General features: G+C 40.5%; 68 protein-coding genes, 5 tRNA genes, 2 pseudogenes and 1 other annotated feature. Of the genes and pseudogenes, 8 read left to right on the top strand and 67 right to left on the bottom strand.

Annotation, left to right across the window (positions count from 1 at the left end):
- Window positions 1-181: 181 nt before the first annotated feature.
- The 11 genes from gatB to DWV68_RS12705 all read right to left on the bottom strand — a co-directional run bounded on the left by gatB (window position 182) and on the right by DWV68_RS12705 (window position 10541).
- Window positions 182-1612: an Asp-tRNA(Asn)/Glu-tRNA(Gln) amidotransferase subunit GatB gene (gatB, locus tag DWV68_RS12755; RefSeq protein WP_118665962.1), complete on the bottom strand. Its 1431-nt coding sequence runs from the start codon at window positions 1610-1612 to the stop codon at window positions 182-184.
- 14 nt (window positions 1613-1626) lie between these two features.
- On the bottom strand, window positions 1627-3090 hold the full coding sequence (gatA, locus tag DWV68_RS12750) for an Asp-tRNA(Asn)/Glu-tRNA(Gln) amidotransferase subunit GatA (protein ID WP_118665960.1): 1464 nt from the start codon (window positions 3088-3090) through the stop codon (window positions 1627-1629).
- Window positions 3091-3105: 15 nt separating this feature from the next.
- Entirely contained in the window at window positions 3106-3402 is a 297-nt protein-coding gene (gene gatC, locus DWV68_RS12745) for an Asp-tRNA(Asn)/Glu-tRNA(Gln) amidotransferase subunit GatC (RefSeq protein WP_022242659.1), read from the bottom strand.
- Between the two features lie 12 nt (window positions 3403-3414).
- The gene (gene aspS, locus DWV68_RS12740; RefSeq protein WP_118087233.1) at window positions 3415-5160 is read right to left on the bottom strand and encodes an aspartate--tRNA ligase; all 1746 of its coding nucleotides are present in this window, start codon (window positions 5158-5160) and stop codon (window positions 3415-3417) included.
- 405 nt (window positions 5161-5565) lie between these two features.
- Window positions 5566-6087, bottom strand: a complete 522-nt coding sequence (locus tag DWV68_RS12735) for a nitroreductase (RefSeq protein WP_117699105.1) — start codon at window positions 6085-6087, stop codon at window positions 5566-5568.
- A gap of 6 nt (window positions 6088-6093) precedes the next feature.
- On the bottom strand, window positions 6094-6987 hold the full coding sequence (locus DWV68_RS12730; protein ID WP_118056939.1) for a DUF3658 domain-containing protein: 894 nt from the start codon (window positions 6985-6987) through the stop codon (window positions 6094-6096).
- Window positions 6988-7479, bottom strand: a complete 492-nt coding sequence (locus DWV68_RS12725) for a low molecular weight protein-tyrosine-phosphatase (protein ID WP_118056954.1) — start codon at window positions 7477-7479, stop codon at window positions 6988-6990.
- Window positions 7480-7625: 146 nt separating this feature from the next.
- A complete protein-coding gene (locus DWV68_RS12720; RefSeq protein WP_118056940.1) occupies window positions 7626-8858 on the bottom strand; it encodes a site-specific integrase in 1233 nt (410 codons plus the stop codon).
- A gap of 134 nt (window positions 8859-8992) precedes the next feature.
- On the bottom strand, window positions 8993-9202 hold the full coding sequence (locus DWV68_RS12715) for a MerR family transcriptional regulator (RefSeq protein ID WP_004844954.1): 210 nt from the start codon (window positions 9200-9202) through the stop codon (window positions 8993-8995).
- Window positions 9199-10014 (bottom strand): ATP-binding protein, encoded by an 816-nt coding sequence (locus DWV68_RS12710; RefSeq protein ID WP_109216668.1) that lies wholly within the window; start codon window positions 10012-10014, stop codon window positions 9199-9201. The genes DWV68_RS12715 and DWV68_RS12710 overlap by 4 nt, the downstream gene beginning before the upstream one ends.
- Window positions 10014-10541 (bottom strand): replication initiator protein A, encoded by a 528-nt coding sequence (locus tag DWV68_RS12705; RefSeq protein WP_118056941.1) that lies wholly within the window; start codon window positions 10539-10541, stop codon window positions 10014-10016. The genes DWV68_RS12710 and DWV68_RS12705 overlap by 1 nt, the downstream gene beginning before the upstream one ends.
- 647 nt (window positions 10542-11188) lie before the next feature.
- On the opposite strand from DWV68_RS12705, the gene DWV68_RS12695 reads away from it, so the two are divergent.
- Window positions 11189-11440: a hypothetical protein gene (locus tag DWV68_RS12695; protein ID WP_055218790.1), complete on the top strand. Its 252-nt coding sequence runs from the start codon at window positions 11189-11191 to the stop codon at window positions 11438-11440.
- An 80-nt stretch (window positions 11441-11520) separates the two neighbouring features.
- Here the strand turns inward: DWV68_RS12695 and DWV68_RS12690 are convergent, their stop codons facing one another.
- The 7 genes and pseudogenes from DWV68_RS12690 to DWV68_RS12660 form a co-directional block, all read right to left on the bottom strand.
- A complete protein-coding gene (locus DWV68_RS12690) occupies window positions 11521-12546 on the bottom strand; it encodes a sensor histidine kinase (protein WP_109216666.1) in 1026 nt (341 codons plus the stop codon).
- Window positions 12543-13220: a response regulator transcription factor gene (locus DWV68_RS12685; RefSeq protein ID WP_055218786.1), complete on the bottom strand. Its 678-nt coding sequence runs from the start codon at window positions 13218-13220 to the stop codon at window positions 12543-12545. The genes DWV68_RS12690 and DWV68_RS12685 overlap by 4 nt, the downstream gene beginning before the upstream one ends.
- 19 nt (window positions 13221-13239) lie before the next feature.
- On the bottom strand, window positions 13240-15312 hold the full coding sequence (locus tag DWV68_RS12680) for an ABC transporter permease (RefSeq protein ID WP_118665958.1): 2073 nt from the start codon (window positions 15310-15312) through the stop codon (window positions 13240-13242).
- Window positions 15302-16069: an ABC transporter ATP-binding protein gene (locus DWV68_RS12675; protein WP_062304187.1), complete on the bottom strand. Its 768-nt coding sequence runs from the start codon at window positions 16067-16069 to the stop codon at window positions 15302-15304. The genes DWV68_RS12680 and DWV68_RS12675 overlap by 11 nt, the downstream gene beginning before the upstream one ends.
- A gap of 669 nt (window positions 16070-16738) precedes the next feature.
- Window positions 16739-17116, bottom strand: a pseudogene (locus DWV68_RS12670) (tyrosine-type recombinase/integrase); the annotation flags it as partial.
- A gap of 187 nt (window positions 17117-17303) precedes the next feature.
- Window positions 17304-17612, bottom strand: coding sequence for a nucleoside triphosphate pyrophosphohydrolase (locus DWV68_RS12665; RefSeq protein WP_118057701.1), 309 nt, complete (start codon window positions 17610-17612; stop codon window positions 17304-17306).
- Window positions 17613-18725, bottom strand: a complete 1113-nt coding sequence (locus tag DWV68_RS12660) for an HNH endonuclease domain-containing protein (RefSeq protein WP_197420866.1) — start codon at window positions 18723-18725, stop codon at window positions 17613-17615.
- Between the two features lie 153 nt (window positions 18726-18878).
- On the opposite strand from DWV68_RS12660, the pseudogene DWV68_RS15110 reads away from it, so the two are divergent.
- Window positions 18879-18932: pseudogene (locus DWV68_RS15110) on the top strand (hypothetical protein); the annotation flags it as partial.
- A 32-nt stretch (window positions 18933-18964) separates the two neighbouring features.
- Here DWV68_RS15110 and DWV68_RS14795 read toward each other — a convergent pair.
- The 25 genes from DWV68_RS14795 to DWV68_RS12535 all read right to left on the bottom strand — a co-directional run bounded on the left by DWV68_RS14795 (window position 18965) and on the right by DWV68_RS12535 (window position 43092).
- Entirely contained in the window at window positions 18965-19234 is a 270-nt protein-coding gene (locus DWV68_RS14795; RefSeq protein ID WP_242988800.1) for a hypothetical protein, read from the bottom strand.
- Window positions 19235-19339: 105 nt separating this feature from the next.
- On the bottom strand, window positions 19340-19612 hold the full coding sequence (locus tag DWV68_RS12645; RefSeq protein ID WP_118057699.1) for a hypothetical protein: 273 nt from the start codon (window positions 19610-19612) through the stop codon (window positions 19340-19342).
- Window positions 19613-19832: 220 nt separating this feature from the next.
- Window positions 19833-20549 carry an HAD family hydrolase gene (locus DWV68_RS12640; RefSeq protein ID WP_118665956.1) on the bottom strand — a complete coding sequence of 239 codons (717 nt, stop codon included), beginning with the start codon at window positions 20547-20549 and terminating at the stop codon, window positions 19833-19835.
- Window positions 20550-21217: 668 nt separating this feature from the next.
- Window positions 21218-21784, bottom strand: a complete 567-nt coding sequence (locus DWV68_RS12635) for a hypothetical protein (RefSeq protein ID WP_118057698.1) — start codon at window positions 21782-21784, stop codon at window positions 21218-21220.
- A 20-nt stretch (window positions 21785-21804) separates the two neighbouring features.
- Complete coding sequence (locus DWV68_RS12630; protein ID WP_118057697.1) at window positions 21805-22083, bottom strand: helix-turn-helix domain-containing protein; 279 nt, start codon at window positions 22081-22083, stop codon at window positions 21805-21807.
- A 118-nt stretch (window positions 22084-22201) separates the two neighbouring features.
- Window positions 22202-22864: a hypothetical protein gene (locus DWV68_RS12625; protein WP_118057696.1), complete on the bottom strand. Its 663-nt coding sequence runs from the start codon at window positions 22862-22864 to the stop codon at window positions 22202-22204.
- Between the two features lie 30 nt (window positions 22865-22894).
- Window positions 22895-23608, bottom strand: a complete 714-nt coding sequence (locus DWV68_RS12620) for a metallophosphoesterase family protein (protein WP_118057695.1) — start codon at window positions 23606-23608, stop codon at window positions 22895-22897.
- Between the two features lie 484 nt (window positions 23609-24092).
- Window positions 24093-24165: transfer RNA gene (locus DWV68_RS12615), tRNA-Thr, on the bottom strand.
- A gap of 100 nt (window positions 24166-24265) precedes the next feature.
- Window positions 24266-24928: a hypothetical protein gene (locus DWV68_RS12610; protein ID WP_118057694.1), complete on the bottom strand. Its 663-nt coding sequence runs from the start codon at window positions 24926-24928 to the stop codon at window positions 24266-24268.
- An 82-nt stretch (window positions 24929-25010) separates the two neighbouring features.
- Entirely contained in the window at window positions 25011-25328 is a 318-nt protein-coding gene (locus DWV68_RS12605; protein WP_055274060.1) for a helix-turn-helix transcriptional regulator, read from the bottom strand.
- A gap of 31 nt (window positions 25329-25359) precedes the next feature.
- Window positions 25360-27228 (bottom strand): AAA family ATPase, encoded by a 1869-nt coding sequence (locus DWV68_RS12600; protein WP_118057693.1) that lies wholly within the window; start codon window positions 27226-27228, stop codon window positions 25360-25362.
- Window positions 27229-28061: 833 nt separating this feature from the next.
- Window positions 28062-28268, bottom strand: coding sequence for a hypothetical protein (locus DWV68_RS12595; protein WP_118057692.1), 207 nt, complete (start codon window positions 28266-28268; stop codon window positions 28062-28064).
- 134 nt (window positions 28269-28402) lie between these two features.
- The gene (locus DWV68_RS12590) at window positions 28403-29305 is read right to left on the bottom strand and encodes a hypothetical protein (protein ID WP_118057691.1); all 903 of its coding nucleotides are present in this window, start codon (window positions 29303-29305) and stop codon (window positions 28403-28405) included.
- Entirely contained in the window at window positions 29295-30446 is a 1152-nt protein-coding gene (locus DWV68_RS12585) for a DUF2779 domain-containing protein (protein WP_197420865.1), read from the bottom strand. Before DWV68_RS12585 ends, DWV68_RS12590 begins: the two co-directional genes overlap by 11 nt.
- Window positions 30443-30760, bottom strand: coding sequence for a hypothetical protein (locus DWV68_RS14585; protein ID WP_197420864.1), 318 nt, complete (start codon window positions 30758-30760; stop codon window positions 30443-30445). Before DWV68_RS14585 ends, DWV68_RS12585 begins: the two co-directional genes overlap by 4 nt.
- Before the next feature lie 535 nt (window positions 30761-31295).
- Window positions 31296-31964: a hypothetical protein gene (locus tag DWV68_RS12580; RefSeq protein WP_118057690.1), complete on the bottom strand. Its 669-nt coding sequence runs from the start codon at window positions 31962-31964 to the stop codon at window positions 31296-31298.
- 324 nt (window positions 31965-32288) lie between these two features.
- Complete coding sequence (locus DWV68_RS12575; RefSeq protein ID WP_118057689.1) at window positions 32289-34085, bottom strand: transglycosylase domain-containing protein; 1797 nt, start codon at window positions 34083-34085, stop codon at window positions 32289-32291.
- A 745-nt stretch (window positions 34086-34830) separates the two neighbouring features.
- Entirely contained in the window at window positions 34831-36177 is a 1347-nt protein-coding gene (locus DWV68_RS12570; protein ID WP_147337988.1) for a hypothetical protein, read from the bottom strand.
- 12 nt (window positions 36178-36189) lie between these two features.
- Window positions 36190-37179, bottom strand: a complete 990-nt coding sequence (locus tag DWV68_RS12565; protein WP_117698592.1) for a guanosine polyphosphate pyrophosphohydrolase — start codon at window positions 37177-37179, stop codon at window positions 36190-36192.
- Window positions 37180-37201: 22 nt separating this feature from the next.
- Window positions 37202-38269 (bottom strand): lysozyme inhibitor LprI family protein, encoded by a 1068-nt coding sequence (locus DWV68_RS12560; RefSeq protein ID WP_118087216.1) that lies wholly within the window; start codon window positions 38267-38269, stop codon window positions 37202-37204.
- Between the two features lie 51 nt (window positions 38270-38320).
- Entirely contained in the window at window positions 38321-39370 is a 1050-nt protein-coding gene (locus DWV68_RS12555) for a GGDEF domain-containing protein (RefSeq protein WP_118087215.1), read from the bottom strand.
- 15 nt (window positions 39371-39385) lie between these two features.
- Window positions 39386-40033: an HAD family hydrolase gene (locus DWV68_RS12550; protein WP_118087214.1), complete on the bottom strand. Its 648-nt coding sequence runs from the start codon at window positions 40031-40033 to the stop codon at window positions 39386-39388.
- 30 nt (window positions 40034-40063) lie between these two features.
- Window positions 40064-40423, bottom strand: a complete 360-nt coding sequence (locus DWV68_RS12545) for a sensor histidine kinase (protein ID WP_117947796.1) — start codon at window positions 40421-40423, stop codon at window positions 40064-40066.
- 8 nt (window positions 40424-40431) lie between these two features.
- On the bottom strand, window positions 40432-41967 hold the full coding sequence (locus DWV68_RS12540; protein ID WP_118087213.1) for an ABC transporter permease: 1536 nt from the start codon (window positions 41965-41967) through the stop codon (window positions 40432-40434).
- Between the two features lie 279 nt (window positions 41968-42246).
- Window positions 42247-43092, bottom strand: coding sequence for a DegV family protein (locus tag DWV68_RS12535; protein WP_158561480.1), 846 nt, complete (start codon window positions 43090-43092; stop codon window positions 42247-42249).
- A 721-nt stretch (window positions 43093-43813) separates the two neighbouring features.
- On the opposite strand from DWV68_RS12535, the gene DWV68_RS12530 reads away from it, so the two are divergent.
- Window positions 43814-44362, top strand: a complete 549-nt coding sequence (locus tag DWV68_RS12530; protein WP_118087210.1) for a TetR/AcrR family transcriptional regulator — start codon at window positions 43814-43816, stop codon at window positions 44360-44362.
- Here DWV68_RS12530 and DWV68_RS12525 read toward each other — a convergent pair.
- On the bottom strand, window positions 44354-47533 hold the full coding sequence (locus DWV68_RS12525) for an AAA family ATPase (RefSeq protein ID WP_118087209.1): 3180 nt from the start codon (window positions 47531-47533) through the stop codon (window positions 44354-44356). The genes DWV68_RS12530 and DWV68_RS12525 overlap by 9 nt on opposite strands.
- Window positions 47530-48687 carry an exonuclease SbcCD subunit D gene (locus tag DWV68_RS12520; protein WP_118087208.1) on the bottom strand — a complete coding sequence of 386 codons (1158 nt, stop codon included), beginning with the start codon at window positions 48685-48687 and terminating at the stop codon, window positions 47530-47532. The genes DWV68_RS12525 and DWV68_RS12520 overlap by 4 nt, the downstream gene beginning before the upstream one ends.
- A gap of 612 nt (window positions 48688-49299) precedes the next feature.
- Here DWV68_RS12520 and pckA point away from each other — a divergent pair.
- Window positions 49300-50904: a phosphoenolpyruvate carboxykinase (ATP) gene (pckA, locus tag DWV68_RS12515; RefSeq protein WP_118087207.1), complete on the top strand. Its 1605-nt coding sequence runs from the start codon at window positions 49300-49302 to the stop codon at window positions 50902-50904.
- 73 nt (window positions 50905-50977) lie between these two features.
- Here pckA and DWV68_RS12510 read toward each other — a convergent pair whose 3' ends face one another.
- Both DWV68_RS12510 and DWV68_RS12505 read right to left on the bottom strand, forming a co-directional pair.
- Window positions 50978-51733 carry a tRNA threonylcarbamoyladenosine dehydratase gene (locus tag DWV68_RS12510; RefSeq protein WP_022242242.1) on the bottom strand — a complete coding sequence of 252 codons (756 nt, stop codon included), beginning with the start codon at window positions 51731-51733 and terminating at the stop codon, window positions 50978-50980.
- A gap of 148 nt (window positions 51734-51881) precedes the next feature.
- Window positions 51882-54656 (bottom strand): hypothetical protein, encoded by a 2775-nt coding sequence (locus DWV68_RS12505; RefSeq protein ID WP_118177238.1) that lies wholly within the window; start codon window positions 54654-54656, stop codon window positions 51882-51884.
- 203 nt (window positions 54657-54859) lie between these two features.
- Here DWV68_RS12505 and DWV68_RS12500 point away from each other — a divergent pair, with 203 nt between their 5' ends.
- The gene (locus tag DWV68_RS12500) at window positions 54860-55603 is read left to right on the top strand and encodes a LytR/AlgR family response regulator transcription factor (RefSeq protein ID WP_158565796.1); all 744 of its coding nucleotides are present in this window, start codon (window positions 54860-54862) and stop codon (window positions 55601-55603) included.
- A 269-nt stretch (window positions 55604-55872) separates the two neighbouring features.
- Here DWV68_RS12500 and DWV68_RS12495 read toward each other — a convergent pair.
- From DWV68_RS12495 to ispF, 10 genes are all read right to left on the bottom strand, one after another.
- Window positions 55873-55945, bottom strand: a tRNA-Thr gene (locus DWV68_RS12495).
- A gap of 67 nt (window positions 55946-56012) precedes the next feature.
- Window positions 56013-58154 carry a YhgE/Pip domain-containing protein gene (locus tag DWV68_RS12490; protein ID WP_118177240.1) on the bottom strand — a complete coding sequence of 714 codons (2142 nt, stop codon included), beginning with the start codon at window positions 58152-58154 and terminating at the stop codon, window positions 56013-56015.
- 14 nt (window positions 58155-58168) lie between these two features.
- Window positions 58169-58561: a hypothetical protein gene (locus DWV68_RS12485; RefSeq protein WP_197420863.1), complete on the bottom strand. Its 393-nt coding sequence runs from the start codon at window positions 58559-58561 to the stop codon at window positions 58169-58171.
- A 19-nt stretch (window positions 58562-58580) separates the two neighbouring features.
- Entirely contained in the window at window positions 58581-60752 is a 2172-nt protein-coding gene (locus DWV68_RS12480; RefSeq protein WP_118177241.1) for a YhgE/Pip domain-containing protein, read from the bottom strand.
- Window positions 60753-60756: 4 nt separating this feature from the next.
- Complete coding sequence (gene sigH, locus DWV68_RS12475) at window positions 60757-61353, bottom strand: RNA polymerase sporulation sigma factor SigH (protein ID WP_022242898.1); 597 nt, start codon at window positions 61351-61353, stop codon at window positions 60757-60759.
- 12 nt (window positions 61354-61365) lie between these two features.
- Window positions 61366-62121, bottom strand: coding sequence for a 23S rRNA (guanosine(2251)-2'-O)-methyltransferase RlmB (gene rlmB / locus DWV68_RS12470; RefSeq protein WP_442970002.1), 756 nt, complete (start codon window positions 62119-62121; stop codon window positions 61366-61368).
- Window positions 62122-62131: 10 nt separating this feature from the next.
- Window positions 62132-62593, bottom strand: coding sequence for a Mini-ribonuclease 3 (locus tag DWV68_RS12465; protein ID WP_022242900.1), 462 nt, complete (start codon window positions 62591-62593; stop codon window positions 62132-62134).
- Entirely contained in the window at window positions 62578-63996 is a 1419-nt protein-coding gene (gene cysS, locus DWV68_RS12460) for a cysteine--tRNA ligase (RefSeq protein ID WP_118177242.1), read from the bottom strand. The genes DWV68_RS12465 and cysS overlap by 16 nt, the downstream gene beginning before the upstream one ends.
- 31 nt (window positions 63997-64027) lie before the next feature.
- Entirely contained in the window at window positions 64028-64705 is a 678-nt protein-coding gene (gene epsC / locus DWV68_RS12455) for a serine O-acetyltransferase EpsC (RefSeq protein ID WP_022242902.1), read from the bottom strand.
- 113 nt (window positions 64706-64818) lie between these two features.
- Window positions 64819-65037: a binding site (T-box leader), on the bottom strand.
- Between the two features lie 79 nt (window positions 65038-65116).
- A complete protein-coding gene (gene ispF / locus DWV68_RS12450; RefSeq protein WP_022242903.1) occupies window positions 65117-65656 on the bottom strand; it encodes a 2-C-methyl-D-erythritol 2,4-cyclodiphosphate synthase in 540 nt (179 codons plus the stop codon).
- A gap of 424 nt (window positions 65657-66080) precedes the next feature.
- Between ispF and DWV68_RS12440 the strand changes: the two genes are divergently transcribed.
- Window positions 66081-66575: a DUF6512 family protein gene (locus DWV68_RS12440; protein WP_118177244.1), complete on the top strand. Its 495-nt coding sequence runs from the start codon at window positions 66081-66083 to the stop codon at window positions 66573-66575.
- A gap of 132 nt (window positions 66576-66707) precedes the next feature.
- On the opposite strand, the gene DWV68_RS12435 is transcribed toward DWV68_RS12440, so the two are convergent.
- From DWV68_RS12435 to DWV68_RS12415, 5 genes are all read right to left on the bottom strand, one after another.
- Window positions 66708-66781, bottom strand: a tRNA-Met gene (locus tag DWV68_RS12435).
- Window positions 66782-66804: 23 nt separating this feature from the next.
- A tRNA-Val gene (locus DWV68_RS12430) sits at window positions 66805-66877 on the bottom strand.
- 207 nt (window positions 66878-67084) lie between these two features.
- A complete protein-coding gene (locus DWV68_RS12425; protein ID WP_118177245.1) occupies window positions 67085-67936 on the bottom strand; it encodes a DegV family protein in 852 nt (283 codons plus the stop codon).
- A 25-nt stretch (window positions 67937-67961) separates the two neighbouring features.
- Window positions 67962-70382 (bottom strand): homocysteine S-methyltransferase family protein, encoded by a 2421-nt coding sequence (locus DWV68_RS12420; RefSeq protein WP_118177246.1) that lies wholly within the window; start codon window positions 70380-70382, stop codon window positions 67962-67964.
- Window positions 70379-72187: a bifunctional homocysteine S-methyltransferase/methylenetetrahydrofolate reductase gene (locus tag DWV68_RS12415; protein ID WP_118087198.1), complete on the bottom strand. Its 1809-nt coding sequence runs from the start codon at window positions 72185-72187 to the stop codon at window positions 70379-70381. Before DWV68_RS12415 ends, DWV68_RS12420 begins: the two co-directional genes overlap by 4 nt.
- A 169-nt stretch (window positions 72188-72356) precedes the next feature.
- Between DWV68_RS12415 and DWV68_RS12410 the strand changes: the two genes are divergently transcribed.
- On the top strand, window positions 72357-73196 hold the full coding sequence (locus DWV68_RS12410) for a Cof-type HAD-IIB family hydrolase (protein ID WP_118087197.1): 840 nt from the start codon (window positions 72357-72359) through the stop codon (window positions 73194-73196).
- A 365-nt stretch (window positions 73197-73561) separates the two neighbouring features.
- Here DWV68_RS12410 and DWV68_RS12405 read toward each other — a convergent pair whose 3' ends face one another.
- Window positions 73562-77365 (bottom strand): phosphoribosylformylglycinamidine synthase, encoded by a 3804-nt coding sequence (locus DWV68_RS12405; RefSeq protein ID WP_118665954.1) that lies wholly within the window; start codon window positions 77363-77365, stop codon window positions 73562-73564.
- A gap of 178 nt (window positions 77366-77543) precedes the next feature.
- Between DWV68_RS12405 and DWV68_RS12400 the strand changes: the two genes are divergently transcribed.
- The gene (locus DWV68_RS12400; protein ID WP_118665952.1) at window positions 77544-78428 is read left to right on the top strand and encodes a LysR family transcriptional regulator; all 885 of its coding nucleotides are present in this window, start codon (window positions 77544-77546) and stop codon (window positions 78426-78428) included.
- On the opposite strand, the gene DWV68_RS12395 is transcribed toward DWV68_RS12400, so the two are convergent.
- From DWV68_RS12395 to DWV68_RS12380, 4 genes are all read right to left on the bottom strand, one after another.
- Window positions 78423-80774, bottom strand: coding sequence for an ATP-dependent DNA helicase (locus tag DWV68_RS12395; protein ID WP_118665950.1), 2352 nt, complete (start codon window positions 80772-80774; stop codon window positions 78423-78425). The two genes, DWV68_RS12400 and DWV68_RS12395, sit on opposite strands and share 6 nt — an antisense overlap.
- 251 nt (window positions 80775-81025) lie before the next feature.
- Complete coding sequence (locus DWV68_RS12390; RefSeq protein WP_117698613.1) at window positions 81026-81253, bottom strand: HPr family phosphocarrier protein; 228 nt, start codon at window positions 81251-81253, stop codon at window positions 81026-81028.
- A 516-nt stretch (window positions 81254-81769) separates the two neighbouring features.
- Window positions 81770-82723 carry a magnesium transporter CorA family protein gene (locus tag DWV68_RS12385; RefSeq protein ID WP_022243381.1) on the bottom strand — a complete coding sequence of 318 codons (954 nt, stop codon included), beginning with the start codon at window positions 82721-82723 and terminating at the stop codon, window positions 81770-81772.
- Window positions 82724-83156: 433 nt separating this feature from the next.
- Window positions 83157-83227 (bottom strand) — tRNA-Trp (locus DWV68_RS12380).
- Window positions 83228-83500 lie beyond the last annotated feature (273 nt).

Raw genomic sequence — 83500 nt, 5'->3', positions numbered from 1 at the left:
ATCTTTTACAGAATGGGATTAGCCATCAACACGTTTTGTCCTATAACCCTTATTGACAGACTACAGTAAAAACATAAAAATCCTGCAACATGACAGGTATTTCTGATACCTTCATACTGCAGGATTTTTTATACATATAAGGAAAAGCTTGCATGCATTCCCTGTTATTTATAACACTTCTTTATAACAGTTCTTTCAATATCTTATTTACCATTCCAGGATTTGCTTTGCCCTTCATGGCTTTCATGGTCTGACCTACTAAGAAGCCAATTGCCTTTTCTTTCCCATTGCGGTAATCTTCTACCGACTGTGGATTCTCTTCGATGACTTTGGCAATGGTATCACGCAATGCACCTTCGTCATTTACAGTCTTTAATCCATGCTCTTCCACATATTTATCCGGGTCAATATCCTCTGCAAAAATCTGCTCAAATACTTCTTTTGCTACATTGCCATTGATGGTTCCGACATCAGTAAGCTCGATTAATTTTGCCAGATTTTCCGGTGAAAATGCGATATCCTCCGGGTCTTTGTTCTGCTCCTTTAAGATTCGCATGGTCTCACCCATCAGCCAGTTGGATACTTTCTTTGGCTTATTGCAGATTGCAGTTGTTGCCTCAAAAACATCTGCCATTTTCTTTGCAGATGTTAAAATGTTGGCATCATATTCCGGCAGACCGAATTCATCCTGATAACGCTGACGTTTTGCTTCCCGAAGCTCCGGCTGGCTGTCTTTTATGCGCTGTAACCATTCATCACTGATGACGATTGGAACCAAATCCGGTTCCGGGAAATAACGGTAATCCTGTGCATCCTCTTTGGAACGCATGGCATAGGAATATCCCTGGTCATCATTCCATCGTCTGGTCTCCTGAATCACTTTTTCACCGGATTCAATCAGATCAATCTGTCTTGCAGTCTCTGCTTCAATGGCTCTTGCAATTGCTTTAAAGGAACCGATATTTTTCATCTCGGTACGGGTGCCAAATTCTTTTGCTCCTGCTTCACGGACAGATAAGTTGACATCTGCACGCATGGAGCCTTCCTGCATCTTACAGTCGGATGCACCAAGATACTGCACAATCATTCTCAATTTATCAAGATAAGCAATGACTTCCTCTGCAGAACGCATATCCGGCTCAGATACAATCTCAATCAATGGCACACCGGAACGGTTATAGTCCACCAGGGAAACATCTTCCCAGTCATCATGGACTAATTTTCCCGCATCCTCTTCCATATGAATCTCGTGGATTCCAATGGTTTTCTTTCCTTCGGAAGTCTCAATCTCAATGCCGCCATCGTGGCAGATTGGAAGATAAAGCTGGGAAATCTGATAGTTCTGAGGATTGTCCGGGTAGAAATAATTCTTCCGGTCAAATTTACAATACTGGTTGATTTCACAATTCATGGCAACACCTACTGCCATGGCATATTCTACCACCTGTTTATTTAAAACCGGAAGAGAACCCGGCATACCGGTACAGACCGGACAGGTGTGTGTATTTGGTGCACTTCCGAATGCAGTAGAACAGCCACAGAAGATTTTGGTCCTGGTTGCCAGTTCCACATGGACTTCCAGTCCGATGACGGTTTCATACTGTTTACTCATAATCTTCTTTCCTCCTATTCTGCTGCTAACGGGCTGTGCTGATATGGTCTTGTCTGTTCAAAAGCATATGCGGCACGGATGATATTCTTCTCTTTGAAGCAGTCTCCAATCAACTGCATGCCAATCGGAAGACCTTTGCTGTCAATTCCGCAAGGAAGACTGATTCCCGGAAGTCCTGCCAGGTTCACCGATACAGTATAGATATCGCCTAAATACATTTTCAGCGGGTCGCTTAAGGACTCTCCCAACTTCGGAGCGGTGGTCGGTGCTGCCGGTCCTAAGATAACATCATATTTTGCAAATGCTTTATCAAATGCCTGCTTAATCAACGCTTTCGTACGCAGCGCTTTCAGATAATATGCATCATAATAACCGGAGCTTAAAACAAAGGAGCCTAACATGATACGACGTTTTACTTCTGCTCCGAAGCCTTCGGAACGGGATTTCTTATACATGTTGTGAAGTCCTTCGTAGTCTTTCGTACGATAGCCATATTTTACGCCATCAAAACGGGCAAGGTTGGAGCTTGCTTCTGCATCTGCAATAACATAATATGCAGGAATTGCATATTCTACCAGACTTAAATCAAATTCTTCTACAATAGCACCTTTTTCTTCTAACTTCTTAGCTGCTGCTAAAATAGCATCCCTTACTTCTGCATCCAGTCCATCTCCAAAATAATCTCTTGGAATACCGATTTTCATTCCTTTTACATCATCTACCAGTGCACTGGTAAAATCGGTTTCTTCCCGCTTAATAGAAGTGGAATCTTTCTCATCATAAGAAGTAATTGCTTCTAAAATAGCAGCACAGTCTGTTACATCTTTTGCTACCGGTCCAATCTGGTCTAAAGAAGAACCATATGCAATCAGTCCATATCGGGATACGGTTCCATAGGTTGGCTTAATTCCTGTGACACCACAAAATGCACTCGGCTGACGGATGGATCCACCGGTATCAGAACCCAATGCATAAAAGCATTCTTCTGCTGCTACTGCCGCACAGCTTCCACCGGATGAACCACCCGGTACATGCTCGGTATTCCATGGATTTTTGGTCTCTCCAAAAGCAGAGGTCTCTGTGGTACTTCCCATGGCAAACTCATCCATGTTGGTCTTTCCAAGAATTACTGCCCCGGCTTTTTCCAGATTTAATACTGCTTCTGCGGTATAAGTCGGAATAAAGTTATATAAAATTTTAGAACTGCAGGTGGTCAGCATTCCTTTTGTGCACATATTATCTTTGATTGCAACCGGAACTCCTGCCAGCGGTCCTGTCAATGTGCCGTCATCAATGAGCTTCTGCACTTCTGCCGCATGCTTCATTGCACCTTCTTCATCTACGGTAACAAAACTGTGTACCGCATCCTCTTTTGCTGCAATGGCATCTAAGGCGGCTCTTGTAGCTTCTTCTACTGATACTTCATGGGCTTTGATTTTCTTTCCAAGCTCTACTGCTGTCAGTGATAATAAATTCATCTTCTGCCGCCTCCTTTACTGATCTACGGTCTTTGGTACAACAAATGCCCGGTCTCTGCGCTCCGGCGCGTTGGCAAGGGTATCCTCGCCGCCGTCACCATTGGTTACTACATCTTCCCGGAATACATTATGCACCGGAAATACATGGGACATCGGTTCTACACCGGATGTATCCAGTTCGTTTAATTTATCAATATAATCTAACATGCTTTCCATGTCTTTTTTTGCTGCTGCTTTTTCCTCTTCGGAAAGCTCAAGCTTTGCAAGGATTCCAACGTATTCCATGGTTTCATCTGAAATCACATTTGCCATTGTTTTTCCTCCTTAATCACGTACTTTGATATGAACTTCTCTTAACTGCTGCTCGGTTACTTCGTTTGGTGCTCCGCACATCAAATCCTGTGCATTTCCATTCATCGGATAAGCAATGACTTCACGGATGTTATCCTCGTTACGCAGTAACATAATCATACGGTCAATGCCAGGAGCCATTCCTGCGTGTGGCGGTGCTCCAAACTGAAATGCATTGTATAATGCTCCGAATTTATTTTTCAGCACTTCTTTATCATAACCTGCGATTTCAAAAGCTTTCTCCATAATCTGCATATCATGGTTACGGACTGCACCGGAGGAAAGCTCCACACCGTTGCAGACGATATCGTACTGGTATGCTAAGATGTCCAGCGGATTCATGGTATTGAGTGCCTCTAAGCCGCCCTGTGGCATGGAGAATGGGTTATGGGTAAATCCGATTTTCTTGGTCTCCGGGTCACGCTCGAACATTGGGAAATCATTGACATAACAGAAACGGTATGCATCTTTCTCAATTAAATCCAACTTCTCGCCTAATTCATTTCGAATCATGCCTGCATAATATGCGGCACGCTCTTCTTTATCTGCCATGAAGAAAATGGTATCTCCTACTTCAAGGCCTGCCAGCTTTCTGAATTCTTCTTTCATGTCATCCGGGATAAATTTATCAATCGGTCCCTTATAGCTTCCATCTTCTAATACTTCCAGATATCCTAAGCCGCCCATACCGATTCCGGTTGCAAATTTCAAAAGTTTCTCATGGAAACCTTTGGACATCTCTGCATGTACACGGATGGCTCTTACGGTCTTTCCGATAAATGGCTTAAAGGTACATCTCTGGAAGAACTCTGTCACATCGATGATACGAAGTGGGTTCCGAAGGTCCGGTTTGTCACTTCCGAACTCTAACATTGCCTGCTTATAACTGATGATTGGATACGGTGCTTTCGTTACTTTGCTGCCTTCCGGTGCGAATTTCTCAAAGGTGGCAGAAAGTACTTCTTCACCAATCTTAAATACATCTTCCTGGGTTGCAAAACTCATTTCAAAGTCAAGCTGATAGAACTCTCCCGGTGAACGGTCTGCTCTTGCATCCTCATCACGGAAACATGGTGCAACCTGAAAATATTTATCAAATCCGGATACCATCAGAAGCTGTTTGTACTGCTGTGGTGCCTGTGGCAATGCATAAAATTTTCCTTTGTATTTTCTGGATGGCACGATGTAATCTCTTGCGCCCTCCGGAGAAGATGCGCAAAGAATCGGAGTCTGAATCTCTAAGAATCCCATCTCTGTCATTTTCTCTCTTAAGAAAGAAATTACCTTGGAACGGAAAATAATATTGTCTTTTACTTTCTGGTTTCTCAAATCCAGATAACGGTATTTCAACCGGACATCCTCACGGACTTCCTTACTGGTCATTACTTCAAATGGAAGCTGTGTATAAACCTCTCCTAAAATATCTACGCTCTTTGCCTCTAATTCAATGGTTCCGGTCGGAATCTTTGGATTGTAGGTCTCTTCATCTCTTTTTTCAATCAGACCTTCTATGGAAACTGCCTGCTCCTTGCGGATTCCCTCTAACAGTTTTCCATCCCGGATTACAATCTGCATTACTGCATACATATCTCTTAAATCAATAAAGGATACGCCGCCATGGTCCCGGATATTCTCTACCCAGCCTGCTACCCGAAGTGTCTTTCCAATGTCGTTTTCGCTTACCTGATTTAAGGTTACGTCTCTGTAAATGTTGCTCATCTTATCTACTCCTTTTCTGATATGATTGTCAGCCCGGAGTATAAAAATAACCCCGGAATACTGACTCGTATTCCGGGGCGAATAATCTTCTTATCCGCGGTACCACCCGCATTGGAAAATGAATGCTTCATCTTCCCTCTCTTCGTGCGTAACGTGCACTACGTACTGACCTACTGTAATTCAGCCAATCGGCTCCAGAGTGTTCCCTTTGCTTTCTCTTCCAAACAGCGCTCTCAGTCGGTGACGCTGTATTCCTGTCGGCCTCTGAAAGTAAGAGTCTCTTTCCCAGCTTTTGCAACTATATCTCCTAGTTGTTGACTATGATAGCACTGCTTTTTTTGTTTTGCAAGTATTTTTTACAAATCTGATGCTATTTTTTCACTATGTCCTTTATATTATCCAATTTTATTTTATATAATGAACATAATCTGTTTTTCTCGGAGCGGCGTCTTTTGCCGGTTCTTTTGCATAGCCAATGACACAGTTTCCAATGCCTTCGTAATCTCCTTCAATGCCAAGTTCCTTTAAAATTGCTTTTCCCTCTTCCCGCTCAAAAGTTTCTTTTGCACGGTGAATCCAGCAGCTTCCAAGGCCTAAGGAATGTGCTGCCAGCATCAGATTGCCCATAACGAGGCTTCCATCATAAAGATAGGTGGGACGGCTCTTATCTGCTAACACCACCAGTACCACCGGTGCTCCATAAAACGGATCGCCGGTTGTTCCCATAATCTCAGCATTTACCTTGGAAAGTCTGTCTCTTACTTCTTTATTGGTAACTGCAAGTATAATCGGTGACTGCCTGCCCATTCCGGTAGCCGCATAAGTTCCAGCTTCCACTACTTCTGCAATCAGCTCTTCCGGCACCATATCTTCCTTATAACCTCTGATACTTCTTCTTGTCTCCATTGCTTTTATGATCTCGTTCATTCCTTACTACTCCTTTCTGATGCTCCGGCGGAAAATTTCATCCGCCTCTTTCACTACTTCTATCTCTCCGGTCTCAATCATATGTTTAATGCGGTTCATATACCAACTGTCACTGATTCCAAGGGGATATTTTAACAACAGATTTCCAATAAGTCTTGCCTGTATGATTTCGCCCTCCGGCAGTTCTCTTCGAATCAGGAAATCATAAAAATCATCTTTTACGCCCACCAGACAGCCATTTATCAGAACCCGAAGAGGTGCATCCTCTTCTTTAAGTTCGTCCCATCTGGATGCAAATACTTTCTGCTCATGCTCTGAAAGTTCCTTTTCCAATGGGAGGAATCGATAAAACTGTCCGGCATCTACTTCTCCCCAGGAAGAATAACGTACCGTCGTATTTTCCTCTTCTCTTACAAAATCCGGCAGACGTACCACGGATATCGCACATTCATATTTCCGCAGCACACTGACTGCATGGCAGAGTCCGCACAGGGAATAAGGCTTGTTGCTGTACCAGATACGGAAAGATTCTCCCTGCTTTGCAAACTGCTCCATCCGCTGCAGCTCTTTTACATAAGTTTCCACTGCCTGCTCTAATTCTTCCCGCCCCTCTTTCTCATCCTCATTCCAATAGACACCATACTGCTCTAAGATTATCTTCTTCCGATATGTACCATCCAGTGGTTCCCTCAGGCAGCCAATGTCCAACATAAATGGCAGTATAATGACCTCCGCAGAAGTTCCGCCAACTGCTTCTCCTGCAAACATGTCTTCAAAGGTGGCTTTGTCTGGCTTTTCCCCAAGCCATGCGGTTGGTCCATCCTCATAATCCGGCTGCTGATAGTTCTTCGCAAGCTTCATGGCTACGCCTTCACTTTCGCCAAATAAGATTTCTATCATCTACACTTCTCCCTGCTCTATGAGATATTCTAAGAATGCTTCGCATCCGCGTGTTACATCCGCATAGGTTTTATCGAACCTGCCGCTATACCATGGGTCAGATATTGCTGCCTGCTCTCCGGCAAAGGAAAGCAGCATGGATATTTTACCGCCACGATGCCCGGTTATCCGCTCGATTCCACGGATGTTGCTTTCGTCCATCCCTATAAGGTAATCATAAATCTCATAATCGGATTTTGTCAACTGTCTCGCCCGCTTGTCCCGAAAATCGGTCTCCGGCGTATTCCCGATTCCATGCTTCTTAAGCTCCGCCTGCGCCGGCGGGTAAATCGGATTCCCAATGCCATTCCAGATTTCTTCGGTGCTGGTGGCAGCCGAGGCTATCTCGAAGCGGTCGGTGAGACCTCGTCTGGCGACGAGGTCCTTTAGGATGAATTCTGCCATGGGGGAACGGCAGATGTTGCCGTGGCAAATGAATAGTATTTTTATCATTGTTGCATAACCTCGCATTTCTTAGTTTTTCTTGGTTTTTCGGGCTTTGTAAGCCTTTGTGAATTTTTCTTTTCTGGCATAACCTGGTTTATTTTCTCATAATATCGTCCGCAAAAGGTGTAAAATAAGGTGTATGTTTTTCCATTTTACACCTTGCTATTTTCAATTAAAAATCGTAATTGCACAACCTGAATCCGGGCAACTTCTTCCCTGGCATCCTCAAGATTTACGTGCGTATATGTATTCAGCGTTACGCTGATGTCTGAGTGGCCCATCAAATATTGCAATGCTTTTGGATTCATTCCGGATTTTGCCATATTTGAGCAATAGGTATGCCGACATACATGAGGGGTGATGACAGGCATCTGTACTTTGTAAGTATTATTATACTTCTGAATGATGTGTTGAAAATAATGCTCCCAGTGCAGGGAATAACAGATACTTTCATTTTTATCAAAGTATAAGAATCCACTTTTTCCATCTACCATAGGTTCTGCTTTGGGCGGGTTTCGTTTTTCTATAATTTTCCGAAAACATTCCTCTACATCTGCAGTCATAGGTATCTTTCTTGTTCCGCTGGTTGTTTTAGTCTCTTGAATATAATATCCGATTTTTGATTTTTTCTGCAATTGATGATCGATGTTGATCGTATGCTCCTTGAAATCAATATCAGAAATCGTCAAACCACAAAATTCCGAGATGCGAAGGCCTGTTTTAAATAATATGTAAATTCCTTCATAATACCTGCAAAAATGAGGGTCTTCCTTCACAAACCGTAGGAACTTTCGTTCCTCAGCCCTGCTGATTGCCTCTCTTGTCACACTGTCATTCACAACCACTTCCATTAGCTGAAACTGAAATGGATTTTTCCTGATCAGGTCATCATCCACTGCCAACTGAAATGCCGGACGAAGAACTCCTCGGATTGAATGGATGGAACTATAGCTTTTCTTTTCTACCTGCTGAAGATGTATCAGCCAACATTTTGCATCCGAAATCCGAACCGTATCAATCCTTCTTTTTCCAAATGGATCTTTCTTCAATAAATTGATAACTGTTCCGTATCCTGCAACTGTAGTAGGTCTGACACCGGTTTTTGTTGATGTATATTTTTCAACCAGTTCCAGTACCGTCATATTTCCGCCATTTGTTGCAATCTGTTCAAAATGATCTGCCTGGATTTTCTTCTCCATCTCCCGAAGCGATAAAGCCCGGCGCTTTCCTTTCGGAGTTGCATCGTTATGGTCTAAGCGCCAGCTATATACGCAGCGCTCCTTTCCCATCTCATCGACATACTTAAATCTATATCTGCCATCAGATAACTGTATTTCTCCATTGTGTAATATACGTCCTCTATGATCTCTCCTTTTTTCACTCATAATATTTCGTCTCCTTCATTAAATGCTCATTTAACTTGGAAGACCGTCTCGGTTTATTCATTATACCACAAGACCTTCTCTTCGCTAAGATAAAATGAACATTATTTTCATTACCATTTCTTCTATTCTGTCACTTAAACTGTACTGGCTGTGTCCAGATAATCTTCAAATAATTTTCTTTTGAACCGGATATGCGAACCAACTTCCAAAATAAAATCTGCTCCTTCATTTTCACCTGCGATTTGTCTCAATCTCTTTTCTCCAATTCCGTAATATTCTGCTGCTTCGGAAACATTTAAAGAATATTTCTTCCAAACAGGTATTGTTTTTTCTGTATGATTCATTCGCATTCCTCCTTCCCTCTGTTTGTGTTCAACAGCGTTTTCGCTTTCTCCATTTTCATACTTGCAATCGCTTCTCGTTTGCTTGTGCCTCCAACATACACGGGTGTACACATTTCTAAAATACGGTCATAGATACGCCTTTTATCCAACATGGTCTCGCTTTTTATTTCTTTCAGCGGAAGATTCGTTGTGATGATCAAAGGTCGTCCCGAACGGATCCTGCGGTCTATGACACTAAAAATAATTCCTAACGCATATTCTGAATTTCGTTCCACTCCAAGATCATCAATAATCAAAAGCTGATAAGACGCCAATGCATTGATATATTCCGTTTTGTCTGCCAGTGGAAATATATCATCAATAATGGTATTGAAATTTGTCATCTTTACCATTACTTCTTGCTTAAGAAGTTCATTGGCAATGCACCCCGCAATAAAACTTTTCCCGGTACCAACCGGTCCCCAGAACAAACAGCCTATATGATTTCTTTTCATTTCCTCCCAGTTATCAACATATTTTTTTGCTCTATGCATTACCGTATCTGACATATCTGCATTCTCAAATGTCCACTCTTCCATTCTGCTCTCGTCAAAACAGATGCTCGTATTTCTGCTGACTAATTCCCGGTGCTCTTTGTCTTTAAAATATTTTTGTTCTTCTTCATACGCTTTTCTGTCACAGGCACATTGCCTGGAATGTTTCTTCATCCCCATAAATCCACCCTCAGGAAAAAATGCTTCTTTCGCTTCCCCACAGACTTTACAGTATTGCAAACCATCACTGCCTACACATACAGTATCTTCTTCTCTCATCACAAACTCTCTCCTTCCCCATAGCAATAATTTACTTCATGATATTTATTTCTTTTATATTTCTCAGTTACTTTACTAGGTGCCACATTTCCGACTCCTGCACAGCCATTTTTACGACCAGATGAAGGTTGCTTTTCCGACTCTGTTGCAACCATCTTTTCAACCGCCTTATTCTCAACCAGCTGTAAACCAATCTCATCAGATAGAATTTTTACATATAAATGATTGGGTTTTGAAAAACCACCAGATCTGCGAACCAATAGTCCCACATCATCTAATTCCTTCAATGCTGTTTTTACAGAAGATTTACATTTGCCGATTTGAGCAGACAATTCCTCTATCGGAAAAATCAGATAAACATTTCCATACTTGTCTATCCAGCTATTCTTTCTCGATATCCGTGCCCGGTCATACAAAATCATATAAAGAAATTTTGCAGTTTGGGAAATGCGCAGTTTGAGCAAAAACTTCGGAAACTGGAAGTACTGAAGCATCTGCTCTGACTCCTTCATGTATTCATATTTCATTCTTTTCTCGCCTCGTTTCTGTTTCTAATTGTTGTAAAAATCATTTTTATACCGGCTCAAAAATGTCCTTACACATATTCAAAAGATGAAGGGCATAAATACAGGTTCTTGATAAAAATTTTTTAAATTTTTCCTGTCCAAAATACCCTTACATAAAACGAAACGCTGAGAGGCATTTTTACAGCCCCCTAATGAAATTTTTTTAATTTTTTTGATTAATTGAATATTTGAAAACAAAAAAACACTCACCTATTCCAGGTGAATGCCTTATCAAAATTTCCTTATTTTGTTGTCTATGACGCTTATTCAGATATGCCTGCATATCTGCTAAAATGTAATTGCCAGCAATTATATTTTCACGTGGGTATGGGGACGTAATCCCCATCAAGTCTGCCACTCGTAAGTAATACAATATTGTCAAAATGACAATACTGTAATACACGGGTGGATCTTGCTCTGGTTGTAACGTATGAATTCATACAATAATAGGCCCAAATGGGCACTTTCACCATTTGAGCCTATATATTATATATGTCTTTCAAATGATAGCTTAAAAAATAGCTGTCTAGACGGTATGTTTTTAACGTAGAATTGATTTTATGGAAGACAAGGCATGGAATGCTTTGTACCTTTAATGGAAAAATTTAATGATATTTACCATGTACAAAAAAGAAACGGCAGATAAAAAACATCACACGAATCCTTATCGTGCTGTAAACTATATAAGAGATGAGAACGGAAATCCTATATGCCCTAATGGACGTAAATTTCTTTTCAAACGAAAACAACATGTAAGATATAAAAAATATGGACGTACAGAAGAAATCTATCCAAGCTTATTAAGTGTACCCTTTTTACATAAAACAGTGACGATTTTCAAAAAACATATATTAATGTAAAGAAACGCCAGAACCAGCATTTGTCGGAACTAGCGTTTCTTTAGCAGAGACTTATTTTACAGCCCCGTTTTTTGCTTATATTATTTTCCTCCGTTGGATTTCAATTTTGGAAAGAAGATGACTATCTTAAAGCCCTTTTCCCACGGGGAAGCAGCTTCCAGACGAAGGTTTAGATCGTCAGCCATCTTCTTAACCAGGTAAAGCCCTATACCGGTAGCTTTCTTTCTGCTGTCAGTAGAATCCCCGGTAAAGCCCTTTTGAAAAATATACGGCAGATCATATTTTTTTACACCGATGCCATTATCCTCAACTGAAAGGACATCTGCGATCTCCGAATGTATCATAGAGATTGTTAGCATGGGACTATCGCTGCTATATTTTATGGCATTGCTCACGATCTGTCCCAACATAAACTGAAGCCCTCTACGGTCTGTATAGACTGTTTCAGATTGCAGTTTATTGATAATTACAAACTGCTTTTCTTCCAGAAGTGGGGCATAGTCCTCCAGAACTTCCCCCAAGCAGTCATTCAAATTGATATCCTTAAACTGATAATCCTTTGTACTGCTCTTTAACCGGGCATAGTATAACATCTGAGTGACATCCTCCTGAAGCTGACTGCGGACATAATCCAGTTTTGCTTGCAGGGGAGGAGACATTTCGTTGCTCCGATTATCCAGGAGCATGGTCAACAACGATAGGGGCGTTTTCGCTTCATGTGCCCAGCCCTCCACATATTCTTCATAGTCCTGTAGGGCATCTGCCATACTGTTACTCTCAGTTTTGTGTTCCTGTAAAACTGATGCCAGAAGCCGGATAGATTCTCCTTCTTCCCGGCTGATGGCACTGAGCAGCCGTTCCTCGTTGCAGATGGCAGGATCACTGAGGAAATCCCGGAACAGCTCTCGGCGGGTGGTCTCCCGCTTGTTTAGTACAAACAGAATTGCTGAAAACAAAAGGAGGCTTGTCAGAACTACTAACCCACTCAAGGTTTGAAATGCCTGAATGTCAGAAATCCAAAGAATGATAGCACAAAAGCAATCCACGCCCAACAGCAACAGCAGCCAGGGGTAGTACCGTTCTATCATGCGCCAAAGCCGCTTCATGGAGCCACCCCCGTTTCCAGACGATAGCCCATCCCACGAACCGCAACGATTCGCTGCTTCATCTCAAGACCGGACATCGTCTTTTTCAGCCTGGTCAGATTAACCTGCAAGGCATTTTCGTCTATGTATTCCGTGGTTCCCCATAGTGCTATGCAAAGTTGCTCCGTCGTGACCAGAGCATCGCCGCCGGACAAAAGAGCAACCAACAGTTTTCCCTGATTTTTTGGAAGCACGACAGAGGTATTATGAATATAAAGCGTGTAGGTCTGCTGGTCTAACAGGAAATCTGGTCCCTCTATGAGATTGGTACGGCCTTCATACCTTTTGAGAATATTGGATACCCTGGCAAGAAGTCGATCTTTTCTGCACGGCTTCGTCAAATATTCATCAGCACCCAAGTGGAACGCTTGCAGTTCATCCTTTACCTGATCTCTGGAAGTCAGTATCAGGACGGGGATAGCGGTTTTATTCTTTAGTTCCTGGCAGATTTGAAAGCCACTGATCTCCGGCAAATTCAGGTCTAAGATCACAAGGTCAGGACGGAGGGCTGCCAGGAGCCGAGCGGCATCTTCCAACTCGGTGATTGCCTCCGCAAGATACCCGTCCTTTTGAAGCATATTGCAGAGTTCTTCCCGCATATAGACTTCATCTTCCACAACAGCAATTCTTTTCACGGCAGCACCTCCTTCCAAATTATTCTTCTCTCTGTGGCTGCATCAGTGTCAGCAAATACCGATCACTGGAGCGCTTGACCACTCTCATATAAATATATTCTATCACGCAAAGCAGCAAAATCATAGCAGCAGATACAAACATCATTTCAGCCACTGTCCCACGGGTTCGGGACGAGAGTATCCCTGTAAATAACGCCCTGACTCCAAACAAACTGCTGACAGCCGCAACCAATACAGGAAGTCCCATAAACCAGGTAATTTGCTTTCCAGCAGACTGGCAAAGGGTTTCGTAAGTAGCTCCCAGGCGGATCAGAGTCTGGTATCTGCGCCCGGTTCTCTGCTGACTCATCAGGAACTGAACACCCACGATGGTGTTGGCAACTACCAGGAAAACAATCGCAAGATAGAGGGTAATATAACTGGATGCTATGGTGTAGAAAAGCTGACGACCCATATTCTGAAGATAGCTTTCATATTCAATGTCAGTTTCGTCCAGCTTCTCGTTCAAATCCAAATATGCAGTCATAAGGCTATTTCCATTCAGAGCTTGCTCACTGAGCACCGCATTGACATGGGTATCATACATTCCCTGACTATAATATAGGAATGCTTCATCCGGAAGAATCAATGCAAAGGACAAGGTTATAGAACGGTCCGTGACCAAATTCACAGACTGAACCTCTCCTGTAAGATGAATCGGACTACCATCCAGTTCCACCTTGGGATGCCCGGCCAATACTTGGTTCAGCATTGCGGTACGGCTTACCGTAGTAAACTCTGTATCAATATAGACAGCGGCCTCCTTTTCGCCTAATTGGAGAGCCGGATTGCCGGACAATTCCAACAAACGATTATAGTCCGATAAACAAATCAAATATGGGTATGTGGCATAACCAAGATTGTTCAGAAGGACATCCCGGTCTTCCGACTGGGGCAGGCTCCGAAGAGAGTCCATAACAGCGTCCATGCTGTAGGCATTATCATAATCTTCTGTGGTGCGAATACGCCCAACCCTCATTTCAAAAAGCTCTGAAAATTGATTTTCCAAACTGTTTTCTTTCAGGACTGCCTTTATATTCGGAAGAACCTGCGATGAATCTTCTGCAGTATGATCTTCAAAAGTATAGTCGATTACATGGTCAGAAGACAGGTTATTCGTTCCTGCAATTCCTACGCCCGCACCAAAACAACACAGCGCCGCCAGAATCAGCAGGGAGCTGATGGCCATGGAGTTTGACTGATGAATGACATTCTCCTGAATCTGCCGGAAGGTAAATACATGAAGCTGCTTATTTCCTTTTCCTTTCTTAACAATCAAAGCAATCAGTGCACGCATCCCATAGAAAAGCAGCATCGTACCAACTATGCCCAACAGCAAAGTCAGTCCCATCATACTTACCTTTGTCCATGCAATTCCCTGAATCGCCATGTAGTAAGCCACTGCCAACATCACACTTCCGCATATAGCAGCCAGTCCATAGATAACAGATGGCATTTGCTTTTTGGGGCGGTTCGTTGGCTGGGATAGCAAAGTACCGATCTCCTGGCGGCTGATTCGTCCACTCAAAATCAGAAGTGCCGTCAGCTTAATTGCCAGAAATCCTGCCAGCGTCCATTCAATCGCAAACCAGGATAAAGAAAACTGATGACCGATGATCCCCATGCCTACCAGCTTGGCGGTGACAAGACTGACAATTTCTGAAAGCACCACAGCCACAGGTAATCCTATGAGCATGGCAAGAATACTGGTCAGGAAATCTTCCGCCAGAAGCATACCAAACAGTTTACTTCTACGCATCCCCAACATTAGATAAACACCAAACTCATGCCGTCTGCACTCGAACTGATACTTGCAGGCAAAATAGATCAAAAAGAACAGAATACCGAGGGTCATCCCATAAAACGCAGGAATCAGAAGCAGGAGTTTGTCAACTGCGTCACTCTCCATTTTCTGCAAAAAGAGCATCACATCTTGAGTGGAGATGGAAAGAATCATGTAAAATGCAACAATAGAAATCACCAGGGAGCTGAAAAACAGACCGTTTTCCTTTCGGCTGCGGCGACTGTTCCGAAGAATGAGATTAGAGAACATTTGCGCTGCCCCCTCCCAGTTGCGCCATCACCTTCAGGATGCGCCCGTAGAACTCCTGCTGGCTTTCGTCTCCACGCCGAAGCTCATGAAAGATCACGCCATCCTGGATGAACAGGATGCGCTTACAGAAGCTGGCGGCATTGGAATCATGGGTTACCATCAGGATCGTAGCTTGTTCGTCACGATTCAGGCCGGACAGCTTCTCCATAAGACTTCTTGCGTTCTTAGAATCCAGCGCACCCGTCGGTTCATCGGCAAGGATCATTTGGGGATGTAAGATCAGAGCCCTTGCTGCCGCAACACGCTGACGCTGGCCACCGGACATCTTGGACGGAAACTTATCCAGAACATCAGAAATTTCCAGATAGTCAGCCAACTGCTTCAGCCGCTGGCTGCTTTCTGTTTCGGCTACCCCATGCAAGGAAGTCGGGAGCAGGATATTTTCCCTGCCAGTCAGGTTGTCCAGCAATTCAAAGTTCTGGAATAGATAACCAACTTTTTTGCCACGGTACTCGGCAAGAGCCTTTTCCTTGAGGGATTGCAGAGTATCTCCCTCCACCTGAATGCTTCCACCTGTAGGCTGAATCACAGTTGCAATACAGTTGAGAAGCGTGGATTTGCCGGAACCACTGCTTCCCATAATACCGAGAAACTCTCCCGGCATGACCTGAAAAGTGATTCCGTTCAGTGCTCTCGTCTGGTTTGGCAACGTCCCATAGACTTTGGTAAGATTTTCAATATTCAAAATTGGTTTCATGTGAATGCCTCCTATCCATTTCTGGGTAAATGATAGCACAGAAGCACAATAAATAACACTTACAGTCGCTGTAAGGATTCTGTTCCTGTTTTCAGAACAAGAATGACGCATCAAGCGGAATAAGTATATGTTTTGTAAAAACGTCGGGTGACAATGAAAAAATATACTGGACTACCGGATTGGCTAACTTGCATTTCTTTGTCAATTCTGGTAACCGCTTCAAACATGGAAGTTTCTGTTCTTACTTTTATTATACTCAATCAATAAAATCAACACGGTTCAGCAAATTTTAATTATTTCCAATATGACAAAATTGCTTCCTGTTATATTTATCTATTTCTTTATTTCTCTATTATTCCGATCCGGTCTTCCAAAGGTATAAATAAGGTGTAAATTATTCGTCAATCATCAAAAAATCCTTTAAAGCCTAGGCTTTCACAGCATCCATTAAACACTGCCGTGGCAGATGAATAAGATTTTTAGCATATTTTATGTATCCTCCTAAAAGCCCTCAAAACCTTATAAATACTGGTTTTGCGAGGTGGTGCATTTGGCAGACTAACATTTGTTTTTTGATAAAAATTGATGCTTTTTCCCATATTTTTATGGGCAAAAGTGTTATTTTTGTGTTACAAAAAGCAAAGTTGAAAACAGCTGCGTCATGCTAGTCTACATTACACCTTTCATTTTCATTACATTTCTGGCCTCTTTTAATCTGACAAGTTCCTCTCTGGCATCATCTAATCCTAAGTGCGTGTACACATTCATGGTCACTGCTATATCCGAATGTCCCATGATGTACTGAAGCGTCTTTGGATTCATTCCCTGACGTGCCATATTCGAGCAAAAGGTATGTCTACATATATGTGGCGTAATCGGTGGAAGCTGCAAAGCATGCTGGTGATTATACTTGTCCCTAGCATGCTGAATGTACTTCTTCCAATGAAGTGCCACCATTGGCTTTCCCTCCTTACCAAAGAAAAGAAATCCACCATAGCCATCAATAATAGGCTCACGCTTTGGTCTATTACGATTGGCTACAATTCTCTGGCACAATTCCTTAAGCTCTGTCAGTTTACAGCCTGTAGCATCCTCTATGGATGAGAGTACCTTTTTTCCTTCTTTGTGATTATTCGATACAAACTGAGGTCGATATGCTGCATTAGATACAACCGAGCCATCAATATATGCAGTTTCAAACCCTTGTCGCATTTCGTTTATCATGCTTCCACCTCTACTCTACATATTCTAAAAATATCTTGTCAGAAAATCCGCCTCGTTCTTCCGCCTTCTTTGCTCTCATAGCCTCAAGCTCATCCAAGCTATATCCTCTCGCTACACAAATAGCCTGAAGCGCTTCTAGCACATCTGCCATCTCTTCTAGATTCTTATCTGCCTGATACTCTGCAACCTCTTCATTTAACTTTGTTTCGAGCGCAGCAATGTATTCTTCATCAGAAAGAATTTTTGTTTTACAAGTTTTCCCATCCGCTTCAATTATTTCTGGAATTTTATCTCGCACTAATTTGTTATAGACCTTCATTTACTCCCCCATCTGATACTGCCAGCTACTAAATCCACAGTTTTTTGCGGATTGATAAACTGGCAAAATAACCGATTTCAGTTCTCCTGCAAATTCGTTATATTCCAAACCTTGGTGATATACACGATATTTAATATCATCGCTATTAATATGCTCCTTCGCACACTTTTCAAATTCCTTATGAACCTGATCATACTTCCACATCAATTGGTAAGATTGATATTCCTGCCTTGCTAATCGTTCAAAGTAAGTCTCCCAATCTGGAAGATTATTGCTCTTTGAACTATTGATAGTCTTTGTCGTAGGATTTAAATTCCACATCTCATCATGCGCCACATAAGACCACGGAACAAAGTGATCGATAGAAATATCTTTTTCTGTCAAAATCTCATTTCCGTATATCTCACGAACAGGTTCCAATCCAATAATAAGCTTCCAGTATTTCTTAACCTTTTCAAGCTTACGCTCCTGAGGTGGATATAGCTTGTCCGCTATTCCTGGAACACTTGGATTCCTCTTCTGGATGTATAAAATCATATTGTATTCCAGCCAACCTCTGATGATTTCCTGATTTTTAATTATGTAATTAGCCCAATCGTCGTTCACAATAATTGATGTAGATAAACCATTCAGCGCAGTGAAGTAATACATAAGCCGCTGCTCTTGGTTAATCTTAGCAATCAAATTACTTTCAGAAACATCCCATTCTTTTCCCTTCATAGACGGCATAAATGGCGACTGTAGACGATATGGAACATTGTAAGTAAGCGTACGCTTCTTGCTATTTATATCTCGATCCTGAGTATTTTTCAGCAGATTCAAAATTGCAGTCTTTTTTTCACAGGATTTTAGCTCTGGATATTTCTGTTTAATTAGATTTACTACTGCTTCCAAAGTATCCTTCGGTCCAAGATTCAGATGATATTCTGTGACCATATACCAAGCATCAGCTATCATTTCATCTACGAGTTCCTCATAGGATATCTCTTGTTTTCCTTCGGTGACCTTTGCTACAATTGCCTTAAACCAAAAGAACTTATAGCACTCATTGGTATTGTCAAAAAGACGACCAAGATATTCAATATTCAGTTCTTCGGAACATGGTAATTGCATATACTCTCCACCTTTCAGATTTTATAATTGATCGTACTTTGCTGCGCTTCCCTTTGCTTTATCCACTGGATACTTAGCCTCGTTTTGAAACATCTTCATATTAATGATTTCGTCTGCATCCAAGCCAAGCTTCCGCAAAAGTTGTATCCTCACATGCTCAGGAGAACAAGGGCTTGCGGGCTATATCAAAGTGGTGTTGAGCTTGAACTTGTATCTAGAATACTTGGACATACATCTACTCAAACAACCCGCATATACGCTTCTCCATCGATAGAAATGCTGAAAGCGGCAATGGAAAACAATAGTGTTGATATATCCGAAACAGCTGAATGGCTGGATAATGAAGAAGAATTAGCCAGACTTTGTGGAATAAGATAATAATTATCCTCAGCTTTGAAGGTATTTACACGATAATTGTGGAGAAAAATAAAAAGCTGAGGATAAAAATAAACTGAGGATAATCCCGCCGCAAGGTAGATTTTTTTGAATCCTGTTGCATCATTTAACATAGGTCGATGCCTCAACTAAGGTACGGATCAATGAATCTGGAACTGACTGTTTCAGTTCTACAGAAATGCCGCTTGGGAAATGGATTATTGCAACAGTTTCATTGTCTAAAATCGCTGTCTGCGAATTATATGTGTTAACGGATTCTGTTGGTGTGGGTAGTTCAACGAAAGAAGTTTTCTTTTGTTCCATAGATTCCAAACAGAATGCCCGAACCTGCTTAAGCCGGTAATAGTAGTCAGCTTTGGTAATATAATGCCATTAGCATCACACCAGTCAATCACTTTCATTCCGACAGGACGGTTCTGGCAATCCGTGATCTGTTGAGCCCACTGTTGCAAGCGAACCTGCTTTGCAACTGCTGTAGTATTTGTAGCCATAATCTGTACCTCCCATATCTTAGTCAAAAAAGTTTAGGCTCAACTTTTTTAACAAATATACTATGATCATAGTATATCGATATTGATTTAGGTTTGGTAGGTACCTTCGTTTCATCGTTTACTTTTTATTGGCTAAAATATTGAATTTTCAAGGTTCAGCACACTTTTCAGTATGGGAAGTTTGAGATAGTAATATTTAGATGTTTTTAGTTCTTGTTTTTTATTGAGCAGAACTTCTTATAGAAAGTTCAGTATTATACTGCCCAATGTCGTTGAGTAATACATTATGTATTTCATATAAATTCTTAATTTTACATATATTTTTCTCACATATACTATTTCTATCCACAAGTACACATTTCATTCCAATTTTTTCACATGGCAAAATATCTGTTTTTATATTATCATCAACATATATAACTGAATCAATTTTCTCGCCTGACTGTTTGACCGCCTCATAAAAAATATCAACCGAAGGTTTTGCAAATCCTGTTTCTTCTGAAATAAGAATTATTTCAAAATATTTTTCAATGTTCGTACAACTCAACTTTGCTCTTTGCTGTATAGATTTCCCATTACTTATGATACCTAGTCGATATCCTTCCAATGAATGTAGCATATCAACCACATCATCAAATAAAATCCAACTATTTTCTAATTGTTTTTGATACTCTTCAAACAATTCCATTGCAATCTTTTCATTTTCCACATACCCACAATAACTTAACATTTTAATAAATCGATTTTTTCCTTGCTCTTCGAAAGTTATCTGTTTTGATAAATAATAATCAAAATACTTTCTAGAAATCTTACTCCAATAATCTGTTTGATTATTATTTAATACCAGTCCATATTTTTCTTTAAATATGAACTCTATCGCTTTTCTCTCTGAAGAATTGTAATCAATCAACGTATTATCTAAATCGAAATAAATCATAATAAATGCTCCTTATTCAATTAATTCTCAAGTAACACTTTTTCTTATACTACACTATGCATATTCTTATAGTCCGTATTTGTATTTCCACATCCTCCATAATAAATGCGACACTATATCACTCTTAGTGTATTCCTAACCGCGAATAATTTCAATTAATTTTTATTCTGTTTGGCGAACAGTTTTCTATATGTTGACAGCATGACCCGCAACTGTGCTTGAAGGCAAAAGAAAAGGCCCCGATTATAGATAATCCCTCTCAATCAGAGCCTTCGGTAGAACAGCCTAGCACAGCCGCCCCTGCTGTAAACATATTTATTTAGCTAATGCAATCCACCCCTACTATTCTTCTAATTCAGTTTGAACTAGCATAAATATTGTGACTGGTCACTTATCCAATATTACTAGTATGGGTTCTATCAACTTCACATAAAAATAACTGTGGAAAATCCAAAGACTTTCCACAGTTTTGTGTTTAGAACCGAACCTCCACACGCAGTTTCCTGCAGGTTTTCTACAACGCAACTGTCAAGAAATCATGCTTTCTGATGTTATTCACGTTAAACAAAAACTGATAACAAATAACGAATAACAAATATACCTTAACAATGAACACGAACCTCCTGGATCAACTATCAATCTCATGAAGCCTTGTACGGATATTTCATTTAGATGTCTACTTCAAACTGTACCGTTTGATTATATTTATCAAGTGCCATTTGCATTTCCATAATCGACTTAGACACAAGTTCATACTCGTTTTTAACTAGTTCCAAATCGTAATTAATGTATCTATACTCAGGAACCGAATTACGTGACATATAAGAACGTTGTTCTTCTCTGGATTTAGGCAATCGTTTACGCATTACGTCTAATACCGTTTTTCTTCTATTCAGCTGTGCCATCTTAATAAGAATGCTATCTATACTCATTGTTACATCACCTACTAGAACCTTTGCGTTTGCATTAGTTACATTAAGTTCATGCTTTATAATAGCAATCTTCTCATCTAGCGCAGCAATTGTTGTTGCGACCTCGACATAATCATAATCAGGAACAACTGGCTCCTCATTAATTGCCGCAACATATGTGCAGGCCTCTTCCTCCTTGTTCAGCCAGAAAGCCTTATCCTCTTCCAAACTCTTAAGCATTTTATTTGCATATGCTGATGTCATTGTTTGCGTATCTTTTCTCCTCTCTACTTTTCCTGATTTCTCCTGTTCTGATATCAGCATAAAGCCTTCCGCTAAGTTTGTCATTGTACTAACAGTTTAACGGAAAATCCCCATAAACGAACAATATCCCCGTCAATGACGAGGATATCTTCTATGCTGGTGTGCAGTAATCTGCTTAAGATTACAAAATTGTCTAAGCTCGGTAATGATCTACCTGAAATCCATTTGTAGACTGCTTGTGGATTTTCAAATCCCATAGCATTCTGCACGTCTTTCACGGTATAACCATTTTCCACGAGCAGTTTCTTAATCTGTCTTCCTGTTTCTTTTTGTAGGACCTGCAAATACATTGGTTCCATCTCTTTGTACCTCCGTAATTTTCTTCCATCCCGAATCACAAGTTTACCTGTAGATGATTAGTATAACGGATTCTATTACTAATTGCATTAAACTTTTGGTTTAAGATTTACTAATAACTCAATCCCACAGGTCATAGAAATATTGTTTAAGCATATCTATAGCTTCATCCTTACACTTTCTTCTATATTCTTCCAAACGATTTTCTTCTTCGCGATATTTATCGGAAATCTCTTTATACTCAGGCAACTCATCCATAAAATGAATTGTTCCTCCGCCACCGCGCTTTCTATTTTCCTCTAATTCTTTCTCGGTTTGAAGTTCATTTCCAAATAATCCAAATCGTTCCGTAAATTCATCCATTGCTTTGGAATGCGCTTCATCAAATGGATTCTTTTGTGAGCATGTATCTTTCTCCGCTTCTCGCCATAAAAATATCATTTTGTCTAGAATGCAATTCCACTCCTCATGGCAGGTATCATTTACAAGAATTCCATTTTCATTGGTATAGTTTTCTCCCAAATATCCTGGTGAACCCGTTCTTGTATCTTTCAGTGTTTGCAGCATATCCGGAATAAGCGTCTGAAGAAAAGAAAACATCTCCCAAACATCACAATCACAATAGCCCCTTGTAATACGCTGTTTACTCCACTTTACGCATTTAAAAAAATGTTTTATTTTTGCCAAGATTTTGCTTTTCTTTCCGAGACCTGACATAGCAAAATCATATTTATTCCATATATTTATTGGATCTCTTACTTCATAGCTTTTGCTTCTTCTCATTCCAATCCATCACTTTCTATTTTTCAATGCTTATTGATAATCTAGTTTTCTATGTAGAAACTCCTCTATATCCTCAAACATTATCTGAACCTTATCTCTTACCCTTGATGTATGATAATGCCCAGCATACCACCATTTGTAATCCAGCTTCTTTTCAATCTCTCCGAGCCACAGCTCTGTTGATTCATCCACTGTACTCTGATCAATCATTGAAAGAAACAAATCCACCGGTCGATAATCATACGGAACAGTATGTGATAGGACCACATCAACATTCCAGTCATTATTACTAAGTTGCTTTTCTACATACGCTTTTATCTCATCTGACGGTTGCTCATCTTCAAACCAATTGTAGCCTTTGCTTAACCTATAAAATTTATCAACACTATATGCCCCACCAATTACAATTGTTTTCATGCCCGCTATATCATATATTTCTCCATCCTTTGCAAAGAGAATATTTGGATATGCTTCTTCAACCCATACTTTTCCGCCATTCCACTCCTGCAGCTTGTATTCTACAATAGTTGTTGGTCTTCGCTCATGATTTCCATGAATACAGAATAACGTAATCGGTAGATTTGCTACTTTTTCTTTGTTCCTTCTGTCCCTGGAATCTCCATTATAATTTAGGCCCACATCACCTAATATAATCATGATATCTTCTTGGGAAGTCTCCATTCTTTCACAGGATCGAACTATGCGGTTCATATCACCATGAGTATCTCCTGTTATGTAAATCATAGCTTTCACCTTCTATTCTTCTCCCAATCTTGAATTCTCTCTAGCATAATGTCATCCTCCACATAGAACAATTGATTTTCTAGCACAATGTTACAAACCAACTGTCCAAATCTTAAATCCAGATATTTTTCCTATAATTTCCTGAATTCATCAATCATTGGCTCTATTCTACTGATTTCTCTTGCCATTTCTTAATTCCTCCCTAAATCATCCCTAACTTAAAATGGAGCCATAGCTTACGCCATGACTCCACCATTAAATATTTGCCCACATTGCAGCCATGTGGATATTCCTCAGTCAACTGGCTTAACACTTTAACCATCTTCATGGATTTCAGCATATCTCTATGCCTAAATCAATGTTTTTATTTTACCTAAAACAATTCAATCATTTAAAAGTTTACAATTCACAATTAAATGTTCAAATAAGACACAAAACCGTTAAAATTGGAGATGATTATCAGTCATCGCTGTTAAACCAATGTTTTCAAAGATAGGATTCGAACCTACAACTTCACGATTACAAATCATGTGCGCTACCCATTGCGCTACTTTGTATATTGGTAACCCAATTTTCGCTGAATTGGTATACTTATCTTGTAACGTAACCCTGTTACGGGAAGCCAGATTTAGGATTTTCGCAATGCAGGCAAATACTTTATGCTATTTCAATCAAAGTAGTCGCATTAGACACTTTAATCTGAGTATCTAATTCCTTTAAAAGTGTATTGTTCTTTTCCTCCAGGCTCTCTATCTTTTTCTTGATATCAAGCGGATCCACAAGTTCTGTTGTGTTTTCCTTCACATATGCATCCACGACTCCAAGGGGCTTATCGTCTTTTGTTTTACTGTCTTTTCCGAGAATGCTAAGGCGCATGCTCTCAGCAGTATTCTGAAGCTGACTGTTCTTAAGATCACATGTGCGCACACGCTCGTTATACTCATCCTGCATTTTAGACTTAAGGATTCCTTCAAAATCAGCTTCTCCATCGTATGTTCCTAGTCCACGAAGTCTGCTTCGAAGCGAAATAGCTCCAGCAACTGTGAATTTTCCATATGATGTTGTGATTTCTGTTTCAGCATTGGATGCAACAATAGCTGCGTCAATTTTCTGGAATCGTTCAATCAAATCAACAATCTGCTGATATGACGACTCCGCTTCTTTCGCATATTCATCCTTGCCAATGCGCTTTGAATATACTTTATCCTCATTTGGCTTTATGGTATCCACAAAACTTGCTTTGTCAATTTTATCTGATATCTTCTTTACTAGTAGGTCTCTTTCGTCAAGAGCCTGTGTTACTAACATCTTTTCGCTCATAAAAAATCCTCCCTTAAAACTATCTCTTAATATAATTCTAAGGGAGGATTCATGTAATGTCATTGAACTTGTAGTTCAAAAATTATGCTGCATTTAATTCTCTCATTTTCTTATAGTAGGTATAAACTCTTCTCTCCTGATCCGTAAGACATGCATCCATTTGACTTTTTGTTCTTCCAGCATTTCCGCAAACAATTGAATCCATAGGAACTTGAAGCATTTTGCTAATTGCATACAGATTATCGACTGTTGGCATACTAACGCCATCCAACCATCGATAAACACTCTGCACACATCCAAACCCTAAATATTCTTGAATATCTTTTGGTTTTACTCCTCTCATATCCATAATTCTTCGAAGATTAACACCTGTTTCTTTTTTATTAATTGTTGGAAACATACTATCGCCTCCTTTGCACTAAATTCTTGTTCTACTCAGTTCTTACACATACTTTCTTCCCCGAAAAAGCAATTCCAAACTTCAAGATTTCCGTAATTCCATCCTCTTTCATTTCAGAATCGTATCGCAACTCACCAATTTGCTTTAATGCTTCATTAGACCATTTTTCAAGCTCAACATCGCTTAATTTTTCTTTCCACTTTAATTCCAAAATAATACCAGGATACCTTTTTTCTCTTGGAATTAAAGAAACATCAAATCTGCCATCTCCAGATTCTCGGTTCGATTTAATCTTATACTGATTATCCATTAATGCTATTAATCCTAGCATCAAACCATGATAAAATCCTTCAGCTCCACCATCGAAGAAGCTAATTGATTTATCCATATATTCCCCAATAGCGCTCTGCAACTTCTTGTAATCATTGGCATAAAGACTTTCTGCAATCTTATTTGCTGTAGTCCTTGTAATTGCTCCAGTTTGCAAGAAATGTGACAAGATTTCACTCTTATATACAGCTGCAATCTCTCTATTTGGAATTGATACTTCACATAAATATGAACCATCTGCTTGCAGTTCCTTTTTAGGAGTTTTCAAATAGCCAGCAACCAACAATAAGCTATAAATATTTGCTGGATCCTCCGCAATCGATCTATACACCACATTTTGATCAATTCTTGCAACTACTCTTTCTCCTTGCAAAAGGTCATATAATCTTTCTGTAATATCATCTGTAGCCACTCTTAGTACATCATCAAGGATTTCATTTTTTCCTGTATTTACCCAATATGCTTGAGGAAGGCATCCCTTGGAAATATAGTTGATTACAGACCATGGATTATATATTTCTTCGCTGCCAAACAAATATCCATCGTACCAGTCTTTAAGTTCCTCCTCTTTATCTGATACTCCATAGTAACTGAGCATTGCTTTCACTTCAGATTCTGTAAATCCAAAAAAGCTATCGTATTCTTCATCCATTACGGAGTTCACTGTTAAATTATTTAGACCACTAAAGATACTTTCCTGAGCAATACGCAAAATTCCTGTTAGGAAACCATAGGATAAATTCTTATTATCCTTAAATGCTCCTGAAAAGAAATTTCTCATGAATCCAATAATTTCATCGTAGAAATCCTTAGAGTATCCCTCTTGAATCGGAGTATCATATTCATCAATAATGATTACTGGAGCCTTATCATAATGTGAAGCAAGCATTTTAGATAGTCTTTCTAGCGAAGAAGTAAGCTCCACTTCATTAGCTGTAGCACTAATAATCTTTGTAAAATACTCCTTCTCATATTGTGAGAGCTTATCACTATTTAGTAGCTCTTGATGTCTTCCATACTCTTCTTGAAGTAGTCCCCTTATTTTATCTATTGTTGCGTCCCAAGTATCAAATTTAACATCCTTAAAAGTTAAGAATATGACTGGATATTTTCCTTGATGTGAACGATACTCTTCTCCACATTGCCAAATATTTTTATCGGCAAAATACTTACTAGTATTCTTATCTGATATTTCAAAGAACACTCTGAGCATATCCATATTCAAGGTCTTTCCGAATCTCCTTGGTCTCGTAAACAAAGATACCAATGGCTTTTGATCCAAGAATTCTTTGATTAATAACGTCTTGTCGACATAGTAATATTCTTCCTGCGCACGAACATAGTCAGAGATGCCGATTGGTAATGATTTAACTTCTGCTTTCGCAACCATATTTTTCTTGATGTATTTTCCATTAGACACTCTTCCATCCATTGGCTTTGGAGAGTCGTCTGGAATTAACCAAGATCCTTTTTCTTTTATTGCACCCTGTATTCTTCCTTTTTTGCACATATCATTTACGGAACGTGGCGAAACATTCCACTCTAAAGCCTTTTCTTTACAAGTTTTCATATATATATCAGCTCCTGTCATTCGCAATATTATTCCTCATCTTACGCAAATTATACCTCAGTAAAACGCAAAAAGTCAAATCAATTCGATATTTTGCGTTTAATTATTGCGTTTGCTTAATGTTTTGCGTCTTGTATTTTTCGGCACTTTTATTTTGGTTTTTTCAGCCCACAAACTTGTTTGTAGCATATTACTCAGACAAGTTTAACTCCACTGAAAAAGGACCAGCCCAGCTGATCCTCTCCCTCTATCACATCCCCATTTTCCTTGTCTTCAAGTTCCATGTCCACCCCTACAGTTTTAGCTTCTAATAAGCCTCCCCCATCCCCGCAAGAGTGTTATTTTTGTGTTATTTTTTAACCTCGCATACCCGCAAGCCCTTGCTATTACTGGCTTTCTAGAAGAAACGACATAATCTGCCGTGACACACAAATAGTATTTTTATCATTGTTTTGTTTCTCCTTGTTTTGCCCCGGAATGCCCTGTTTTGCAAGGCTTTCCGGGGTTATGATGAAATGCTCTGAAATTACAGATTGTAGCAAATTGGAGTAGAACCCTGCAAGTTGCTACTACCTGTTAGTAGTAAACGGGAAATTTCTACCACTAAGAACTATTATTAATTGAAGGAGATTTCTCCTTTCGGATACTACGCACACACTCGATTTGTCCAAGTCATCCCTATCTGTTCATATTCTATATGATGTTCCGATACATCCTCATCAATAAATTTGACGCACTTACAACTCAAATAATCTGCGCCACATTTTGTACATTTACTGTTTTTTACCCATTTAATGGGTACACAAATCATCTTACAACATATTGTTGGGAAATTAGTTACTGTATACATATCCTTCCGAAGCCGGTCGTATATCATCCAGCCATACACAGTTTGTTTTTGTCGAATAGTCTACTGGTTTGTATTCCTCATCTCGAAATTTACCCAGTGAGCCATAGAAACTGATTACTGCTGCATTTTTACGGAAATCTATTTTCAATAATTTTTCTATTGATTTTCTTGAATAAATGGATATTTTCAACTTTTTCACTCCTATCTGTGCTTGATAAATAATTAGGATATATGATTGCATGGGGCAAAAATAGTTCATTTCTTCTGAGCATATAAAAACAGTGCCGAAACACTGTTTTTTACTTTGTATATTCTATTAGTAAATCATTTGCATATTAAAGGTCTGATTTCACTCAATCTATTTTCTAACGTCGTTTTCAAGTTAAGTATATCATATGGCTCTAGTTCTTCTGAATTTATAACTTCTTTATTCTCTTCATCATCGTCTTTAAAAGTCTTTATAAATGACTCTGCAGCCATAATTTTCTGCATTTTAGACCAAACAATAAAATCCAATTGTAATGGTGTAATTGAATTCTCCTTACAATATTGCTTTATAACATGAGCATAAAATTCGTATGGATATTCTTGTTTTTTACAATCCTCTTCCCATGTTTGCATAGAACTCCACGAACCTATTGACTCCGCTTTCAGTTTTTTTTCACCTTTTTTTGTAAATAAATTTTCCGGTAACTCCCTATTATTTTCAGAATAACTATCAGGATTTGAAAAAAATTTCTCCTTAAACTTTCTTTTGAACCATTCCAAGCTAAAACTATCTAACGGCATATGGCAAGCTTTAAATCTTTCTTCCATTTCTGAATCATGTTTACAACAATACAAATACTTAAACGCCATATTTATAATTTTTTGTGCTTGACCATATGTCATATTTGTCCTTTCTTTACATTTCTCAATTAAATTAACACATATTTTTTTATGAATTTCATCAAAACTTTCTAGCTTATCCGCCCTAAGATAATTCTTCATATCTCCTACTATTTCTTTTTCTTCAAATATTTCACGGATATATTCTTTGTTATCCTTACCATCTTTTTCCCATTTAAATGTTCTACAAGCATCCAAATATCCTTGATATAAGGCATCAACATAAACTTTATCTTCTTCCCATTTTACCCTTTCATTCTCTTTGTTCTGAAAATAATATTTAAACGGATCTTTTTTAATTGTATCCACAAATTCAGCAACTTCCTTTTCAATCTCCATCTTCCGTATCTCCTTCCACAATTCTCACAAGCTCTCCCCACACTTTCACCATCGCATAGGTATCCAGCTCACAGTACTTCAGCAAATTATGCCTTGCCTTTTTCTGCTCCTCCGCAGGCATATCTTTTATCCTCGGAAATATCGTCATTGCCTCCGAACCATTATGCACACCTTCTAGATTATGATAATTCAATTTCGGATCATTCGGGAATATCGCTGGCAGGACACTTTTAATTGAAAATGATCCTCCCATCGCCCGGTTATAATAATGGCCTGCCTGAAATGGATCCAGTAAATCTTTGATATTATCTCTGATATTTAATAAATGCTCAGCTAAATCCGTGAACATTACTGCCAGTTCCTTGATTCTGCTGCACTCAAACGACTTATTGTATGCCGTTACGCATACATTCATCGGAATATCCCTGCACAAAGCTTCCGCAATTGCCCGCAATGGATTTTCTCCTGATTCTGCAAGGAATTCTTTATGTAATAACGGTGCACCTGCCGACTCTATATAATGCAAAGAATACTGGAATGGTATTTGCTGATATGGCTTTGTTCCCAGGAACAATGGTATCACTGGTTGCATTGTCTCAAAATCCAGAAAATACAACGGATAAGATAATGTACTTAAAAATTCCCGGATTCCATCAATATTTACATATGTCCCCTTGTCTTCTAATGCAAATTCAATCTGCCTTAATTGCTTTTCATTCTTAAGCTTTCCACAGGCTTTTAATTGCTTATAATCAGAAATTCCTTCCCTGTAATATTCTAATTTCTTTTTTAACGGCATTCTGTACAAGTCAAATACAGACGGTCTTGGCAAATTTTTTTTACAATAGTCCCAGTATGGACATCCATATGGGACTTTACAATATAATCCCAGTTCCTGATCCGGCTCAGCCTCTGATTCCAACAATGTATCTTCTTTTAATAAATTATTCTCTACCTCACCAATCGCATTTTTCACGAATCCGAACACATCTGTAATCTGGAACAGTCCTTTTAAATCCAATTCGCCATCATATATATAATTGTTATTGATGGAAACGATGTATGTTCCTGTAATCCGCACCCCACAATGTTCCAGCACATATTTCTGATAAGCAACATCCGCCACGTATACCGCTTTCATATTTTTTTATTTACCGTTGAACTTTTTACTTCATAAATTGCCCATCCATTATATTCTCTTTTCAAAATATCTACCGCACAATAGCACCCTTGATAAGAGAATGAGGCTTCACATATAACCGATGTCTCATGTTCTATTTCTACTTGTGTCCGTTCTATCATTGCAGGTAAATCTAACTGATTATTTGTAGTTTCTGTTACATCCACCGACTCTCCAAATAATTCTCTGGCCAGTTTTCCAACTTCTATTCCCACTTCCATTCTGGAGTCATCTGTGGCATCATCTGCATTCTCTTCCGGCTTATATTTATCCATCCACAGCATCTTTGGACATTGCCACAACCTGCAATATTTCGACTTTGAAAAATAATTCTTCATCTCTTATGCCTTACTTTTAATCTTCATATTAGCATTTTATACAAGAATATCATTTGCCACATTATCAGATATATTTTCAATTTTTACTTTCATATTGCTGTGCCCTCCACTGCAAGGTGAAAATTTCACCCGAAAGTGAATATTCTTGTGCGATGAAATCGCAACTCCGGAAATCATCTATGCGAGTTTACTCTACACTTCAATCGAAATGTAGGTATAATCTGTACTCATTTTTAGATATTGCACCTGTCTACTTGACAGGGGGCATATCATATCAATAGCAGGTGGTTTATTGTTTCGCCCATCTCCATTTCTCCGTTGTGAGAAATGAAGATGCACTCAACAGGCCAAAGCCCATAATTAAATAACAAACCCGTCAAAGAATATCAAGTCATTCACAACATCTATGCTTTCTTAACATTCCCCAGCGGGTTCGTTTGTTCGTAATTAAGGTCCTTTCATAATAAGTGCTTTATTTTCTATGTATTTTTGAAGGAAATATTATTTCATTAAAATCCGAAATAAATCCAATCTCCTCTTTGCACTCCAGATAATTGACTGTCACAATAATACTTAAAATAATTGCAGATATTAATATAGAAATACTTGTACCAAATTCAGAAACATTATTTCCAGCAGAATAAAACGTGCTAAACATTCCCACTTCTATCGGAATCACTGCTGAAATAATCAATTCTTTATAACTCTCTTTGTTCCTGAGTCTCCTAATCATATAACGATAAGCATCTTCATCATCTATAATATCCTTAAACGTTTTCTCAATATAATCTTTCCACTCACTATACTTATAAAATTTCAAAGCTCCATTTTTAGGTTTTTTCTTATCTTTCCCAATTATTGTATATGTTGAAATTTCCTTTTGATAATCTAGACTATATGGTGTATTTTTTAAATACTTATTTGTTTCAATATTGCTTACAATATTCACAATGCCTGTTAATATTAATAAAATACCTATTACACCTAGCAACAAAAAAAACAAATCACTACTTTGACTTAACCACTTACGTTTTTCAAAGAAAATGCCAACCAGTATTGATATGACACATATAAATAACATACCACATCCTATAACCAAGCATATTATATTCTTTGTATTAGATATTTTTCGTACTTCCATTTTCCAATCCTCCTCATTTTATATTTTATTATATCGTGACTCACTCATAAAGTTGTAAACCTTGGTTTCAACTTTCGCAAAACCATATAAAATCAAAGTTTCAAACACCAAGATATTATCATGCCGTGGCAGATAAATAATACCTTAATCATATATATTTTCCCTTCAAAATTTGATAAATACTGTATAATTTTGTATAGTATTCCAGTCTTTTGCTTTCTTCATTTTTCTTAACAAAAATAAACTTTCATTTTATATCAAATTCTGACATAGAACTAGGTATTGCACTTAAGGTTTCTTAATTATCGTGATTCACTTTTGTTTCTACTCTCTTACGAGAGCCTGTACTGGCCATTTTATATATTTGAAATACTTATATTTCTTATATTTCTCAGCATACTCATCCCACGTATAATATTCTATACTTGTATTTTTATCATTACTTTGATAAATAGTAATACCATTTTTATCATGATCCAACAAAATCTGAGAATGCTTATATTTACCCATTCTATCACTTCCTTTTATTTCATCACTTATTCTAATGACAGCACCAGATTCAGCCATCCCCAAGTACCTTTTACAATGTTCTGGTGTTATAGTTCGTTCCTCCAAAGAATGACATTTGTTTAACATATCATCATCCGTTCCTGCTTTATTACTAAATTTTTCCCACCAAATATGCCAATATACAGTTCTTGCAAAGCTCCAACAATTATTTTTCCCATAACTAGGCCAATCATCTTTTCCATCATTGGGACCATAAAATATCCCCCCTTCTATATAAGGTATAATCTTTCCATTTATAACATAAAAGACCTTTTCTACAATATCATCATCAAACTTTTCTTTTTGTATTTCTGTAATACGTCCATCCCTAATCATATTTCGCCAAGCTATCGCTCTATTTAAATTAATTCCAGTATGAGTAATGGTATAAGGATATAAAACCATTCTTTTTGGTGTAACTGGAGCACCTGTAAGAGAAAGAATTGCAACATAGAATTCATCTATATCCCACTCTTCAACCTTTTCCTGTTCAAACAGTTTATTTATAGCCTTAAATTCATTTCCATAAATATTCAATTTAATTGAATGTAAATATACATATAAAATAAACTTTTTAAATTCCCTGCGTTTATTATTCCGAGTATTTTCATAATAGTCTTTTAGTCCATTAAAAAAAAGATATGTATATATAAATTCAAAAATCTTTCTCCGAATAACACATTTACTATACCCTTTTTCTATACCTATATTACGAATTAATTGCATTTCCAAAGTAGAGCACCCACGAATTTTGCTTTTTAATCGCCCAAAAAAATCTTTAATAGTCCATGTGTTTTCCTCTATTTTTCTTCTTATTTTACCTATTATATATCTAAAGAATCTCATTTCTTTTATTAATGTCCAAATATATTTCAGCATTTGAATCACTGATTTTTTCACCTTATATCTCTTCATCATCTCCCTATTGGCTCTATACGCCTTAATTTTGTAATCAATAAACTCTATTGAAAACCAATTATAAGATTTCTTTCTTTCAAAAAAAGATTTATCCTCCAGCTCAACCATAATCTCAAATCTTTGCTGTAATTCATAATTTTCCCACTCTATTTTCTTCCCATCAAATTTATCAAAATAACCTTTTATAGTTTTAAAATCACACATTCCAAATTTTAATGTATTTAACTTATGAATGGTAATTAATAAAATACATATATTAACTCCATAAAATAAACTTATAGTTATCCCTTTTTCAATCAAATAATCTTTTAACCAATTTCCCGATACTATAATATTAATTATAATCCATATTCCAGCATCAATAAACAAAATTTGATATACAAAATCTATTATCTTGTACCAAAGATTACTAAGGAGTTCACATTTAACTTTATCATCAGACAAATATTCCTCCAATATAAACATTGACATAAGTAGCATAACAGCAGTCATCTTACAACTATATTGAGAAATGATTTCCATTGCAATTGTAGTTGCATATATTAATGAGATTTTTTGCTTTTTTGAAAAATGCTGATAACTAAAAATCACTATACATGATAAAAAATATACATATATTGAATTATTATTAAATACCTGTACCTCTTTAATCATTCATTTACTTCCCCCAACAATACTAAATCTCTGCTAACATTAACAACAATATATATTCTGTCTATTTGTGAATTCATCTAATAATTCTGTCTCAGCAACATTTTGCTTTACTAACTGAATTCTAGCGTCTTTTTCTTTTATATATAGCGAATGAACTTCATCAAATATATAATGCAACTTAAACAACATGGCATATGTGTCTTCCGTTTCTATCCTGTGCACCATTCTCTTCTGATTTTTTTTCAACTATTCCTTTTAATACGCTTATTGCCGTATTTCTATCCGTCATTTCCTTATCTTCACCAGAATAGACCTCAAATCTCTTATTTATTACCCTTTATGAGATATTCTTTATTCGCCAAAAGAATCTTGTTTGAAAAAAGAACACTGCATTCTCCCCTTTCATTCCCCAACAAAAAAATTCACAAACGACCAATGCCCTTACGCATCATATCTTTTGTGAACTTCTAATTTCTTTTTATCATATTTACTTAGCTTTTTCATAACTTTTCTCTCCCCCCAAAATTCTATATAAATATTATGCATCTCCCTCCTCCAAATTGCAACCTTTTTTAATAAAAATCGTCAAAATCTTCCCTCTTATCAATCTGCTTCACACCCCAATTCGACAATACTTTCTATGATTCCTATCTTATACTTATATCTCTATCCTTATCTAATTATTTTTCCATCACAAAAGAGCACAGAATTTCTTCCATGCTCTTATCTTACAACCCTCATCTATCTAATTATCTTCTGTCAGAACTTTCTCTTCCTCAGAATCCTTATCCCCGGATTCTTCGTCCTCATCCAGACTCGAAACTGCCTCATCTTCCCCCGAATCCGCAGTATCTTCCGATGCCACCACATCCTCCAGCACAGTTTCCTCTTCTAACACTTCTTCTTTCTGCGCTGCATCCTCCGACACATCTCCTTCTTCTAAAACCACACTTTCTTCCTGCGCCGCATTGTCCACAACTACTGTCTCGCCCTGCTCTGTATTTTCTGCATCTTCCGTGCCTTCATCCGAAGCCAAAACGCCCTCTTTCTCTTTCTCCTCTTCTTCCGTTTCTTCCACTCCCTCATCCTTCCGGAACTTCTCCCGGAACTGCTCTTTCTTGGCTGCCACAGCGTCCATGAGGGCAAGCTTCTTCTCTTCGCGGTTTTCTAAGGCTTCCTGCTTCTTTGCGTCACGGAGTTTTTGCTGTTCTTCGCGCTGCGCGGCTTTCTTAAGCTCTTTTTCCTGGCGCTGCTCTTCTTTGATGCGAAGCTTCTCGGCTTTATCCTGCTCCTTCTGCTGCAGGCGGTTCTGGCGAAGCTCGTCTTTCGCCTGCTGCTTCTGGCTCTTCTTGACCTGCTTTTTGGCGGAACGCTCGATAGAACGGATCATGCTCTTGGCATCACCGACTCTGCGGCGGGCACTGCAGTATGGATCGTAGAGGAAATAGGATGCTGTGGTAAGTGCCAGCAGCACCAGTCCTACGATAAGGCAGATTGGAAGCAGGAAATCGTAGAAGCCGTACTTTAATTCATAACCGATAAAGAGAACCAGCATCACCGGGAAAACTACTGCTGAGAAAATGTCACAGATGAGTCTCCAGAGAAAGAAGCACTGCTTCTGGTGTACAAAAATGGCTGCCTGCACGCCGGTAAAGAACATCAGCATCAGACAGATTTGTGATGTGATTCCATGTAAAAAGCCTACAAAGACGCACAATGCCAGTGAAAAGAAAAACATGGCAAGGGCGTAGCCTCTGCGATATGCATATTTGTATTCCCGCATTCCCTCTCGCTTATCTGCACTCAGGTCATGGATTTCATATACCCGGTCATTGACCCGCTCCTTCATGTCCTCCCGGTATTTGCGGCCTTCTCTGGCATGTGCCATATTTTCGTCCATGTCTTCGTCCAGTTCCTGCAACATTTTCTGTTCCATAAAAATCTGCTGCAGCAACTCATCTTCCCGCTCTCTGCGCTTTGTAATTTCATCCTGAATCCAGCTTGCCTTCTGCATCTGGAGACTCTCTTTCATCCATTGTTCCTTTTCCATATTTTCACCCATAGCTGCCTTCTCCGTTTCGTACGCTTCCATTCTGTTCTGTTTCTAATCAATCAAATCATTCTGAAATCTCGACAAATGCTCATAAGGAAGAATCAGTCTTCCCCGGTATAAGCCGCAGCCGTCATTCATCAGGCTGTTGCTTACTGCTGTAAACATGTCGACATCCACACCGGAAAGCTCCAGTTCCTGCAAACGCCTGCACCGTTCATAAGCTTCATCAAAATAAATGCATTCTCCCTCCGGGATGGTATCCCGGCGTGCTCTGGATGCTTCCTGCTTTTTCTCATAATTAATATGGTTGGCGGAACCGATTTCTGCAATATCATCCATCTGCTTTGTGCGAAGCTGCATTTCCACATAACATCTCGCACTGTTATCATAAAAAGTAATATGTAAGGATTTGTAATCGTCCTCCTTTTCGCTGGTGATATAATCCCGGTAATATGGTTTTACAGCATCATCCAAAAGCGGGGAACTGCTTCTTAAGACACCGCCTGTCGGCTCTGCCGTAAATCCACGCTCCTCTAAAAACTGTGGCAACACATTTGCAATCTGATAAAGGTGCTTTAATTCCTCTTCTTCGCGGTTCTCATGATTTTTCAAATGACACCGTGGCATGGAAATCACAATCCGGTATGCAATCAGATCACGGAAGCAGTTCAGCTTTTCCTTTAATTCTGCAATGTCCGGATAGCTTTTATGCTTTTTATAATAATCATAAATGTACTCTACAATATAGCCGTTGAATTTGCCCTCCGCACGAATCAGTGACTTGATTCTTCCTTTAAAAGTAAAGGAAAGATAAGGATATTCCATTGCCATATATTTGTAGAACTCACGGATTTTCTGGGACTGCGCTGTCAGGAAATCATTGTGCTCTAACAGCTCCATAATCTGAATCAGGAAATTGCAGTGCACCAGATCCACTTCATTTTTTGATACTTTTGCGGATGCCCGGAGGTCCTGCGTATACTTTTTCAATATCCGGAACACCGTTGCTCCGGAGTATAAGTAATCATTTAATGTAACCATTTTCCCTCGCTAAAATATCTTTTTATTTCAAATACTCTGCCAGTTCATATACCCTGTTTCTTGTTAATTCTGCCGCCTTATCATTTTCCAATAATGGCTGCAGGCTTCCGCCCTCGGCATCTTTACCGGCTTCCTCTACTGCACTGTCTTTTGTCTTAATCCAGTCACGCTCTTCCTGGGTAAGAGTCGTCATAGTGTCCTCATCCAAAGTCTCTTTTAAACGGCTCCAAATAGAATTCAGCTCATTATCCCACAACTGATACAACTGCAGAGACAGGGTATTCATTTCCTGCTGTGTCAGTTCTCCACTGGAAAGGTCTTCCTGCATGGCTGCTGCTTTCTCCTCGATTTTCTGCAATTCACTCTCTATGGATACATCGGAAGTTGTGGTTTTATCATTTACCGTAACCTTATCCCCACTCGGTCCTAAAAAGGTATCAAAGGTCAGCACATTAAAAATTGCATAGAATGGAAGCGTCGTATCATCATCGGTAAGACCAATGGATGCCCAGTCCAGGAATCTTTCCGGCAATTCATCTAACGGTGCACCCGGCAGATAAATATATAAATCATAAACCTCTTCCAAACCAGCCGGTCCCGTGTAAATATATTTCACGCCGCCTTTAATTTCCGTGTCGCCTTCTGTTTCCTTCGTTGCAATATTCTCCAACTGCATCTCATAGGTATAATCATTTATCTTTTCCGGCTGGGTGAATTTTCCATAGAAATCACAATAGTAAAGGGTTCCATTTGGATATCCATCCCCGCTATCTCCCGCATCTGCATCATGATAATTTCCCACAAAAGAGCCATCCTCGGATAAAATCAATGTAGAATCCCATGCACCGACTCCGCTGGTAAACATAAAGCTTTCTCCTGCAAGCTGTGCAAAAATGTCATCTTCATCCACATTTTCCGTTTCTGTCTCCTCTGTCACCTCTTCTGAGTTTTCCGTTTCTTCCGTCTCAGTCTCTGCCTCTGTTTCTGTGGTCTTTTTCTCCGGCTCCACGACTCTGCTTCCGCAAGCCGCAAACGTTGACATTCCAAACGCTGCACTTAATATCATTGCTAAAAACTTTTTCCCTTTCACAAACGAATCCTCCTGATGTTCCTTTTCAATTCCCGCCCCTTTTTTATCTTTCTATGATTCTAAATCAAATACATCCTGGTTTCTTCCCCGTTCTTTTGCAGCATAGAGCTTCTCATCCGCTAAGCGGTATAATATCGTAACAGCAATTCCTTCTGTATAATGCTGTACACCACTGCTGAAAGAGCATTCGATATTCTTTTCATGCTTTGTAAATTCCTTATATTCCCATCTTATATGCTCTAGCATTTTACCGATTTCATCCGTGTTCATCCCCTTTAAAACCAGCATAAATTCTTCTCCGCCAAAGCGTACCGCGATACCTTTATTCTTTACATGCTTCGTTAAAAGTCTTGCAAATTCCACCAGAATAATGTCTCCAAACCCATGTCCGTAAGTGTCATTCACATGTTTAAAGAAGTCAAGATCAATCAGTACCGCATCAAATTCTTCCTTCTCATCCAGAATAAGGTCTCCCAGATACTGATTTAAGTAACGACGATTATAGAGTCCTGTCAGTGCATCTTTATCTGCGGCATCTTTCAACTGTTCATTCAACTTCTTTACTTCTTCTTCCTGTCTCTGTCTCTGCATCTGAAGCAGGATAGAAATTAAAAAGACACAAAGTAAAACGATAAGCAGGGAACAAAGTGTGCTCTGCAGCACGACTTCTTTTGACAGTTTTTCACTTTCCAGCGGTCTCATATAGGCTAAAATAACTGCTGCCACATCTGCTACAATTACCACGCCGGCAAACCGGATTGCATTTCCGGTTGGAATAAAAATCGCAATTGCTACCATCGCAAGTACCATGTATACAATCGTTCCCGTCTGATATATATAATACAGTGCCGGAAATTCCACAAGACTTAAGACTGCTATCATCAAATAAGACGCATAACGTATCTGTCCTTTTTTTATTCCAATGAAACTTCCTGCGACCATAAGTAACATACAGATTCCGCAGAAAATCGTTGTTCCGCTCCATCCGAAAATCAATGCATTTCCAATAAATCCTGCCAGATTTCCGATACAGCTTCCCATTGCCAGCACATAAAACTGTCTGCGGCTCACATCAATTGAGGTATCAAATAAAAAATTCATCTTTCCTCTCCCATTTTATGAAAATAAAATTTTCAATTTATCCAGTGTATTTGCACATATCGTAAGTTTCTTTTTTAATTCATCATCCGGCTGTGTCTGATCCGGAACCATTGCCACCTGACAGCCTGCCTGACAAGCACTCATAACCCCATTGGGCGAATCCTCCACCGCAAGACATTCTTCCGGAGCAAGTCCAAGTTGTGCACATGCAAAAGTATAGATATCCGGTGCCGGCTTTCCGTGTTCTACCATGGTTGCACTGATGATTTCATCAAAGTACGGATATAGTCCTATCTGCTTTAAATATCTTTCTGTCCGTTCCATGTCGGTTGCCGTTGCAACTGCCCGCCGGATTTTCTTTTCTTTTAAGAAATTCAATAACTCAATAGCTCCTCTTTTTATCTCAATACCGTTCTTTGCAAGATATTCCTCCATCAATTCCTTCCGGTAAGCCCGGATAGCCGGATAGTCAAGATTCTCATCTGCAAACATTTCCTTTAAATGCGCCGGTGCAAAGGGTTGTCCTAAGGAACGCATGGACAATGCCTGCTCATCACTCATTTCATAGCCAAAATGCGCCATTGCCTTAGGCCAGCAGATTCTATAGTATTTCTCTGTATCAATGAGTGTTCCATCCATGTCAAATAAAACTGCTTTTATCATATTACATTTTCTTCCTGCCTTTTTCATTGACTAATTTGCCATACCCACTACCACAGTTACCGAAAAAAGATTTTCTTCCTGTTTCAGAAAAACATCCCCGTTCATTTTATGCATCAGCTTTCTGCATATATAAAGCCCCAGTCCGCTTCCTTCCTGGCTTCCTGCATTGGAGCCACGATAGAAGCTGTCAAAAAGATGCGGAAGTTCTTCTGCCGGAAGAACTTCTCCTGTATTTTCCACGGTAATCAGCACACAGTCTTCTTCTTTTGAAATTGATATACCAATTTTTTTGCCACTACCATATTTTATAGCATTTTCTATGATATTCTGCAATACTTCCAGCAAACGTTCTGTATCTGCTTTCACCAGAGAATTCTGATACTCCCCCATGTTAAACCCTATATGAAGCTGTGAAAGTTTATCTTTATAGTATACTGTATCTCAACGGACATTTCCGATGGCATGCCTTCTTCCGTAAGTTCTTCTGCCAGGTCATCTAATTCTTTTGCCAAATCAGCCCGGGTCTTTCCTGCCATATTACCCATTGCCTGTGATACATCTGATATGTAGACATCACTTTCTTTTCCAAATGTCGTAATCAGATTCTTACTTTTCATGGTATCTGTTGTAATAACCACTCCCAGCATAAAAACGGAACAGAGGAAAAAGGACAATATAATCGTAAGGAACCGTCTTGGACTGCTTAAAATATCATTGACTGCCAGATACCAGGTACTGTTAAAACGGCTTTTTCCCAGCCGGTAAATGGATTTCTTTTTAAAGCGTTCTCCGGACTGACCGTTTCGAATAGCATCCACCGGTGTCAGCTTCTTTACTTTTCCGGTACACCGGTATGCAAACCAGATAGTAACTGCAATAACAATGACTGCTCCTATGAAATTTACCGTAATGGCATGACTGTTTCCCAACATCATATTTTCTGTCACAGACTGCAGCAGCATATTGCCAAATGGGATGCTTGCCAGGAATCCAATTGCTGCTCCCACAACAGCCAGCATCAGATATTTTACAAGATAAAGGCTTCGTATCTTAAAGTCCGTAATTCCGATGGCTTTCATGACACCGATTTCCCGGTATTCTTCTGTCACCGTAAAAGTAATCGTAAATTTCAACACTGCAAAGGATACTATCATCAAGCATACACTTAAAACCAGCACCACAAATGCCCCAATCATATCCATGACATAACATAATTTAAAAATGTCCCGTCCCCGGTTAAATAGGATGTTGGATGCATTGCTTAACAAAGAGGCTATTTCCGATGGATTGTCTGTGTCAATATAAATAATCTCGCCACGGTATTCTGCAAGACTTTCATCCGATGCAAATTTCTGATAATCCGCTTCATTTAAAATAAATCTTTTATTTCCCATAAATTCAGAACCCAGCAGCGCATCTTTTGCTTTTCCGGCAATCGTAAACTCCACACTGTTTTTGCCATGGGTAATCGTAAGTTTATCTCCCTCTTTTAAATCATTTGCATCTAAGAAATTTCCTGTGACATAGACCTCACCCTCAGGCACTTTTGTAAGCTCCTTATTATCCTTTGTGAAAAAATGTATCTCACTTTCGGAAATGGATTCTATGATCATTGCCTTGTTTGCTATATCAAGTTCTTTTCCCTCTGCCTTGATATTCCCCTTGGCTGCATACATAATATGATCCATGCGGTAGTCTTTTACATACTGACAGGTATCCAAAAGCTCCGGCACACCGCCATCCCCCTGCTGGGTCAATACTACATAATCTCCAATGTCTGCCTGATTAAGATAATAATCGGTTCCATTTACTACCGTCAGTACATTGTTCAGCCCGCTTGCCACAAACATGGCAGCTAAAATAATAAACAGCAAAATTACAATATTAATTGTTTTCTTTCGCTTTAAGTCTTTGCGTAAGATATCCCAAAACATCTTCTGCTCCTTTCTATCCTCTTAGTATACCTCAACTACGCGAAACACGCTTTGCAATTTTCTCGCTACTTGTAACAAAGAATGTGCCTTGGCACATTCCTGCGCCTGCGGCGGTCACTTGCGACATCTACCTTATACGCCGCAGTGTGCATCCTCGCGTTTTTTTACTTTGCAGGCAATTTCCTGTAAAGGGAAAAAAAGAACCGGCAAAGTTTTATTTCCTTTGCTGGTTCTACTATAACGAATCAATTATTAAAGAATCCTTAAATCTGAAAATTCTTATTTCATGCTTTCTTTTAAAATAAATGCCATCAGAAGTGCATCCGGTCCGATATGGGTTCCGATTGCCATTCCAACTTCATGTAAGCTGCTTTCTGTCAGGGAAAAAGCATCCATGGTTTCTTTCTGGAATTCCTCTCCCATTTCCGGATTATTGCTGTGAGCAAATTCTACCGGCATGCAGCTATCCACTTCTCCTTTTTTCAAAAATGCCTGCATTCCGCTTTTGGCTGCCTTTATGCCGCGGGCTTTGGAATATCCTTCAATCTCTCCATTCCGGAGCAGCAGCACCGGCTTGATTCCCATTACATTTCCCACCGCTGCAACTACCGGAGAAATACGTCCGCCCTTTTTCAAATATAATAATGTGGACGGAACACCGGTAAGATAAGTGCGGTTCTTTACTTCTTCCAAGATTCCTGCAATCTCTTCTGCACTTTTGCCTTCTTCTTTTAACTTCACGGCATACTCCACCAGAAGCCGCAAGGATAAGGATGCCTGCAGGGAATCCACGATATATATCTTTTCATATCCGCACATTTCTTTTGCCAGCACTGCTCCGTTATAGGTTCCTGAAAGCTTTGAAGAAATGAGAATCACCAACACTTCCTCGCCTGCTTCTTCTGCCGCTTCATACTTTTCTAAAAATGCTGCCGGTGATGGCTGGCTGGATACCGGAAGTTGTTCCTCGCTGCGCAGTTTCTCATAAAATGCTTTGAAATTCTCTTCTGTATTCCGGTCGAATATAACATCTGCAAAGTTTGCCGAAATCGGCACCAGATCCACGCCCATTGCCTTTGCTTCGATTTCTAATATATCAGATCCTGTATCTGTAATTATCTTCATTTTCGTCTCCATCTCTTGACTGTTGTCTGTATCTATGCCACACTATATGTGAGATAATTTATATCACATTGTTGTGGCTGCATAAGTAGCATTGTAGCATAGTTTTCCCTTTTTTCAACGGTTTGATGTGAGACATTTTATATCATTTTGTATCATGATACGGATGTGGTGCCGGTGGGTGGGACAGTCGTTTTATATTTGTTATTACGATTTGTATTTGATACATACATTGCTTCTAACGTCAAAGAGCGGTTTTTCTTGCACTGCATTTTTCTTTTGCCGATAAAGCCTGTCTTTCCAATGTTTGACAGTATGCCGGACTCTGTTCGCCTGAATGCGGATACGATATATGCAGTCTGTTAGAGACGCTTAGAATTCCGGCAGCAACCGGCAACGCTGGCACAGGGATGTGCCAGCGAGGCACATCTTAAGCATGGATGCGAATATGTGCCGGTTGCCGGAAGATACAGAATTTTTAACGGAATTCTTAGCGTCTCTTTCAGACGGAATGTGGTATCCGCAACAGACGGACAGAGCCGGCATCCGGTCAAAGCAACGGAAAGGACAGCCTGACAGCAAGAAAAATACAGTGCTAAGAAAAATAACGCTCTTTGCGTAATGAACCAATGCACATATCAAATGCAAATCGTAAGAAACGAATATCATATTCTGTCCCACCCACCAGCACACATCCATAGCACATACGAACAGGAGCATTCAAATGAAAGAAACAGACAAACGATACGAAGCGAACCGCCAGGTAAAATTAAAGATTGCCCGTGCCCTGACCAAACTCATGGACACCAAAGCATTTTCCGATATATCCGTAACCGATATTATTACCACTGCCAGAGTAGCAAGAGCTTCCTATTACCGGAATTTTCATTCCAAGGAAGAAGTGCTGATTAAAATTACGGACGATATTATGGAAGAATACCGGAAGAGGGCAGAAAAGCTTGAAAATGACTTTTTCAGCTATGAGGCAATTTTACTGATTTTCCGGTATTTTAAGACTTACAAGAAATTTATTTTAAGTGTATATAAGGCAGGTCTTGCATACATTTACTTAGACCTTTTTGATCAGGAATTAGAAAATCATATGGGTGACATGCCTTATAATGATATTCACCGGTATAAAGTCTACTTCTATTCCGGTGCGCTCTATAATGTTTTCTTAAAATGGCTGCAAAACGGAATGAAGGAACATCCTTCCGCTATGGCTTCCATGGTGACGGAAATGTTAGAACAGGGAGCCTATCCGCTAGCTTAACTGCCAGCGGACATGGCTTCCTTCTTCATCTTTTGTAATAAGAAGCTGGTCTTCCATTTCCTGCTTTAATTCTGTTACATGGGAAATGATTCCAATAAGCTTTGAGCCGCCTGCCATCTCTTTTAATACCCGGACTGCCTGCTCTCTTGCATGCTCATCCAGGGAACCAAATCCTTCATCAATAAACATCATATCAAGATGTATGGCAGCAGAATTTTCCTGAATCTCATCTGCCATGCCTAGTGCCATGGATAACGCCGCCATAAAGGATTCTCCTCCGGAAAGCGTACGGACTTCCCGCTCTTTTCCGGTCACATTGGAATATACCATAAGGTCAAGTCCCTTATTCTTTCCGATTGCAGCCTTCTTCTCATCAAACATTCTGAGTTCAAACTGTCCTGCTGACATTTCTTCAAAACGGCGGTTTGCTGCATAAAGAATCCGCTCCAGATAATAGCGTTGCACAAAGGTCTCCAAATCCATACGGCTGCCGGACACATTTCCGGAAATGACAGTATAAAGCCGTGTTATACGGTTGTGCTGCTCTAATACCTGCTGCCGCCCGCTCCATATTTCCTCTACCGCTTCTAAGATTTCCGTATCCTTCTGATTAGAAATCTCCCACTCATTGGCCGCCCTGCCTGCAAGCTTACTCTGCTCCTCTGCTGCCTTAAGTTCCTCTGAAAGCTTCTCTACGTCCGGTTTTTCTTTCTCTCCTACAGTTTCTTTCGCTGTCTCATAGCGGCTCTGATACATCGTCTTCTGATTCTGATAATCTTCCCTTTTCTGCCGCATCTCTTCCATGGCATCTATCGAATACTGCTCCACCAGCGTCTGCCATTCCAGTTTGGAAATATCTTTTTCTTCTATATATAAATCATATTTTTGCTGCTTGGCTTCTGCTTCCTTTTTCCGTTCCGGAAGTTCTCTTTCACAACGGACAATGCCTGTCTGTGTACCGGTTTTCTCTTCCTCTAAACGGCTCTTTTCTTTATCAGCCTTTGCATATGCACTTTCTGCAGAAGCCTTCTTCTCCTGTGCTTCTGCCAAGACTTCATCCGCTTCTTTTTCAGATGTATAGTCAAGGGTGCGGTTCCGCTCTGTGTAAGCTGCCTGACAACGGTCAAACTGCTCTTTTGCCAATAGCTTCTTTTCTGTTGCTTCTGTCTCTTCTTTTTGAAGTGCAATCTTTTTTGCTTCTGCCTCTTCTAATTTATGAGACAATTCCTTCTTCTTTTTTATCTCCTGAGAAAGTGTTTCTTCTTCTTTTGCAAGCTCTTTCTTTTGCGTGACAAGCCACGGTTCTATTTCTTCATCGGCTGCCGGGTGTGCTTCCTTTCCAAAGGCTTCCATTTTCTTCCTGCACTTTTCCTGTTTTTCTGCCAACTCTTTCTCCCGGTTCTCTCTTCTTACGTGACATGTACCGGCTTTTGTAGATGCTGCTTCCTGCTTCTGCTGTAACTTTGCAACCGTTTCTTCTAAAGTTTCTAACATTTCCCGGCTTAATTCTTCCTGCATTTCTACCACAATGCATGGCTTTGGATGTTCCATGGAACCGCAGACCGGGCATGGCTCTCCCTCTTTTAATTCCTTTGCTAAAATACCTGCCTGGGCATCGAAAAACCGCTTACGATATGCTTCGTATTCCTGCTGCTTTTCCTGATACTGTCCGGATGCTTCCCTATAAATCTCTTTTGCATGTTCCTCTTGTTTCTTTTCTTTACCAAGAAGCTGCTTTGATTCTGTAATCTCTGCTACGGCATCTTCGATTTCTGCAAGAGCATTTTTCTTTCCGGTAATCTGTAACTGCCTTACTTCCATTCCTTCGAAGGCTTCTGCTTCTTTCTTCCACTGCACAATATTCTGCTCTAAGACAGTGCTTTTTTCTTTTGTCTCTTTTTCCGTCTCTTCCGCCTGCTGCAAAGCATCTTTACTCTGCTCTACTTCCTGCGCAGCTTTTCTTATTTCTTTCAATGCCGCTTTCGTGCGATTTACTTTTTCTTCTATAATACTGTAATTCTTCTGCTGTGTTTCCTTTTCCGCCTCTGCTAAGTTTCTTTCCTTTTCTGCCTCTTTTAAAGCTTTCTTTATCTCCGGCAACTTTTCTTCTAATTTCTGCTGTTCTGCCTTTAAATTCTCCAGCCTCTTTACCGCTTCTTCATACTGCTGATAGAGCTGCTTTGCATCATAGGCAAGCTTTATCATCTGCTCTAACCGGGCAGTCTCTTTTATCTCCTCTTCCGCTTCAAAAAGGCGTGCCAACTCCCGCTGTGCTTCTTCCATCTGGGTAAAGGATTTTTGCAGATTTTCCGCTTCCTGCAACGCACTCCTGCAATGCTCCCGCAGTTTTTCCGCTTCCTTTGCTTCCTTCTTTTTCTTCTTTCCCTCTTCCTTAAGATACTGGCACAATTGCTGCATCAATTCTAAAAAGCGTTCCATCTCCGGTGCTTTTGCATCCGCCTGCTGCATCTTCTTTTTCAATGCCAACAGGGCTTCGGCTTCTTCAAAGGCTTCCGGTATGTCCGCATTCTCAGCTTTGGCATGAAACTTCGTACGGATTGTGGCAATCTCTGCATCTAATTTCCTTTTCCGGTCTCCTAATTCATTGGCAATCTTTTCATATTTTTCTGTGTGGAATAATTTTCGGAAAATCACTTTTTTCTCATCGGATTTTGCCCGGAGCAGTTCCATAAATTCTCCCTGGGCAATCATTGCCACCTGCATAAACTGCCCCTTGTTCAGCCCGACAATATCAATGATTTTCTGATTCGTTTCCTTTTGCGAATAAACGATTTCATCCGGCATGATTAAGGTAACGGATTCGCTTTCTTCTTTTTCACCGCTTCCCCGCTTCAATGGGCGGACATGTCTTGGCACACGGCGTACTGTATAGACGCCGCTTTCTTCTGTTCCTTCACAGAATTTCAATTCCACATAAGGCTCTGCGCCTGCTGTGGCAAACTGACTCTGCAGCTCTGTTCCACTTTTCTTATTAGCTGTGGAACTGGCTTCTCCATATAACGCAAAGGCTATGGCATCAAAAATAGTGGACTTGCCGGAACCGGTATCTCCGGTAATCAGAAATAAATTCTGGGATGGTTTTCGAAAATCAATTTTCGTCCGGTCTCCATAGGACCCAAATGCCTGCATTTCCAAGGTTAATGGTCTCATAACTCACTCTCCTCCTCTACTTTATTGATGACTTCCTTAAGAATTTCTCTCTCTTCCTCGTTCATCTCTCCGATAAACTCACAGCATAGTGAAAAGGCATCAAGCTCTGCCTCATGCCGGAATTTTTCCATTTCATAATTGGCTTTGTGCAGCGTTTCTCTTCGGATTTCCAGTAAATTGGGAAATGCATGACGCAGCCGGTCCTGCATGTCAAAGACATTGACATCCACCTTATCGGTAAGAATCACAGTTACAAAATTATCGGATGGCTGCTTTAATACTTCTTCTAATTCTCCTTCCACAATACGCACCTGACGCAGTGGTTTTAACGGAATTACTCTGGTGGAAAGCCTGCCCTTTTCTTCCAGTTCCACCATAATAATGCCCTTTTTCTGTCCCGCTTCACTGACGGAGCAGGCAAGAGGTGTTCCACAGTAACGATAACACTCTTTTCCCACGGTCATAGGCTTATGAATGTGTCCCAATGCCGCATAGTCAAACCGCTCCAACACATCCGCAGACACTTCATCAATATTTCCCACGGTGCGGATTTCGGAATCCATCCGCTCAACATCCTCCGCCGCTTTTCCTGCCGGCAAGTAGAACTGGTGGCTCACCAGCACATTCCGCTCTGCTTCATTTACATTTTCTCTTTCCAGAAGCTTATGCAAAGTTGCATCATAGGAAAGGTTGTTATCATTTTCATCCGTTCCCACAATCTGCTTTACCATAGACGGCTTCACAAAAGGCAGAAGATAAAAATTCACTTTTCCATACTTATCCGTCAATGTCACTTTCTCAATGTATTCCTCTTTCGTCTCAGGCGGCTTTCCTATCATATATAAATGCTGTCTTGATAAAATGCTTCGAAAACAGTTCACTCTTGGTGCGCTGTCATGGTTTCCGCTAACCATCATAATGACAGCCTCCGGCACCATCTCCGTCAGTTCATTGATAAAATGATCGAATACCTCTACTGCCTCTGCCGCCGGCACTGCTTTATCATAAATATCTCCTGCAATCAAAATGGCATCCGGTTTTTCTTCTCCGGCCCGCTCTACAATCTGATGCAGGATATATTCCTGGTCTTCCCTTAAATCATGATTCATTAATTTCAATCCGATGTGAAGGTCGGATAAGTGAAATATCTTCATAGCCCACGTGCTCCTTTTCTATACAAGATTATCCTGCAAAGTGAGATTATATTTTTCTCTATCTCTCCTAGGGCAGAATATATCCGAATGCATCTGCTACCGTTCTTTCTGGTATCCCTAAGCGGGTATCTGCACAAACTTTTATTGATGGACACCGGGCAAAACTCGCATCGTATTTTCCTGCTAAATATAAAGAATCAAGCTCAGACATTTGCCCGGCATCCATTTGTTTGCTGCGATACCCGCTAAGGGATACACACGAAAGAACGGTAATGCAGATGCATTCCGATATATTCTGTTCCAATAGAGATAGCCAAGTCCAACTCTTACTTTGTATTATAGCTTGTCTGTGGTGCTGCCGCAACGGACTTCTGTAGAATTATATGGCAGCATTTTTAAGCAGGAGGCTAATTCTTTAGGGGGAAAATCTTTCAACTTTCTTCACTTTATAAAAATTTCGCAGTTTTTTTATTGATTTTATGACTTATTTATGTATAATAATTATGATGACGTAACTAGGATTTATAGTTTCTCAGTCAAGATATCATAAAAACCTGCTTTTTGCGGGCGATTATCATATTACTATATTTAAAGGAAAGAGGTAAAAACAAAATGGCAGAAATCAATTTAAGCAAGTATGGCATTACTGGAACAACAGAAATTGTCTACAACCCATCCTACGAAACATTATTCGCAGAAGAGACCAAGCCAGAACTGGAAGGCTATGAAAAAGGTCAGGAAAGTGAACTTGGCGCAGTCAATGTTATGACTGGTATCTATACAGGTCGTTCCCCTAAAGACAAATTCATCGTTATGGACGAGAACTCCAAAGACACTGTATGGTGGACATCTGATGAATACAAGAACGACAACCATCCAGCATCTGAGGAAGCATGGAGTGCTGTAAAAGACATCGCTATCAAAGAACTTTCTAACAAAAAACTTTATGTAGTAGATGCTTTCTGTGGTGCTAACAAAGATACCCGTATGGCTATCCGTTTCATCGTAGAAGTAGCTTGGCAGGCACATTTCGTAACAAATATGTTCATCCAGCCTACTGAAGAAGAATTAAAGAACTTTGAGCCGGACTTCATCGTTTACAATGCTTCTAAAGCAAAAGTTGAAAACTACAAAGAATTAGGATTAAACTCTGAGACAGCAGTAATGTTCAACATTACAAGCCGTGAGCAGGTTATCGTTAATACATGGTACGGCGGAGAAATGAAAAAAGGTATGTTCTCTATGATGAACTACTATCTGCCATTAAAGGGCATCGCTTCCATGCACTGCTCTGCTAACACAGATATGAACGGTGAAAACACCGCTATCTTCTTCGGACTTTCCGGAACAGGTAAGACAACCCTTTCAACCGATCCTAAGCGTCTCTTAATCGGTGATGACGAGCATGGTTGGGATGACAACGGCGTATTCAACTTCGAGGGTGGATGCTACGCTAAGGTTATCGACCTTGACAAAGATTCCGAACCTGATATCTACAATGCGATCAGACGTGACGCTCTTCTTGAGAACGTAACATTAGATGCTGACGGAAAAATCGATTTTTCTGATAGGAGCGTAACAGAAAACACCCGTGTATCTTACCCAATCAACCACATTAAGAACATTGTCCGCCCGATCTCTTCTGCTCCAGCAGCTAAGAATGTCATCTTCCTTTCCGCAGATGCATTCGGAGTACTGCCTCCAGTATCTATCTTAACTCCAGAGCAGACTCAGTACTACTTCCTGTCTGGATTTACAGCAAAACTTGCTGGTACAGAGCGTGGAATCACAGAGCCTACACCTACTTTCTCAGCATGTTTCGGACAGGCTTTCTTAGAGCTGCATCCTACAAAATACGCTGCAGAGCTTGTTAAGAAAATGGAAAAGAGCGGAGCTAAGGCTTACCTCGTAAATACAGGATGGAACGGAACCGGAAAACGTATCTCCATCAAAGATACCCGTGGTATCATCGATGCTATCTTAAGCGGAGCTATCTTAACCGCTCCTACAAAACAGATTCCATTCTTCAACTTTGAAGTTCCTACAGAGCTTCCAGGCGTTGATTCAGGCATCTTAGATCCTCGTGATACTTACGCAGATGCTTCTGAATGGGAGACAAAAGCATTAGATCTTGCTGACAGATTCATCAAGAACTTTGCTAAATACGAAGGAAATGAAGCTGGTAAAGCTCTTGTTTCTGCAGGTCCTCAGAAATAATTTTCCTGATAAGGAAATCAATAGAAACGGAAAACCGGATGTGATTCCACATCCGGTTTTCTTTATCTGTTTCCTATTTTGCTGCCAGATCCTTTACTACTTCACCTGCGATAATCAGTCCAGCGACAGATGGCACAAATGCCACACTGCCCGGAATATCACGCCGCTCCGTACATTTATGGGCTGCTCCCGGCGGACAGATACAGTTGGTTCTACAGCTGATTGCCATATCTTCAACTGGTCTGGTTGGCTGCTCTTCGGAATAAACCACCTTAAGCTTCTTTACGCCACGTTTCTTTAACTCACGGCGCATTACTTTTGCCAGCGGGCATACCTTTGTCTTATAAATATCTGCCACACGGAACTGACTGGCATCTAACTTATTTCCGGCTCCCATACTGCTGATAATCGGCACATTCATCTCCTGTGCCTTCATAACCAGTGAAATCTTCGCTGTTACCGTATCTACTGCATCTACGATATAATCATACTCTTCAAAAGGAAATTCATCCGCATTTTCCGGCAGGAAAAAGCATTTATGCACTTCTACCCTGGCATCCGGATTAATCTCTAAAATACGGTCTTTCATGACGTCTGTTTTATATTTTCCAACGGTCTTTCTGGTTGCAATAATCTGACGGTTGAGATTCGTCAGGCATACCTTGTCATCATCAATCAGATCAAAAGCTCCAACTCCGCTTCTTACCAGTGCTTCGCAGACATATCCACCTACTCCGCCAATTCCAAATACTGCAACCTTTGCATTCTTTAATTTTTCCATTGCTTCTTTTCCAAGCAATAGTTCGGTTCTTGAAAACTGTGTCAGCATCTTCTATCTCCTCTTCTTTGACTACGCTACATTTTACCGCGTCCTTATGTTCTTTGCAACAGAAAAATGCTGCACTCCCATTTCTGAAAGTACAGCATTTTTATTTTTCATTTCATGACTTTTCTATTTCCGATATATCCCTTTTCACTTATTTCATACGGCGTCCTGCATTTAATCTGCCATATGCTCCCGCAGCTACTCCTGCCGCAGCAATCAGTACAAGAAGATATAGGAATATCTGATTGTCGTCTCCGGTTTTAACCTGTGTGCTGCTATCAGACGTTGTTGCTGCCGGTGTCTGTACCGAAGATGCGCCTGGCAATGTTGTAACAACATTACTTCCGGCGGTTAATGTCGTTCCATTATTATTTTCATTTGGCGTGCTTCCACCTGGTGTATTTTCCAGATTATTTCCGCCGCCCGGGTTTGACGGGTTTAAGCTGTCGGAAGAAGGAAGTCCTTTTTCTACTACAATCTGTGTTGCAGAAGACGCATAATAATTGCGTGTTTCCTGATAACGTACCAGATAAGTTCCGTCGGTAAGTCCGTTCAATTCATTTTCTGTAATTGCGGTATAGGTAGTTCCATCAATACTGTATTCCATCTCCGCATTCACACCACGAATCTTTCCATCATTTTTGCCATCAATGGTTTCTGCTACTGCGGTAAGTCCTGTTGGTGCTCCACGATGTGCTTTGGTAATGCTGAAGTATTTTGTTACACTGCCTAAAAAGCGGGAACCACTGATAATTGCTGCAGCTGTATCACCCACTTCAATATTGTCAATATAAGTAACCGTAAAATCCCTTCCTTCAGTTAATGTCATTCCATCATACGTTACGGTTACAGCCGGCTCTTTTCCTGTGCCATCATAGACAAAGGCAGCCGGGCTTAAAGTAATGTCCGCTTCTGCCAGCTTCTTATTACGAAGTACCAGATTTTTGGCACGATTTCCGGATTCATCCAGTACTGTAATATCAGTATCAACAAAAACTGAATATCCGAAAGGAATTAATTTGTCCAATGCCTGTTCCATTGCTGGTACATTTTTATAGTTTGCCAGACCACTTATCATGTTTTCTACTGTAATTACAGAATCGTCATCCGGTGCTATTGTAATCATTTCTACAAAGAATGAGCAAGGGGATGCCTGTGAACCTACATGAAGTCTACTGCTCTTTAATTCCAGACCACCATTTGCAGTCCAACTTATCTCATGGATATCCGCTTCCACATTTTCTAATGTACATTTATCAGAAAGACTAGTATTTGCATCATTGAGCATTCTCAGGTTAAGCTTTCCATTGGAAACGCTTAAGTGATTCATGATATTAAATGCATCTAATGTTAAACTCTTCCCATTTAAATCAAGATTTACAGCCTTATATACAGAGGATAAATCAATTGTTTCACTGCTGTTCTTATAATCAACTAATAATTTTACAGTATTGTCTGCATTGGCATTATGGAATGCATCGGACAGGCTGTTATAATTTGTTACATTTCCGCTGGCATCTACAATAGCAGCCACCGGCTCCTGGTCATCACAAACAACACATTTTCCATTGATACGCTTTGGATGCGTACATCCGCTGGCAGTATATACGGTTCCATCTACGATGGCTCCTTTCTTTGTGCCGTCTACAAGCTGGATTACACCTGTTGCAGGAATCCCTTTCACCATGGAAGTTAATGCTGTTCCTTCCGTATTTCTCTTTAACGTAACCGTTCCACCTGCATTCAGGTCGACTGCATTCAAAGTCGAAATTACATATGTGCTGCCTTCCTGTTCTATTGTAATATCCCCATCAGTACACTCAATACTTCCACCTGCTCCACCCCAGGTAAGTGATGAATTTGTTGTTCCATTCTGTTTCAGTGTTACATCATTCTTTGCCTTTATATCAAGTTCTGCCTGAAACATCGGTACAGTTGCATTAGTTGAAATGCTTACTGCTCCTGCCAATGCCCGAATCGTCAGCTTACCATCTTGCATGACAGAGTTTGCAGTCTGTTCTATTGTAACATCCCCATTGGTTGAAGTTAAGCTCACCTGTGGATTACTCTTGCTTGTTATTCCCTTCGCTGATTTTAAAGAAATATCTCCTGCAGCTTCAATCGTAAGATTACTGTCAGTCAACACCCCTGTGCTGGTATTTTCCAGTTCCACCTTTCCACCGGTATTTTTCAGGGTAACATTTTCTGCATGGAAAATTGGATAATAATCAGATGCAGAACTTAATGCAAGGTCTCCTTCTGTCTGTGTCAGGTTCAGTGTGGATACTCCACTGTCAATCATACCACATGGTGCGGTTATCGTAACTTTCTTTCCACTTAAATCAACCACTCCACTGCTCAAAGCAATTGGCTCTGAAGACGTTGATGCAGTTTCCAGTGTAATATCACCGGTTGTATCTATCTCAAATCTGCTGCCACCGTTTATTACATTACTATTACTTGTCACCTTAAAATTTCCGGTAAAATCCTTTGTGACAACGGCAGCACCGGTTCCGGCTAACAGAAATGCAGGAGAAGTTCCTTCTACAGTAAAATTTCCTGCTCCGGAAATTGTTAAGTTTCCGCCTGTTACTGTCACCGGATTCGGTCCGGAAGTAGCAATCTCCATATCATTATATACAGTCATGGTTGCCGTATCTTTATCAAAATAAATATAACCACCACTTTCCGGTTCTTCCCCTACTTTATCGACGCCACGAATCGTTGCAGATGGTCCCGGTGTAGAAGGAGGATCCACCGCCTTCACATACCAGCCCGTCTCTAATGTTGTAATTCCTATTTGAACGGATGCCGGCGTATCCTCTGCCTTTACCAATAGTCCGGCAGCATCTCCCATAAATAAGCCTGTCATCATAGCCAATGCCATCAAAAATGCCAGACATCGTTTTTTTCGTTTCTTTCCCATATTTCCTCTCCTTTTTTTATTTCTATTTCTTTTGTTCACACAGTTTCTATCTTAAGAAAACGCTTAAAATTTTGCAACCAATTCTTCCAAATTGTGATTTTATCTTCCTGATTGTCGATAAAAAATGATTTTTATTTTCTTTCAATATGTTATACTTGTTTCGTATCCGGTGTTTTTTACTTTTTATATACAGGAGAATAATTATGCAGATTTACTTATGCGAAGATTCTGAAAGCGATGCCTTACGGCTGAAACATCATCTGAATACATATGCCACGAAACATCATTGTAATATGGAGATTCTACTTTTTTCTTCGGGCGAAGAGATGATTCAATATTATAAGGAAGAAAAGCGTTATCCGGTTCTGCTGTTTTTAGATATCTATATGAATAACCAGGATGGTGTGGAAACAGCACGTATCCTTCGTTCACTGGGCTATGAAGGTGGCATTATTTTCACCACTTCTTCTACGGAACATGCCATGGCAAGCTATGAGGTAAATGCTCTTTACTATCTGCAAAAACCTTACTCACACACAGATTTTCTCAATGCCATGAGCCGCTGCGATACGCTTTTAGAGGAATCCAATGAAGTATTTACCTTTTCTGTCCGTAGGAAGGAATATTCTCTTCCTTACTCAGATATTCTCTTTTTTGAAACCGGGCAGCACAATGTCCTGCTGCACGCTATATCAGAGACTTTTACGATTCCCGGAAACCTGACACAGCTTACCGAGGACTTTGCCTCTGTTGCCTGTTTTCTTCCGGTTGGCCGCAGCTATCTGGTAAACCTAAACCATGTCACTGGAATTCTGCAGCACGACCTTATTATGGAAGACCACTCCATTGTGCAGATTCCTTTTCGTAAACGTGACGAGGTAAGCAAGGCCGTTAATAGCTGGTTTGCAAAGCTTGAGAAAGAGCCAACTCCTCCCGGCTTATCCTAAGGCCAGATATTTCCCATGTTTCCAATGTACTCCTATTGCGAAAATGTTACAGACTTGTTACAATTCATTTGTACTTAGCTAAGACATGATTTCAAAGAAAATAAGGAGGACGAAACTATGTGTTTTAATTTCAATAGCTGTTCCGAGTTATTTAACACAATCTGCAAATTATTCAGACTCGGATGTTAATATGTTTTATGCGATTTGCATAATCACCAAAAAGGCTGTAACCCTTGAAAAATCAAGGATTACAGCCTTTTTTCTAGTTAAGCTGGCAACGGGAATCGGACCCGTGACCTCCGCACTACCAATGCGACGCTCTACCGACTGAGCCATGCCAGCAATTCTGTCGGAACTAATCCCGACTTGTAATACTATACTATAGAGAGCTATGATTGTCAATACTTTTCTACAGCATAATGTCAGATTTTTCTTTGCTATGCTCAATCTTCATATTTAACTTCCGGAACGGAACTGCAATTACAAGTCCAATCAGAAGTGAAATTATAATATAGATGCCCAAGATGCCGAGGCATTTCCAATAAGTCATTCCATACATACCACCGATGGTCTCCCGCAGGGCATCCATTCCATAAGGGAATGGGAAGAAACGGTAAATCCGCTGATAGATTGCCGGCAGTACTTCGATTGGGAAGGAACCGCCTGCTCCTGCTACCTGGATAACCATAATGACTACCGCCAAAGCCTCTCCGACATTTTCAAAGGCTACCGTTAATGCATACATAAATAAGGTAAATACAAAGCTGCAGCATGCGCAGGCAAGCCAGAATAAGAATGGGTTATGGCATTGTATCTTAATATAAAACAAATCTCCCAGTGCAGTAATCAATGCCTGCACCTGTCCAATCAGGAAGAATGTAATATATCTTCCAAAGAATTTCTGGTAAGGTTTTGCATCCGGTATTTTCTCATCCGGAAGTACCTTTACATGAATGATTGCCACCAGAATCAACGCACCTACCCACAATGCCAGTACCGTATAGAACGGTGACATTGCCGAACCATAATTGGAAATCGGATAAATCTCTTTCGTCTCCATATTGACCGGAGAAGATAAGAAATCTCCTAACAAAGTCGGGTCGGTCTCTAAAATTTTCATCAAAGCCTGATACTGGTCACTGATTTCCAGAGCACTGAGACTTGTAATCACACTGTCAAGTCCGGTCTTCATTTCCTGTGCTGCTGCCAGTGAATCACTTAAGCTTTCATTTCCCTTATCGAGGGTTTCACTATAAGCATCCAACACTTCCGATACTTCATCAAAATCTCCATCGACACCATTTAAAATTGCCTGTGTCTGATTCAGCGACCCCTGCATGGACTGAATGGTTGTCTCCAGCTGACCTTTTACCGAATAGTCAAACGTATCTTTTAAAGCTTTTATTTTGGTCTTACAGGAAGTTATTTCGGTAGATATTTCAGTGTTTAAAGTATCCTTTGCAGTATTTAAATCTGTGACATTATTCTGGACACTGTTTAAATCTGCTTCAATTTTATCTAACTGTGCTTCGATTTCTGCAATCTGACCGGAAACACTTTCATCATCCTTCCAGTCTGCCACACTGTTTTCAAATAACTGACGGATCAGCGGCATCATATTAATTGCGCTCTGCAGTCCGCCGGAAGATAAATCACCATAGTTATCCAACTGATCTAAGGCATTCTGTATCAGCGTATTGATATTGTCAAGGCTGTCGGCTGCTGTATTAAGATTTGCTGAAATAACCTCAGCCAAAGCACTGGCATTAAGGCTGCCGGAATTCAATGCTCCCTGCATGGTATTTACCGTATTCGAACCATCATCTACCATCGTATTCAGATTCGGCAGCATAACCTGTGTCGTATCAATCAGGCTGGATGCCGAATTGGTAATGCTGACAAAAGAATTTAGCAATGCAATATAGCCGTCCAAATCTCCGCTTAAATCATTAAGCTGTGTCAGGAAAAGATTCATCATAGAGCCGGAATCCATTCCATTTTCTACCATGACATCATTTACCTTTAACATGACTTCTGCCAGAGTGCTGACAAAGGTTGCATTAACCTGCTCCTGTACTGCCGTTTTTGCCTTGGATGTAATCTTTGGTGCAATGGCATTTTTCTTCTCATTTTCATAATAAATAATCTGCGGATTCTGTACTTCTCCGTTAAGGAAGCTTATCATTTTCTCGGAGAAATCCTCCGGAATAATCAGTGCCGCATAATATTCACTGCTGTATACACCGTCGGTTGCTTCATCCATGGTATCAGTAAACTGCCAGCCCATAGTCTGATTGGCTTTCAGGGCATCAATGACGCTGTCTCCGATATTTAAAGACAGACCTCCCATGTCAATTCCCTCATCTGCGGAATATACTGCTATCTTAAGATTTGATGTAGATTCCGGTCCATACGGGTCCCAGTTGGACAATATATTAAACCATGCGTACAGTGACGGAATAATAGAAAGACCTATTACAATAACCACTGCTACCACATTGGTGCTGACTCTCTTAAAATCCTGATAAAAGATTCTAAAAATATTTTTCATGTGTTATCCCTCTGCTACTCCTTTGTGCTATCCGTTAAAAGTTCCTGCTCTGCCGTCTGAAGTACGGTACGAATCCGTTCTTCTACCTGGGCAATTCCATCACCAATCAGTGCATCTCTCTCCTGCTGCTCCCGGTTAGAAATCTCATTTAATTTTTCCTGTAATTTATAGTCCGAATATTCTACGAAAATTAAATATCCTGCCAGAATAAACAGCGATACAATCCACAGAATCAAAAATACAATTTTTGAGCTTTCTGTCCAGAATAACAATGCCAGGAAAATCAGTGGAATAATGATAAGGCACCGCAATCCGATGCGGATACGTTTCTGGTTCTTCTTATGAATCTCCTTCTCATAGCCTAAAAGCATGTCATAAAGCTTTTCATAATCTTCTTTCTTTTCCATCTGCTCTTCACCTGCTCTCTTACATCATCTTCGTATCTTTCATTCGCTTTTCCACGAAATGATTGATACCCATAAATGGTACGCGAATCAGCAGTCCGATTAACAATGCCGCTGCTGCGAAAATCAGAAGCTCTGCCAGATTCTTCTCATAGGCTCCGCCATACATGCCGCCAATGGTTTCACGCATGGCATTAATGGCATATGGGAATGGGAAGAAAATATATACCCGCCGGTAAAATTCTGGCAATATCTCTATCGGATACGTTCCACCGGAACCTGCAATCTGGATAACGACCATTACAACCACCAGTGCTTTTCCGATATCGCCAAAGGAAAGTGTCAGCGCATAGATTAATAAGGTAAAGGTAAAGCTCGTCAGCGACGCCGCAAACCAGAACAATACCGGATTCTTCACCTGACAATGTAGCAGATAAATATTACCCAGCACAATAATCAATGCCTGTATCTGTCCCATCACAAAGAAAATGAGATATCTTCCAAGGAAAAGCTGATAACGCTTCGGATTCGTCAGATCCTTCTCAGAAGCCTTCACCTTAATCAGGGAAACCAGTACGATACCGCCTACCCAGAGTGCCAATGTCGTATAAAATGGTGCTACCGCAGAACCATAATTTTTAATCTCATAAACCTGCTTTGTCTCCACTTTTACCGGCTGTGCAAAGAATTTACCATAGGATTCCGGATCGCCGCCCAAAAGTTCCATGATAATCTGCATCTGTTCATCTTCCGATGCTTCATTCAGCTTGCTGATTGCCTCTTCTATCTTTGTATCACAGGTCTTCAGCAATGTCTGAATCTGTGTAAAGCTTTCATCTGTAGCATCTACCATATCTAAGGTTCCATCGAAAATGGTTTCCATGTCACCTAATGTATTATTCAGATTATTCAAAAGATTGGTTACATTGACCAGTATCTGGGATGCCGTATCCAATATTCCGGATACTCCAGGCACCAGATTATTGGTGTATACATTCTTCATATTTTCAATGGTCTTGCTGCAGGTAGACAATGCTGTATTCATTCCGCCTGTCACAGTATCTACCGCATCTTTTACTGCATCTGATGCATTGTCCGGCATCAGTGTCTCTAAAAGCTTCTGCATTTCTTCTGCATCCTGCTTCAACGCATCAATCTGTGACATCACATCATCCATATCCGTTTTCTGCTCGTCCGTAAAGCTCTCATCTGTCTTGAGTCCACTGATTGCTCCATAAAGCGACTGCAACTGGTCATTTAAAGTCTTAATATCATCCGTTGTTGTCTCAATACTTTCAGTTGTCTTCTTGGCAGAATCTCCCAGCCCGGCATTGGTAATATCCGTTGAAATCTTATTCAAAGAATTCTCAATATCCGTTAAGGTTGTCTCCACATTCTTGGAAAAATCTGAAAGTGTAGTATCCGTACTGTCTAATTGTGTCTTTGTTCCATTTAGGGAATTTACAGCTGAATCAATTTTATCTTCCACCTTTGACACACTGGAATTGGCTTCATCAATCCCTGCGCTCAGTTCTTCATTTCCGGATAGGAAGCTGTCTATCATGGCATCATAGTCCTTTAAATTCTGGCTGAGCTGCTCTAATTTCTGGCGGAATCCATCCACACCGCCATCTTCACTTATTTTCTCAGAAAGATTATCCATCTGGGCAAACATGGCACTTGCCGCTGTCTCAAGAAATGTCTCATTGATACTGGACTTTAATGTGCTCACTGCAGTATCGGTAATTTTCGTTGCAATGGCATTTTTCTTCTCATTCTCATAATATGTAATGGTCGGATTCTCCAGACCTTCTGTAAAAATACTGAACATGCTCTCGGAAAAACGGTCACTTATAACTACTGCCGCATAATATTTTCCACTTTCTACTCCGCTGATTGCTTCATCAGAGCTGTCTACAAACTGCCAGCCTATGGACTTATTCTCCTTCAACTGCTCCATCACCTGAGCACCCATGTTGACGGTTGTGCCATCCTCTAATTTCATTCCTTCATCTTCAGATGCCACTGCAATATAGATATTTCCGGTGTTGGCATAAGGATCCTCGTTGGAATAAATATTAAACCATGCATACAAAGATGGAATAAAACACAATCCGATTGCAATGACCAGTGCGAAAAAATTCCTGCAAAGTCCTCTTACGTCCTTACGAAAAATGTGAATGATATTTTTCATGCTGTTACTTCCCTTTCAACTTCTTCTTTAAACGCTGCAACGCATTATCCACAGCCTTCGGCTCTTTTCCCATAGCTTCTGCAATCTGCTCATAGCGAAAGCCCTGCAGATAATACGACAACACTTCCTGTTCCATTTTGCTTAAAGTTTCATTTACTTTCCGCTTGAAATCTTCCCGGTCTTCCTGACTGATAAATAAATTCTCCGGATTCGCCTCATCTATAGTCTCCAACACATCCGCCAGATTCCTGCCTTCCGAATCCTCACTATCTGCATAAAGTGGTACATACGAATTGAGCGGTGCATGCTTTTTCCGATTGGAAGCCTCCACCGCTGTATACATCTGCCTTGCAATACAAAGGTCTGCAAAATGAAAAAAGCTGCTGTCTTTATCCGGCTGATAATCCCGGACAGCTTTAAACAGACCAATCATTCCCTCCTGAATCAAATCGTCCGTCTCACCACCAATGAGATAAAGTGCTTTTGCTTTTTTCTTAACCAGACTCTTGTATTTGTCCATCAGATAATCTGTAATTTCTTTTTCACCACTACGAAGTGCTGCAATTAATTCCTCATCACTCATATTCTGATAAGATTGCATCTCTCTCTCCTGTTAACTTAATCTCTGTCTTACAATTTCATAAGCTAAAACACCTGTTGCTACCGATGCATTTAAGGAGTCAATATCTCCCTTCATTGGAATCGATGCCACAAAGTCACAGTTTTCTTTTACTAATTTGCTGACACCTTCTCCTTCATTTCCGATAACCAGTCCGATAGAACCTTTTAAATCCAGATCATACATGGTTGTGCCACCCATATCTGCACAGACAAACCACATGCCCTGCTCCTTTAATTCCCGGATGGTATTGGTAAGATTGGTTACCTTTGCTACCGGTGTATAATAAATGGCTCCTGCAGAAGCCTTTGCTACGGTAGCGGTCAGTCCCACTGCACGGCGCTTTGGAATAATGACGCCATGGGCACCTGCCAGATTGGCAGTACGGATAATTGCACCCAAATTGTGCGGATCTTCAATATTATCCAGCAAAATGACAAATGGTGCTTCATTTTTCCTTCTGGCATTTTCTAAAATATTTTCTACCGTTGCATAAGAAAATGCTGCTGCCATGGCAATGACACCCTGATGCTTCTTCGTCTCTGACAACTGCTCTAAACGTTCCTTTGCAACAAACTGTACCAGCGTATCATGCTTTTTCGCTTCTCTTAAAATGGTCTGAATGGGACCGTCTTTACAGCCATCTAATACAAACAGCTTGTCTATGGTTTTTCCGGAACGAAATGCTTCTAAAACTGCATTTCTTCCTTCTATCTTCGTGCTTTCTGCCTGTGTGTTTTCCATCTGCATTTCTTCCATTCTACTTTCCTCCTGCCAGATCATTCTTTCCGGTCTTCACATTATAGTGTCTGATTGCTTCTTTCGCCAGTTCCAAAATCCGCTCAAACTGATCCGTCAGATATAAATAGCCCATCAATGCTTCAAAGCCGGTGGCACGGCGATAATCTGACATAGTTGCGTTTTTTGCCATGGTCGGAGACTTGGCATTTCTGCCTCTGCGGTAAATTTCCGTTTCGTCTTCCGTAAGCATTGGAGTCAGTGTCTCCATCATCGTTGCCTGTGCATGTGCTTTCACCAGATGGCTGGTGGTCTGATGCAGACGGGATGCCTTGGTATTGCCTTTTCCAACTACAATGCTTCTTATGACAAGGTCATAAATGCCATCTCCTATGTAGGCAAGTGCCAAAGGGGAGTAGGTTGCTACATCCACCTTTGGCAGGTCAAAATATTCTTTGATATGGGAATCTATGCCTTTTTCCATTTTACACCCTCTCTGGTATCCTCTAAGACAATTCCTTTTTCCAAAAGTTCATTACGAATTGCGTCTGCTTTGGCAAAATCTTTTTCTTTCTTTGCAGCCTTACGCTCTTCGATTTTTTCTAATACATATGCTTCTAAATCTGCATCGATTACATCGGCAGGATTTGCCACTTCTCCCGCTGCTAAATCAAGAGATAATACATAATCAAAATCTTTTACCAGTGCAAGCTTGGTTGCATCGGTCATATCGGCTTTCAATACTTCATATACTACAGTCAGTGCCATGGAAGTATTTAAATCATCCTCTAATGCCTGCAGGAATTTCTCTTTGTATGCATCAAATTTATCCTGCTCTACTTCTGTAGACGCATCCAGTTTTGCAATGGTCTTACGAAGCTTTACATAGGAATTTTCCATATTATCCATTACTTCATAAGAGAATTCCAATGGCTTTCTGTAATGGGACTGCAGACAGAACATACGATATACCAGCGGCAGATAACCTTTTTCTTCCAATAAGGAAACGGTCAGGAAATCTCCCTTGGATTTACTCATTTTTCCTGATTTATCATTCAGATGATGCACATGGAACCAGTAATTACACCATTTATGTCCCAGATATGCTTCACTCTGTGCAATCTCATTGGTATGATGTGGGAAAATATTATCCACACCACCACAGTGAATATCCATATATTCGCCTAAATGCTTCATGCTGATACAGGAGCACTCGATATGCCAGCCCGGATAACCAACGCCCCATGGACTATCCCATTTCAGTTCCTGGTTATCGAATTTGGACTTGGTAAACCACAATACAAAATCACTCTTATTGCGCTTATTTTCATCCTCAGATACGTCATCACGGACACCTACCATCAGCTCTTTTTCGCTCTGGCTGGAGAATACATAATAATCATCTAATTTTGATGTATCAAAATATACATTTTCTCCGGCAATATATGCATAGCCTTTCTCTAAAAGTACCTCTATCATATGAATAAATTCCGGGATACAATTGGTTGCCGGCTCTACCACATCCGGACGTTTGATATTTAATTTGGAGCAATCGGAAAAGAATGCATCGGTATAATACTTTGCAATCTCCATAACGGTCTTGTGCTCACGTTTTGCGCCCTTTAACATTTTATCCTCACCGGTATCTGCATCACTGGAAAGATGTCCTACGTCTGTTATGTTCATGACACGCTTTACATCATAACCTGCGTAGCGAAGTGTTTTCTCTAATACATCTTCCATAATATAGCTGCGCAGATTTCCGATATGTGCAAAATGATATACGGTTGGTCCGCAGGTATACATTTTCACTTTGCCATCTTCGTTTGGCACAAAGGTCTCTACTTTTCTTGTAAGGGTATTAAAAATCTTTACGTTGTTCTCCATGTTATCCTCCATCGTTCCTGGAATTACTTATTTAATTCTTTTCTACTTCCTGCTTTAATGCTTTTATCTCTTTTTCCATATCAATGATACGGTTGCATAATTCTGAATTTTCCCGCTGCAATACATTGATATCTTCCTGTACCGGGTCCGGCAGATTGCACTGGTCCATATCACTGCGCGGAATTTTTACATTGTTACGTTTTACGATTCGTCCCGGAACACCTACTACGGTACAATTTGGCGGCACCTCTTCAATTACCACACTTCCGGCACCGATTTTCGAATTCTCGCCTACCGTAAAGGAACCGATGATTTTTGCTCCGGCACTTACCATTACATTATCCTCTAAGGTCGGATGACGTTTTCCGGTTTCCTTACCGGTTCCGCCCAGGGTTACACCCTGATATAAGGTTACATTATCTCCGATAATTGATGTCTCTCCGATGATAACGCCGGTACCATGGTCGATAAAGAATCCTTTTCCAATTACTGCACCCGGATGTATCTCAATTCCGGTTTTTCTTGCTGCTTTCTGTGAAATATATCTTGCCCGGAAGAAATGTCCCTTCAGGTAATGCTTATGTGCACGCCTATAACTAAGCATAACACGAAATGACGGATAAAGCAAAACCTCCATTGGAGATTTTAATGCCGGATCACGCTCCTTGATAATCTCAAATTCCTCTTTTAATTCTTTTATAAAACCCATGATTACAGCCTCCTGTTCACTGTATAGATTCTTTCCTTTATGCATGCAAGCATGCGATTTTTACTTTACAGGAAAGCAATTTCCTATAAAGTAAAAAATCGTCTCTATATAAATATAGAGACGAAGTTATTCCGCGGTTCCACTCTAAGTAAAGCATTGCTGCTTTCCCTCAATACACGTAACATGTGCTATTCGTTCCTGGCTACTTGCTTTCACCGGGACTGCTTCCGGATGCACTTCATATACTTTGGAATCAAGACTGCTTTCAGCCGATGACAGTCTCTCTCTTTTATTCACGCATGTATACTACTCTTTCCGTTCACTGCATTTATCAATTCATTTCTGAATCATTTTTAAATTCTTTTTACGCTACTAGTTTATGCACGAATTGCCATTTTGTCAATAGAAAAGTTATTTTCCGCATCCCGGGCAGCCTGCACAATTTCGTTCACTGCCACCTACTGCTATGCTGTTTTCATAGATACTTGAGATAGCACAGATTGCCTGGGAGCTGATTCCATCTTCGCTTCCGGTAAAGCCAAGCCCTTCCTCTGTGGTTGCCTTTACATTTACCTGACTGACGTCTATCTTCAATGCCTGTGCAATATTTTCTTCCATCTTCTCAATGTGTGGACGCATCTTTGGCTTCTGGGCAATAATCGTAGCATCGATATTATCAATGACATAATTCTCTTTCTCTAAAAGCTGTCCCACTTCTTCCAATAATTTTATACTGGAAATCCCCTCATATGCCGGGTCTGTATCCGGAAAATGCTTTCCGATATCTCCTAAAGCCGCTGCCCCCAGCAACGCATCCATGATGGCATGTAACAATACATCTGCATCCGAATGTCCCAGCAAGCCAAGACTGTGCGGTATCTCCACTCCGCCTATGATTAATTTTCTTCCTTCTACTAATTTATGAACATCATATCCCATTCCTACTCGCATGTGATTTTTCCTTTCTTTTTCCGCTTTCTTCTTTACCTTCCTCCGCAGTGCGCGCACGAAGCGGCTCCACCTCTTCGCGCTCCCGGGCTTTCGCCCTATTTCCTTTCTCTTCCTCCGCAGTGCACGCACGAAGCGGCTTCGCCTCTTCGCGCTCCCGGGCTTTCGCCCTATCTCGGTCCAGCTCCGCAGTGCACGCGGGAAGCTGCTTCGCACCTTCCCGCTCTCGGGCTTTCGCCCTATCAAAAACAAGGAAAATCCAGTTTTGTCTGCAAGCAGCCAATCTGGATTTTTCTTGTTTTTGGCACTGCTCAATGCTTACGGACATTATACCACACTGGAGGTATTTTCTGATAGCTGTTTATAGATTTCTTTTTTCATATTATTTTCTGTTTTGCATCATACTATAGTTTCAGGAGGTATTTTTATGAATTCTAAAAAACTTTTTATCTGGGGTTTCCTCTTTGTGTCTGTGATTGGATCCCTATTACATTTCGTCTATGAATGGTCCGGTAACAATTCCATCGTACGGCTTTTTGCACCATGGAATGAATCCACCTGGGAGCACATGAAGCTTCTTTTCTTTCCAATGCTGGTTCTTGTGCTTTTTCTCTTTTTCAAACTGCCGGAACAAAGTCCGATTCCAGTAGCACTCTCCATTGGGACGCTGGTTGGGTTGGCATTGATTCCAATTCTCTTCTACACATACACCGGTGTGCTGGGCTTCTCTGTCATGGCGATTGATATTGCAATTTTCTACATCAGTGTTCTGGGTGTCTTTCTTACCGGATGGTTTCTGAAAGATAACCGCAAACTTGCCAACCGCAGGGGACTGCTACTTACCTGCCTTGTAATTCTTGCAATTCTGTTTTTTATCTTTAGTTACTATCCGCCTGAGATTGGACTTTTTCAGGAGCCATAAGCTATTTTTAAATAGGAAAACAGGTCGGTAAGGAATTTACAAGAAATTCTCACCTGCAGTTCTTTCCTGATGCCAGATTTTTTCTTGCTACTCGCAAAAAAAGAATCCTGCATCTGCAAGATTCTTTTTCAGTAGCGGAAGGGAGATTTGAACTCTCGACACCACGGGTATGAACCGTGTGCTCTAGCCAACTGAGCTATTCCGCCATATTCAACTATTTGTTTTGGAATGGGACCTACAGGGCTCGAACCTGTGACCCTCTGCTTGTAAGGCAGATGCTCTCCCAGCTGAGCTAAGATCCCATATTCCTGCGGGTTACTCATCTGCAACCCGCTTTGCTAGTATACTATATAGGAATAGTGAAGTCAAGCACTTTTTCAAAAATATTTTTGAAATATTTAAAATTTTTGAAAATATTTCAAGATTCAAAATTACTCCAATAATTCTGTCAAGCTGCCGGATACCTGCCTTATGAGATACCTTTGCAAATCATACATCTCTCCTTCTCCCTATTCCTTCGCAATAAACAAGACGCCCAGTGTTCCCGGTCCACAGTGGCTGGATACTACACCACCCGCTCTGGTCTCTAAAATTTCATGAAAGACATGCAGGTCATTGAGATAAGCCCGTACCTTATCTACGATTTCCGGGGCACTGCCGGAATGAGTGATAAATACGCGTTCCGGCCGGGCATTCTTCATTGCTTCTTCCATGTCTTTCACATAAGAGAGAACAACCTTTTCCATATTACCACGGTATTTCTTGCCCGGCCCCATCTTACCATCCTCAACACCAATCCGCGGATGAAGCTTTAATGCACCTCCGGCTAAGGCAGCCAGTCCACTGCATCTGCCACCACGATAAAGATAGGTTAAGGTGTCTACCACAAAGCTTGCCCGAACCAGAGGCTTTAATTCTTCGATACGGGCGGTAATCTCTGCCGCGCTCTTTCCCTGCTGTGCCATTTCGGCTGCTTCTATGACAAGAAGTCCGATACCGGTAGAAAGGTTTGCAGAATCAATTACTGTAACCAGATTTTCTGCCTCCAGTTCTTCCGCTGCAAGACGCATCACATTCATGGAAGAAGACATCCCGGATGCAATGGCAAAACAGATAACCTCCTGACCTTTTTCTACATAAGGCTTTAACAATTCTACTGCCTGCTCTGCGGATGGTGCTGAAGTCTTTGGAGTGGTCTTGTGTTCATCCGACCAATCAAAAATCTCCTGCGGAGTAATATTTACTCCATCCAGATATTCTTCGTCACCTAATAAAATGTGAAGCGGAAGAATGGTAATATCATAACATTTTACCAGTTCTTCAGATAAATCACAGGTACTGTCTGAAATTATCTTTACCATATCAAAAACCTCCCAAAATAAAAATTTACATTTCTTCCAATAGACGCTCTACCAGTTTTACACAATCAGCTGCATCCGGGGAATAGCCATCTGCACCGATTTCATCTGCAAAGCTCTGTGTAATTGCTGCGCCACCGACGATAATCTTGCTGTTGCAACCGCGCTCTTTTGCCAGTTCTACCACATCCTTCATACGCATCATGGTAGTGGTCATCAGGGCGGAAAGTCCGATAATCTGCGCATGCTCTTTCAATGCAGTATCAACAATAATATCTGCCGCTACATCTTTGCCCAAATCTAAAACACGATAACCATAGTTACGGAGCATCAGTGCTACCAGATTCTTACCGATATCGTGTATGTCACCTTCTACGGTTGCAATAATAATGGTTGCCTTTGGCTCTTCGTCCTTATCTTTGGAAAGCATTGGCTCCAAGTATTCAATGGCATGCTGCATGGTCTGCGCACTGGAAATCAGCTGCGGCAGGAAATAAATCTGCTTGTCAAAAAGAACACCTACTTCATTAATGGCAGGAATCAACTGTCCATTAATAATCGCTCCCGGTTCTTCTCCTGCTGCCAAAGCTTTATCTACTTCTTTTAAAATATTGCCCTTATTTCCCTTTAATACACAGTCAAATACCGGATTTGCCGGCTCTAAAGTGCCTGCCGAAGCTGCGTTATCGGTTGCCGGAGCTTCCTTCTGTGCCCGTTGGTTCATCCGATTGATATAGAGGATATCGGAACCTTCTTTATGTAAAAGCATATCCGAAGCCACCGCCGCATTCATTAATAAATCCTGGGATGGATTTGCAATTGCCATCGTAAGTCCTTTTGCAATTGCCATGGTAAGAAATGCACTGTTTACATAAATACGTTCCGGCAGACCGAAAGAAATATTGGAAAGTCCACAGGCTGTGGCAAGGCCCAATTCATCCTTACAATACTGGATGGTATCGAAACATTCCAATGCTGCCAGCGGATTGGCACCTACCGTTGCTACCAGTCCGTCCACGATAATATCTTCTTTATGAAGACCGATTTTTAAGGCGGCATCTAAAATGGTACGGACAATCTGCCGCTTCTCTTCTGCGTCTTTTGGAAGTCCCTCGTCAGAAAGCGGAAGCAAAATAAACATTGCTCCATATTTCTTTGCAATCGGAAGCAATTTTTCGAATTTCTCTTTTTCTAAGGAAATAGAGTTAATCAAAGCTCGTCCCGGATAAATACGAAGTGCTGCTTCAATAATATCCACATGGGATGAATCGATACAAAGCGGACAATCCACTGTATAAGTAACCTCATGAATGGTATTTAACATCATCTGTTTCTCATCGATTCCATTCATACCCATATTGACATCCAGAATGGCTGCACCATTTTCTTCCTGTGCCCGTGCCATATCACGAACCATATTAAGGCTGCCTTCCCGAAGCTCTGCCTGCAATTTCTTCTTTCCGGTCGGATTAATCCGCTCACCAATTACCATAAATGGTCCGTCCAAATCAATTTCTACCGTCTTACGCTCGGAAGTAAGCACTCTTCGTCTTGGTGCTTCCGCATGATGGATTCCCATTGGTTTTACTTTATCTGCCAATGCCTTGATATGTGCCGGGGTCGTTCCACAGCATCCACCAATAATCGAAACGCCTTCTTCGATTAATTTTGCACCAACTTCCGCAAATTCTTCCGGTGTGGTCTTGTATACCGTTACGCCATCCTCTAATTCCGGTAATCCGGCATTTGGCTTTGCCAAAACAGGAACATAGGCATATTCTACGGTCTGGCGAATCGGCTCTAACATTTCCTCTGGTCCTGTGGAGCAGTTCATTCCCACTGCATCAGCACCCAGGCTCTGCAACGTAACTACCGCAGTTACCGGATCTGTTCCATACAAGCTTCTGCCATCCTCGTTATAAGTCATACTTGCCATAATCGGCAACTCACAGGTTTCACGGATTGCCAGCACAGCGGCTCTTGTTTCCTGCAGACTCATCATGGTCTCAATGATAAATAAGTCTACTCCCGCATCTGCCACAACTTTGACCTGTTCTTTATAAATATCTACCAGTTCTTCAAACTGCAATTCACCCATCGGATAAAGCTGCTGACCGGTCATGGTAATATCACCGGCTACCAGCGCTTTTCCGCCTGCTGCCTTTTTGGAAATGGCAACTAATTGCTGGTTCATCTCTACCAGCTTATCTGCCAGTCCATATTCTTCTAATTTAATGCGGTTTGCAGTAAAGGTCGGTGCCAAAAGAATCTGTGTTCCAGCCTCCACATAAGCCCGCTGCAAATCTATCATGGTCTGTGGATGCTCTAAAATCCACTGCTCCGGGCAGACTCCTACCGGCATTCCTGCATTCTGAAGATTGCTTCCGGTTGCACCATCTAAGATAACCGGTCCATTTTTTACTAATTCCTTAAATTCCTCTCTTGTCATCTACGTTCTTCCTCCTGTCGGATTGCCTCAATAATTCTCGCAATTAAGCCCGTCCGGTTAAATGGTGTCATAAAATAAAATCCGTCTGCAATATCATATAATTTTGCTGCGATTTCAACAGATAATTCAATTGCCACTTCTTCTGCCTCTTCTCTTGTCATATCTTCCCGATACCGGTTTACAATTTCATCGGAAACATGGATGCCCGGCATCTCATTTTTCACAAACATTGCATTCTTATAGCTTACCAGCGGCATAATACCGCACATGATTTTGGTGTCAATGTGTTCTTTGATATAAGTCAGTCTTTCCACATCTTCCTCGGTATATACCGGCTGTGTCAGGAAATAACCGCATCCTGCTTCCGCTTTACGCTTCATCCGTTCAATAATCGCATCCGGATTGGCGCCATGATAATTCAGTGCACCACCATAATAAACCGGCTCCTGTGCAAAAACTTCTAAATTCATTTCCTTAACATACTGCATCAGTTTAATGGAATTGAAATCAAAAACAGAAGTCACTCTTTCGCGGTCTGCCCTTGAAACCGGGTCTCCGGTCACAATCAGGAAATGGCGGACATCATTCATATGCATGCCTAAAAGACCTGCCCGCAACGCAATCACATTGCGGTCACGGCAGCTGATATGTGGCATTACTGCCACACCGGTCTTCTGCTGGATTTTCACTGCCAGCTGTCCGGCATCCATTCTCGCCCGCGCCATTGGGGAATCGGAAAGGGTAATCAGATCCACATTACATTTTCTTAAATCTTCTGCTCCTTTCATAACCTTGGATGCATCCTCGGAAAATGGCGGGTCCAATTCTACAATATAAGCCTTCTCCCCACGGGAAAGCTTCTCTTCAAAAATAGATGGAGTTCTTGTAACCTCCTGCGTTACTACATTTTCAATTTTCTTTACTGCCTTCGGCACATCCTGTAACTCGCCAGAAAGCAAAGCAATATATTCCGGTGTGGTTCCACAGCAGCCACCTAAAATATCGGTGCCAAGGGCTGCAATATCCTTCATTTTTTCTGCATAATAAGATGCATTATTGGAATAAATTGTCTTTCCCCGCAAAGTATATGGGTACCCTGCATTTGGAAGTGCTGATACGAATTTGTCACTGGAGAACTTCAGGTTCTTCATAAACTGATACATGTGGGTACTGTCCAGTTCACAGTTAAATCCATAGGCATCCACATTTTCCATCTCGGAAGCTTCTACTGCCACACGTTGCATGGAGAGACCTGAGCGGGTGTATCCACTCTTGTCAAACGCAAACTGCACCAGAATAAATGCGTCTGATTTTTCTTTGATATATGCCGTCACCGGCTCAATATAGGTAAAGTCACTCTGTGTCTCAAATACAAAACAGTCTGCGCCACAGGAAAGGAAGGTGTCACAAATTTCTTTGTACTCCTGTAACACATTGTCATAGTCCTGATGGTCAAGATCATAAATCGGTCCTAAATCTGCTCCGATAAATACCGGAATCTCTTTTCCATTTTCTGCCTGAAATGCGGTTACTGCTTCCTTTGCAATCTCATAGCCCGCCCGGACTGTCTCTTTTACTTCCTGCATATCTGCAAGAAACATGGTATTTGCTGCAAATGTATTGGTGCGGATCAGCCTTGCTCCCGCACGCAGATATTCTAAATGAATCTCCTTAATCTGCTCCGGATTCTTGAGATTCTCCTTTTCTGCAATCACAGTATCTTCGCTGTATTTTTCCTCATAATAAGTGCCCATGGCACCATCGGTTATCAGTCTTTGTTCTTTGATATATTCCTTTATATTCATAGTATACTCCAGTTTATCTTACATTTGAATTCCTACTAATTATATATGTAAGCTCCTTTTCCTGCAACTTAAAAATATAAATTTAATCCGGTGAGTTGCTTTTTTCATTTTCTGTGCTACACTGTTATTCATTGACAATGATATTTTCAAATACAAAGGAGTACACTTGATGAATTCAGTAAAGCTAATTGCCTTAGACATCGATGGCACCCTCTATAATAAAAACGGTGTCATTACCTCTTATAATAAAGAAATGATTCGAAAAGCCGTAGAAAACGGGATTACCGTTATTATCTCCACCGGCCGGCCTTATATCGGTCTTCCTGTGGATGAAATGAAGGAGCTTGGCATCCAATATGCCATTACTGCCAACGGTTCTGCGGTATACCGCGTCCCGGAAAAGGAACTGCTCTTAGATGAAAGCATGGATACCAATTTAAGTGTCCGGCTGTTACGCAAGCTCTATACGCAGTCTCTTCATATCGATGCCTTTATCAATGGTGACGGCTATACCCAGTTTTCCACCAGCGAGCTTACCAACCTATTAGATATTCCGGATTCCTTAAAAAAATATATCCAGACCACCCGGAAGACGATTACTGACTTAGCTGCTTATATCGAAGAACATAAACTTTGTGTTTCAAAACTGACTTTAAACTTTGCACCGGATGCAGATGGAAGCTATACCACAAGAGAAAAAACAAAAGAAATCTTAGACACCTTCCCGGAAGTCACTTATGTGTCCGGCGGTTTTCATAACTTAGAAGTTACCAGATGCGGCATTGCCAAATCCAAAGGACTTAAATTCCTCTGTGATTACCTCCACATTTCCATGGAAGATACCATGGCGGTAGGTGACAGCGAAAATGATCTCGATATCGTCAAAGCTGCCGGCATTGGCGTTGCCATGGGAAATGCGCAACAGCTCTTAAAAGATTCGGCTGATTTCATTTCCCTTTCTAATGAAGAAGATGGTGTTGCATACGCAATCGAGCGGTTCTGCTTTTAACAGAACCGCTCGTTGTATACGCTAGAACTTTGTACATACTTTATATTTACGTCGTAAAGTATTCATCGTATAGTCGTTATAATCTATTTTCTTATCCTTCTGAAGTCTTCCTAATACAATACCTGGATCACGATTTATTTTATTTGCAAATTTCTTAATAGCCTGTAAATCAAATTCACCCTGTCTTATAAATTCCTGATAATACCCTTTCGGAATCAGACTATCTTCTGCGAAACGATTCGCCGCTTCCTCCTGCTCACCACAATTTTTAATGTTTCATGTACTTACCATCTTCTACTAAAAAAAGACCTTGCAGAAAGGATTTCTCCTATCTACAAGGTCTTGCTCTTCTTTATTCCTATTTTTTATTTGAAGTATGCTACTCCACTTTCAAATAACTTCATATCCTGCTCGCCGTAAATGTTAACTGCAACAGACTCTCCACGACGCTCTGCATGTGCCATCTTACCAAGGACACGTCCGTCCGGACTGGTGATACCTTCGATTGCCATGTAAGAACCGTTTACGTTCCACTCTTCATCCATGGTTGGAACACCGGCTTCGTTTACATACTGGGTTGCCACCTGACCATTCTCAAAGAGCTTGTCTAACCACTCCTTCGGAGCAACGAAACGTCCTTCTCCATGGGATGCCGGGTTACAGTATACGCCGCCAAGCTCAGCCTGTGCTAACCATGGGGACTTGTTAGTCACTACCTTGGTATATACCATCTTGGAAATATGACGTCCGATGGTATTGTAGGTCAGAGTCGGTGAATCCGGTCTCTGGTGTGTAATCTTGCCGTAAGGAACCAGACCTAATTTAATCAGTGCCTGGAATCCGTTACAGATACCAAGTGCAAGACCGTCACGCTCATTTAAAAGCTTGTTTACAGCTTCTTTCATCTTCTCATTACGGAATGCTGTTGCAAAGAATTTTGCTGAGCCTTCCGGTTCATCTCCTGCAGAGAATCCACCAGGGAACATGATAATCTGTGCTTCATCAATTGCCTTTACAAATACATCAACAGAATCACGGATGTCTTCTGCATTTAAGTTCTTAAATACCTTTACGGTTACATCTGCACCTGCATTTTCAAATGCTTTCGCACTGTCGTACTCGCAGTTGGTTCCCGGGAATACCGGAATAAATACATGTGGGCGGGCAACTTTGTGCTTGCAGACATAAATGTCTTTTGTATCGTAAAGTCCGCTCTTCACTTCTTCTGTTCCGGTGGTTGCTCTGGTTGGGAATACTTTCTCTAAAGTCTGTCCCCATGCTTTGATTGCTTCATCCATGGAAATGCTCATATCACCATAGATAAAGTTCTTGCTGTCATTTACTGCACCCACAACAGCTCCGTTTGCTGCAAGACCTGCTGCTGCAAGGATTTCCTGTGCTTTTACAACTTTATTTTCCGGAACTTCTGCTACGATATTTCCAAAGCCCGGTGCAAATAATGTTTCTTTTGTTACATCTGCATTTACAGTAACGCCAAGTTTATTACCAAATGCCATCTTGCTGACTGCTGCTGCAAGACCTTTTCCATCTAATGCATAAGCTGCTACGATAACGCCTGTCTCAGTCATTTCATGAATTGCATCATAAAGCTTCATAACCTGTGCGTAATTCGGCATATCATAAGCATCTTTTTCGATGGTAAATAACATCAGCTTATCATTTTCTTTCTTAAGCTCCGGTGTGATAACATCTTTTTCTTTTGCCACATCAACTGCAAAGGATACCAGTGTTGGCGGTACATCAATTTCATTGAAGGAACCGGACATGGAGTCCTTTCCACCGATGGATGGAAGTCCGAAACCAATCTGCGCATTATAAGCACCAAGCAGTGCTGCAAATGGCTGGCTCCAACGACTTGGCTCCTCCGACATTCTGCGGAAGTATTCCTGGAATGTGAAACGAATCTTGTGGAAATCACCACCGGCTGTTACGATACGGGAAACAGACTCTAATACTGCATAAGCTGCTCCATGGTATGGGCTCCATGAAGATAAATATGGATCAAATCCGTAACTCATCATGGTTACTGTATCGCATTTTCCATTCATAACCGGAAGTTTTGCAACCATACTCTGTGTCTCGGTCAACTGATATTTTCCACCATATGGCATGTATACACTGCCTGCTCCGATGGAACCATCAAACATTTCTACAAGACCCTTCTGGGAACATACGTTAAGGTCTTTTAATTCATTTAACCATGCTGCTTTCATATCGCCTGCTGCAACTGCTTCTTCTACAGCCTTTGTGCTGATTTTATTTAAATAATTCTCTTCTTTTACCGGAAGCTCTACCTTTACATCAGTCTCCTGATGTGCTCCGTTGGTATCTAAGAATGCTCTGGAAAGATTTACAATTTCTTTTCCTCTCCAGGATAATACTAATCTTGGCTCTTCGGTTACAACGGCAACTTTCACAGCCTCTAAGTTTTCTTCTTTTGCATAATCTAAGAACTGCTGTGCATCTTCCGGTGCAACAACAACTGCCATACGCTCCTGAGACTCGGAAATAGCAAGTTCTGTTCCGTCCAGTCCGGCATATTTCTTAGGTACTTTATCCAAATCAACCTGTAATCCGTCCGCAAGCTCTCCGATTGCTACGGACACTCCACCGGCACCAAAGTCATTACATTTCTTAATAATGTGGGCAACTTCTTCTCTGCGGAAAAGTCTCTGAATCTTACGCTCGGTAGGTGGGTTACCTTTCTGAACCTCTGCACCACAGGTATCAATGGATTCTGTATTGTGCGCTTTGGAGGAACCGGTTGCTCCACCACAGCCATCACGTCCGGTACGTCCGCCTAAGAGGATAATAATATCTCCCGGATCAGAAGTCAGTCTCTGAACGGCACGACGAGGTGCTGCTCCCATAACGGCTCCGATTTCCATTCTCTTAGCAACATAATCCGGATGATATACTTCTTTGACATATCCGGTAGCAAGTCCAATCTGGTTACCATAGGAACTGTATCCCTGTGCTGCGCCGCGAACCAGTTTCTTCTGAGGAAGCTTTCCTTCCATGGTATCTTTTACAGATACGGTAGGGTCAGCAGCTCCGGTTACACGCATTGCCTGATATACATAGGTACGTCCTGACAACGGGTCACGAATTGCTCCACCAAGACAGGTTGCAGCTCCACCAAACGGCTCGATTTCGGTTGGGTGGTTGTGGGTCTCATTTTTAAAGTTTACAAGCCATTCTTCTGTCTTGCCATCTACTTCAACAGGCACTACGATAGAGCAGGCATTAATCTCATCGGACTCTTCCTGATCCTGTAATTTTCCTTCTTTTTTCAGACGCTTCATTGCCATTAATGCAATGTCCATTAAGCAGACAAATTTGTCATCTCTACCCTCATACATTTTCTTATGTGTATCAAGATAATCCTCATATGTCTTTTCCATTGGCTCTTTGTAGAAACCATCTTCAAATGCAACATTTTTCAGTTCGGTAGAAAATGTGGTATGACGGCAATGGTCTGACCAGTAGGTATCCAGCACACGAATCTCGGTCATGGATGGGTCTCTATCTTCTTCTCCATGGAAATAGTTCTGAATATGTAAGAAATCCTTGAATGTCATAGCCAGTCCAAGGGAATCATAGAGTGCTTTTAATTCCTGCTCCGGCATATCCTTAAATCCGGTCATAATCTTAACATCTGCAGGCTCCGGGAACTCTGTTACCAAAGTCTCAGGCTTCTCCATGCCGGTCTCTCTGGAATCTACCGGGTTGATGCAGTGATGCTTGATTGCCTCTAACTGCTCAGCGTTGATATCTCCGTAAATAACATACGTTGTTGCGGTACGGATAACCGGCTCTTCATCCTCTTTTAAAAGCTTCACACACTGCTCTGCAGAATCTGCTCTCTGGTCGAACTGTCCCGGAAGGAATTCAACGGAAAATACTTTTCCATCCCCCATTTCAAAATTCTCTTCATAGACATCATCTACCGGCGGCTCTGAAAATACAGTCTGAACTGCTCTTTTATATACATCATCGGAAATGTTTTCAATATCATAACGAATCAGGACACGTACCTTATCTACTGCGCTGATTCCAAGATAACTCTTAATCTCTGCATGTAACTCTTTGGCGCGTACTGCGTAAGCGTCTTTTTTCTCTACATACACTCTTCTTACCTTACTCATCTTCTACCTCCTGAATGTTTACTTTCTTATGCTCATTATAGCACGGCATTATGAATAAGAACAATTAATATATTTAATTTTATTTATAAGAGTTACTAATGTTGACACAGTTATAAGCGTCACTTATAATAAAGGAAAATATGCAAGATATGCATTCTGATATGATAAAGGAGTCATTATGGATATTAATTACGAATTATATAAAGTATTCTATCACGTTGCTACTTCCTTAAGCTTCTCGGAAGCCAGCAAGCAGCTCTACATTTCCCAGTCTGCAGTAAGCCAGTCCATCAAGACCTTAGAAAAGAAATTAGAGCAGCCGCTTTTTATCCGGAGCACCAAGAAAGTCCAGCTTACTCCGGCAGGACAGGTTCTGTTAAAACACATTGAACCTGCCATGAATCTCATCGCCCGCGGGGAAAACCAGCTCTTAGAGTCCAATACCCTTGGGTTAGGGCAGCTTCATATTGCTGCCAGCGATACTATCTGCCGCTATTTTTTAGTACCTTATTTAAAAGAATTTCATAAAAAATTTCCCATCGTTCCCATCAAGGTTACCAATGCAACCTCTCTTGGCTGCGTTGACCTCTTAGAGCAGGGAAAAGTCGATATTGCCGTTACCAACTGCCCGAATGTACGATTAAATCAATCCTACATCCGCAAAATGGTACTGGATTTTACGGATGTATTTATTGCGAATCCATCCTACTTTAATTTAAAACAACAGGAATTAAGTTTCCGGGATTTAACAAAATATCCTCTGCTGATGCTCGATAACAAGAGTACCACCAGCGAATTCATGCACAATCTCTTCCTTTCCCATCAGTTGGAGCTGATTCCGGAAATTGAACTGAGCAGTAATGACCTTCTGATTGACCTTGCCCGTATCGGTCTTGGTATCGCCTGCATTCCGGACTATTGCTTGAAACATGAATCTAAGGATTTGTTTATCTTAAAAACTTTAGAACCTCTTCCACGAAGACAGCTTGCCGTCTCCGTAAATCCGAATCTGCCGATTCTTACTTCCACAGAAGAATTCTTAAATCTGCTGCCGACATTATAAATGCTTTTCCTCCCAGAAGGTTGTCAGTTTCTCTTCCAGATTGGAAAGCTGGCACACGCTTCGCTGTTCCCACTCTCTTGGGAACAGCCGCTGATAATCATTCTGCAGAAAGCGTTCATCCAAAAGCTCGATAATTCCCACATCTTCTGCAGTCCGGATAACACGTCCCGCTGCCTGAAGTACCTTATTCATCCCTGGATACCGATAGGCATAATCGAATCCCATGCCCTCTTTCTTATCATAATATTCTTTTAAAATTTCCCGCTCATTGCTAATCTGCGGCAGACCGGTTCCTACGATGATTGCGCCAATCAACTGCTCCCTCTTTAAGTCAATTCCTTCTCCAAAGATGCCGCCCATAACACAAAATGCCACCAGGGACTCTTCTTTTTCCTCCTGAAATGCTTCTAAGAAAGCTTCTCTTTCCTCTTCTCGCATGCCGGATTCCTGACAGATGCAGGTAATTGTTTCATCCATCCGTAACTCAAATGCCTCATGCACTTTTTTCAGGAAAAGATAGGATGGGAAAAACACCATATAATTGCCCTTTTTCTTCTTTATTGTACGATAAATATAATCCGCAATCCTTCCATATTCTTCCGGTGTTCTTCTGGTATATTTACTGCTGACATCATTTCCGATTAACAAAAGTCTCTTATCCTGGGAAAATGTTGTCCTTGCATAAACTGCATAATTATCCGTTTTATTCGTCAAAAGCTCCTTATAATACTGAACCGGCAGCAGCGTTGCCGAAAAGAAAATCGTAGTATTTCCCTTATCCAGACACTCCTGCAGATTAAAGGACGGATCCACGCAAAAAAGCTTTATGACAAATCTGCCCTCTTCATCATGCTGCCCGTAAATTACATAATGTTCATCCACACGCTCGTAGATATTCAAAAAATTTCTCAATTCAAAATAAAAATCAAGAACCACATCCCGCCCCGGAAACTCCGGATTCTTCTGCATATATTCTTCGATTTTTGCAGCAAGGCGCATACAGGAGAAAATGAGATTCGGAATGCTTTCGTAAATCTGATAAGTTTCGCATTCTCTCTTATATTCTAACATCAGCTTATTGCATTTGCTCAGTTCCTTCTCAATGGCAGAGCTTCTTGGCTTCATAATTTTCCGCACCGCAAGAATATCCTCTTTGACAAGGGCGGCACTATACATCTCCCGTCCACGTTCCACAAGATTGTGTGCCTCATCTACCAGAAAGATGTAATCACCCTTGATGCCATCTGCGAAAAAACGCTTTAGATACACATTCGGGTCAAAGACATAATTATAATCGCAGATAATATTATCCGCCCAGGTTGCCGTGTCCAGACACATTTCAAAAGGACAGACCTGATATTCTTTTGCATGTGCCAGCAAAACTTCTCTTGTCAGATTATTCTCCTTCTGCAATAAATCATAAACCGCATCATTTACCCGGTCAAAATGTCCCTTTGCATAAGGACAGCTTACGGGATTACAGTCCACTTCCTCACAAGGGCATAATTTTTCTTTCGCTGTAATCTGCACACTCTTTGCCCAATAACCCTTTTCACATAAAATGCCAAGGGTCTCTTTTGCCACATTTGCGGTAACAGTCTTAGCAGTTAAGTAAAAAATCTTATCACCTAATCCTTCTCCCACCGCTTTGATTGCCGGATATAATGTAGAAATGGTCTTGCCTACTCCGGTAGGTGCCTGAATAAACAGATTCTTTTTTCTGGCTATCGTACGGTAAACCCCGGCAGCCAACTCTTTCTGTCCCTCCCGGTACGGAAACGGAAATGCCAGTTCTTTAATGGATGCCTGCCGTTTCTTCCGCCACTCATACTGAAAATCCGCCCATTTCTTATATTTTAAAATCAAATCTGAAAACCATTCCTGCAGCTGCTGCATGCTATATTCATAAGAAAAATATTTTAAATCTCCGGTATCGAGATTTCCATATGTCATCTGAACATTGATTTTCTGTAAATCATTCTGGATTCCATATATGTACGCATAGCACTTTGCCTGTGCCAGATGTACCTTTATGGGTTCTTCCAATAAGTCAAGGCTTAAATATACGCCTTTTATCTCATCAATGGTAACTGTTTCTTCTATTATAATGCCATCTGCCCGTCCCCAGATTCCAAGCTCATAATTTTCTTCCTCAATGATAATATTTAAAGGAACCTCGGCATGGTAAGTGCTTCCCATCTTCTTTTGAATCTTCCGATGGAGTCTGCTGCCCGCCTGCATGGCTTCCATCGTATCAAGACTGGCTCTGCGGTTATCAATGTCTCCGGAACGCAAGATAAACTCCACCAGATTTCGTACCGATATTCTTATCTGCTCACGTTCCATTCCGCTGTCACCCCTTTTCATCCCATCTTATACTTATTTCTATTTATGCTATTTACTATTTTTTCTATTTATCAATTTTTGAAAAATCTCATTTTTCTAGCAGACTTTAAAGGAATTGAAACGTACTCTCATTTCATAATAACAAAAAAATACCAGATAGAAAAGACAATATCCAAATTGTCCGCTACCCGGTATTTCTTCTTACCTTATGAACCTGTATTTTCTGGCTGCCAGAAAACCTGTGCCATCATTTAAGCAGTTGCATACTTGCTTAATACATTCTCAAAGTTCATATCATGTCCGCCATACTTAACAGTAAGCTCTCGATTCAGATCAAGACTTAATACTCCAAGAAAAGACTTTGCGTCAATTATTACTCTATTGTATGAAATATCAATGTCAAAATCACATTTTCCTGCCTCACGTACAAAGTCTCTAACCTCTTCTGTGCCAGCTAATTTGATTTTCTTTTCATTCATTTTTTTCACCATCCTCAAAAAAATAACTGATTTACTTTTGATTCTTGAGCATTATGACACCATTTCTTTTTTTTGTCAATTTTCGCTTACCATCTTAGTATATGAATTTTATGAGCATTTTACACAATAAATTTTTCTGTTTTTCTCCATTTTGGTCTTACCAAAATTAGTTTGCCTGTCACATTTTGTCGTTTTTTATGGTACTTTAGTCACATTTACAAGTTTTTTTTTTACTCAGTCAATATTTTTTATCGTTTTTCACAAATTTTTGTGTCAAAAAATAAGGGAATAAGCCTCGCATTCCTTCAAAAGTCTTCAAAAAAGCTCCAAATTCCATCATTATTCCTAAACTTCTTTCTACACATAACATTTACATAATACTTACTATTGCACTTTTTTCCGTACATTCAGCGTTTTTCCATATAAGTGGACATTTCGTGTATTATAACGTGATTGTATCACTCATTAATTTCGCCGATTTTAAATCATGCAAGTATCTTGACTCGCTTGCGCTCATTATATTACGTCTTTCGAAGATATCCAGATCCGCTTTTTCTTGAAATATACTATCTCTATAATAATAAGAAGAACGGACACTCCGATTACTGCCAGATAACCATATTTCCATTGAAATTCCGGCATTCCCGGAAAATTCATTCCATACCAGCCTGTAATTAGTGTCAATGGCAAAAAGAGCGTTGTTACAATGGTCAGAATACTCATAATCCGGTTCTGGTGAATATCAATCTGCGTCTGATACATTTCACGGATTTGCTGTAAATACTCGCGGATTGTCTCTACGTAATTATGAAGCCGTTCCACACGATTCATATAGCGTTCCCAGCCCTGTTCCTCTTCTACTAAAGACTCCCGGTTCATATACATCTGCATGAAATCTCCCATATTCATTAACTGTTCATAATATGCCCGGCTCTCTGAAAGCTGCTTCCGATAACGCATTATTACTTCATTAAAATGCTCCGGTATCCTCTTAATTACAACATCCTCTACCTTCTCCAAATTTTCCTCTATCTTTTGCAGATAAAGAATATCATTGTCAATTAATGCATTACAAATAAATAGCAACACCATATGAAGTGTGCAGCCATCAAACATATCATTTTTGACCTTTGCCAATATTTCCTGTAATTCCTCATCTTCTTCTATTAAAAATAGTTTATTTTCAAAGAGATAAAAGCCAAAGGAAAACTCTTTTTCCTTTTTACTTCCCTGTTTTGGTACATGTATAATCCCCTGTACACATTCATGAAATGCCTCTACTTTGCTATAGCGGATAAAACGCATGCTGCTAATCAGATTCTTTCGATGCGGATAATTTCCTTCTAATTGCTGAAATTCTTCCATATTTAATAGTATTATCTGCGGTTCAGATTCCTTTTCTATATTTTTCCCATTATCCCTTGCTAAAGAAAGTTCTCCTGATGCCGCATGCAACCAATACCTGTTCATTTCTCTTACAGCTCCCTTCCTCACAATCCTGTTTTCATTCATCACATATTTTCTTCTATGTCAGCAGACTGCCCTTTATAAAAATTTTCTTTCATTACTTTCTCTTAGATTTTAACACTCTTTGTCTCTTTTATACCACTTTTCTTTTTTATACAAAATTTACTGCTAATAGCTGTTTGTGAATTCATGCTAAGTCTGCCAGTAGCTTCTTACGAATACCTGGCACAACTACGAGAAACACGCTTTGCAAGGTTCTCGCTACTCGTATAACAAAGAATGTGCCTTGGCGCATTCTTGCGCCTGCGGCGGTCGCTTGCGACATCTACCTTATACGCCGCAGTGTGCATCCTCGCAGAGCGTTTTTTATTTTACAGGAAAGCAATTTCCTGTAAAGTAAAAAAAGAAAGTATAGAATATACTTTCTTTTAAAGAACAGGGGTGGAAGGAATCGAACCCTCCTCTGGAGTTTTGGAGACTCTTATTCTACCGATGAACTACACCCCTATATGCTAAAATGACGTACAAGTACGTCACAATAGGTTTGTTTTGTAACATACCTTCAAAACTTCATACAGAAATCCGAAAACTTTTTTTCTAAGATGGTCATCTCAAATGCTTCGCATTTTCGATGTCATTTGCAGGCAAATGTTCGTCCGGCTTAAGAGCTGTTTCCGCAGATAAATCTGCTCCACATCTCTTCATCCGTCCTACCATCTTACTGCTTTTTGGTCAAGCCCTCGACCGATTAGTAACAGTCAGCTCCACACGTTACCGTGC

It is taken from the genome of Roseburia sp. AF12-17LB (assembly GCF_003479605.1).
GTDB lineage: Bacteria > Bacillota > Clostridia > Lachnospirales > Lachnospiraceae > Roseburia_C > Roseburia_C amylophila.
Note: the sequence above shows the minus strand (reverse complement) of the source record. Positions and strands in the feature narration are given on the sequence as shown.

Bases quoted from the DNA above. Each gene is read 5' to 3' on its own strand.
- DWV68_RS12400 (WP_118665952.1), top strand. From the start codon at position 77,544: ATGGATATTAATTACGAATTATATAAAGTATTCTATCACGTTGCTACT.
- DWV68_RS12410 (WP_118087197.1), top strand. From the start codon at position 72,357: ATGAATTCAGTAAAGCTAATTGCCTTAGACATCGATGGCACCCTCTAT.
- DWV68_RS12465 (WP_022242900.1), bottom strand. From the start codon at position 62,593: ATGGAAAAAGGCATAGATTCCCATATCAAAGAATATTTTGACCTGCCA.
- DWV68_RS12415 (WP_118087198.1), bottom strand. From the start codon at position 72,187: ATGAATATAAAGGAATATATCAAAGAACAAAGACTGATAACCGATGGT.
- DWV68_RS12660 (WP_197420866.1), bottom strand. From the start codon at position 18,725: ATGCAATTACCATGTTCCGAAGAACTGAATATTGAATATCTTGGTCGT.
- DWV68_RS12500 (WP_158565796.1), top strand. From the start codon at position 54,860: ATGCAGATTTACTTATGCGAAGATTCTGAAAGCGATGCCTTACGGCTG.
- DWV68_RS12425 (WP_118177245.1), bottom strand. From the start codon at position 67,936: ATGGTAAAGATAATTTCAGACAGTACCTGTGATTTATCTGAAGAACTG.
- cysS (WP_118177242.1), bottom strand. From the start codon at position 63,996: ATGGAGAACAACGTAAAGATTTTTAATACCCTTACAAGAAAAGTAGAG.
- DWV68_RS12540 (WP_118087213.1), bottom strand. From the start codon at position 41,967: ATGTTTTGGGATATCTTACGCAAAGACTTAAAGCGAAAGAAAACAATT.
- aspS (WP_118087233.1), bottom strand. From the start codon at position 5,160: ATGAGCAACATTTACAGAGACGTAACCTTAAATCAGGTAAGCGAAAAC.
- DWV68_RS12645 (WP_118057699.1), bottom strand. From the start codon at position 19,612: ATGGCTACAAATACTACAGCAGTTGCAAAGCAGGTTCGCTTGCAACAG.
- DWV68_RS12625 (WP_118057696.1), bottom strand. From the start codon at position 22,864: ATGAGAAGAAGCAAAAGCTATGAAGTAAGAGATCCAATAAATATATGG.
- DWV68_RS12725 (WP_118056954.1), bottom strand. From the start codon at position 7,479: ATGATAAAAATACTATTCATTTGCCACGGCAACATCTGCCGTTCCCCC.
- DWV68_RS12610 (WP_118057694.1), bottom strand. From the start codon at position 24,928: ATGAGCGAAAAGATGTTAGTAACACAGGCTCTTGACGAAAGAGACCTA.
- DWV68_RS12715 (WP_004844954.1), bottom strand. From the start codon at position 9,202: ATGAATCATACAGAAAAAACAATACCTGTTTGGAAGAAATATTCTTTA.
- DWV68_RS14795 (WP_242988800.1), bottom strand. From the start codon at position 19,234: ATGTTAAATGATGCAACAGGATTCAAAAAAATCTACCTTGCGGCGGGA.
- DWV68_RS12620 (WP_118057695.1), bottom strand. From the start codon at position 23,608: ATGATTTACATAACAGGAGATACTCATGGTGATATGAACCGCATAGTT.
- DWV68_RS12395 (WP_118665950.1), bottom strand. From the start codon at position 80,774: ATGGAACGTGAGCAGATAAGAATATCGGTACGAAATCTGGTGGAGTTT.
- DWV68_RS12675 (WP_062304187.1), bottom strand. From the start codon at position 16,069: ATGAAACCAATTTTGAATATTGAAAATCTTACCAAAGTCTATGGGACG.
- DWV68_RS12600 (WP_118057693.1), bottom strand. From the start codon at position 27,228: ATGAAAACTTGTAAAGAAAAGGCTTTAGAGTGGAATGTTTCGCCACGT.
- DWV68_RS12580 (WP_118057690.1), bottom strand. From the start codon at position 31,964: ATGGAAGTACGAAAAATATCTAATACAAAGAATATAATATGCTTGGTT.
- DWV68_RS12635 (WP_118057698.1), bottom strand. From the start codon at position 21,784: ATGCTGATATCAGAACAGGAGAAATCAGGAAAAGTAGAGAGGAGAAAA.
- DWV68_RS12440 (WP_118177244.1), top strand. From the start codon at position 66,081: ATGAATTCTAAAAAACTTTTTATCTGGGGTTTCCTCTTTGTGTCTGTG.
- DWV68_RS12695 (WP_055218790.1), top strand. From the start codon at position 11,189: ATGATATTTACCATGTACAAAAAAGAAACGGCAGATAAAAAACATCAC.
- pckA (WP_118087207.1), top strand. From the start codon at position 49,300: ATGGCAGAAATCAATTTAAGCAAGTATGGCATTACTGGAACAACAGAA.
- DWV68_RS12480 (WP_118177241.1), bottom strand. From the start codon at position 60,752: ATGAAAAATATCATTCACATTTTTCGTAAGGACGTAAGAGGACTTTGC.
- DWV68_RS12520 (WP_118087208.1), bottom strand. From the start codon at position 48,687: ATGAAGATATTTCACTTATCCGACCTTCACATCGGATTGAAATTAATG.
- DWV68_RS12680 (WP_118665958.1), bottom strand. From the start codon at position 15,312: ATGTTCTCTAATCTCATTCTTCGGAACAGTCGCCGCAGCCGAAAGGAA.
- gatA (WP_118665960.1), bottom strand. From the start codon at position 3,090: ATGAATTTATTATCACTGACAGCAGTAGAGCTTGGAAAGAAAATCAAA.
- DWV68_RS12735 (WP_117699105.1), bottom strand. From the start codon at position 6,087: ATGAACGAGATCATAAAAGCAATGGAGACAAGAAGAAGTATCAGAGGT.
- DWV68_RS14585 (WP_197420864.1), bottom strand. From the start codon at position 30,760: ATGGATAAATATAAGCCGGAAGAGAATGCAGATGATGCCACAGATGAC.
- DWV68_RS12570 (WP_147337988.1), bottom strand. From the start codon at position 36,177: ATGGAAGCGTACGAAACGGAGAAGGCAGCTATGGGTGAAAATATGGAA.
- DWV68_RS12505 (WP_118177238.1), bottom strand. From the start codon at position 54,656: ATGGGAAAGAAACGAAAAAAACGATGTCTGGCATTTTTGATGGCATTG.
- DWV68_RS12705 (WP_118056941.1), bottom strand. From the start codon at position 10,541: ATGAAATATGAATACATGAAGGAGTCAGAGCAGATGCTTCAGTACTTC.
- DWV68_RS12535 (WP_158561480.1), bottom strand. From the start codon at position 43,092: ATGAAGATAATTACAGATACAGGATCTGATATATTAGAAATCGAAGCA.
- DWV68_RS12710 (WP_109216668.1), bottom strand. From the start codon at position 10,014: ATGAGAGAAGAAGATACTGTATGTGTAGGCAGTGATGGTTTGCAATAC.
- DWV68_RS12605 (WP_055274060.1), bottom strand. From the start codon at position 25,328: ATGTTTCCAACAATTAATAAAAAAGAAACAGGTGTTAATCTTCGAAGA.
- DWV68_RS12420 (WP_118177246.1), bottom strand. From the start codon at position 70,382: ATGACAAGAGAGGAATTTAAGGAATTAGTAAAAAATGGACCGGTTATC.
- DWV68_RS12690 (WP_109216666.1), bottom strand. From the start codon at position 12,546: ATGAAGCGGCTTTGGCGCATGATAGAACGGTACTACCCCTGGCTGCTG.
- DWV68_RS12720 (WP_118056940.1), bottom strand. From the start codon at position 8,858: ATGAGTGAAAAAAGGAGAGATCATAGAGGACGTATATTACACAATGGA.
- DWV68_RS12385 (WP_022243381.1), bottom strand. From the start codon at position 82,723: ATGAACAGGTATTGGTTGCATGCGGCATCAGGAGAACTTTCTTTAGCA.
- DWV68_RS12730 (WP_118056939.1), bottom strand. From the start codon at position 6,987: ATGATAGAAATCTTATTTGGCGAAAGTGAAGGCGTAGCCATGAAGCTT.
- DWV68_RS12405 (WP_118665954.1), bottom strand. From the start codon at position 77,365: ATGAGTAAGGTAAGAAGAGTGTATGTAGAGAAAAAAGACGCTTACGCA.
- DWV68_RS12575 (WP_118057689.1), bottom strand. From the start codon at position 34,085: ATGATTAAAGAGGTACAGGTATTTAATAATAATTCAATATATGTATAT.
- DWV68_RS12640 (WP_118665956.1), bottom strand. From the start codon at position 20,549: ATGATTTATTTCGATTTAGATAATACGTTGATTGATTACAATTCTTCA.
- gatC (WP_022242659.1), bottom strand. From the start codon at position 3,402: ATGGCAAATGTGATTTCAGATGAAACCATGGAATACGTTGGAATCCTT.
- DWV68_RS12545 (WP_117947796.1), bottom strand. From the start codon at position 40,423: ATGGGGGAGTATCAGAATTCTCTGGTGAAAGCAGATACAGAACGTTTG.
- DWV68_RS12530 (WP_118087210.1), top strand. From the start codon at position 43,814: ATGAAAGAAACAGACAAACGATACGAAGCGAACCGCCAGGTAAAATTA.
- DWV68_RS12525 (WP_118087209.1), bottom strand. From the start codon at position 47,533: ATGAGACCATTAACCTTGGAAATGCAGGCATTTGGGTCCTATGGAGAC.
- gatB (WP_118665962.1), bottom strand. From the start codon at position 1,612: ATGAGTAAACAGTATGAAACCGTCATCGGACTGGAAGTCCATGTGGAA.
- DWV68_RS12665 (WP_118057701.1), bottom strand. From the start codon at position 17,612: ATGAAGGTCTATAACAAATTAGTGCGAGATAAAATTCCAGAAATAATT.
- DWV68_RS12630 (WP_118057697.1), bottom strand. From the start codon at position 22,083: ATGGAACCAATGTATTTGCAGGTCCTACAAAAAGAAACAGGAAGACAG.
- rlmB (WP_442970002.1), bottom strand. From the start codon at position 62,121: ATGCAGATGGAAAACACACAGGCAGAAAGCACGAAGATAGAAGGAAGA.
- DWV68_RS12490 (WP_118177240.1), bottom strand. From the start codon at position 58,154: ATGAAAAATATTTTTAGAATCTTTTATCAGGATTTTAAGAGAGTCAGC.
- epsC (WP_022242902.1), bottom strand. From the start codon at position 64,705: ATGGGTTTTATAAAAGAATTAAAAGAGGAATTTGAGATTATCAAGGAG.
- DWV68_RS12550 (WP_118087214.1), bottom strand. From the start codon at position 40,033: ATGATAAAAGCAGTTTTATTTGACATGGATGGAACACTCATTGATACA.
- ispF (WP_022242903.1), bottom strand. From the start codon at position 65,656: ATGCGAGTAGGAATGGGATATGATGTTCATAAATTAGTAGAAGGAAGA.
- sigH (WP_022242898.1), bottom strand. From the start codon at position 61,353: ATGCAATCTTATCAGAATATGAGTGATGAGGAATTAATTGCAGCACTT.
- DWV68_RS12590 (WP_118057691.1), bottom strand. From the start codon at position 29,305: ATGGAGATTGAAAAGGAAGTTGCTGAATTTGTGGATACAATTAAAAAA.
- DWV68_RS12485 (WP_197420863.1), bottom strand. From the start codon at position 58,561: ATGGAAAAGAAAGAAGATTATGAAAAGCTTTATGACATGCTTTTAGGC.
- DWV68_RS12510 (WP_022242242.1), bottom strand. From the start codon at position 51,733: ATGCTGACACAGTTTTCAAGAACCGAACTATTGCTTGGAAAAGAAGCA.
- DWV68_RS12390 (WP_117698613.1), bottom strand. From the start codon at position 81,253: ATGAATGAAAAGAAAATCAAATTAGCTGGCACAGAAGAGGTTAGAGAC.
- DWV68_RS12585 (WP_197420865.1), bottom strand. From the start codon at position 30,446: ATGAAAGCGGTATACGTGGCGGATGTTGCTTATCAGAAATATGTGCTG.
- DWV68_RS12565 (WP_117698592.1), bottom strand. From the start codon at position 37,179: ATGGTTACATTAAATGATTACTTATACTCCGGAGCAACGGTGTTCCGG.
- DWV68_RS12555 (WP_118087215.1), bottom strand. From the start codon at position 39,370: ATGAATTTTTTATTTGATACCTCAATTGATGTGAGCCGCAGACAGTTT.